Source organism: Vibrio sp. 2092 (genome assembly GCF_033339635.1).
GTDB lineage: Bacteria > Pseudomonadota > Gammaproteobacteria > Enterobacterales > Vibrionaceae > Vibrio > Vibrio alginolyticus.
The window spans coordinates 57,672-173,014 of record NZ_JAWOUY010000010.1; the positions used below are offsets into that span (position 1 = coordinate 57,672).

Annotated in this window: 110 protein-coding genes and 1 tRNA gene (1 of these 111 only partly in view); 48 read left to right on the forward strand and 63 right to left on the reverse strand. The window is 44.6% G+C overall.

Annotated elements, in window-relative coordinates; genetic code table 11:
- The 6 genes in view from R7P80_RS17095 to R7P80_RS17120 are tightly spaced (at most 20 nt apart) and all read left to right on the forward strand, a layout consistent with a single transcriptional unit that may run on beyond the window.
- Window positions 1-568 carry the 3' portion of an MMPL family transporter gene (locus tag R7P80_RS17095; RefSeq protein ID WP_225491777.1) on the forward strand. It extends 1,775 nt beyond the left edge of the window, so 568 of the gene's 2,343 nt are visible here — the last part of the coding sequence; its start codon lies off the left edge, out of view; its stop codon occupies window positions 566-568.
- Window positions 565-1,176, forward strand: a complete 612-nt coding sequence (locus tag R7P80_RS17100) for a DUF3261 domain-containing protein (protein ID WP_017634797.1) — start codon at window positions 565-567, stop codon at window positions 1,174-1,176. Before R7P80_RS17095 ends, R7P80_RS17100 begins: the two co-directional genes overlap by 4 nt.
- A gap of 20 nt (window positions 1,177-1,196) precedes the next feature.
- Window positions 1,197-2,384, forward strand: a complete 1,188-nt coding sequence (locus R7P80_RS17105) for a beta-ketoacyl-[acyl-carrier-protein] synthase family protein (protein WP_149191956.1) — start codon at window positions 1,197-1,199, stop codon at window positions 2,382-2,384.
- A complete protein-coding gene (locus R7P80_RS17110; RefSeq protein WP_015296415.1) occupies window positions 2,377-2,841 on the forward strand; it encodes a hotdog family protein in 465 nt (154 codons plus the stop codon). The genes R7P80_RS17105 and R7P80_RS17110 overlap by 8 nt, the downstream gene beginning before the upstream one ends.
- Complete coding sequence (gene fabG, locus R7P80_RS17115; RefSeq protein ID WP_225491776.1) at window positions 2,838-3,563, forward strand: 3-oxoacyl-ACP reductase FabG; 726 nt, start codon at window positions 2,838-2,840, stop codon at window positions 3,561-3,563. Before R7P80_RS17110 ends, fabG begins: the two co-directional genes overlap by 4 nt.
- Window positions 3,560-4,783 (forward strand): beta-ketoacyl-ACP synthase, encoded by a 1,224-nt coding sequence (locus R7P80_RS17120; RefSeq protein ID WP_054865730.1) that lies wholly within the window; start codon window positions 3,560-3,562, stop codon window positions 4,781-4,783. The genes fabG and R7P80_RS17120 overlap by 4 nt, the downstream gene beginning before the upstream one ends.
- 185 nt (window positions 4,784-4,968) lie before the next feature.
- On the opposite strand, the gene R7P80_RS17125 is transcribed toward R7P80_RS17120, so the two are convergent.
- A tRNA-Arg gene (locus tag R7P80_RS17125) sits at window positions 4,969-5,045 on the reverse strand.
- 203 nt (window positions 5,046-5,248) lie between these two features.
- Between R7P80_RS17125 and folD the strand changes: the two genes are divergently transcribed.
- Window positions 5,249-6,109 carry a bifunctional methylenetetrahydrofolate dehydrogenase/methenyltetrahydrofolate cyclohydrolase FolD gene (folD, locus tag R7P80_RS17130; protein WP_005382297.1) on the forward strand — a complete coding sequence of 287 codons (861 nt, stop codon included), beginning with the start codon at window positions 5,249-5,251 and terminating at the stop codon, window positions 6,107-6,109.
- A gap of 68 nt (window positions 6,110-6,177) precedes the next feature.
- On the opposite strand, the gene R7P80_RS17135 is transcribed toward folD, so the two are convergent.
- The 4 genes from R7P80_RS17135 to R7P80_RS17150 all read right to left on the reverse strand — a co-directional run bounded on the left by R7P80_RS17135 (window position 6,178) and on the right by R7P80_RS17150 (window position 9,969).
- Entirely contained in the window at window positions 6,178-7,377 is a 1,200-nt protein-coding gene (locus tag R7P80_RS17135; protein WP_005382298.1) for a NupC/NupG family nucleoside CNT transporter, read from the reverse strand.
- 257 nt (window positions 7,378-7,634) lie between these two features.
- Complete coding sequence (locus tag R7P80_RS17140) at window positions 7,635-8,579, reverse strand: LysR family transcriptional regulator (protein WP_017634801.1); 945 nt, start codon at window positions 8,577-8,579, stop codon at window positions 7,635-7,637.
- Between the two features lie 88 nt (window positions 8,580-8,667).
- On the reverse strand, window positions 8,668-9,639 hold the full coding sequence (locus R7P80_RS17145; RefSeq protein ID WP_005388330.1) for a lytic transglycosylase domain-containing protein: 972 nt from the start codon (window positions 9,637-9,639) through the stop codon (window positions 8,668-8,670).
- Window positions 9,640-9,687: 48 nt separating this feature from the next.
- Window positions 9,688-9,969 carry a YcgL domain-containing protein gene (locus R7P80_RS17150; protein ID WP_005382303.1) on the reverse strand — a complete coding sequence of 94 codons (282 nt, stop codon included), beginning with the start codon at window positions 9,967-9,969 and terminating at the stop codon, window positions 9,688-9,690.
- Between the two features lie 197 nt (window positions 9,970-10,166).
- On the opposite strand from R7P80_RS17150, the gene minC reads away from it, so the two are divergent.
- From minC to minE, 3 genes are read left to right on the forward strand one after another with little or no spacing between them, the layout of a single operon-like run.
- On the forward strand, window positions 10,167-10,829 hold the full coding sequence (gene minC / locus R7P80_RS17155; protein WP_005382304.1) for a septum site-determining protein MinC: 663 nt from the start codon (window positions 10,167-10,169) through the stop codon (window positions 10,827-10,829).
- 17 nt (window positions 10,830-10,846) lie between these two features.
- Window positions 10,847-11,659 carry a septum site-determining protein MinD gene (gene minD / locus R7P80_RS17160; protein WP_005388331.1) on the forward strand — a complete coding sequence of 271 codons (813 nt, stop codon included), beginning with the start codon at window positions 10,847-10,849 and terminating at the stop codon, window positions 11,657-11,659.
- A gap of 2 nt (window positions 11,660-11,661) precedes the next feature.
- Complete coding sequence (minE, locus tag R7P80_RS17165; protein ID WP_005388332.1) at window positions 11,662-11,925, forward strand: cell division topological specificity factor MinE; 264 nt, start codon at window positions 11,662-11,664, stop codon at window positions 11,923-11,925.
- 77 nt (window positions 11,926-12,002) lie between these two features.
- Here the strand turns inward: minE and rnd are convergent, their stop codons facing one another.
- The 7 genes from rnd to R7P80_RS17200 all read right to left on the reverse strand — a co-directional run bounded on the left by rnd (window position 12,003) and on the right by R7P80_RS17200 (window position 19,496).
- Window positions 12,003-13,121, reverse strand: a complete 1,119-nt coding sequence (gene rnd, locus R7P80_RS17170; RefSeq protein ID WP_031777213.1) for a ribonuclease D — start codon at window positions 13,119-13,121, stop codon at window positions 12,003-12,005.
- A 79-nt stretch (window positions 13,122-13,200) separates the two neighbouring features.
- The gene (fadD, locus tag R7P80_RS17175; protein WP_005382216.1) at window positions 13,201-14,892 is read right to left on the reverse strand and encodes a long-chain-fatty-acid--CoA ligase FadD; all 1,692 of its coding nucleotides are present in this window, start codon (window positions 14,890-14,892) and stop codon (window positions 13,201-13,203) included.
- Window positions 14,893-14,998: 106 nt separating this feature from the next.
- A complete protein-coding gene (locus R7P80_RS17180; RefSeq protein WP_005382215.1) occupies window positions 14,999-15,853 on the reverse strand; it encodes an alpha/beta fold hydrolase in 855 nt (284 codons plus the stop codon).
- Between the two features lie 6 nt (window positions 15,854-15,859).
- A complete protein-coding gene (locus R7P80_RS17185; RefSeq protein WP_005382214.1) occupies window positions 15,860-16,417 on the reverse strand; it encodes a Slp family lipoprotein in 558 nt (185 codons plus the stop codon).
- Window positions 16,418-16,458: 41 nt separating this feature from the next.
- Complete coding sequence (locus tag R7P80_RS17190) at window positions 16,459-16,764, reverse strand: hypothetical protein (RefSeq protein ID WP_017819942.1); 306 nt, start codon at window positions 16,762-16,764, stop codon at window positions 16,459-16,461.
- Window positions 16,765-16,824: 60 nt separating this feature from the next.
- Window positions 16,825-17,526 (reverse strand): tRNA (adenosine(37)-N6)-threonylcarbamoyltransferase complex dimerization subunit type 1 TsaB, encoded by a 702-nt coding sequence (tsaB, locus tag R7P80_RS17195; RefSeq protein WP_017819943.1) that lies wholly within the window; start codon window positions 17,524-17,526, stop codon window positions 16,825-16,827.
- A gap of 29 nt (window positions 17,527-17,555) precedes the next feature.
- On the reverse strand, window positions 17,556-19,496 hold the full coding sequence (locus R7P80_RS17200; protein ID WP_225491775.1) for an ATP-dependent DNA helicase: 1,941 nt from the start codon (window positions 19,494-19,496) through the stop codon (window positions 17,556-17,558).
- Window positions 19,497-19,714: 218 nt separating this feature from the next.
- Between R7P80_RS17200 and purU the strand changes: the two genes are divergently transcribed.
- The 3 genes from purU (at window position 19,715) to R7P80_RS17215 (ending at window position 22,747) form a co-directional block, all read left to right on the forward strand.
- The gene (purU, locus tag R7P80_RS17205; RefSeq protein ID WP_005382206.1) at window positions 19,715-20,548 is read left to right on the forward strand and encodes a formyltetrahydrofolate deformylase; all 834 of its coding nucleotides are present in this window, start codon (window positions 19,715-19,717) and stop codon (window positions 20,546-20,548) included.
- 206 nt (window positions 20,549-20,754) lie between these two features.
- Window positions 20,755-22,374 (forward strand): S1 family peptidase, encoded by a 1,620-nt coding sequence (locus R7P80_RS17210; protein WP_005382202.1) that lies wholly within the window; start codon window positions 20,755-20,757, stop codon window positions 22,372-22,374.
- Between the two features lie 4 nt (window positions 22,375-22,378).
- A complete protein-coding gene (locus tag R7P80_RS17215; RefSeq protein WP_005382200.1) occupies window positions 22,379-22,747 on the forward strand; it encodes a hypothetical protein in 369 nt (122 codons plus the stop codon).
- Between the two features lie 72 nt (window positions 22,748-22,819).
- Here R7P80_RS17215 and R7P80_RS17220 read toward each other — a convergent pair whose 3' ends face one another.
- On the reverse strand, window positions 22,820-23,416 hold the full coding sequence (locus R7P80_RS17220) for a VOC family protein (protein WP_025766980.1): 597 nt from the start codon (window positions 23,414-23,416) through the stop codon (window positions 22,820-22,822).
- Window positions 23,417-23,636: 220 nt separating this feature from the next.
- Between R7P80_RS17220 and argS the strand changes: the two genes are divergently transcribed.
- The 3 genes from argS (at window position 23,637) to R7P80_RS17235 (ending at window position 26,595) form a co-directional block, all read left to right on the forward strand.
- Window positions 23,637-25,370, forward strand: coding sequence for an arginine--tRNA ligase (gene argS / locus R7P80_RS17225; protein ID WP_005388349.1), 1,734 nt, complete (start codon window positions 23,637-23,639; stop codon window positions 25,368-25,370).
- 124 nt (window positions 25,371-25,494) lie between these two features.
- A complete protein-coding gene (locus R7P80_RS17230; protein ID WP_005382194.1) occupies window positions 25,495-25,923 on the forward strand; it encodes an HIT family protein in 429 nt (142 codons plus the stop codon).
- A 150-nt stretch (window positions 25,924-26,073) separates the two neighbouring features.
- Window positions 26,074-26,595, forward strand: coding sequence for a YqhA family protein (locus tag R7P80_RS17235; protein ID WP_005382193.1), 522 nt, complete (start codon window positions 26,074-26,076; stop codon window positions 26,593-26,595).
- Window positions 26,596-26,703: 108 nt separating this feature from the next.
- Here R7P80_RS17235 and R7P80_RS17240 read toward each other — a convergent pair whose 3' ends face one another.
- From R7P80_RS17240 to znuA, 5 genes are all read right to left on the reverse strand, one after another.
- Window positions 26,704-26,934: a FeoC-like transcriptional regulator gene (locus tag R7P80_RS17240; RefSeq protein ID WP_005426709.1), complete on the reverse strand. Its 231-nt coding sequence runs from the start codon at window positions 26,932-26,934 to the stop codon at window positions 26,704-26,706.
- Entirely contained in the window at window positions 26,931-29,207 is a 2,277-nt protein-coding gene (gene feoB, locus R7P80_RS17245) for a Fe(2+) transporter permease subunit FeoB (RefSeq protein ID WP_170897204.1), read from the reverse strand. The genes R7P80_RS17240 and feoB overlap by 4 nt, the downstream gene beginning before the upstream one ends.
- The gene (locus R7P80_RS17250; RefSeq protein WP_005382190.1) at window positions 29,207-29,434 is read right to left on the reverse strand and encodes a FeoA family protein; all 228 of its coding nucleotides are present in this window, start codon (window positions 29,432-29,434) and stop codon (window positions 29,207-29,209) included. The genes feoB and R7P80_RS17250 overlap by 1 nt, the downstream gene beginning before the upstream one ends.
- Window positions 29,435-30,266: 832 nt before the next feature.
- Window positions 30,267-33,644, reverse strand: a complete 3,378-nt coding sequence (locus R7P80_RS17255; RefSeq protein WP_053350448.1) for an AraC family transcriptional regulator — start codon at window positions 33,642-33,644, stop codon at window positions 30,267-30,269.
- Window positions 33,645-33,846: 202 nt separating this feature from the next.
- Window positions 33,847-34,734, reverse strand: a complete 888-nt coding sequence (gene znuA, locus R7P80_RS17260; protein ID WP_033906913.1) for a zinc ABC transporter substrate-binding protein ZnuA — start codon at window positions 34,732-34,734, stop codon at window positions 33,847-33,849.
- 78 nt (window positions 34,735-34,812) lie between these two features.
- Between znuA and znuC the strand changes: the two genes are divergently transcribed.
- Complete coding sequence (gene znuC / locus R7P80_RS17265) at window positions 34,813-35,601, forward strand: zinc ABC transporter ATP-binding protein ZnuC (RefSeq protein WP_005382185.1); 789 nt, start codon at window positions 34,813-34,815, stop codon at window positions 35,599-35,601.
- On the forward strand, window positions 35,594-36,379 hold the full coding sequence (gene znuB, locus R7P80_RS17270) for a zinc ABC transporter permease subunit ZnuB (protein ID WP_005382183.1): 786 nt from the start codon (window positions 35,594-35,596) through the stop codon (window positions 36,377-36,379). The genes znuC and znuB overlap by 8 nt, the downstream gene beginning before the upstream one ends.
- Window positions 36,380-36,497: 118 nt before the next feature.
- On the opposite strand, the gene sucD is transcribed toward znuB, so the two are convergent.
- The 8 genes from sucD to sdhC form a co-directional block, all read right to left on the reverse strand.
- The gene (gene sucD / locus R7P80_RS17275) at window positions 36,498-37,370 is read right to left on the reverse strand and encodes a succinate--CoA ligase subunit alpha (RefSeq protein WP_005382181.1); all 873 of its coding nucleotides are present in this window, start codon (window positions 37,368-37,370) and stop codon (window positions 36,498-36,500) included.
- On the reverse strand, window positions 37,370-38,536 hold the full coding sequence (gene sucC / locus R7P80_RS17280) for an ADP-forming succinate--CoA ligase subunit beta (protein ID WP_005382179.1): 1,167 nt from the start codon (window positions 38,534-38,536) through the stop codon (window positions 37,370-37,372). Before sucC ends, sucD begins: the two co-directional genes overlap by 1 nt.
- A gap of 213 nt (window positions 38,537-38,749) precedes the next feature.
- The gene (gene odhB, locus R7P80_RS17285; RefSeq protein ID WP_005382177.1) at window positions 38,750-39,958 is read right to left on the reverse strand and encodes a 2-oxoglutarate dehydrogenase complex dihydrolipoyllysine-residue succinyltransferase; all 1,209 of its coding nucleotides are present in this window, start codon (window positions 39,956-39,958) and stop codon (window positions 38,750-38,752) included.
- A 28-nt stretch (window positions 39,959-39,986) separates the two neighbouring features.
- Window positions 39,987-42,812: a 2-oxoglutarate dehydrogenase E1 component gene (sucA, locus tag R7P80_RS17290; RefSeq protein ID WP_005382176.1), complete on the reverse strand. Its 2,826-nt coding sequence runs from the start codon at window positions 42,810-42,812 to the stop codon at window positions 39,987-39,989.
- 171 nt (window positions 42,813-42,983) lie between these two features.
- Complete coding sequence (locus tag R7P80_RS17295; protein WP_005382174.1) at window positions 42,984-43,694, reverse strand: succinate dehydrogenase iron-sulfur subunit; 711 nt, start codon at window positions 43,692-43,694, stop codon at window positions 42,984-42,986.
- Window positions 43,695-43,709: 15 nt separating this feature from the next.
- Complete coding sequence (gene sdhA, locus R7P80_RS17300) at window positions 43,710-45,476, reverse strand: succinate dehydrogenase flavoprotein subunit (RefSeq protein WP_005382172.1); 1,767 nt, start codon at window positions 45,474-45,476, stop codon at window positions 43,710-43,712.
- Entirely contained in the window at window positions 45,477-45,821 is a 345-nt protein-coding gene (gene sdhD / locus R7P80_RS17305) for a succinate dehydrogenase, hydrophobic membrane anchor protein (protein ID WP_005382169.1), read from the reverse strand.
- Complete coding sequence (gene sdhC / locus R7P80_RS17310) at window positions 45,815-46,207, reverse strand: succinate dehydrogenase cytochrome b556 subunit (RefSeq protein WP_017634811.1); 393 nt, start codon at window positions 46,205-46,207, stop codon at window positions 45,815-45,817. Before sdhC ends, sdhD begins: the two co-directional genes overlap by 7 nt.
- Window positions 46,208-46,603: 396 nt before the next feature.
- Between sdhC and R7P80_RS17315 the strand changes: the two genes are divergently transcribed.
- A complete protein-coding gene (locus R7P80_RS17315) occupies window positions 46,604-47,893 on the forward strand; it encodes a citrate synthase (RefSeq protein WP_005382163.1) in 1,290 nt (429 codons plus the stop codon).
- 92 nt (window positions 47,894-47,985) lie between these two features.
- Here the strand turns inward: R7P80_RS17315 and R7P80_RS17320 are convergent, their stop codons facing one another.
- Window positions 47,986-48,744, reverse strand: a complete 759-nt coding sequence (locus R7P80_RS17320; protein WP_025766984.1) for a Nif3-like dinuclear metal center hexameric protein — start codon at window positions 48,742-48,744, stop codon at window positions 47,986-47,988.
- A gap of 232 nt (window positions 48,745-48,976) precedes the next feature.
- On the opposite strand from R7P80_RS17320, the gene R7P80_RS17325 reads away from it, so the two are divergent.
- The gene (locus tag R7P80_RS17325; protein ID WP_064369057.1) at window positions 48,977-49,750 is read left to right on the forward strand and encodes a DUF1853 family protein; all 774 of its coding nucleotides are present in this window, start codon (window positions 48,977-48,979) and stop codon (window positions 49,748-49,750) included.
- A 61-nt stretch (window positions 49,751-49,811) separates the two neighbouring features.
- Here the strand turns inward: R7P80_RS17325 and pgm are convergent, their stop codons facing one another.
- Both pgm and seqA read right to left on the reverse strand, forming a co-directional pair.
- Window positions 49,812-51,458, reverse strand: coding sequence for a phosphoglucomutase (alpha-D-glucose-1,6-bisphosphate-dependent) (gene pgm / locus R7P80_RS17330; protein WP_225491774.1), 1,647 nt, complete (start codon window positions 51,456-51,458; stop codon window positions 49,812-49,814).
- Window positions 51,459-51,550: 92 nt separating this feature from the next.
- The gene (seqA, locus tag R7P80_RS17335) at window positions 51,551-52,093 is read right to left on the reverse strand and encodes a replication initiation negative regulator SeqA (RefSeq protein ID WP_005382149.1); all 543 of its coding nucleotides are present in this window, start codon (window positions 52,091-52,093) and stop codon (window positions 51,551-51,553) included.
- Window positions 52,094-52,185: 92 nt separating this feature from the next.
- Here seqA and R7P80_RS17340 point away from each other — a divergent pair, with 92 nt between their 5' ends.
- The 3 genes from R7P80_RS17340 (at window position 52,186) to fldA (ending at window position 53,869) form a co-directional block, all read left to right on the forward strand.
- Complete coding sequence (locus R7P80_RS17340) at window positions 52,186-52,953, forward strand: alpha/beta fold hydrolase (RefSeq protein ID WP_115385808.1); 768 nt, start codon at window positions 52,186-52,188, stop codon at window positions 52,951-52,953.
- 112 nt (window positions 52,954-53,065) lie between these two features.
- Window positions 53,066-53,287 carry a DUF2788 domain-containing protein gene (locus R7P80_RS17345; RefSeq protein ID WP_005393038.1) on the forward strand — a complete coding sequence of 74 codons (222 nt, stop codon included), beginning with the start codon at window positions 53,066-53,068 and terminating at the stop codon, window positions 53,285-53,287.
- 48 nt (window positions 53,288-53,335) lie between these two features.
- The gene (fldA, locus tag R7P80_RS17350) at window positions 53,336-53,869 is read left to right on the forward strand and encodes a flavodoxin FldA (RefSeq protein WP_005382146.1); all 534 of its coding nucleotides are present in this window, start codon (window positions 53,336-53,338) and stop codon (window positions 53,867-53,869) included.
- Window positions 53,870-53,921: 52 nt separating this feature from the next.
- On the opposite strand, the gene R7P80_RS17355 is transcribed toward fldA, so the two are convergent.
- Window positions 53,922-54,425 (reverse strand): DUF4442 domain-containing protein, encoded by a 504-nt coding sequence (locus R7P80_RS17355; RefSeq protein ID WP_005382144.1) that lies wholly within the window; start codon window positions 54,423-54,425, stop codon window positions 53,922-53,924.
- 200 nt (window positions 54,426-54,625) lie between these two features.
- Between R7P80_RS17355 and fcrX the strand changes: the two genes are divergently transcribed.
- Complete coding sequence (gene fcrX / locus R7P80_RS17360; RefSeq protein ID WP_005382141.1) at window positions 54,626-55,075, forward strand: ferric iron uptake transcriptional regulator FcrX; 450 nt, start codon at window positions 54,626-54,628, stop codon at window positions 55,073-55,075.
- A gap of 220 nt (window positions 55,076-55,295) precedes the next feature.
- Here the strand turns inward: fcrX and glnS are convergent, their stop codons facing one another.
- Together glnS and nagE are read right to left on the reverse strand one after the other, a co-directional pair.
- Entirely contained in the window at window positions 55,296-56,966 is a 1,671-nt protein-coding gene (gene glnS / locus R7P80_RS17365; protein WP_005382124.1) for a glutamine--tRNA ligase, read from the reverse strand.
- 276 nt (window positions 56,967-57,242) lie between these two features.
- The gene (gene nagE, locus R7P80_RS17370) at window positions 57,243-58,736 is read right to left on the reverse strand and encodes an N-acetylglucosamine-specific PTS transporter subunit IIBC (RefSeq protein ID WP_104978886.1); all 1,494 of its coding nucleotides are present in this window, start codon (window positions 58,734-58,736) and stop codon (window positions 57,243-57,245) included.
- 489 nt (window positions 58,737-59,225) lie between these two features.
- Between nagE and nagA the strand changes: the two genes are divergently transcribed.
- The 4 genes from nagA to asnB all read left to right on the forward strand — a co-directional run bounded on the left by nagA (window position 59,226) and on the right by asnB (window position 65,145).
- Entirely contained in the window at window positions 59,226-60,362 is a 1,137-nt protein-coding gene (gene nagA, locus R7P80_RS17375; RefSeq protein WP_104978885.1) for an N-acetylglucosamine-6-phosphate deacetylase, read from the forward strand.
- Window positions 60,363-60,364: 2 nt separating this feature from the next.
- Window positions 60,365-61,579 (forward strand): DNA-binding transcriptional regulator NagC, encoded by a 1,215-nt coding sequence (nagC, locus tag R7P80_RS17380; protein ID WP_005382105.1) that lies wholly within the window; start codon window positions 60,365-60,367, stop codon window positions 61,577-61,579.
- Between the two features lie 81 nt (window positions 61,580-61,660).
- Window positions 61,661-63,250, forward strand: a complete 1,590-nt coding sequence (locus R7P80_RS17385; RefSeq protein ID WP_213891933.1) for a cation:proton antiporter family protein — start codon at window positions 61,661-61,663, stop codon at window positions 63,248-63,250.
- 230 nt (window positions 63,251-63,480) lie between these two features.
- Window positions 63,481-65,145, forward strand: a complete 1,665-nt coding sequence (gene asnB / locus R7P80_RS17390; RefSeq protein ID WP_005384979.1) for an asparagine synthase B — start codon at window positions 63,481-63,483, stop codon at window positions 65,143-65,145.
- Between the two features lie 114 nt (window positions 65,146-65,259).
- Here asnB and rfaH read toward each other — a convergent pair whose 3' ends face one another.
- On the reverse strand, window positions 65,260-65,760 hold the full coding sequence (gene rfaH / locus R7P80_RS17395; RefSeq protein ID WP_005382098.1) for a transcription/translation regulatory transformer protein RfaH: 501 nt from the start codon (window positions 65,758-65,760) through the stop codon (window positions 65,260-65,262).
- A 333-nt stretch (window positions 65,761-66,093) separates the two neighbouring features.
- On the opposite strand from rfaH, the gene R7P80_RS17400 reads away from it, so the two are divergent.
- Entirely contained in the window at window positions 66,094-67,482 is a 1,389-nt protein-coding gene (locus R7P80_RS17400; protein WP_005382097.1) for a peptide MFS transporter, read from the forward strand.
- A 49-nt stretch (window positions 67,483-67,531) separates the two neighbouring features.
- On the opposite strand, the gene hemH is transcribed toward R7P80_RS17400, so the two are convergent.
- The 3 genes from hemH to htpG all read right to left on the reverse strand — a co-directional run bounded on the left by hemH (window position 67,532) and on the right by htpG (window position 71,531).
- A complete protein-coding gene (gene hemH, locus R7P80_RS17405; protein WP_225491773.1) occupies window positions 67,532-68,494 on the reverse strand; it encodes a ferrochelatase in 963 nt (320 codons plus the stop codon).
- 167 nt (window positions 68,495-68,661) lie between these two features.
- Window positions 68,662-69,306, reverse strand: a complete 645-nt coding sequence (adk, locus tag R7P80_RS17410; RefSeq protein ID WP_005382094.1) for an adenylate kinase — start codon at window positions 69,304-69,306, stop codon at window positions 68,662-68,664.
- 320 nt (window positions 69,307-69,626) lie between these two features.
- On the reverse strand, window positions 69,627-71,531 hold the full coding sequence (gene htpG / locus R7P80_RS17415) for a molecular chaperone HtpG (protein ID WP_225491772.1): 1,905 nt from the start codon (window positions 71,529-71,531) through the stop codon (window positions 69,627-69,629).
- A 271-nt stretch (window positions 71,532-71,802) separates the two neighbouring features.
- On the opposite strand from htpG, the gene R7P80_RS17420 reads away from it, so the two are divergent.
- The 4 genes from R7P80_RS17420 to R7P80_RS17435 are packed head-to-tail and all read left to right on the forward strand — an operon-like array spanning window position 71,803 to window position 74,310.
- Window positions 71,803-72,681, forward strand: a complete 879-nt coding sequence (locus R7P80_RS17420) for a transcriptional regulator (protein ID WP_017819958.1) — start codon at window positions 71,803-71,805, stop codon at window positions 72,679-72,681.
- A gap of 11 nt (window positions 72,682-72,692) precedes the next feature.
- The gene (toxS, locus tag R7P80_RS17425) at window positions 72,693-73,208 is read left to right on the forward strand and encodes a transmembrane regulator ToxS (RefSeq protein ID WP_005382091.1); all 516 of its coding nucleotides are present in this window, start codon (window positions 72,693-72,695) and stop codon (window positions 73,206-73,208) included.
- Window positions 73,209-73,254: 46 nt separating this feature from the next.
- Window positions 73,255-74,010, forward strand: a complete 756-nt coding sequence (locus R7P80_RS17430) for a sulfite exporter TauE/SafE family protein (protein WP_104978882.1) — start codon at window positions 73,255-73,257, stop codon at window positions 74,008-74,010.
- 21 nt (window positions 74,011-74,031) lie between these two features.
- A complete protein-coding gene (locus R7P80_RS17435; protein ID WP_005382088.1) occupies window positions 74,032-74,310 on the forward strand; it encodes a SelT/SelW/SelH family protein in 279 nt (92 codons plus the stop codon).
- 38 nt (window positions 74,311-74,348) lie between these two features.
- On the opposite strand, the gene yfcE is transcribed toward R7P80_RS17435, so the two are convergent.
- The 6 genes from yfcE to R7P80_RS17465 all read right to left on the reverse strand — a co-directional run bounded on the left by yfcE (window position 74,349) and on the right by R7P80_RS17465 (window position 77,595).
- Entirely contained in the window at window positions 74,349-74,894 is a 546-nt protein-coding gene (gene yfcE / locus R7P80_RS17440) for a phosphodiesterase (protein ID WP_047102892.1), read from the reverse strand.
- A gap of 75 nt (window positions 74,895-74,969) precedes the next feature.
- Window positions 74,970-75,179 carry a hypothetical protein gene (locus tag R7P80_RS17445; protein WP_005382086.1) on the reverse strand — a complete coding sequence of 70 codons (210 nt, stop codon included), beginning with the start codon at window positions 75,177-75,179 and terminating at the stop codon, window positions 74,970-74,972.
- Between the two features lie 149 nt (window positions 75,180-75,328).
- Entirely contained in the window at window positions 75,329-75,736 is a 408-nt protein-coding gene (locus R7P80_RS17450; RefSeq protein WP_005382085.1) for a CBS domain-containing protein, read from the reverse strand.
- Complete coding sequence (locus R7P80_RS17455) at window positions 75,733-76,083, reverse strand: P-II family nitrogen regulator (RefSeq protein ID WP_005382084.1); 351 nt, start codon at window positions 76,081-76,083, stop codon at window positions 75,733-75,735. The genes R7P80_RS17450 and R7P80_RS17455 overlap by 4 nt, the downstream gene beginning before the upstream one ends.
- The gene (locus R7P80_RS17460) at window positions 76,073-76,864 is read right to left on the reverse strand and encodes a DUF1538 domain-containing protein (RefSeq protein WP_005382078.1); all 792 of its coding nucleotides are present in this window, start codon (window positions 76,862-76,864) and stop codon (window positions 76,073-76,075) included. Before R7P80_RS17460 ends, R7P80_RS17455 begins: the two co-directional genes overlap by 11 nt.
- Entirely contained in the window at window positions 76,861-77,595 is a 735-nt protein-coding gene (locus tag R7P80_RS17465) for a DUF1538 domain-containing protein (protein WP_104978880.1), read from the reverse strand. The genes R7P80_RS17460 and R7P80_RS17465 overlap by 4 nt, the downstream gene beginning before the upstream one ends.
- Before the next feature lie 255 nt (window positions 77,596-77,850).
- Between R7P80_RS17465 and R7P80_RS17470 the strand changes: the two genes are divergently transcribed.
- From R7P80_RS17470 to R7P80_RS17495, 6 genes are all read left to right on the forward strand, one after another.
- Window positions 77,851-78,765, forward strand: coding sequence for a TIGR01777 family oxidoreductase (locus R7P80_RS17470; protein ID WP_104978879.1), 915 nt, complete (start codon window positions 77,851-77,853; stop codon window positions 78,763-78,765).
- A 44-nt stretch (window positions 78,766-78,809) separates the two neighbouring features.
- Window positions 78,810-79,637 (forward strand): SDR family oxidoreductase, encoded by an 828-nt coding sequence (locus R7P80_RS17475; RefSeq protein WP_104978877.1) that lies wholly within the window; start codon window positions 78,810-78,812, stop codon window positions 79,635-79,637.
- Window positions 79,638-80,109: 472 nt separating this feature from the next.
- Entirely contained in the window at window positions 80,110-80,964 is an 855-nt protein-coding gene (locus tag R7P80_RS17480; protein WP_033906924.1) for a co-chaperone YbbN, read from the forward strand.
- A gap of 159 nt (window positions 80,965-81,123) precedes the next feature.
- Entirely contained in the window at window positions 81,124-82,041 is a 918-nt protein-coding gene (locus tag R7P80_RS17485; RefSeq protein ID WP_005382060.1) for an SPFH domain-containing protein, read from the forward strand.
- 3 nt (window positions 82,042-82,044) lie between these two features.
- On the forward strand, window positions 82,045-82,506 hold the full coding sequence (locus tag R7P80_RS17490; protein WP_005382058.1) for an NfeD family protein: 462 nt from the start codon (window positions 82,045-82,047) through the stop codon (window positions 82,504-82,506).
- 617 nt (window positions 82,507-83,123) lie between these two features.
- A complete protein-coding gene (locus R7P80_RS17495; protein WP_021707681.1) occupies window positions 83,124-83,306 on the forward strand; it encodes a hypothetical protein in 183 nt (60 codons plus the stop codon).
- 40 nt (window positions 83,307-83,346) lie between these two features.
- Here R7P80_RS17495 and R7P80_RS17500 read toward each other — a convergent pair whose 3' ends face one another.
- The 3 genes from R7P80_RS17500 to zipA form a co-directional block, all read right to left on the reverse strand.
- Window positions 83,347-84,756: a hypothetical protein gene (locus tag R7P80_RS17500; RefSeq protein ID WP_005382055.1), complete on the reverse strand. Its 1,410-nt coding sequence runs from the start codon at window positions 84,754-84,756 to the stop codon at window positions 83,347-83,349.
- Window positions 84,757-85,265: 509 nt separating this feature from the next.
- On the reverse strand, window positions 85,266-87,278 hold the full coding sequence (gene ligA, locus R7P80_RS17505; protein WP_225491771.1) for an NAD-dependent DNA ligase LigA: 2,013 nt from the start codon (window positions 87,276-87,278) through the stop codon (window positions 85,266-85,268).
- 90 nt (window positions 87,279-87,368) lie between these two features.
- Window positions 87,369-88,325 carry a cell division protein ZipA gene (zipA, locus tag R7P80_RS17510; protein ID WP_042523140.1) on the reverse strand — a complete coding sequence of 319 codons (957 nt, stop codon included), beginning with the start codon at window positions 88,323-88,325 and terminating at the stop codon, window positions 87,369-87,371.
- A gap of 251 nt (window positions 88,326-88,576) precedes the next feature.
- Here zipA and cysZ point away from each other — a divergent pair, with 251 nt between their 5' ends.
- The 5 genes from cysZ (at window position 88,577) to crr (ending at window position 93,507) form a co-directional block, all read left to right on the forward strand.
- Complete coding sequence (gene cysZ / locus R7P80_RS17515) at window positions 88,577-89,320, forward strand: sulfate transporter CysZ (protein ID WP_025998633.1); 744 nt, start codon at window positions 88,577-88,579, stop codon at window positions 89,318-89,320.
- A gap of 164 nt (window positions 89,321-89,484) precedes the next feature.
- Window positions 89,485-90,453, forward strand: a complete 969-nt coding sequence (gene cysK / locus R7P80_RS17520) for a cysteine synthase A (protein ID WP_005382045.1) — start codon at window positions 89,485-89,487, stop codon at window positions 90,451-90,453.
- Window positions 90,454-90,753: 300 nt separating this feature from the next.
- The gene (locus tag R7P80_RS17525) at window positions 90,754-91,011 is read left to right on the forward strand and encodes an HPr family phosphocarrier protein (protein WP_005382043.1); all 258 of its coding nucleotides are present in this window, start codon (window positions 90,754-90,756) and stop codon (window positions 91,009-91,011) included.
- A 140-nt stretch (window positions 91,012-91,151) separates the two neighbouring features.
- Entirely contained in the window at window positions 91,152-92,876 is a 1,725-nt protein-coding gene (gene ptsI / locus R7P80_RS17530; protein ID WP_005389298.1) for a phosphoenolpyruvate-protein phosphotransferase PtsI, read from the forward strand.
- Between the two features lie 121 nt (window positions 92,877-92,997).
- On the forward strand, window positions 92,998-93,507 hold the full coding sequence (crr, locus tag R7P80_RS17535; RefSeq protein ID WP_005382041.1) for a PTS glucose transporter subunit IIA: 510 nt from the start codon (window positions 92,998-93,000) through the stop codon (window positions 93,505-93,507).
- A 94-nt stretch (window positions 93,508-93,601) separates the two neighbouring features.
- Here the strand turns inward: crr and R7P80_RS17540 are convergent, their stop codons facing one another.
- The 16 genes from R7P80_RS17540 to R7P80_RS17615 form a co-directional block, all read right to left on the reverse strand.
- Window positions 93,602-94,726 carry a flagellin gene (locus R7P80_RS17540; protein ID WP_005382040.1) on the reverse strand — a complete coding sequence of 375 codons (1,125 nt, stop codon included), beginning with the start codon at window positions 94,724-94,726 and terminating at the stop codon, window positions 93,602-93,604.
- A gap of 116 nt (window positions 94,727-94,842) precedes the next feature.
- A complete protein-coding gene (locus R7P80_RS17545; protein WP_017819972.1) occupies window positions 94,843-95,976 on the reverse strand; it encodes a flagellin in 1,134 nt (377 codons plus the stop codon).
- A gap of 506 nt (window positions 95,977-96,482) precedes the next feature.
- Window positions 96,483-97,637, reverse strand: coding sequence for a flagellin (locus R7P80_RS17550; RefSeq protein ID WP_005382038.1), 1,155 nt, complete (start codon window positions 97,635-97,637; stop codon window positions 96,483-96,485).
- A gap of 427 nt (window positions 97,638-98,064) precedes the next feature.
- Complete coding sequence (flgL, locus tag R7P80_RS17555) at window positions 98,065-99,258, reverse strand: flagellar hook-associated protein FlgL (protein ID WP_225491770.1); 1,194 nt, start codon at window positions 99,256-99,258, stop codon at window positions 98,065-98,067.
- Between the two features lie 13 nt (window positions 99,259-99,271).
- On the reverse strand, window positions 99,272-101,212 hold the full coding sequence (gene flgK / locus R7P80_RS17560) for a flagellar hook-associated protein FlgK (RefSeq protein WP_065274248.1): 1,941 nt from the start codon (window positions 101,210-101,212) through the stop codon (window positions 99,272-99,274).
- Window positions 101,213-101,372: 160 nt separating this feature from the next.
- Window positions 101,373-102,299, reverse strand: coding sequence for a flagellar assembly peptidoglycan hydrolase FlgJ (flgJ, locus tag R7P80_RS17565; protein ID WP_031779079.1), 927 nt, complete (start codon window positions 102,297-102,299; stop codon window positions 101,373-101,375).
- Between the two features lie 16 nt (window positions 102,300-102,315).
- A complete protein-coding gene (locus R7P80_RS17570) occupies window positions 102,316-103,407 on the reverse strand; it encodes a flagellar basal body P-ring protein FlgI (RefSeq protein ID WP_005393118.1) in 1,092 nt (363 codons plus the stop codon).
- A 43-nt stretch (window positions 103,408-103,450) separates the two neighbouring features.
- The gene (flgH, locus tag R7P80_RS17575) at window positions 103,451-104,230 is read right to left on the reverse strand and encodes a flagellar basal body L-ring protein FlgH (RefSeq protein WP_017634834.1); all 780 of its coding nucleotides are present in this window, start codon (window positions 104,228-104,230) and stop codon (window positions 103,451-103,453) included.
- A 30-nt stretch (window positions 104,231-104,260) separates the two neighbouring features.
- Complete coding sequence (gene flgG, locus R7P80_RS17580) at window positions 104,261-105,049, reverse strand: flagellar basal-body rod protein FlgG (protein WP_005382032.1); 789 nt, start codon at window positions 105,047-105,049, stop codon at window positions 104,261-104,263.
- 18 nt (window positions 105,050-105,067) lie between these two features.
- Window positions 105,068-105,817, reverse strand: coding sequence for a flagellar basal-body rod protein FlgF (gene flgF, locus R7P80_RS17585; protein ID WP_005382031.1), 750 nt, complete (start codon window positions 105,815-105,817; stop codon window positions 105,068-105,070).
- A gap of 330 nt (window positions 105,818-106,147) precedes the next feature.
- Window positions 106,148-107,461, reverse strand: a complete 1,314-nt coding sequence (gene flgE, locus R7P80_RS17590) for a flagellar hook protein FlgE (RefSeq protein WP_005382030.1) — start codon at window positions 107,459-107,461, stop codon at window positions 106,148-106,150.
- A gap of 30 nt (window positions 107,462-107,491) precedes the next feature.
- A complete protein-coding gene (gene flgD / locus R7P80_RS17595; protein ID WP_005382029.1) occupies window positions 107,492-108,202 on the reverse strand; it encodes a flagellar hook assembly protein FlgD in 711 nt (236 codons plus the stop codon).
- 17 nt (window positions 108,203-108,219) lie between these two features.
- Entirely contained in the window at window positions 108,220-108,633 is a 414-nt protein-coding gene (gene flgC, locus R7P80_RS17600) for a flagellar basal body rod protein FlgC (RefSeq protein WP_005393132.1), read from the reverse strand.
- A 5-nt stretch (window positions 108,634-108,638) separates the two neighbouring features.
- A complete protein-coding gene (gene flgB / locus R7P80_RS17605) occupies window positions 108,639-109,034 on the reverse strand; it encodes a flagellar basal body rod protein FlgB (protein ID WP_005382026.1) in 396 nt (131 codons plus the stop codon).
- Between the two features lie 303 nt (window positions 109,035-109,337).
- The gene (locus R7P80_RS17610) at window positions 109,338-110,165 is read right to left on the reverse strand and encodes a CheR family methyltransferase (protein ID WP_005382024.1); all 828 of its coding nucleotides are present in this window, start codon (window positions 110,163-110,165) and stop codon (window positions 109,338-109,340) included.
- Window positions 110,166-110,176: 11 nt separating this feature from the next.
- Entirely contained in the window at window positions 110,177-111,103 is a 927-nt protein-coding gene (locus R7P80_RS17615) for a chemotaxis protein CheV (protein WP_005382022.1), read from the reverse strand.
- Between the two features lie 76 nt (window positions 111,104-111,179).
- On the opposite strand from R7P80_RS17615, the gene flgA reads away from it, so the two are divergent.
- The 3 genes from flgA (at window position 111,180) to R7P80_RS17630 (ending at window position 112,810) form a co-directional block, all read left to right on the forward strand.
- Window positions 111,180-111,926, forward strand: a complete 747-nt coding sequence (gene flgA / locus R7P80_RS17620; protein ID WP_005382020.1) for a flagellar basal body P-ring formation chaperone FlgA — start codon at window positions 111,180-111,182, stop codon at window positions 111,924-111,926.
- Window positions 111,927-112,042: 116 nt separating this feature from the next.
- Window positions 112,043-112,357: a flagellar biosynthesis anti-sigma factor FlgM gene (gene flgM, locus R7P80_RS17625; RefSeq protein ID WP_005382018.1), complete on the forward strand. Its 315-nt coding sequence runs from the start codon at window positions 112,043-112,045 to the stop codon at window positions 112,355-112,357.
- A gap of 27 nt (window positions 112,358-112,384) precedes the next feature.
- Complete coding sequence (locus R7P80_RS17630) at window positions 112,385-112,810, forward strand: flagella synthesis protein FlgN (protein ID WP_005382015.1); 426 nt, start codon at window positions 112,385-112,387, stop codon at window positions 112,808-112,810.
- Window positions 112,811-112,912: 102 nt separating this feature from the next.
- Here R7P80_RS17630 and flgP read toward each other — a convergent pair whose 3' ends face one another.
- Window positions 112,913-113,344, reverse strand: coding sequence for a flagellar assembly lipoprotein FlgP (gene flgP / locus R7P80_RS17635; RefSeq protein ID WP_005382014.1), 432 nt, complete (start codon window positions 113,342-113,344; stop codon window positions 112,913-112,915).
- A 9-nt stretch (window positions 113,345-113,353) separates the two neighbouring features.
- On the reverse strand, window positions 113,354-113,992 hold the full coding sequence (locus tag R7P80_RS17640; protein WP_005382013.1) for a FlgO family outer membrane protein: 639 nt from the start codon (window positions 113,990-113,992) through the stop codon (window positions 113,354-113,356).
- Between the two features lie 169 nt (window positions 113,993-114,161).
- On the opposite strand from R7P80_RS17640, the gene R7P80_RS17645 reads away from it, so the two are divergent.
- Window positions 114,162-115,295, forward strand: coding sequence for a flagellar assembly protein FlgT (locus tag R7P80_RS17645; protein WP_005382012.1), 1,134 nt, complete (start codon window positions 114,162-114,164; stop codon window positions 115,293-115,295).
- The last annotated feature ends 48 nt before the right edge of the window (window positions 115,296-115,343 follow it).

Genomic DNA, 115,343 nt, shown 5'->3' on the forward strand with positions numbered 1-115,343 from the left:
TTTGGGTAAAATTAAAGAAAAATCGGCAACGGTTGTGGTGTTAAACCAATTGCAAGACTCCGCTGTTGTTAAGGCATTTGCCAAATCACAGTCTGATGTTGTCTACCTAAACAAAGCTGAAGAATTATCCGCCCTATTTGGTGAATACCGAATCAAAATCATGGAGCTATTGGCAGCCGCCAGTGCTGTGATCTTTCTGGTATTAATCAAGCGGTACGGTCTGCAACACAGTTGGCGAGTTTTACTGCCATCATTGATTGCTTGCGCCTGCGGTCTGGCAACGGCTGTCGCGATGGGAACAACATTAAACCTGTTCAACTTGCTTGGCTTGGTGCTCATTCTTGGTATAGGGATCGATTACACTCTGTTCTTTGCCGAGAAAGCGCGCAGCGTGAGCACACTATTGGCGATCACCCTTTCGGCAATCACCACTGTGTTGTCATTTGGATTGCTGTCACTCAGCCAAACTCACGCGATTCACAGTTTTGGCATTACGGTGTTAAGTGGTATTTTTGTCGCTTGGCTGCTCTCTCCGATTGCAATTAAAACAGAGGAAACGACGTCATGATTTTCAATCACGCCTTTCGCTGCGCGACGTTATTCGCACTGAGCCTGTTTTTAAGTGCATGCAGCTTGGTCCCTCACCAATCGACGCCTCAGGTCGACATTGCCGAGCACACCCAAGTTAGCTTGCCCACTCCCGCAAGCTTGGGCTATCAGTTGTCTGCCAGTCAGTTAATTACGGCTTCTTGGGCAATAGATGGTAAAACCAAATCTGAGCAACTTCCGGTGCAACTGCAAGTGATCAACAACGAAGTGGTGCTGGCAGGCTTCTCATCCTGGGGGACGAGAGTACTCTCACTGTCTTACGATGGAGAACAAATTCAAACCGAAGTGCTCAACGGTTTACAAGGTTCGCTACCGCAGCCAGAACAGGTATTATTTAACCTGATGATCACGCTCTGGCCGAGTTCCGCTTGGGAAGGGTCGTTAAATGAGGTAAGGTGGCGAATTATTGATAAAAATAATTCTCGCGCCATCTTTGATAGCGACGGTGAAAAGATCATTAAGATTCAATACAGCTCTTCTAACAAGTTAGAGGGTAAGATTGATTTTCATCACCTCAAACATCAGTTTTCAATTTCTATTCAAACACTGCAACATCAGATTAATTAAGAACAATTTAGAATAACAATATGCCTATTCGCTCTTCTCAACCTTTGTATATTCAGGCCTGTGGCTTTCACTCTGCCATGGGACAAGATGATGCGCTCATCCACCAGTGTTTATCAGGAGCGAAGCCATCCAACATGGTGGTTGACCAAGATATTTTAAATTCAGGCCGCCAAACAGTAATCGGTCGAATTGCACAGACGTTACCGCAATTACCGACCGCACTCAGCCAGTTTGATACGAGAAACAACCGCCTCGCACTTTCGGCTTTGCTGCAAATCGAAGGCGACGTGCGTGACGCCATTGCTAAATATGGTCGTGACCGTATCGCAGTCGTGATCGGCACCAGCACATCTGGCATTTCAGATGGCGAAATCGCATTTGGCGAAAAGCTGGCAAAGGGTAATTTTCCTGCCGACTACCATTACACCAAACAAGAGCTTGGCAACTGCAGCGATTTTATTGCCGCCTACTTTGATTTGAGCGGCCCACATTACTCAGTTTCAACCGCCTGCTCTTCTAGTGGTCGTGTTTTTTTAACCGCGCAACGCCTGATTCGCTCTGGCATTGTTGATGCGGTCATTGTGGGTGGTGTGGATACCATTTGTCGCCTAACACTAAACGGCTTTAACGGTTTAGAAGCTCTATCCGATACCCTTTGTAAGCCGTTTGACCAACATCGCAACGGCATCAATATCGGTGAAGCAGCAGCATTAATGTTGCTAAGCAAAACACCTGCGCCCGTTGCTCTTCTCGGAGCTGGCGACAGCTCAGACGCACACCATATTTCCGCACCACATCCAGAAGGGTTAGGCGCAGAAGAAGCGATGAAAAAAGCGTTGGCCAATGCAGGACTTACAGCGCAAGACATTGGTTACATCAACGCACATGGCACAGCAACGCCGTTAAACGATGCGATGGAAAGCAAAGCCATTCATCGCTGCTTTGGAGACTCCGTTCCCGTAAGCTCGACAAAGCCACTTACCGGACACACATTAGGCGCAGCAAGTGCTACGGAAGCCGCGATTGCTTGGCATATTCTCAAGTACAACCTTGATTTGCCAATACAACACTGCGAAACCAAAGCAGACGATATCCATATATCGTTAGTTGAGACGCCAACCAAACTTGGCAACAAAGCGATTCTCAGTAACTCTTTTGCTTTTGGTGGCAACAATATTAGTCTTATTTTTGGTTACGCTCATGACTAAACTTCCTCCCATCGAACAACTTTTGCCACACGACAAACCAATGATTTTGGTTGATCGTGCTATAGATGTTCAACAAGATACGATTCACTGCCAGGTTGATATCGCAGAACACAACCCGTTCTTCGACTCGGCATCACACACCGTGCCAGCTTACGTTGGCATTGAGTTTATGGCGCAATCGGTCGCGGCGTGGTCTGGTTACCACGCATTAATGAAAGAACAAGCGCCACCAATTGGCTTTTTGCTTGGTAGCCGTCGATACACGTCTGAATGCGATGCGTTTTCTCGCGGACAAATGCTCGATGTGTATGCCGAAAAAGTCATGGAAGATAACGGTATGGCGGTATTTTCTGCCCGTATTGAGCTACAAGGAACTGTTGTAGCGACTTGCCAATTGAACGTTTACGTTCCATCAGAAGAAAAATTACAAGAAATGAAAATCAGGAGTCAACAATGACCCGACAAGTCCTCGTTACAGGTGCCAGCAAAGGCATCGGTAAAGCCATTGCCGTTCAATTAGCCAAAGATGGTTTCCAAATCATTGTCCATTACATGGGCTATCAACAAGGCGCGCAAGATACCCTAGACACCATCGAACAGCATGGGGGTAACGGTCGTCTTATCCAATTCGACATCAGTGACCGCGCAGATTGCCGAGAGAAACTAGAAGCCGATATCGCCGAACACGGCGCTTACTATGGCGTCGTGAACAACGCTGGCATCACAAAAGATACCGCTTTCCCTGCGATGACCGAAGAAGAATGGGATGGCGTGATTCATACCAACCTAGATAGCTTCTACAACGTTCTTCACCCTTGTGTTATGCCAATGGTGCAAAAGCGTAAAGGTGGTCGAATTGTTACCCTTGCATCAGTATCTGGCCTAATGGGGAATCGTGGTCAAACTAACTACAGCGCAGCAAAAGCGGGCGTAATTGGTGCAACAAAATCACTCGCGCTTGAACTGGCAAAACGCAAAATCACCGTCAACTGCGTTGCTCCAGGGCTTATCGACACAGGCATGGTAGACGAACACGTGAAAGAACACGCGATGCCGCAAATTCCTCTGCGCCGCATGGGAGAGCCAGAAGAAGTTGCTGGTTTAGTCAGTTACCTTATGTCTGACATCGCAGGCTATGTAACTCGCCAAGTCATTTCGGTAAACGGAGGCCTAGTATGAGCCGTCGAGTTGTTGTAACCGGAATGTCGGGCGTGACTGCGTTTGGTAACGATTGGCAATCTGTCGAACCAAAACTGCGTGACTGCCAGAACGCGACGCAATACATGCCTTCTTACGAACAGTATGAAGGTTTGAACACCAAGCTCGCGGCACCCATTTTAGATTTTGATCTGCCAAAGCACTACAAGCGCAAGCAAGTACGCGGCATGGGCCGTGTTTCCAAATTAGCGACCGTCGCAACAGAAAACGCACTAAGCCAAGCAGGTTTGATTGGTAACGACGTACTCACCAATGGTCAAACGGGTATCGCATACGGCTCATCAACAGGCAGTACTGACGCAATCGGCGCATTTGGTGTCATGCTGAATGAGAAAACCACTAAAGCGATCACCGCAACGACTTACGTGCAGATGATGCCACATACCACGGCGGTGAACGTTGGTCTATTTTTCGGTTTGAAAGGCCGAGTGATCCCAACCAGTAGTGCATGTACCTCCGGCAGCCAAGCAATCGGCTACGCCTACGAAGCGATCAAACACGGCTACCAAACGGTCATGGTTGCTGGTGGCGCTGAAGAATTGTGTCCAACGGAATCCGCTGTCTTCGATACCCTTTTTGCCACCAGTCTGAAGAATGAAGACCCGAAAAGCACACCAAGACCTTATGACTCCGATCGCGATGGTTTGGTGATTGGTGAAGGTGCGGGAACGCTGGTTCTGGAAGAGTACGAACACGCCGTCGCTCGTGGCGCGAAAATCTATGCAGAAATCATCGGTTTTGCCAGCAACTGTGATGCCGCACACGTCACTCAACCACAGATGGAAACCATGCAAATCTGTATGGAAATGGCTTTGCAAAACGCGGGCATTCCTGCGGAGAAGATCGACTATGTATCTGCTCACGGCACTGCCACCGACCGCGGTGATATTGCAGAAAGCAACGCAACAGCGAATGCTCTGGGCAAAGTGCCAATCAGTTCACTCAAGAGCTACTTTGGCCACACACTAGGCGCGTGTGGCGCAATTGAAGCGTGGCTAGGTTTAGAAATGATGCACACAGGCTGGTTCAACCCAACGCTCAACCTAGAAAACCTCGACGAGCAATGTGGCGATTTAGACTACATCGCCGGACAAGGCCGAGAACTGGACGTGAAATATTTGATGAGTAACAACTTCGCCTTTGGCGGCATCAACACCTCCATCATCTTTAAAAAGGTGTAATGCCCTTAGTAAATGCAAAAGCGCTGGTTAACCAGCGCTTTTTTGTTGGTGGCTATCCAGATTGCTAGAAATTGCAATGGCTAGAATGCCATTCAAAAGTTGTAGATAGAGTGGCAATTACAGCCAAAAACCTAAAAACGACAAAGCCCCGACAACTCAAAGAGTTATCGAGGCTTATGAATAAATGGCACGCCCTATTGGATTCGAACCAATGACCACATCCTTAGAAGGGACGTGCTCTATCCAGCTGAGCTAAGGGCGCGCTACAGGGACAGGATTATACGAGTTCAAACGGGTAAATCAACGGGTTTTCATAACATTCTGATCTGAATGCCTAAAAAAAGTCCATTAAAACGCTTAATGTTCAAAAACACCACAAAGCAAACGTTTGCGTATGGATGTTGATAAGAAATTCTGCGACAATGCGCCGCAGATAATCTGCCTTCTTAATTTATAAGGAAAGTCATGACTGCTCAAAATATAGACGGAACTCTCATTTCCCAAACTGTTCGATCCGAAGTGGCTGCACGTGTTAAAGCACGTGTTGAAGCTGGGCTACGTGCTCCTGGTTTAGCAGTGGTTCTAGTTGGTGAAGATCCTGCTTCTCAAGTTTATGTCGGTAGCAAACGCCGCGCATGTGAAGAAGTTGGGTTTGTTTCTAAGTCTTTTGACCTTCCTGCGTCTAGCTCAGAAGAAGAGTTACTAGCGCTGATTGATGAATTAAACAACGATGATGAAATTGACGGCATTCTAGTGCAATTACCCCTTCCTGCGGGCATAGACACAACACATGTTTTAGAGCGCATTCACCCAGAGAAGGACGTGGATGGCTTCCACCCTTACAACGTTGGCCGTCTTGCACAACGTATTCCAAAGCTTCGCTCTTGCACGCCAAAGGGCATCATTACCCTACTCGACCGTTACAACATTGAGCTACGTGGTAAACATGCGGTTGTGGTTGGCGCGTCAAACATTGTTGGTCGTCCAATGACACTTGAGCTGCTGCTTGCGGGCTGCACAACAACAACATGTCACCGTTTTACCAAAGACCTAGAGAGTCATGTGCGTCAAGCTGACGTTGTCGTGGTTGCGGTTGGTAAGCCTAACTTTATCCCTGGTGAGTGGATTAAAAAAGGCGCAGTGGTGGTCGATGTCGGTATTAACCGTCTTGACTCAGGCAAACTAGTTGGCGACGTGGAATACGACAAAGCACGTGAAAGTGCGAGCTTTATTACTCCTGTTCCTGGTGGAGTTGGCCCAATGACCGTCGCAAGTTTAATTGAGAACACGATGCTCGCTTGCGAACAGTTCCACACAGACAAATAACGTAAAGCTTCAGATACGAAAAAGGCTCCGCAAGGAGCCTTTTTGCTAATTGTTGATATCTATTTCAATTACAGACTTAAAATCACACCCGCAATCGAAGCGCTCATTAAGTTCGCCATGACACCAGCGATAATCGCACGGAAACCATGCTTAGAAACAAATGCACGCTTTTCTGGTACCAATGAGCCCAACCCACCAATCAGCATCGCCATGCTTGAGATGTTTGCAAAGCCACACAAAGCAAACGTCACGATTGCTTGTGAGTGTTCACTAAGTTGAGACTTCACTTCTGCAAGCTGGATGAAAGCGACGAACTCATTCACCACAATCTTGTTACCAATCAGCGAGCCTGCTGTGGTTGCTTCTTGCCATGGTATACCCAACAACCAAGCGACTGGCGCAAACACAAAACCTAGGATGAGCTCAAAACTTAATGGTGTCCCAATAAGATCACCTATCCAGCCTAACATGCCGTTTAGCATTGCAATGACACTAATAAACGCCAGTAACGTACCACCGACCGATACAGCAATGCGTACACCCGCCATGGCACCATCGGCTAATGCTTCTACTACGTTGGTTGCACGTGGAATTTCAACTTGGCTAATGTCGATATCTGCTGCTTTATCCGTATCTTCTGGCATTAAAATTTTTGCCATCAACAAGCCGGCAGGTGCTGACATAAATGCAGCAGCAATAAGATAGTTGAGGTCGACACCCAGTGATGCGTAACCAACCAACGTTCCGCCAGCAACTGACGCTAAACCACCTGTCATAACTGCAAAGAACTGCGAGTCAGTCATGTGTTTTAGGTAAGGCTTTACCATTAATGGTGCTTCAATGGTGCCAACAAAGATATTCGCCGTAGCAGACAAAGACTCAGCACGACCGATACCCAGCAGCTTTTGAATACCACCACCGATAAAGTTAATGATTTTTGGCATCACACCAATGTGATAAAGACCTGAGATAAGAGAGGAGAAGAAAACGATGATACCCAGAACATTGATCGCAAAGGTGAAGCCCCCTGTCGCCAAATTACCGAATAAAAACGCAATGCCCTCTTGACCATAGTTGATCAAATTCGACACAACACTGCTCACTGAATTCAGCGCATCTCGTCCTGCTGGTACATATAAAACCAACAACGCAAACAGTACCTGCAAAGCAAACGCAAACGACACCGTTCTCAGCTTTATATTTTTTCTATTTGTAGAAAGTAGCCATGCTAGGAATAGTATGGCTACGATACCAATAATTGAGTTCATAAAATGAATCCGACAGAAGGGGGATATGGAAGGCACCGGATTGTATAGCGGACTCAAAATGCTGCAAGTTGAGGATGTTAACAGTGTGAAAAGTTTAAGCGACCAATAACTGACCAACAAAATAACCAATTGAATTTATTGAAGATAAACGTTTGCTTATTTTAATTATTTCCATATGGAAAATATGTTTCTGATTCAGGAAAAATTTTTGTGAAGTGAATCACCTTATGTGTCGTTCTACAACGTCATTGATCCTGTTATTTAGGAATAGAGATGTAAGGCGCCAAACGTTGGTCCCAATGACAAGGGTTGCCGATCTTCTGTTTGATAAAGTTAATCACTGCGGATATTTTTTTTGGCATATGCTGGCGGCTTGGGTATACCGCATAAAACGGCATCGACTGGCTGGCTTTCCAGTCAGGTAACAGCTGTATTAACTTACCCGTTCTAAACTCATCCCCCAGCAAGTAAGTGGCAAGGTAGGCAATACCCCAACCTGCAATAGCCGCATCCCGAACGGCTTCTGCCAGATCCACTGAATAGTTACCCGAGACTTTTACGTTCAATTCTTGCTGATCTTTGGTAAACGCCCACCCCGTATAGTCACGCTCCCAGCTTCTGTATATGAGGCAGTTGTGAGCAGATAGGTCATCCGGTTCTGTTGGCGTGTCATGTTTCAATAAGTAATCTGGCGATGCCGCAACAACAAACTGGCAATCCGTCAAACGCTGCGCAATGTAACCTTCAGGCAAATGCTCGTTGTTGGTTACCCATAAATCGAGCCCTTCGGCTAACATATCGACCTTATAGTCAAACAGATGTACTTCCACTTGAAGTTGAGGATACAGTTCACGTAACTCTTGAATCGCTGGAATAATGTGTAAGGTACCAAATGATTGCGACAACCCAAGACGTACCAAACCTGCCACTTCATCCCGCTGGGTTTCCATCTCTAATGTGGCGCTGCTCACCGCTTGTACCACTTGCTCACAGTGATGAAAAAAGGTTTTCCCTGCCTCAGTCGGCGTAAAGCTTCGCGTAGTGCGTTGAACAAGCTTGATACCAAGAGACGCTTCTAACTGACTCAACTGTTTACTCACATGAGACACCGACACGCCTAAGCTCTTTGCAGCAGCTGTGAAGCTTTTGTGTTTAAGAAGAGCGGAGAAAATCACCATTTGTGCGGCACGTTCAGATAACACGCTTTACCTCGATTTGGTTATAGAAAAAACAAAGGGCTCCGAAGAGCCCTTGTATTGAAGACTGAGTGCCAAATTGTTTGATGGCAGATCAGTATTTAATGCGGTCAGCCAAGTGACTCACAGCAAGTGCGAAGTAGTAAGAGCGGTTCCACTTCATCAATACGTTGTAGTTATTGTAAACCAGATACGTACGACCATTCTCGTCGTCCGGCATGATCAACCATGCTTTGATGTCTTCATCCAGTTTTGGCAACGGGCTACCGTCATATTTTGTGATACCTAATTGGCTCCACTCTTGAAGGTATTTGCCTTTTTCAGCCGTGCGCCCTTCTAGGCTGCGATCAATATTTTTAGGAACCTTAACTTGGCGACCCCAAGTATATTTATCATCCCAACCAGACTTGCTCAAATAGTTAGCGGTTGATGCAAACACGTCCGCTTCAGATTGCCATATGTCTTTTTTACCATCACCGTTGCCGTCAGCAGCAAAACGAAGGAAAGAGCTTGGCATAAACTGGCATTGACCCATCGCACCAGCCCATGAGCCTTTAAAGTTCTCTAGCTCAATATGGCCTTGATCGAGGATCTGAAGTGCCGACATGGTCTCTTTCCGGAAAAACTCTTCACGACGGCCTTCAAATGCCATTGTGGATAGTGCATCAATCACTTTAAAGTTGCCGGTAAACTTACCAAAGTTACTTTCAACTCCCCAAAGTGCCACAATAAAGCGCGGGTGGACACCGTACTCATCGCCTATACGCTTTAGCTCAGTGTAATGCTCTTTGTAGAGTTGTCTGGCTTGCTTCACCTTCCATTCAGGCACTGCGCGAGGAATGTACTCATCCAATGTCAGTTTCTTTTCTGGTTGGTTTCGGTCCGCTTTTACTGCTCGGGGCTTGTACTCAACATTAGCAAAAGCAGCACTAATGACCTGCTCTGAGATACCTTTATCACGAGCTTCAGCACGCAGCTTATTCAAGTATTCATCAAAACCCTCGCTACTTGCAAAAGCCGAGGTACACATACCAACGCTAAGCATGGTAGCCAGTATCTTTTTCATATTGCCCTCCTTGAGCAAGGCAGAAATCCCAGATGAAAAACGATGACGTTATTCGCCTTTCTGCTGGGCTTTTTGTTCTTTGTACTTTTCTAATAGGTTCTCCGGCGGCGGTGGAACCTGAAGAAAGAAGCCATCATTTTGTAATGAAGCCTTCACTTTTTCGATATCAACTTGTGCCAATTTACGGCCATCAAGTTTAATCGTCATGACAGCGATAGGCTTACCGAACATCTGCATTAAGGTGTCAGGAACCTGTGAAAAATCATCCTTTTTCGGAATATAGAGATAAGTACCTTCTTTTTTCGAGCTTTTATAAATAGAACAAAGCATGACACGCCTTTTATGCTGATTTAGCCGCGTTGAGTGCGGATTAGGTTGAAAACGTCAAATTCTCGCAAACTTAATAGCAAATTTGAGATTAATTCACCTATTTGCCCACGAGAGAACTTGCTGCGTCAAAGGATGAAATATAACATGACATACCTAGTTTAAGGCAACGCTCTTTCAATAAAGGCAAGAAGTCCACGATGACCCATTCACCAGACCTTAAAGGTAGCAGTTTTACATTGTCAGTTTTACACCTTTCTGACAATGAGATCGCAAAGACTGTCGAATTTTTGCAAGAAAAAGTTTCTCAAGCACCTTCTTTTTTTGCATCCGCGCCTTTGGTAATCAATATAGCAAAAGTACAAGGCGACATTGATTTCCCTAAGCTTAAACAAGGCATCTCAGATGCTGGTTTTATTCCGGTCGGTGTAACGGGCTGTAAAGACAAGCGTGTACAAAACCTTGCTTCCGAAGCTGGCTTCGCCATTATGTCGGCGAGCAAATCACCAAGCCAAGCACCTGCCAAAATGGCACCAACGAAAGTAGTTCGTACGCCTGTCCGCTCAGGACAACAGATCTACGCAAAAGATGGTGATTTGGTGGTGCTGGCGCACGTCAGTGCAGGTGCTGAAGTCATTGCTGACGGCTCTATTCATATCCATGGCACACTTCGAGGTCGTGCGATTGCAGGAGCAAGTGGTCAGCAGGAAGCGCGTATTATTTGCCACGATTTACAAGCAGAACTGGTATCCATTGCGGGTGACTACTGGTTAAGCGATCAAATTGAAAGCGAGTACTGGCAAAAGAAAGTAATGATCAGTAAAGCCGATGAATCATTACATTTAGAAGTTCTCGCGATTTAATCTAAAAAGGAAAAAAAATGGCACGCATTATTGTAGTAACGTCTGGTAAAGGTGGCGTTGGTAAAACCACTTCAAGCGCAGCCATCGCCTCTGGTCTAGCTCTTAAGGGAAAAAAGACCGCGGTGATCGATTTTGACATCGGTTTGCGTAACCTCGATCTAATCATGGGCTGTGAGCGCCGCGTCGTGTATGACTTTGTAAACGTCATTAACGGCGAAGCGACATTAAACCAAGCGCTGATCAAAGATAAGCGCACGGACAACCTATTTATTCTTCCTGCTTCTCAAACTCGTGATAAAGACGCACTGACAAAAGATGGTGTTCAGCGCGTATTCGGCGAACTTGATGAAATGGGCTTTGATTTCATTATTTGTGATTCACCAGCAGGTATCGAGCAAGGCGCGTTAATGGCCTTGTACTATGCCGATGAAGCCATTGTCACAACGAACCCAGAAGTCTCTTCTGTGCGTGACTCTGACCGCATTCTCGGTATTTTAGATTCTAAGTCACTGCGTGCAGAACAAGGGCTAGAGCCAGTAAAACAGCATCTGTTACTGACTCGCTACAACCCATCTCGCGTCACTCAAGGCGAAATGCTAAGCGTTGAAGACGTTGAGGAGATCTTACATATTCCACTACTGGGCGTGATTCCAGAAAGCCAAGCCGTGCTTAACGCGTCAAACAAAGGTGTGCCAGTCACTTTTGACGATAACACCGATGCGGGTATGGCTTATTCTGACACCGTTGATCGCTTATTAGGCAATCAGGTTGAATTTCGTTTCCTTACTGAGGAGAAGAAAGGACTCTTTAAACGACTCTTTGGAGGCTAGACATGTCATTATTAGAATTTTTCCGTCCACAGAAGAAAACTTCTGCGAATCTAGCTAAAGAGCGTTTGCAAATCATTGTCGCAGAGCGCCGCAGCCAAAATGATCCTGCGCCGTCTTACTTGCCTCAATTAAAAGAAGACATCTTGAAGGTGATCAGCAAGTACGTGGCAATTGATCCAAATATGGTTGACTTAACATTTGAGCACAAAGACGACGATATCTCAGTTCTTGAGCTAAATGTGAAGCTACCAGACGAAGAAAAGTAATCAGTTTCTCTCGCAAGACGAATACTCTAATTAGAACGAAAAAGGTTGGCATCGAGGCCAACCTTTTTCATCTTTCATTACTTTAATGCTTTGTTCATCTTGTCGCCGAGTAAATCCAAACGCCACCCTTGCATCAAATCAGGCAATACTTCTGGGTCACGATCTTTTTTCCAAACCCAACTGATCAACTGATTGATCTGCTTTTTAGAGGCAAGGAACTCCGTGGCTAAACCTGACTTCTGCGAAGCCGATTTCACCAAGTCTTTCATATTTTTGAAGACCTGCTTGTAACCCGGATAGTCCATTAAACGCTCAATTTTCGCAGGATACTCTTCAGAAGGTGTTTGCTTCGCTTGCTTAACAATCGCGGCAATCTTCGCGCCATGGCGGTTAATCGCTCGGATATCAATATCTTCTGCTTCCATCTTCTTAAAGTTCGTTAAACCAAGACGAGCGACCGTTAATAGATCACCTTCTTTGAAGATAAAGTTCAGCGCTAAATCTCGTTTGATTGCTTCACGATAACGCCACGTCGCCAATGGCTTTAAAATCGCTAGCTCAGAAGGTTTTAATTGCCAAGCGCCCTTAATATCAAGGTAGGCATTCTCTTCATTAGTTACGCGAATACGTTTCGAAACGAGTAAATCACTTTCTTGCTGTACAGCTTCCCACCAACCTGCTTGCGTCACCTTATCAAACAGCTTTTCGTATAACGGTAACAAGTAATGAACATCTGCGGCAGCATAATCTAATTGCTTTTGTGTCAGTGGACGAGCCATCCAGTCGGTACGTGATTCACTTTTGTCGAGCTCTACGCCTAAATATTCTTCCACCAGCGATGCGAAGCCTGTCGATAAGCCGTGACCGAGAAAAGCGGCCATCAGCTGCGTATCCACCATAGGGAATGGTGTACAACCAAAAGCGTTTTGGAAAACTTCTAAATCTTCACCACATGCGTGCAGCACTTTTAGCACAGAAGTATCTTTTAATAGCGCTACAAACGGCGTCATATCCGTTAATTCAGTCGGATCAATCAGCGAGAGGCGATTACCATCGAAAAGCTGAATCAGACCTAACTGCGGGTAGAAAGTGCGAATACGAACGAATTCGGTATCCAACATCACTACGTCTGCCTCTCGGGCATGAGTGCAAACCTCTTCTAGGTCTTTGTTTTTAGTAATAATTTGATAGTTCACATACTTCTCGCTATAAAAAATGCCAGCAAAACGCTGGCATTCTATCATTTTTTAAATCTCTCGACTCGACGAAATCGGCTTATGCGCTTTTCTTCGCAAGTTCAGCGTCATTCTCTTCGCGTAAAACACGACGCAAGATCTTACCGACATTGGTTTTAGGTAAGTCTTCGCGGAACTCAACCAACTTCGGAACTTTGTAGCCAGTTAAGTGTTCTCGACAATGCGCGATCACTTCGTCTTTGGTCAAGCTCGGATCGCGTTTCACGACATAAATCTTCACTAATTCACCAGACACTTCATGCGGCTGACCAATAGCAGCAACTTCAAGTACTTTGCCGTGAAGTGCTACAACGTCTTCGATTTCGTTCGGGTAAACATTAAAGCCTGATACTAAGATCATGTCTTTCTTACGGTCAACGATATGCAGGAAGCCTTCGTCATCGAACTTAACGATGTCGCCAGTTGATAGCCAGCCGTCTTCGTTAATCGTATCTTTCGTTGCTTCAGGTCGTTGCCAGTAACCTTGCATAACCTGAGGACCACGAACTTGAAGTTCGCCAGTTTCAGTATTCGCAAGAGCGTTACCTTCTTCGTCCACGATACGAACTTCTGTTGATGGTACCGGCAGACCAATAGAGCCATTGTATTCAACAAGATCATGCGGATATGCCGCCACCAACGGAGAACACTCTGTTAGACCGTAACCTTCGAGCAAATAGCAACCCGTGGTCTTTTGCCATCTTTCTGCCACTGAGCGCTGCACTGCCATGCCGCCGCCAACGGCTAAACGTAGATTACTGAAATCCAACTCGTGGAAATCTTCATTATTGACCAATGCATTAAATAAGGTATTCACGCCCGTAATCGCAGTAAACGGATGCTTTTGTAGCTCTTTCACGAACCCTGGAATATCTCTAGGGTTGGTAATAAGTAAGTTACGACCACCCATTTCAACAAACAGCAGACAGTTTACGGTAAGAGCAAATACGTGATACAGCGGTAATGCTGTCACGACTAATTCACGCCCCGGAGATAAAACCGGTCCGTACGCGCCTTTTGCCTGTAGAACGTTCGCAATCATGTTGCGGTGAGTCAGAATCGCGCCTTTCGCGACACCTGTCGTCCCCCCCGTATATTGCAGGAATGCAATGTCATCCCCAGACATAAACGGTTTAACGTATTGTAGACGACGACCTTTACGTAGAGCCTGACGCATTGAGATTGCACCAGGTAAATCGTACTTAGGCACCATGCCCTTAACGTACTTCACGACAAAATCGACAATCGTACCTTTCGCTCGTGGCAGCATTTGACCAAGACTGGTTAACACTACGTGTTTGACTGGTGTTTTATCGACGATTTGTTCTAGCGTATTCGCAAAGTTAGACACAATCACAATCGTCGTCGCACCTGAGTCATTCAATTGGTGTTCAAGTTCACGAGGAGTGTAAAGTGGGTTAACGTTTACGGCGATACAACCTGCACGCAAAATACCAAATAATGCTACTGGGTATTGCAGTAAGTTTGGCATCATCAGAGCAACGCGGTCACCCTTTTGCAGTTTTAACTCGTTTTGCAGATACGCTGCGAATGCGCGACTACGCTCTTCCAATTTACGGAAGGTCATAACCGAGCCCATGTTCATGAATGCTGGTTGGTCTGCATATTTTTGTACAGACTGTTCAAACATTTCTACCAAAGACTCATATTGCTCTGGATTAATGGTTTCAGGTACGTCACTTGGATAACGTGAAAGCCATGGTTTATCCACGATGTTACTCCTCGTTTATAACTGGCTAAAAAATAGCGTCCTTTTTATTTTGAAAGCTATTACAGCACAGCGAACGTGCTTGAGCACGCAACTCTCAAACACTTGTTTAAATTTTGTTAACTACACCAAGAATTCGCGTTGCGACCTCGAGTATTTGCTCTAAATGACAGTGATGACCACCCTTGACAGAAACCACTTGCGGTGGGTTCTCTCCCCAATCAGCTTGGTTAGATGGTAAATTCTGAAATCCTTGATCGCCTAATACAATCAAATGAGGACAACGTATTTGGCTGGTAATCGAGTTAGCATGCGCTTGCGCCATTCGGTAAAGCGACGCACATTTTAACTTGGCGTCATGCCGCCAATACCATTTATCTCCTCGCTGCTCTGTTCCACGCTCGACTATCGGTAGAAGTTGCTCAGCGGTTAATTGGTTGGCTTGCATGCGTAATTTTAACGCCAGATCGAAGGAGGCAATGGCTCGCTCTGGCTTGTTTTGCTGTCTTATTCGACTTAAAACGCCATCGCGAAGACGAGGCAAACTGTTAGTAGGATCCTCATGAAGAGGTCCTGCTCCCTCAATTTGCACAAGAGCTTCGACCTGCTCTGGAAACGCTGCACTATAGCAACTTGCGATTAAAGCACCAAGTGAATGCCCTACTAATATCAGTCTGTTTGGTGATAATTCGTCCAAAAACTGATACAAATCGGCAATATAGTCGTGAAAGGGGTAATAATTATCGTGAGATTTATGACTCGATAAACCGTGACCAAAATGATCGATGGCGAGGAGGTGTAAGTGAGGATTAAGTTGATTCAACTGCTCCATGAGCGCTTTAAAGCTGCCCGCATTATCTAACCACCCATGAAGAAAAACGACTGACAAGTCAGCCGTTTTCTCGTTCCCTATCTCAAGGGCTGCCATTTTGCCGGCAGGAAGCTCGAATTGACGCTCATGCATCGCAGATTATTTGACCTGTTTTATCACTTTACCGTCTTGCGGGAAATCATTACGCCACATGCGGCAGTTAATCGAGTAACATGGGTAAAAGTAGGTTGGCGAGTCATACATGCGTACACGTTCTTCAATTTTCCATAAACGGTACCCTTCCCCCTTAATTACTGGGAAGATGTAACCGTGCTCACCGATCTTTCCTTCTTCTTCCCCTGCTCCTTTGCCTACAACCGTCACCAAACGGCCTTCACTAAAGGCGACAGGCTCTAAATAGCCATCAAAATAGGCGACAAAACGCCCCGTAGGCTCTTCATCAATATCAGGTTTACCAGACTTACTGATAGGAAGGTTTACAATCTCTAGACGCGTTTTATCTTTAAAGTTATCCACTTTAGCGATGATTCCACCAAGGCGAACATCTTCACTCACTTGCCCCTGAGACTCAGCAAACGCTTTATAGTCTGTAACGACCAATTCTGTGCTTGCATTTAGCTCCTCTGGCAAAGAGCTACACGCAGACAAACCAACCGTAGCAAATAATGCGAGAAAAAACCGTCCAAAAACCTTCATAAACCACCTTTCAATATTAGTAACCCCAAGCTGGGGAGATCTCACACGTAAATATCGACACCAAGTAATTGAGCCAGTTCCTCTTTTTTAGCTCGATTCATGACATCCATGTACTGCTCCATTGCTTTACGTGCGCCCCCTTCAGGAAGGTCATATTGCACTTGAGCTCGGTGAATTTGGGACTCATCCACGTGTTTTATGGAGTGCGCCACGGCGTTAGCAACCTTTGAAGGCTGACCTACAGGCTGCTTTGTTTGTGATTTATTTACCTGCTTCTTTTGACTGGCTTTATGAGTGCGATTTGCACCGGGAATCAAAGAAGGAGGCAAGCCATTAATCGACGCCATAGCACTCCATAAAAATACAGGGCAAACGCCCTGCTTTTTGTCAGGTTAATGAAAAACGGACTATTCGCGACCAGGAAGTTTTTTCCATGTCACATTATCACGTAAATAAACAGGGCTCGAATCTTCGACCGGCACGGTATTACCCTTTTTAAATTCTTGTTCAGCAAGAATCACGATGTCTTGTGAATCAGGGTACAGAACGTCACTATGCGTCAAATTAAACGGTAGGTCTGCTAATACTTCTTGGTAAGCATCCCAACCAGTACCTGCTGTCGTCCACGTTTTGTCGTCTGCTTGTGCTTCTTCAACGAGACGTGCTGGTGGAATTACGCACTCTGCATCCATCTCTGCCCACTCACCGTTTGCTTGGCGAGTGTAACGTGCCCAGTAAACTTCACCCATACGTGCGTCAATAGCCACAGCGACATCGGTCACACCATGTAAGCGATAGCTACCTTGAGCCATTGCAGCCAGCGTTGAAACGCCGATCATAGGTAAGTCAGCACCGAACGCCAAACCTTGTGCGATACCAATACCGATACGAACGCCAGTAAAGCTACCTGGACCACGTCCAAACGCTAACGCATCCAGCTCTTGTAGAGTCAGGCCAGCTTCTTTGAGTACTTCATCAACCATTGGCAGTACTTTTTTGGTGTGATCGCGTGGTGCAACCGCGCTACGTGAAATCACTTGATCATTAGCCAACAACGCAACTGAACAGTTTTCAGTCGCTGTATCGATAGCAAGAATTTTTGCGCTCATTTAACTCTCTACAACTCTCATTTATTGGGTTATGCCTCAGCACTTGCGTCTGTGACAGATTGTTCTGCTTTCAGGAATGCTTTGATTCCATCTAAGTCTCGCGTCCTTGGGATAGGTGGTAGACTTCCGAGGAAAATACCACCATAGTCTCGCGTGACGAGGCGATTATCACAAATGATCAACGCACCGTGATCCTTCTGATCTCGAATTAATCGCCCGACTCCCTGCTTTAACGTAATCACTGCATCCGGGATTTGTACTTCAGCAAATGGTTCACCGCCACGTAATCGACAATCCTCGATACGGGCTTTGAGTAACGGATCGTCAGGGGCGGTAAACGGTAATTTGTCGATAATAACACAGCTCAGCGCATCACCTCTAACATCAATCCCTTCCCAGAAAGCGCCCGTCGCCACGAGTAAAGCGTTACCCAGTTCCATAAACTCCGCCAAGGTTTTCTGCTTACTCTTCTCCCCTTGCATTAACACAGGCAGCTCAAGTACTTCTCGGAACTTCTCACCTAGTTCACGCATCATGCTGTGCGAGGTACATAAAAAGAAGCAGCGACCATCATTTTCTTCAATCACCGGAGCAAGCATTCGGACTAACTTATCCGCTAAGCCGTTACTGTTTGGCTCTGGCAAATACCTTGGCACACAAAGGCGCGCTTGCTTTTGATAATCAAAGGGGGACGGCAGAGAAAATTGCTTTGTAGGCTTGAGGCCAAGGCGCTCAGTAAAGTGCTTGAAATCGCCCGATACGGCTAGGGTTGCTGACGTGAAAATCCAAGCGCCTTGTTTAATCTCTATTTGCTCATGGAACTTGTCCGCGACAGAAAGAGGCGTAATGTGCAGAGCGAAATGACGAGGCGAGGTATCGTACCAGTATGAGTAACCGGTAATATCGACATCACATACCCGGTCGATACGGCCTTTGATCAAATTTGCTCGTTCAAAGGCGGTATCCAGTAATTGACTGCGCCCTAAGGCTATTTTGAGTACATCAATCGCCAATTCGAGGCTGTCAGTTAAGCGCAATAATTCTCGCTTAATAGAACCTGATTGCAACGCCTCACGCCAGTTGCCACGAAAGCCTGGCTCACCCAATACAATCCGCATGTCCATTGCGCTTTGCATGAGTTTGTCGCCCACTTTTTGCAATTGACGCATATCTTTGGCTTCGGTGCGATAGGCTATTTCAATGTCTTTGGCAAGATCGTGAATTTGGCGGCTTGAAACTGACTGGCCGAAATATTCGCTCGCAATATCTGGCAACTGATGAGCTTCATCAAAAATAAACACATCGGCTTCTGGAATCAGTTCACCGAATCCTGTTTCTTTGATCGCTAAATCAGCAAGAAACAAGTGATGGTTCACTACAACAATGTCGGAATCCATGGCTCGCTTACGCGCTTTCAATACAAAGCAATCAGTGTAGCTCGGACATTCTTTACCTAAACAGTTATCATTGGTTGAGGTGATAGTCGGAATGATCATGCTGTCTTCTGGCAGATCATCACAATCACCAAGGTCACCTGTTTTGGTTTCTGATGACCAAGCACGCACTTTAACCAGTTGAGTTAATAACGTCGGGTCAGATTCATTAGTGTGGCTTTCGACCATTTGGCGGCTCAAACGATCCAAACACAGATAATTAGAACGCCCTTTTAATAACGCCACTTGGCCATAAAAACCAAGCGCATTGACCATGAGCGGTAAGTCACGATGGTACAACTGCTCTTGCAAGTTTTTCGAGCCTGTACTGATGATCACTTTTTTACCGCTTAACAGCGCAGGGACTAAGTAGGCGAAGGTCTTACCGGTTCCGGTTCCTGCCTCCACCACCAACTGGGTTTGATCTTTGATCGCACTGCTGACGGCTTCCGCCATATCGATTTGTGGCTGACGAGCTTGAAAGCCAGGAATGGCCTTACCTAACGCGCCATCAGAGGAAAAAGTTTTTGCGATCATGCTTGGTATTGAGTTTGAAAAATTATCGAGAGTATATCAGAGGAATAGGAGTGACATCAGCCCACAATCTGACCAGCTTGCGGCGACACGCGGATATTTTGTTGAAACCAACGTAAGAATAGATTATTTATGGTGAAACATGGCAGTACAGTTACACCCGCCAGGGAATAATAACAAATTCGTACGCTAAAATATTAATGCATGGAAGTACCTGATTTATGGAAAAGAAAACACTGTTGACCCACTGTTCTGACGCCCCGGGTCTCATCTCGAAAATTACTAATATCTGTTACAAGCACCAACTCAACATCGTTCACAATAACGAATTTGTTGATAATACCAGTGGCCACTTTTTCATGAGAACGGAGTTGGAGGGGTACTTCAACGATCAAACGTTTCTTGCCGACTTGGACCAAGCTCTCCCGCAAGGTGCTAAGCGTAAATTGGTTGGCTCTCGCCGTAAGCGCATCGTCATTCTCGTCACAAAAGAAGCGCATTGTTTAGGCGATATTCTGATGAAAACCTACGATGGAAGCCTAGATGTTGAGATCGCCGCTGTGGTGGGGAATTACGACAAACTGCAAACTCTCACTGAACGCTTCGACATTCCTTACCACCATGTGACCCATGAAAACCTTAGCCGTGAAGAACACGAGCAGAAGATGCTAGAAGTGATCGATCAATACGATGCTGACTTTTTGGTGCTAGCTAAATACATGCGCGTATTAACGCCGACGTTTGTTGAGAAATATCACCACAAAATCATTAATATTCATCACAGCTTCTTACCTGCTTTTATTGGCGCGAAGCCATATCAACAAGCTTACGATCGCGGTGTGAAAATCATCGGTGCAACAGCACACTTCGTGACTAATGATTTAGATGAAGGGCCGATCATCAAGCAAGACGTAATTCCTGTCGACCATACATTCAATGCCCAAGATATGGCGCAAGCGGGACGCGATGTAGAGAAGAACGTATTGAGTAAGGCTTTGAATAAAGTGATCAATGACCACGTCTTTGTTTATGGGAATAAGACAGTGATCCTGTAATCCCTCCGTACTAGTTACAACGATAGTGAAACCCGTCCAACTTGGCGGGTTTCATCTTTTCAGAAGATCCCCCCTCCAATTCTAACCATCAAAGTTAAACCGATACGTTATAATTTTTCATTTCTCCACAACTATTTACTGAGAGAATGATTCCGTTTATCATTTGCCCTCCTTATAATAAACCACGTTAATATTACGGAATTAAAATGAAAAAAACGTTAGTGGCTTTTCTGATTGGGCTGACTTTACCAGCAACCACAATCGCAGATACTCTTGAGCCTGTTCAGAATGATGTATCCACTCGCATTATCGGCGGCGAACCTGCCAACACTTCCGACTGGAAATTTATTGCTTCACTGGTACGTAAAGGACAACCTACATCTATTGGTCACTTTTGTGGTGGCAGTTTCCTAGGTGGAAAATACGTATTAACTGCTGCGCACTGTGTGGAAGGTCTTAATGCGGACGATCTGGATATCGTTCTTGGTCTTTATGACAAAAACAGAGAGTCTCAAGCACAGCGCATCGCCATTAAAAATATCTATTCACATGATGAATATAACAACATAACAACGAACAATGACATCGCTCTTATTGAATTAGAACGCAATATCGATAGCGCAACTATTGACCTGGCAACGCCAGAACTTTTAGATAGCGTACGCGTAGGAGACAAGTTGCACGTGGCTGGATGGGGAAATACGTCCACGACAGACCGAATATACCCAACCGTTTTACAACAAGTAGATTTGGAATACGTAGATCGAGCTACCTGCCAAAACCTACCAGGAAACTACTCTAATGTATCAGATGACGGTATTTGCGCCGGATACTATTGGGGAGGTAAAGATAGCTGCCAAGGAGATAGCGGCGGTCCACTCATCGTTGATGATAACGGTATCAACAAATTGCTAGGCGTGGTCAGCTGGGGGGATGGATGTGCTCAACCAAACGCTTATGGTGTTTACGCCAACGTCGCTCATTTTCAACACAATGGATGGATAGATAGCCATCGCAATACTATCAGCTTCACTAAGTACCGAGATCTTCGTTTCGTTGAGCGAAAAGCGCAGCAAGAGACCTTTACTATTCGTAATGACGATACTATCCCATTCAACATCTACCAAAGCACAATATCATACGGAAGTACCATCGAGAAAAGCACTTGTACTGGTACCTTAAAGCCTTCGCAAAGCTGTCAAATTACCGTCGGCTACCAACCTAGCTATTCGGGATCAGAAACAACGATAGAGCTCTTTACCGATCATCCGAAACTGTCCAGACTCACAACAACTTTCGAGTATTCAGGTGTAGATAAAGCAAGCAGATCAGTGCGTAATGCCATTCCGCTAGCAGACGCAAATGTTTATACCGGTCAAAACGCTTGGACGGCTGAAAATGGTGAACTGCAATCAGCGGATATGGGAGCTTATCCTGGTGTATCTGAGCTGGTTTTGACCGATCTTCCGAAGGGCAAACTTACCATGGATCTCAAAGTAATGTCCGATGGTTTTGATTACTTGTTCATCTTAGTTAATGGTGAAATTTACGATAGCACCAACCAACTCCTCGATTATAAAGAGATCCAGATCGATCTTTACAAAGCATCTAATACGATAACGTTTGAATACGTCCAACACCCGTTTTCAAGTGGCATTTACAGCGCGCAAGCATTTGTTCGCAACATAAATATGTCAGTCAGCACAGATAATACGGGCGATGCTGGTAACGACGTTAATAAAAAGTCTAGTTCAGGCGGCAGTTTATCTATTGGCCTACTGGTGTTAATGGCTGCAGGTTCATTCGTACGACGCAAAAAAAGGTAACGAGATGAAACATAGACTCAAGATATTCCTACTTGGTTTGGGCACTATCAGTTTAACTGCATGTTCAGCAAACGCAGGACTGCAAACAAACCAGACGTCTGAGCACCAAGCAATGATGGTAGAGACTTATAGGACAAGTGAGAGTCAAATTTCATTTATCACAGAGTCTAACGGCTGCAGTAAGAACGATGATTTTAGCCTAAAAATAGAGCAAAGCTCACAGACAGAAGCTCTTATTACTATCGTTAGAGACAAGGCGGATCATTGTAAACGAATGCCGTTTGCCAAAACTTTTACACTGCCTTTAGATGAAGAGTTGAAAGGCAAAAAACTTTCCATTACCAACCCAAAAAGCAAGTCACTGGCTAAATAGTGATTCGCTTACGAAAGGGAGCCTCGGCTCCCTTTTTGCCTATCGCAACTCAGCAATTCTCACCCTAGCGTTTTACGCCTGCTCAGACTCCACAATACGCTTAAGTGAATGCGGGTGCAGTTTGATACAAATGCCTTGGTACTTAAACGCCACTGTTGGGTTATTCAAGCGTTCGCCATCCCCTTTCGGGCTCGACAGTTTGATCTTCACACCCAGCTCTTCTAACTCATTAAAGCGTGCGCCAAACGCTGGATAAGTGTGTCTCAAATCAGCAAGAAACTCATCTGCGGTTTCGGCATGAGACGGAATCACAAACTCCACATGTTCCCAGCTTTCAGTTGGGTAGATTTTGCCTTCCGCAGGGTATGGCAGCTCCAGACACTCAATCTTCCAGCCACGACTTTCCAACGCTTTATCGAACTCAATAACAATAATTGGGCGACCGTTGATTTTCGCTTGTGAAATCACCTTTCCGTATTGACTCCAAGCCTCATGCGCAGCTTTTGCGGTATCAGTATCGTTAATACGCAACGCAATATGGTCAGCTTGAGCAAAGCTCAGATCCAGTTTTAACAGGGATGCAAACTCTTCAATCTTCGCCATAAATGCATCCAAATCTTGGATCATCAATTCAGGCGCTAGGCGTTTTTCAACTAGTTGAGTCGTCATTGTGGTTCTCTTTTGGGGCGATTTATCTCATTACTCTGAGCGCAATAGTAAACGCAAACCAAACCACATTTCCATTCAATCGAAAAAGTATAAATTTCCCCAATTCCTCTCTGTATGAAAAGCAATAAAGTTGTTATCATTAGCCCCATTTTTGTGAACTCCAACAGAACTCGGCACTTACTTCGCCGAGTTCTTCGTCCTTGAATTGAAGGAAACGCGTGTGAATATCCAAGCACTTATTAATGACAAAGTATCTCAGGCTCTAGAAGCCGCTGGCGCACCTGCAGGCAGTCCTGCGGCAGTACGCCAATCAGCAAAGCCACAATTTGGTGACTACCAAGCAAACGGCGTAATGGGCGTTGCTAAAAAACTGGGTACTAACCCACGAGAATTTGCACAGAAAGTACTGGATGTTCTAGACCTAGATGGTATTGCAAGCAAGACAGAAATCGCTGGTCCTGGTTTCATCAACATTTTCCTAAGCGAAGAGTTCCTAGCAAAACAAGCGGAAGCAGCACTGGCTGACTCACGTCTTGGCGTTGCAGCAGACGAAGCTCAAACTATCGTTGCTGACTACTCTGCACCAAACGTAGCTAAAGAAATGCACGTTGGTCACCTACGTTCAACCATCATCGGTGATGCGGTGGTACGTACTCTTGAGTTCCTAGGTCACAAAGTGATCCGTGCGAACCACATCGGCGACTGGGGTACTCAGTTCGGTATGCTTATCGCAAACCTTGAACGTGTACAACAAGAGTCTGGCGAAGTTTCTATGGAGCTTGCGGACCTTGAAGGCTTCTACCGCGAATCGAAAAAGCTGTACGATGAAGATGAAGACTTCGCAGTAAAGGCGCGAAACTACGTTGTGAAACTGCAAAGCGGTGACGAGTACTGTGCAGAAATGTGGAAAAAACTCGTTGATGTAACCATGATCCAAAACCAGCGCAACTACGACCGTCTAAACGTGTCACTGACTCGTGACGACGTGATGGGCGAGAGCATGTACAACGACATGCTTCCTAAGATCGTTGCAGACCTAAAAGAACAAGGTCTTGCCGTTGAAGATGATGGCGCGCAAGTTGTATTCCTAGATGAATACAAGAACAAAGATGGCGAACCAATGGGCGTTATCGTTCAAAAACGCGATGGCGGTTTCCTATACACAACAACAGACATCGCATGTGCAAAATATCGTTATGAAGAGCTAAGCGCAGACCGTGTGCTTTACTTCATCGACTCACGTCAACACCAGCACCTAATGCAAGCTTGGACAATTGTTCGTAAGGCAGGCTACGTACCTGAGTCAGTATCTCTTGAGCACCACGCGTTCGGCATGATGCTTGGTAAAGATGGTAAGCCATTCAAGACTCGTGCGGGTGGTACCGTTCGCCTTGCCGACCTTCTAGATGAAGCAGAAGTTCGTGCAGCACAACTGATCGAATCTAAAAACCCTGAGCTAGATGCGGAAGAAAAAGAGAAGATCTCTAAAACAGTTGCAATGGCAGCGGTTAAATACTCTGACTTATCTAAACACCGTACGACTGACTACGTGTTCGATTGGGACAACATGTTAGCGTTTGAAGGTAACACAGCACCATACATGCAATATGCATACACTCGCGTAGCTTCTATTTTCGCTAAAGCTGGTGTTGCTATGGACGCTCTCCAAGGCGACATCAAAATCACTGATGAGAAAGAGAAAGCACTTATTGCTAAACTTATGCAGTTCGAAGAAGCGGTTCAATCTGTCGCTCGCGAAGGCCAACCGCACATCATGTGTAGCTACCTATTCGAACTAGCAGGTCAGTTCTCTAGTTTCTACGAAGCGTGCCCTATCCTAGTTGCTGAAGACGAAGCTGTGAAACAAAGCCGTCTGAAACTAGCTGCGCTAACAGCGAAGACCATCAAGCAAGGTCTGTCTCTACTAGGTATTGATACTCTAGAGCGTATGTAATCCGCTTTTACGTAGGTAGCTTAAGTAGCACAAGCTAAATGATGACAAAGGTTGACGTGAAAGCGTCAACCTTTTGTTTTATCTGGCGTATACTGATGTCATTCAATTCAAATCGGACAACATAATGAGTTTTGAACTGCACCCTCAACTGGCAAAAGACACCACCGTTATCGGCCACTTCCCACTGTGTGTGGCGCTTCTGCATAAAGATAACGCCGTGCCATGGGTTATCTTGGTCCCTAAACGTGCAAACCTAAAAGAGCTTCACCACTTGCCAATGCAAGAACAGCAACAGTTTTTGCTAGAGTCTCAAGCGGTAAGCCAAGCACTGGAAGCAACATTCCGTCCAGACAAGCTAAACCTTGGTGCGCTAGGTAATATGGTGCCACAGCTGCACATTCACCATATTGCTCGCTTCAAAGATGACGTAGCATGGCCGGGACCGGTTTGGGGTAACACCAAAGGTGAATTCCGTACAGAAGAAGAGCAAAACGAATTGCTTGGTCGCATTAAAAATGTGCTGTCACTGAGTTCTATTTTCCAAAAAGCATAAGCACTGCTAGCGAAAATAATTCGCCTTTGAATACGGCTGAAATAGACAGAGAAAGATTAATACGTATTTGTAACAATCTTTCTCATTTTTCTGGGATTATCACTAAAATAAAACTTGTTTAGACTACCAGCTCAGTTAGAGAGGGTCATCATGAAACAAGTCTTCAACACATTCCGATACGTCAGCTGGATCGCCATTATCTGTTCTATGGCTGCTTCATTCTTGCTTTTTCTTATGGGTGCAGCAAAAACCTATTCGGCATTTGCGGTCTTCATTCTCAATCAAACACCTCCAGAAGCACTCGCACATTTAGATAAAGCAGACATCGCGATCGCTTATTTGATCAAGTCACTGGATACGTTTCTTGTCGCACTAGTTTTGTTCATCTTTGCTCACGGCATCTACACACTATTTATTTCCAACAAAGCTAAAGCGAAAACACAAGAGCAGTCGGTTTTGCATTGGATCAGAACCCCAAACATCGGCCATCTAAAAAACATTTTGGCTGAAGTCATCATCGTGATCTTGTTTGTGAAGTTCTTAGAGCTCGTGCTGATTAACTTCGACAGCTTAGATTGGACGATCTTAACATTACCTATTTCGATTTTAGTTTTAAGTCTTGGTTTAAAGTTCCTAGAGTTAGGCGCGACTAAACACTCTGAAGAACATTAATTTCGCTGTATTCACAAACAATAACCAGCAAAATAAAAGCCGCATCATTGCTGATGCGGCTTTGTCGTTTTTACGTGATAATTTTTAGGTGACTAATTTTGATAGTCGCTACATGGTGACTGTCAGAGACAAACCATCTTGTTTAGTCACTGAGTAGCGAACACGAGTCACGTCATGAGCTTTATTGGTGTCAACTAGGCGGCTAATTTTGCCCTTCTTAATCCACACACTTAACATCGCGTCAGCACCATCTTCACTCATCCCAAACTGCTTAGCCAGATCTGACTGGGAAACGGTTCCTTTGTCTGCAATGTATTGATAAAGCTCTTTTAAAATCATGCTACTTGCGCCTCTAATGCACCGTTTTGTTTCTTACCAACTCGTTTGAACACACGGTATGTGCCAAAGAAGATAGCTACGATCACTGCCATCCAAATGCCACTTGTCACTGGGCTATCTGCGAAATGCGTCAATTGGTTGTAGAACGTCGCACATAGGTAAGCCAAGCCCATTGTCCAAACCGCGATAAAGCGTGCGAACTTATGACCAAACTCACGTACGTAAGCCCCCATCGCCGCCACACAAGGTGTGTACAGTAGGATAAAGATTAGGTAAGCAAATGCGGCATTGCCAGAAGCAAACTGCGATTTAATGTTACCGAAGATAGAAGCATCGACTTCTTGTTCTTCGGCAACGGCATTTGAGTCAGTTAAGTCACCCACTTCAATGCCTAGTGGATCTGAGTAGCTCAAACCGGCTAGGTTTTCAGGGATACTCATTACTGCCTCTTCTAGGCTGCCCATTAGATCAAATTCTGCGTCTTCACCGTCGCTTGGCGTGGTGTATAGGCTGTTAAGCGTACCAACTACCGCCTCTTTTGCGAAGATACCGGTAATGATACCAACCGTCGCTGGCCAGTTATCTTCTTGAACACCGATTGGCGCGAATACTGGAGTAACAACTTGCGCAGCTTTAGAAAGCACCGAGTTTTCGCTGTCTTCGTTACCAAAACTGCCATCAGTACCCAATGAGTTGAAGAAACTCAGAATAGCAACAACGATAACGATGGTTTTACCTGCACCAAGTACAAAGCGCTTTAGCTTTTGCCAAGTTTTGATCACCACGTTTTGTAGCGTCGGAAGCTCGTAATCTGGCATTTCCATCACTAGGCTGTCGCTGCTACCTGGGTAAAGCGTGTGCTTAAGGAAAAGACCTGTGAAGATCGCTGCCACAATACCAAGTAGGTAAAGTGCGAATACAATGTTCTGGCCAGAACCTGGGAAGAATGCCGCAGCGAATAGCGCGTATACAGGCAGACGAGCACCACATGACATAAATGGTGCCATAGAGGCAGCCAGTTTACGCTCACGTTCTTGGTCTAGAGTACGAGTTGCCATGATTGACGGTACGTTACAGCCAAAACCAAGAACCAACGGTACAAATGCTTTGCCCGGTAGGCCGATCTTCTGCATCACTTTATCTAGTACGAATGCTGCACGAGCCATGTAACCTGAGCTCTCAAGTACCGCTAGGAAGAGGTACAAACACGCGATAACCGGAATGAAGGTTGCAACCGTCTGGATACCACCACCGATACCATCAGCAAGAACCGTCACTAACCACACAGGCAAATGACCGTCTAACAAGTGATGCCCACCATCAACCAATAATGCGCCCACACCAATGTCAAAAAAGTCGATAAATGCACTACCGATGTTAATCGAGAACATAAACATCAGGTACATAACAACAAAGAAGAAAGGAATTCCAATCCACTTGTTCAAAATAAACTGGTCGAGTCTTTCAGTCACACTACGACTTAACTTGCCTTCGCTTCGGCGAACTTTTTTACACTGTTCATGCAGATGCGTGTACTTAGTATCCGCGACATGCAAATCGATATCCAAATCTAACGTCGTAATGACTTCCAAGACTTTGCTTCTATCAATATCAGAAAGACTATTGAGCACCATTGTGTCTTTTTCAAGCGCACGAATCGCTAGTGCACGATGAGCGACGTTTTGGTCGTTAAAAAGTGCGGAAACCGTTTGAATTGCCGACTCCATCTTCTCACCGTAATGCAAAGACAATTCTTTAAGTGGCACTCCTTGAACGATGGATTTATGGAGCTTTTCTTTAAACTCTGCCACTTGAGTTTTATTGGTTGCAGATAAACTGACAACCGGACAACCTAACGTTTTCTCAAGCTCTGCAACGTTAATCATCTGACGTTCACGCTTTAGCGCATCCATCTTGTTGAGGACAACAATCATAGGGCGACCAAGTTCGCGAAGTTGCAGCGTCATGTATAAGCTGCGCTCTAAACTTGTAGCATCCACCACGTTAATAATGAGATCAGCAGGATGAGTTAGAACCGCACGCGATGCGATGGATTCATCAATACTATTACTATCATTACCACTGTCTAATGAGTAAATACCCGGAAGGTCAGTGAGCAAAAACTCATCCCCAGCATGCTTGAATTGTCCCGTTTTCTTTTCAATCGTGACGCCTGCCCAGTTACCAACTTGCTGTTTTGCGCCAGTTAAACCATTAAATAGCGTCGTTTTACCACTATTAGGGTTACCTACGGTTAGCACTTGATATTGCATTACACTCGCTCCACTTCAATTTTCTGAGCAATTGTTTCTCGCAATGCGACAGACACACCACGGACTTCGACTTGTAAAGGATCGCCCATTGGCGCACGTCGAATCACTTTGACTTCTGTATTGGGAAGCAGCCCCATTACCATGAGTTTCTTTCTGATATCTGATGAAAGACCATCTAACAACCGAATCGTCACCGTATCGCCAGGATTAATCTCTGATAACTTCATAGTGGCCCTTAAGAGTATTGCTAATGAGAAATATTATTATTTAATAAGTTTAGGTTGCCAATATTACTCCCCTATACCCCTTCAATCCTTGTGTGAAATCAAAGATTCCGTAAATGTTTTCACGCTTTCAAACGTTAACTTCGTAAATTTCCTCTCGTTATTTACGTCAAAATTAACAATTACAAATGACACCTAACGAAACAAAAATGTCACAAACCAAGACAGAAAACAAAAAATTCAAATTAAAACAATGGCTTAAGTAAAAAACCAAACGTTGTCGCTTTTCTCATATAAACATGGCGTTATTTTTATAAGAAAAATAAGTAACCTCTCGTATAGTTACTCCATCGAGAGGGCAACCTCTCTAATAAATTCCAGAGGTGGCATGGCAACATGTCACTCCGGCAGCAAGCGAAGGTGTCCTTGACACCCGTGGTATAGTCCCCCCGGCTATACCACGATATTTTTTTCACCTCTTTCAAAACTTCTTTACCTTATTCATCTTTTCAACACAGTTTTCGTTTTCACGAATGTCGCATGCCATCACTCCCCCAAATGAACCACGCTCTTTTGATACAGCAATACAACTGTCATTTATTTGTTGCAACTATCAGTAAATCATTCTCTTGAAGCCATTTATGCTTATTGCTATGAACATCGCGACTAACAGATAGAACGTGATCGTGCTTACGTGTTGAGAATGGATTTGTAGGCTAGATGTGATGAAGAAACAATGAAACTTACTGCGTTAGCAACTGCAGCAATAATAGAGCACTGTATGCAGCTCCCCAGCATCTTAACTATTAACTAGGGAGCGTATAATGAAGGTTTTCTAGTTAATTTCTTGGCTTTCTTGAGTCAAAGCAAACTTGGAAGGGGGCAAACCAAAATGCAGCTTAAACTTTTGGCTAAAGTAAGATGGATCATTAAAGCCACAGTTAAAGGCGACTTCACTGATTTTCTCACCCGCCAATAACTGTTCACACGCCGTTTCTAAACGAACCTCTGTGACATAGTCTTTTAACGTTCTTGACGAGGCAGATTTAAAACGTCTCTGCAAAGAGCGTTCAGACATATACAGCATTTTAGCGGCTGACGCAGTGCCAAATTCAGGATCATGGTAATGCTCTGCCACTAATTGATAGACTTTTTGCAACCACTCTTTCTCTGGTGTGACTTGATCTTCTGCAATAGTTACAGGATTGAGTTCTTGCTGCGGTTCATCCAGATAACTACTTTCCTTCGCAGATGGCCATGTAATCTCGACTTTGTTTTGAGCATCAGAAGAGAAGACAGCCAAATAACCACCACTCGTTGTCACTAGTTGGGCAAGGTGGTCAATACTCAACTCAGAGTGATTTAAGTTAGATGGAAGCCCAGTCGCGACTTTATTAGGTAATTGCGTCCCGTAATCAAGAAAGCTCAATGACACAATATCATGCCCCTTTTCTAGCATAATTCTAACCGTTTGACCCCGGAAAGAGCGCTTGATGATATTGGCAAAAATGCTATTGAAAATAACATCAAGATTAAAGCTTTCCAGAGCAACCCGGCTCTGCTTACTCTCATCTTCTAGCTCTACCAAAATACCCGCTTTTGCAAAGTCATCTTGCCATACATCAACCACTGACTGAGTTATCTGACTCAAGTTGTAGTTCTGACTCCCACCACTTACATCACTTGGAACGCTTTTGAGTTCATTTAACTGCCAATTCGTTTTAGCCAAATGATCCTCCGTCGCAGTATCGAGAGGCATAGGTAGTTTCGCCACAATAAAGTCGACGCTTGATTTTATGGATAGAGCTACATGGTCTACGAGTAGGTTTCTAACTTGAATCTGTTTACGTAATTGCTGGTTGCTCGTAAGCAACACTCTACTTTGATGTCTTAACTGATTCGTTTTGAGAGTCACTTGAGCTGCTAGATCACGGTTAGCCTGTACAACGTAGCGAGAGCGCCAGAAAACAAGTAATGCGACGACCGCAATACTAGCTACGACAAAGCCTAAAATAGCAAATCGCGATAGATACCAAGGATGAAGGACGATAAAGTGAGATTCTAAACCAACGACTCCAGTGGCAACTTGAGACTCATTACTGACCTGCAAGTGATATTCACCGGAACTAAGGTGCTCGAGTGTCAGTTGGCCCCCCTCTAACGTTTGCCATGGGTCATCGTTGTTCAATCGATAGTACAAATTTTGACTGTCTGGTTTTGGCATCACACCGAATAAAAAACTCAGCGAAGATCCATATGGCAGTGTGATCCCATTCAGATCGGCACTACCAACTTGCAGAACTTCATTTTCAAGCACAACTTGGCTAACAATAAACTTAGACTCTGGGGGATTAGATACAAGCAGCTTGGATGCTTCTGCTTTTACGAGTCCGTACTTCGACCCCAGAACAAGCTCTCGCTCACCAATTTCTGTCTGCTGTATAACGCTACAAATACCAGGGAGGAACTCATTGTTCATTAAGCCTGATGACGATGAGTAATGTTTCACTAACTCACCCGAAAGGTGGTAATAGCTTAAACCAACAGAGGAAGCTAACCATACACCTTGCCTGTCTCTGATCAAGCAAGCAGGTCTGGCGTTGGGCTCACTCATTTCAACAACACGTTTTTCATCGCTTCGTGTATCTGTTTTAAACACACCATAAGATGAAGCAAACCACTGGCTGCCATCAACCGCCGTGGTCATGTCTAATGATTCACCAAACTTTTCTGAAAAACGGATAAACTGGATGTTGTCATTACTGTATTGGTATACGCCATGATCGGTGCCTATTAATAGGGCATCTTCAGTATCATATAGGCGCGTAACCTTAGCAGGCAAATACTGACTTACTAGCCACTCACTTCCAAAGTTTCGTACGCTTTGTGCAGCAGTATCAACATTGTAAAGATGGTATCCGCTTGATACCCAAAGACGGTCATCACCATCAACGGTCACATGCTCTACTGCATGTCCAGCCATAACCTGTAAATAAGGAAATGTAATCTTGTTGAGACCATTTAGCTCAAATATTTCCAGCCCTTTTGAGGTTGCAAGCCAAAGCATGCCGTTTTGAAACGCAAATTCATTGATCTGCGACTCCAACTCTAAGACTTGGTTAATCCCACTCTTTCCTGAACGATAAATCTTTCGGTCATCAGCAAACCAAAGCGCACCATCAGGACCTTCAATAGTTTGCCGAATTCGTCCTGACAGGGTGTGTGAGTCATAACTACTAAAGGTCACTCGTTCAAATTTTTTACTAAATAGCGAGTAATAACGAATACCTTGGTTAGTCGCAATCCACATCCCTCCCATATTGTCGCTCAACAACGAATAAATCTTCGTGTTATCTAACTCTAACTCAAGAAAACTTGCAGGCGCGACTTCGGTGACCTCACCTGAAAAAAATGAGTACAAATAAAGGCCATGCTCTGTCCCCACCCAATACTCTTGATTTGTCTCTGCGAATGTCAAAACATGTGAGCCGCCAATTCTAATCACTTCTTTATCAGGCTGGTAAATGTTGAAAATTAAAGCGCCACGCAATGTACCTATCAAAATTTCTCTTCGCGTGTGTGAATAATAGACTTTCTCAATGTAGTTTTGACCTGAGGCAGCGACATGGTCAAACTTATCACCTTCAGAAAGATAGAAGCCGGAAGTCGTTGCTAGTGCCCACTTCGTTTCAACTAGCACCGCATCATTAATGTAAACGTAGCTATTATTACTATGTTGATAGAGCTGCAATAGAGAGAAAGAGTTTAACTCGCTAGTGTCGATATTGTAGGTATAGAAATGCGCGCCATCACTCACCCAAATATAGTTCTTTGAAGACCCTATTTTTCTTATTTGTGAGCCTGGATTTAAACTAAAGACTAAACGTCGCTCCTGATTTGGATAAGTTCGATAGACCTCATTTTCAATAAAGGTCCAAAAAGCACCTTTATGATAGGCCAACTGCTTGGCCGACGTTTGTAGGAAGCTACCTGATTTAGGCAATATAGTTTGACCATCGTAAAACAGGACTCTCCCGTGTACGTCATGAATCCACAAACCGCCCTTTTCACCCAAGAACAACTTTTTAGCCGCGATAAAAGTACCCTTTGCCTGAGTTGGCAAAGGGTAAAAGATTGCATTTGCATTATGAAGCGCAAATGCTTGGTAGGATAAGACAAAGCCCAACAGAGCAAGGGCTAATTGGCGTAGCAAGACGAAAACCTTTTGTATCAATTTGTGCTCTGAAAGTGACCGTTCATCGTTTGTAAAACATGGATTGATACGGTTATTTTGAGCTGATAATTATTGGTAATGATATCTCAATTACTTTCTGAGAAAAGGCTCGCCTTACCAAAGGTTGTAATTCTTACTACTGGATCACGTTAAAAAGACTACTCCTACATTACGACAGCACTTAATCTGACTTTTTGTTCAAGCATTGCTCAAAACTATTCGCCATATTGTTGAGAAAAGTAAAGTAACTGCCAGGTTTTGCTTCAATTGTACTCCCTAACGGGTCAAGCTCGCCTTTAGCGACATCACTGCCTCTCATTACGCTCTGAACGACAGCCGGGGTAAACTGAGGTTCAGAAAATACACAAGCCACATCTCCACCACTTAGCTTTTGACGAATTTGAATTAAGGTCTTCGCTCCTGGCTTGCGTTCTGGGCTCACAGTAAAATGCCCCATTTGATTTAGTTCATAACGATCTTCGAAATAACCGTAAGCATCATGGAATACAAAGTAACCTTTGTTTTTTACTGGTGCCAGCTTCTGCTTTATCTGTTGGTCAGTGTCTTTTAGCTCGAGTTCAAACTTTTTGAGGTTCGCTTGATATTGAGCTGCATTTTCCGGATCAAGTGATACAAGTTGATTCACAACAGCCTTGGCCACTTGTTGTGCTTGGCTTACACCTAGCCAAAAGTGCGGATCATGTGAGCCATGATCGTGCCCATCATGGTCATGGTTGTGCTCACTATCAAATTCACGCAATTCTAGATTTGGAATTTGACTAATAGTCAAAGTATTCGATCTATCCGAAACAACTTTCTCTAGAAACGGTTCAAGATCATGTCCGTACCAGATAACCAAATCAGCCGAAGCGACCTTTTTAACATCCGATGGACGCAAAGCATAGTCATGGGGTGATGTGTTAGACTGCAATAGCACGTCTGGTGAAGTTACTCCTTGAGTAAGCTCTGTTACTAACAACTGAATAGGTTTGATACTCGTCAGTACCGTTACCGCCTGTGCTGGCAGTGTTAACATTGCTGAGGCAGCAAGAATTAATGCTCTTTTCATAGTTTTACTTGGGATATGGCGTGGAAAGTGAGATAATGTTACATTATAACATTATTGATTTGCAAATGAGTTTCATTCATGTCTTCCTTAGTCCATCTTGAGCAGTTATGCGTCGAGTTCGATGGCCGCAGAGTTCTCGATAACATTAGTATGGAATTAGAAAAGGGCAAAATAACTACCCTAATTGGTCCCAATGGAGCGGGAAAATCAACGTTAGTCAAAGTTATCTTAGGTCTTCAAAAGCCAACTAGCGGCAAGTTGAACCGACAAAGAAAACTGAAAATTGGTTACGTTCCTCAAAAGTTGAAGCTCAATGACTCCCTTCCATTGAATGTAACCCGCTTTCTAAATTTAGCAGGAAAATACAGTAAGCAGGAGTGCATTGATGCATTAAGGCTTGTTGGCGCTGAACATTTACTTAATAGTAATATGCATCGCTTATCCGGTGGTGAAAACCAACGAGTGTTACTGGCTCGCGCTCTGCTTCAGCGTCCTCAGCTGTTGGTATTAGACGAACCAGCTCAGGGTGTGGATATCCAAGGTCAAATCGATCTCTATGACTTAATTGAGAGCATTCGTCACCGCTTTGATTGTGGCGTATTTATGGTGTCGCATGACTTACATTTAGTGATGGCGAAAACGGACGATGTTATTTGTCTGCATCACCATGTTTGCTGCTCAGGTTCACCTGCCACTATTACTCAGCACCCTTCTTACATCGCACTATTTGGCAATGCTGCGAGAGAGTCTCTCGCGTTTTATCATCACGACCATGAGCACCATCATCACGATTTATCCGGAACGCCAGTAAGCGGTGATGCGACATCATGCTCCCACCATAAACACGGACATCACCATCATGATTGAGTTTCTCCTACCTTCTATTCTTGCTGGTATTGGTATCGCGATCATTGCCGGTCCACTTGGGTCATTTGTCGTTTGGCGTAAAATGGCTTACTTCGGAGATACCCTAGCTCATGCATCGTTAATGGGCCTAGCGCTGGGCTTCTTGCTCAACGTAAATCTCTACCTTGCGCTACTCGTCTGCTGTTTAGCTCTGGCCGTTTTGCTTGTCACTCTGCAAAAGCAACAACTTGTGGCTACAGACACGTTGTTAGGTATCTTGGCACACAGTGCACTCTCTATCGGTTTAGTATCGGTTAGCTTTTTGGAAAACGTGCGCGTCGATTTAATGAGCTACCTATTTGGGGACTTACTTGCCGTCTCTCCACAAGATCTGATGTTTATTTACGCAGGTGTTGTTGCGGTAAGCGCGTGTTTGTACGTCTTCTGGCGCCCACTGCTTTCTAGCACTGTTAGTGAAGAACTTGCCGCTGTTGAGGGCGTGAATACAGACTTAGTTAGATTGGTGTTAATGCTAATGGTGGGTGTAGTAATCGCAGTAGGTATGAAGTTCGTTGGCGCGTTGATCATGACTTCGCTCCTAATTATCCCAGCAGCAACAGCACGTAAAGTCTCTTCATCACCAGAGCAAATGGCATTGTTCGCATCCATTATTGGCTCAGTGGCAGTACTGATGGGGCTTAGCCTATCATGGCACTTCGATACACCGGCCGGCCCTTCCGTAGTGATCAGCGCAACATCCTTATTTATGCTGAGCCAGCTGATTAAAAGCAAAGCATAATCGCATGAGCATTAAACGCGAAAGACCTTGCTAACAACAAACATAAACCCACGGAAACGGAAAAAGAAAAGCCTGCGAAGTCGCAGGCTTTTTAATACTTATTAAGTAGTGTGGTCGATTACCAACCCGTCACTTCACGTAGACCTTGGCCAATCTCTGCTAGAGATTTCACAGTTTTAACGCCAGCCGCTTCTAGTGCAGCAAATTTGTCTTCAGCAGTACCTTTACCACCAGAGATAATCGCACCAGCATGGCCCATACGCTTACCAGGAGGTGCAGTTACACCAGCAATGTAAGAAACCACTGGCTTCGTTACATTTTCTTTAATGTATGCTGCTGCTTCTTCTTCTGCAGTACCACCGATCTCACCGATCATAACGATCGCTTCTGTCTCAGGGTCTTCTTGGAACAGTTTTAGGATATCAATGAAGTTTGAACCCGGGATTGGGTCACCACCGATACCAACACAAGTAGACTGGCCGAAACCTTCGTCAGTGGTTTGCTTAACTGCTTCGTAAGTTAGAGTACCGCTACGAGATACAATACCTACTTTGCCTTTCTTGTGGATGTGACCAGGCATGATACCGATCTTACACTCATCAGGAGTGATAACGCCCGGACAGTTAGGACCAATCATGCGAACGCCGGTTTCTTCTAGCTTCACTTTTACGTCGATCATATCTGTAGTAGGGATACCTTCAGTAATCGTTACGATTAGCTCGATACCCGCGTCAATCGCTTCTAGGATTGCATCTTTACAGAAAGGTGCTGGTACGTAGATGACTGTCGCTGTTGCACCAGTCGCTTCTACTGCTTCACGAACTGTGTTGAATACAGGAAGACCTAGGTGAGTTTGGCCGCCTTTACCTGGAGACACACCACCAACCATTTGCGTACCGTATGCGATAGCTTGCTCTGAGTGGAAAGTACCTTGACCACCAGTGAACCCCTGACAGATTACTTTAGTGTCTTTGTTAATTAATACAGACATTATTTAGCCTCCGCAGCAGCAACAACTTTCTGAGCAGCATCAGTTAGCGACTCAGCAGCAATGATATCAACATCAGAATTAGCAAGAACTTCGCGACCTAGGTCAGCGTTAGTACCTTCAAGACGAACAACAACAGGTACGCTTACGCCTACCTCTTTAACCGCACCGATAATACCTTCTGCGATCATGTCACAACGTACAATACCACCGAAGATGTTAACAAGTACCGCTTTCACATTGTCATCAGATAGGATGATCTTGAATGCTTCAGCAACACGCTCTTTCGTCGCGCCGCCACCTACATCTAAGAAGTTAGCTGGTTTGCCGCCGTGTAGGTTTACGATATCCATCGTACCCATTGCTAGGCCTGCACCGTTAACCATACAGCCAACGTTACCGTCTAGTGCTACGTAGTTCAGCTCCCACTGAGCTGCGTGTGCTTCACGCTCATCTTCTTGTGAAGGATCGTGCATTTCACGAAGCTTAGGCTGACGATACAGTGCGTTTGAGTCGATGTTGATCTTACCGTCAAGACATAGCAAGTTGCCTTCGCCAGTAATCACAAGTGGGTTGATCTCTAGCAGAGCAAGATCGTACTGAGAGAACATAGTGCCAAGACCCATAAAGATCTTAACGAATTGTTTGATTTGGTCGCCTTCAAGACCAAGTTTGAACGCTAGCTCACGACCTTGGTAAGCTTGTGGACCTACTAGTGGGTCAATTGCTGCTTTGTGGATGAGTTCCGGCGTTTCTTCCGCAACTTTTTCAATTTCCACACCACCTTCGGTAGAAGCCATGAAAACGATCTTACGGCTAGCACGGTCAACTACCGCACCTAGGTATAGTTCGTTCGCAATATTTGAAGCTTCTTCAACAAGGATTTTTGTTACTGGCTGACCATTTGCGTCTGTTTGGTAAGTCACTAGGTTTTTACCTAACCACTTCTGTGCAAACTCTTTAACGCCTTCTTTTGTATCGTGTAGCTCTACGCCACCCGCTTTACCACGGCCACCAGCGTGAACCTGACATTTAACTACTTTCTTGGCTGTACTAATACGGCCTGCGGCTTCAAAAGCTTCTTGTGGTGTATCACACGCGTAGCCTTCTGGCACAGGCAAACCGAATTCTGCAAACAGCTGTTTGGCTTGGTATTCATGCAAATTCATTTCGATATTCCGTTTGTTTTTCCCTTAAGGGATTTATTATTTCCATAACGCTGCAGTCTTGGCTGCTTGTACGTCTGTAGGGTCTTCTCAAATCAATCCTTCATCATGAGTTCTCATACTGAAGGATTCAAATGAAGGCCAAACGTTGAGCTAGTCTAGCCATTGAAATTTTTAACGTCTAGCTACCTACGATAACTAGACGTTTTAGCGATATTAAACGTCTAATAGGAGACGTGCTGGGTCCTCTAGTAACTCTTTAATCGTTACTAGGAAACCAACTGATTCACGACCGTCAATTAGGCGGTGATCGTAAGATAACGCTAGGTACATCATCGGCAAGATTTCAACTTTGCCATCCACTGCCATCGGACGCTCTTGGATCTTATGCATACCAAGAATCGCTGATTGAGGTGGGTTGATGATTGGTGTAGACATTAGTGAACCGAACACACCACCGTTTGTGATAGTGAAGTTACCGCCCATTAGCTCGTCTACCGTTAGCTTGCCATCACGACCTTTAATAGCCAGCTCTTTGATGCCTTTTTCAACATCAGCGAAACCAAGCTTGTCACAGTCTTTTAGGACAGGTGTAACTAGACCACGTGGCGTTGATACCGCCATGCTAATGTCGAAGTAGTTGTGGTAAACAATGTCATCGCCATCAATCGAAGCATTTACTTCTGGGTAACGCTTAAGCGCTTCTGTTACTGCTTTCACGTAGAAAGACATGAAGCCCAAACGAATACCGTGACGCTCTTCGAACTGATCTTTGTACTGCTTACGAAGGTCCATGATTGGTTTCATGTTGACTTCGTTAAACGTCGTTAGCATTGCCGTGTTGTTCTTCGCTTCTAGCAGACGGTTAGCAACTGTCTTACGAAGGCGAGTCATTGGAACACGTTTCTGACTGCGAGCTGCTGCTGGCACGTCAACCACTGCTGGCGAGTCTTCTTTTGACGCAGATTTAGCGTTCGCAAGATGCGCTTCAATATCTTCGCGCGTAATACGACCACCAACACCAGTGCCTTTCACTTGGCTTGCTTCTAAGCCATGTTCAGCCAACAAACGGCGCACTGCTGGGCTTAGTGCGTCATTACTTTCTTCGCTAAGCGCAGCTTTGTGACGCTTATCAGGAGATGCTTCAGTACCTTCTGTTTTGTCTGCAGTTGGTTCACCTGCAACTGCGCCTGGCTTCAATTTAGCAATAATTTGTTTAGAAAGTACTGTCGCACCTTCTGCTTCAACAATAGCTTCTAAAACGCCAGCTTCCGGAGCTGGAACTTCTAGCACAACTTTGTCTGTTTCGATGTCAACCAAAACCTCGTCACGCTCTACTGCGTCGCCTGGTTGTTTGTGCCATGTCGCTACGGTTGCATCAGCAACTGATTCAGGTAAATCTGGAACCAGAATTTCAATTGTCATATCTGTTTCTTCCTTTAACTTCTAGTTCTTAATTCGAAGTTTTTGAGTTCACGTTCAGAGCGTCTTCAACCAACGCTTTTTGTTGTTTCAAGTGCACCGACATGTAGCCAACTGCTGGCGAAGCAGAAGCTGGGCGACCTGCGTATTTAAGATTTGCACCTGCAGGAATAGCGGCACGGAAGTTATGTTGGCTACAGTACCAAGCACCTTGGTTCTGCGGTTCTTCCTGACACCACACGAAGTCTTCAACGTTAGTGTATTGAGCAATTGCTGCTTGTACTTCTTCCATTGGGAATGGGTAAAGCTGTTCAATACGCACGATAGCAACATCGTCTTGCTCGTTGTTACGGCGCTGCTCTAGTAGGTCAAAGTAAACCTTACCAGCACAGAACACGACACGTTTCACTTTACTTGGTTCTAAATCATCTACTTCTGGAATTGCAGATTGGAATGTACCATCCGCCAAGTCTTCAATCGTTGAAGTACATAGAGGGTGGCGCAGCAAAGATTTCGGCGACATAACAATGAGAGGTCGACGCATTGGGCGTACAACCTGACGACGAATCATGTGGTACACCTGAGCCGGTGTTGAAGGAACCACAACCTGCATATTTTGCTCAGCACAAAGCTGAAGGTAACGCTCTAAACGTGCAGATGAGTGCTCAGGACCTTGACCTTCATAACCATGAGGTAGAAGCATAGTAAGACCGCACAAACGCGCCCACTTTTGCTCGCCTGACGAGATAAACTGGTCGATAACAACTTGTGCACCGTTGGCAAAATCACCAAACTGTGCTTCCCAGATAGTTAAACCACCTGGTTCGGCTGTTGCGTAACCGTATTCAAACGCCAACACAGCTTCTTCTGACAATACTGAGTCAAAGACTTGGAATGGCCCTTGGTTGTCATGAATATTCGCTAATGGAATGTAAGTGCTTGCATCGGTTTGGTTATGAAGAACCGAGTGACGGTGGAAGAAAGTACCACGACCCGAGTCCTGACCAGAAAGACGAATACGCTTGCCATCGTCAACCAATGTAGCATACGCCAATGTTTCAGCCATACCCCAGTCAATAGCTTTTTCACCGGTCATCATTGCTAGACGATCGTTGTATAGCTTATTAACACGGCTTTGCAGTTTATGGCTTTCTGGGTACTGACACAGACGATTGCCTAGCTCAATAAGGCGTGTCTTGTCGTATTTTGAATCCCACTCCATATCCCATTCGTGCCCTAAGTAAGGGGACCAGTCTACAGAGTGCAACGCCATTGGACGCCATTCTTTAACAACCACTTCACCGCGATCTAATGCATCGCGATACTCATTGACTAACTGAGTCGCTGTCTCGATATCTGATTCATTTTTATCGATCAGAACATCTGCATACAATTTGCGTGGTGTAGGATGCTTTTTGATTTTCTGGTACATCAAAGGCTGAGTCGCATTTGGCTCATCCGCCTCATTGTGACCGTGGCGACGGTAACATACAAGATCGATCACGACATCACGCTTGAACTCGTTACGGTAATCCAATGCAATGCGAGTAACAAAAGCAACTGCTTCTGGGTCATCTGCATTTACATGGAAAATTGGCGCCTGCACCATCTTCGCGATATCGGTACAGTACATCGTAGAACGCGTGTCACGAGGATTAGACGTCGTAAAGCCTACTTGGTTGTTGATGACGATACGTACCGTACCACCAACTTGGAACCCACGAGCAAGAGACATGTTGAACGTTTCGGCAACCACACCCTGACCAGCGATTGCAGAATCACCGTGGATGGTGATAGGAAGTACTTTGCTACCTTGATTATCACCCAAGCGGTCTTGACGTGCTCGAACTGAGCCCATGACTACCGGGTTTACGATTTCTAGGTGCGATGGGTTAAATGCAAGCGCTAAGTGAACATCACCGCCTGGAGTCGCAAAATCAGCAGAGAAACCTTGGTGATATTTCACATCACCCGTACCCCAAGTTTCGTCGTGTTTACCGGCGAACTCATCAAACAGGTCTTGAGGTTTCTTACCAAGTACGTTCACCAGCATGTTCAAACGACCGCGGTGAGCCATACCGATAACCACTTCACGCATTCCACTTGTACCCGCATGACGGATCAACTCTTTCGTCATCGGAATCAGCGCATCACCACCTTCTAAAGAGAAACGTTTTGCACCTGGGAATTTCGCCCCGAGGTAACGCTCCAAACCTTCAGCGGCTGTTAGCTCTTCTAGAAATGTGCGCTTCTCATCTTTGTTGAATGATGGCTGGCCTACGACAGACTCAAGGCGCTGCTGAATCCAACGCTTTTGCTCTGTGTCAGTCATGTGCATGTATTCAGCACCGATGGAACCGCAATAAGTTTTGTTGAGGGCTTCATAGATATCTTTCAACTTCATGGTTTCTTGCCCAACAGCAAAAGAACCTACGTTGAAAGTTTCTTCGAAGTCATCTTCGGTAAGATTATGAAAAGCAGGGTCTAACTCCGCCACGGTTGGGCGTTGCCATAGACCTAGTGGGTCTAATTCTGCAGCTTCATGCCCGCGGAAACGGTATGCGTTGATTAGCTGTAGAACTTTTACTTGTTTTGCATCGACATCTGGGTCACTAACTTGGACATTGTAATGCTTTGTTTCTCTAGCGAGTCGTCGGAAGTAGTCACGGACACGTGAATGTGGTTGTTCTGCCACTTCTTCTGATGGCTTAGGCAAGCCTTCAAAAACACGTTTCCACTCCTCACTTACCAGATCGGGATCACTTAGATACAGTTCGTAGAGGTCCTCTACATACGTTGCATTGGCGCCAGCCAAGTGTGAAGACTCGAGCCATGCCTTCATCACGCCGTTGTGCATATTTTCCCTTAACCAGTAGTTTTCACGTTTGCTTCGGTCTTTGCCGAGCTATAAGAGCCGACTAAAAATACGGTCGGCAATTTTTGTATTCTTTACTCGAATATTACTGAAGCAGTGAAGCGGTCATATCGGGTGATCCGCAACACTGCGACATTCCTAAGAGCGAGTATATTAAACCGAACGATTAACCAACATCGACTTAATGTGACCGATGGCTTTCGTCGGATTTAATCCCTTAGGACAAACACTTACACAATTCATGATGCCATGGCAACGAAAAACGCTAAATGCATCATCAAGATCAGACAAACGTTCATCTGTTGCCGTATCGCGGCTATCAATTAGCCAACGGTACGCTGCGAGAAGACCAGCTGGGCCGATGAATTTATCAGGGTTCCACCAGAATGATGGGCAAGACGTTGTACAACATGCACACATGATACATTCGTACAATCCATCTAAATGCGCACGGTCATCAGGCGATTGTAGATTCTCACGTGATGGTGGTAATGCACCATCATCAATCAAGAATGGTTTAACTTTCGCATAGTTATCATAGAACTGCGTCATGTCAACGATAAGATCGCGCACGACAGGTAGCCCTGGTAGTGGACGAATAACTATCTTATCGCCTTGTAGAGCAGATAACGGTGTGATACACGCTAGGCCGTTTTTACCATTCATATTCAAACCATCAGAACCACATACCCCTTCACGGCATGAGCGACGGAACGCGATGCTTGGATCTTGCTCTTTTAGCAGAATCAATGCATCAAGCACCATCATGTCCGAGCCTTCGTCTACCTCAAGGGTATACTCTTTCATGTAAGGCTTAGTATCCACATCCGGGTTGTAACGGTATAAAGAGAAGTTTAATTTCATAGTCGTATCCTCCCTTTAGTATGTACGTACTTTCGGCGGGAAAGCTTCACGATGCGTTGGCGTCATGTTCACATCACGCTTAGTCATCGCTTCTGTTTCCGGATTGTAGATAGAGTGGCATAGCCAGTTCTCATCGTCACGCTCAGGGAAATCGAAACGAGCATGTGCGCCACGACTCTCTGTACGGTAGTTCGCTGCAACGGCAGTTGAAAACGCGGTTTCCATCAGGTTATCAAGTTCTAGACACTCGATACGCTGCGTGTTGAACTCTGAAGACTTGTCCGCTAGATGTGCATCTTTCAAACGTTCGCGAATCACTTTCAACTCTTCTAGACCGGTTGCCATCGCATCGCCTTCACGGAATACCGAGAAGCTGTTTTGCATGCATGCTTGTAGGTCTTTACGAATCTGAACTGGATCTTCACCACCAGTGCTGTTTTCCCAACGCATAGTACGCGCTAGAGACGCTTCAATATCAGATTCTGTTGCAGGACGAGCTTCCGCTTGCGCTGCTAGCGTTTCGCCAAGGTGCAAGCCAGTGGCACGACCAAATACGACCAAGTCTAGTAATGAGTTGCCGCCCAGACGGTTAGCACCGTGTACCGATACAGAAGCAATCTCACCACATGCGTAAAGGCCTTGAACTTCCATCTCGCTACCGTCGGCCTTCTGCTTAATTGCTTGGCCAGAGACTTGAGTAGGTACACCACCCATCATGTAGTGACAAGTTGGAATTACTGGAATTGGCTCTTTCACTGGGTCAACGTGTGCAAATGTACGAGACAGTTCACAGATACCTGGTAGACGTGATTCAAGTACTTCTTTACCAAGGTGATCAAGTTTCAACTTGATATGTGGACCCCAAGGGCCATCACAACCGCGGCCTTCACGGATTTCAATCATCATTGAACGAGCAACCACGTCACGACCAGCAAGGTCTTTCGCGTTTGGAGCATAACGTTCCATGAAGCGTTCACCATCTTTATTTAGAAGGTAACCACCTTCACCACGACAACCTTCCGTCACTAGAACACCCGCGCCAGCAATACCTGTTGGGTGGAACTGCCACATTTCCATGTCTTGCATTGGAACGCCTGCGCGAAGTGCCATACCAACGCCATCACCCGTGTTGATGTGCGCGTTAGTGGTCGATGCGTAAATACGACCTGCACCACCTGTAGCTAGAATGGTTGCTTTCGATTTGAAGTAACAGATTTCACCCGTTTCCATACAAATCGCAGTACAACCCATGATTGCGCCGTCTTGGTTTTTCACAAGATCCAAAGCGTACCACTCCGAGAAGATGGTTGTTTTGTGTTTTACGTTTTGCTGGTAAAGCGTGTGAAGAAGTGCGTGACCAGTACGGTCTGCAGCAGCGGCTGTACGAGCAGCCTGCTCACCACCAAACTCTTTAGATTGACCACCGAATGGACGTTGGTAGATGGTACCGTTATCGAAACGAGAGAATGGAAGACCCATCTTTTCAAGCTCGATAACTGACTCAGGACCATTTTTACACATGTATTCAATCGCGTTCTGGTCACCGATGTAGTCAGAACCTTTAACGGTATCGTACATGTGCCATTGCCAATCGTCTTTGTGCGAGTTACCCAGAGCAACGGTAATGCCGCCCTGTGCAGACACAGTATGAGAACGTGTTGGAAATACTTTTGACAACAAAGCACATGATAGGCCTTGTTCTGAAATTTGTAGTGCAGCGCGCATACCTGCACCACCAGCGCCGATTACTACGGCATCAAACTCACGAACTGGAATAGACACTTACGCACCCCACAGAATAAATAGACCAGAGAAGACATAGCCGAATAGCACGGCAATAACACCAAGTTGTAGTGCGCCACGTAGTTTCGCGCACTTAATGTAATCAGTTAATACCTGCCACAAACCAACCCATGCGTGAATCAGGATCGAGACAAGTGCCAACATGGTGAATACTTTAGTGAAGGTACCACCAAAGAATTGGGTCCAAGATGCGTAAGAGATATCTGAAAATGCACAGAAGCTAATCAGATAAATCGTGTATAGCGTCATAATGATTGCAGTTGCACGAATTAGTAGGAAATCGTGTACACCATTACGACCAAATGAAGATACGTGTTTTACCATACCAAGATCCCCGCCAATAATGATAATACTGCTGTTGCACCAAACGCGACTTTAGCGCTCATCGTGCCTGAATCTAGTTCTTCAAAGTGACCTAGATCCATCAATAAGTGACGGATACCACCTGCGATGTGGTAGGCAAGTGCAGTAAGAATTCCCCACAGGATGAATTTTACGAAGAAACTATCGACGATGTCAGCGGCTTCCATAAAACCCATTGGGGATGACAGAGAAATGGATAGTAACCACAGTAATATACCCACCGCAACAAACGTAATTACCCCAGACACACGGTGTAGGATGGATGCGATTGCTGTGATAGGAAAGTGGATGGTCTGTAAATCTAAATTAACAGGTCTTGACTTTCTTTCTTTCACGGGCTTGCTCACTCAGCTCCATTGAGCATTTATTGTTATAACCAATTTCAGCTTCCAAACGTACAAAAGTTAACATCTATTTAACAAATATCGCGAGTAACCACTCAGATAATTGTAAACAAGTTGTTAACAAACGGAATCCAGCAACAAACCTCACTCTTTGTTTCTAGCCCCGAATTTATAAGGATTTAACTAAAATTTTCTTTGCCAATATACGGCGAGCAACATTCTAATACAATTGGTGTAACAAATTATGCTACATAGAACAGATTTTTAACGATTTTCATGAGAAAAATCATAACAAGTGCACACAAAGATGGAGAAAAATTGACTTTAAGCTTTAACAACAGTACAAAAATGGCACATAAACATCCTGGACGGATTAAATAATAAACAAAGGAGATTGTTATGGCGGATAAGAAAGCGACCCTTCATGTTGAAGGTCAAGCGCCAATCGAACTGCCAATTATGGACGGTACGCTAGGTACACCTGTAATTGACGTTCGTAAGCTGGGAGCCAATGGTTACTTTACTTTTGACCCAGGTTTTCTTGCCACTGCATCTTGTGAATCATCAATCACGTACATCGATGGCGGCAAAGGTATTCTTTTGCACCGCGGTTTCCCGATTGATCAATTAGCCAATAACGCAGATTACTTAGAAGTATGTTACATCCTTCTTTATGGTGAAGCCCCTACCCGAGAACAATACGAGCAATTCAAAACGACCGTTACTCGTCACACAATGGTACACGAGCAAATCGCAAGCTTTTTCCATGGCTTCCGACGCGATGCACACCCAATGGCGGTAATGTGTGGTGTAGTTGGAGCACTTGCAGCCTTCTATCACGACTCTCTTGACATTAACAACGACGAACACCGCGAAATTGCAGCGTACCGTCTGCTGTCAAAAATGCCAACACTGGCGGCGATGTGTTACAAATACTCTATCGGTCAGCCATTTATTTACCCTCGTAACGACCTTAGCTACGCTGAGAACTTCTTGCATATGATGTTCGCAAATCCTTGCGAAGAATATGAAGTAAATCCTGTGGTTGCCCGTGCGATGGATAAGATTTTCACTCTACACGCGGATCATGAACAGAATGCGTCGACATCAACTGTACGCCTAGCTGGCTCTTCTGGTGCGAACCCATTTGCATGTATTGCCGCTGGTATTGCATCCCTTTGGGGGCCTGCTCACGGTGGTGCAAACGAAGCCTGCTTGAGAATGCTAGAAGAGATTGGCAGCGTCGATAACATCCCTGAATATGTAGACCGCGCGAAAGACAAAGATGACCCATTCCGCTTAATGGGCTTTGGTCACCGCGTTTACAAGAACTACGACCCACGTGCGACAGTAATGCGCGAAACGTGTCATGAAGTTCTCAAAGAGCTAAACATTCAAGACCCTCTGCTAGACGTTGCAATGGAACTTGAGCGCATTGCACTTTCTGATGAGTACTTCGTTTCTAAGAAGCTGTACCCGAACGTAGACTTCTACTCAGGTATCATTCTTAAAGCGATTGGTATTCCAGTTTCTATGTTTACGGTTATCTTCGCGATTTCTCGTACCATCGGCTGGATTGCTCACTGGAACGAAATGCACAGCGATCCACTGAACCGCATCGGTCGTCCTCGTCAGCTATACACTGGCGAAACACAACGTGAGTTTTCTCCACTTCACGAACGTGAATGATCTTTTAGTACGAAGATAGACAAACAAAAGGGTTGAGATTTTCGTCTCAACCCTTTTTTCTTTTTTGCGTTTAACGTTATTAATGGAGAACGCTAAACCGGATTATCAATATCGATAAACTCCACATGTAGGCCATATTCATCCGCTAGCCATTTGCCTAAGGCCTGAACACCATAACGCTCAGTAGCATGATGACCTGCAGCAAAGTAATGAATGTCCATTTCACGAGCAGTATAAGTGGTGCGCTCTGAAATTTCTCCAGAGATAAATGCATCCAGCCCGTGCTGTACAGCAAGTTCAATGAAATCCTGCCCTCCACCAGTACACCAGCCGACTGTCTCAATCATCTTATCAGTATTCTCTGGAGCGATATGCAGAGGCTCTCTTTCAAGAACTTGGTTGATCTTACTCGCAAATTCAACACCAGACATCGGCTTTTTCAAACGCCCAAACATAGCAACTGACTGAGGGTGCCCTTCAAGCCCACCTTCTACTTCGATTTCAAGTAAGCGAGCTAATTCAGCGTTGTTGCCTAGCTCTGGATGAATATCTAGAGGAAGGTGATAACCATATAAGTTGATATCATTTTTGATCAGGCTACGAATTCGTTTACCTTTCATACCACGAATTGGCTCAGGTTCACCTTTCCAAAAATAACCGTGATGAACGAGTAATGCGTCTGCATTAAGCTCAATCGCTTTATCGATTAAGGCTTGAGAGGCAGTTACGCCAGTGATAATACGCTTTACGGCTGGCGTCCCTTCTACCTGTAACCCGTTTGGTGCGTAATCTTTAATTAACTGCGGTGACAGTTTGTCATTAAGAATCTGTTCTAGCTTTAAGTTATTCATTATTACTTCCAATTTCTAGCGCATGTAAACCTAAATAACCTCTCGATGAAATCAGACCGAGAGTGTGCAACCTAGTTGATACAACAACGTTTTGACATCTGGCACCTTGATATCATTTAGGTACTTAAAGTGTATCTCGAACCCTAATATCGATGCTAGCCACCCTACCCTCAAAAGCAAATTTAGTTACAATAACAAAGCTTTTCGCCTCACCATACATATAGGGATACGGATGAACCAACTGCAACGCTTTTACCAATGGATCGCCACTTCACCTCCTCTTTTCAAGTTACGCCCTCCGTTTACAACCTTAGAGGATCTTTCGGTAACGCCTTTAAATAACGCTGAGCAATACAATGGTAATCCAAGATTGGGCTTTTTATATCAGCACTTATGCACTGCAGTTCTCTCTAGTTCAGAACGATATCAGGTTATCGCGGAAGAGGTTCAGTTAAACGACATCGAAGGTAAGACTATTGGTGCTATCGACTTGGTGTTGCGGAATACAGAATCAAATCAAATAGAACACTGGGAAGTAGCGATTAAGTTTTATCTTCTTTATAACGGCGTATGGTATGGTCCGAATGCTCACGACCAGCTGCATACAAAACTGAATAGAATGCTTACTCATCAGTTAAAAATGAGCGATCGCCCGGAATTTCAAAAAATAATTCCGTTAAACGACGCTCCACAAGAACGTCTATTGATGCAAGGACGACTCTATATTAATCCGTTTACTCCAGAGCCAACTCCTAGCGAGTGCTTGGGTTATGAATTAAATCCAAGTCAGATTAGTGGTTACTGGTGCTATCAAAGTCAATGGGATTTAATTGGTAAACCCCTTTATCATTTACATAAACCATGCTGGGCGATCGGAACAGACGATTTCTCTCAACCTATTGAAAAGCCTTTAGATCGATTCATACACGCACAAACGGAAGACGGTCAATTCTGGTTTGTGGTACCAGATTCATGGCCCGGAGATAAAGCTGTTCGGGGCACTTAAACATGAAAGGGTTGATGTTTTCACATCAACCCTTTGCTAGATACATTGACCATTGGATGTTTTACAAACCAGCGGCTGCAAACACTTGATTAACTATTTCTTGTGCTTCTGCTTCGATTTGTTTTAGGTGCTCTTCACCTTTAAAACTCTCACAGTAAATCTTGTAGATATCTTCTGTGCCTGATGGACGAGCAGCAAACCAGCCATTCGCTGTTGTTACTTTTAGACCACCGATTGCAGCACCATTACCAGGCGCATGCGTGAGACGAGCCGTAATTGGATCACCCGCTAGTGTTTCAGCCGCGACCATTTCTGGCGACAACTTCTTCAGCACGTCTTTTTGTGGGCCATTTGCTACAGCTTGAATACGGTTGTACTTAGATTCACCGTGCTTCGCTGCAAGCTCTTCATAGTAATCTTGAGGGTTCTTACCCGTTACCGCAGTGATCTCTGCTGCTAGAAGGCATAGCAAGATGCCATCTTTGTCTGTTGACCAAGGCGTGCCATCTTTACGAAGGAAAGACGCACCAGCACTTTCTTCGCCGCCGAAACCAAACTTACCAGTGTACAGACCGTCTACAAACCATTTGAAACCAACAGGCACTTCACATAGCTCACGACCTAGATCCGCAACAACACGGTCAATCAGCGCACTTGAAACTAGTGTTTTACCAACAGCGACGTCTTTACCCCACGCGTCACGATGACGGTACAAGTAGTCAATACAAACGGCTAAGAAGTGGTTCGGGTTCATCAAACCTTTTGGCGTAACGATACCGTGACGGTCGTAGTCAGGATCGTTACCAAATGCTAAATCGTATTCGTCTTTCAGTGCCAATAGACCCGCCATTGCGTAAGGAGAAGAACAGTCCATACGCACAACGCCGTCTTTATCTAGCGACATGAATTGGAAAGAAGGATCGATCGATTCATTTACTAGCGTTAGGTCTAGGTTGTATGCCTGACCAATTTGACGCCAGTAATCGATACCGCTGCCACCCAATGGATCTACACCAATCTTCAGGTTCGCCTTTTGGATTGCTTCCATATCGATAACGTTCACCAGGTCATCGATGTATGGCTTCACCAAGTCCATCTCTACAAACAGATCCGATGCTTTTGCTTCTGCTAGTGGTAGGCGTTTAACACCTTGTAAACCTTCAGCAATCAATTCGTTCGCACGATCTTCGATAGCTTGAGTCAACTCAGCTTCAGCAGGACCACCATGTGTCGGATTGTATTTGATACCGCCGTCTTGTGGTGGGTTATGTGATGGGGTAATAACGATACCGTCTGCTTTTTCATCGTGTTTGATGTTGTAAGTCAGAATCGCGTGTGAAATACCCGGTGTTGGCGTGTAACCGTTGTCTTGTTGGACAATCACTTTCACACCATTTGCGATCAATACTTCAATCACACTTGAAAAAGCTGGTTCAGATAGCGCATGCGTGTCTTTACCCACAAACAACGGGCCAGTTGTGCCTTGCTCAGCACGAACTTCTGCTACCGCTTGAGCGATCGCTAAAATGTGGTTTTCGTTAAAAGTGTGCTTGTCTGCAGTACCGCGGTGGCCAGAAGTACCAAATTGAACTTTGTGTTCTGCGTTTGCCGCGTCTGGTTGAAGTAAGAAGTAGTTAGCAACGAGTGCTGGGATATTGTGAAGATCTTCCTGCTGCGCTTTTTGCCCAGCACGAGGGTGCATAGCCATGTTTGACATCCTTTCTTTCAATACAAATAAAATTAAAAAAGCCTCATAATATCCGCTCACTGCGACGCATTATGAGGCTTCTATCAGGTTTCTTAGATTGAACCTGTTACTTTTTCTATTAAGTCAGGTTGGAACCCCATGTGTGCCATCACTTGTTCAACCATCTGTCTTTTACGACTTGTATTGTTATTCGTGATAACCCAAAACGGTGTGCCAGGAATGGCTTTTGGCTTGGTCGTATTACCGTTTGCTAGCAAGGTTTCTTCATTATCTGCAAAGTACACGCGTTTGCGTCCTTTTACATTCGTAGCCTGGGCGAAACCTTCTGGATTCAATTTATGTAAGGTCGATAATACTAACATAAAGCGATCAATCGCTTTTTTTAGACCGGCAAACTCATCAGAAATAAGCAGTGAACGCATTTCTTTCACTACATCAACAGATTCCGTTTTACCCGCATCTTTACTTACTACAATCCCTTGTGGCTTCTCTACTACAGGCGCGGCTTTAGCTTCCTGCAACTGACCATCAAGGTTTAAAAGGCGTCGCAAAATATCCGAGGCGCTTTCACCGATATGCTTAGTTTGACTAGCTATATAACGGTATAGATCCTCATCAACCTCAATTGTTTTCATTCGCTTTTCACATTCTCAATGTTTAAACTCTGGGGGATTATAACGAGATCCACGCGGATACTCCACGTTAAACCCATCACGAATAAGATAAAATGTCAGCATTACTCAACTATAAGCAGGAAGGCCAAGGCCAAACAGTTGTTTTGATTCACGGATTGTTTGGTAGTTTAAGTAATCTGGGTCTACTCGCCCGCGATCTTATTAAAGATCACACGGTGATCAGTATTGATCTGAGAAATCACGGCCTCTCTTTCCACTCCGAAGTCCATAACTATACCGATATGGCAAAAGATGTGGCTCAGCTCCTTCAGCACTTAAACGTTGAGCCATCTATTGTTATTGGTCACTCCATGGGCGGAAAAGTCGCGATGGCTCTTGTGGACATTGCGCCAAATGTAGTCAAGCAGTTAGTCGTTCTCGACATGGCGCCTGTTGCCTACACTACGAACCGTCACGATAATGTTTTTAACGGCTTACATGCTGTTATTAATGAAAAACCAACAAATCGACAGCAAGCCATGGATATCCTAGCTCAACATATTGAACTCGATGGTGTAAGACAATTTCTCTCTAAATCACTGTACAAAAATGGCGATAAGATGGATTGGCGGTTTAACGTACCGAGCCTTTTTGAGAATTATGACCAAATTATTGGCTGGCAAGAAATCACACCAACAGATATCCCAACTTTATTTATCAAAGGCGGCGACTCTGACTACTTAATGCCAGAACATCAGCCGGCAGTGAAGCGACAATTTAACCATGCTAAAGCACACATTATCGCTGGCACTGGTCACTGGTTACACGCCGAGAAACCGACAGAAGTAATGAGAGTCATTCGAAAATACATTTCGAGTTAACAAATTCGAAAAGCAACACTAGATTATTGAAATAACCCTTCTTGTAGTGCATTAACTTTACCGTTTAACAGTGGTATAGTGCGCCCAAGATTTTTCGGCATGAAGGGCTAAAATGCTTTACGACTATATGGATATGCTCGAGTCTATTGGACTCGATCTTCTTTTTGCTGCTATCTTTTTTTTCATCGGGATGGCGATAAAAGATGTACTAAAGCAAGGCAATGTACCTGTTTTTGGTCGTCGTATTGTGTGGTTAGTCCTTTTCCTAGGCTGTGCTGGCTTTATTGCAAAAGGTGTAATTCAGCTAACTTGGGAAGGCTCAGGGTTAGGTTAAACCCTTAGTAGCATCGCCAATAACAAACAATGTAAAGGTATAGACTCTATGGCAAGTGTAGGTATCTTCTTCGGTAGCGACACAGGTAATACTGAAGCCGTTGCAAAGATGATTCAAAAGCAACTAGGTAAACATCTAGTTCACGTTCAAGACATCGCGAAAAGCAGCAAAGAAGACATTGATAACTTCGATCTTCTTCTTCTAGGTATCCCAACTTGGTACTACGGCGAAGCACAATGTGATTGGGATGACTTCTTCCCTGAGCTTGAGCAAATCGACTTCTCTACTAAGCTAGTGGCTATCTTTGGCTGTGGCGACCAAGAAGACTACGCAGAATACTTCTGTGACGCGATGGGCACAGTCCGTGATATCGTTGAATCTAAAGGCGGCACAATTCTTGGCCATACCTCGACAGAAGGCTACGAATTTGAAGCGTCTAAAGCACTTGTTGAAGGTGACGAAAGCCAATTCGTAGGTCTATGTATTGATGAAGACCGCCAACCAGAATTGACTGACGAGCGTGTTGAAAGCTGGGTTAAACAGATCTATGAAGAGATGTGTTTAGCTGAGCTAGAAGGCTAATCAAATTGAATGATACAAAGACCTCCACTTGGAGGTCTTTTTGTATGTATTGTCACACAGCATCGGTAAGTACTTCCTCTTCGCGATACTGAGGTTTCTTTCTTACATAAAGCTTGCGTTGAACCTCTGAAACCACATTCCCCTGTTTATCTTTTACATGAGTAATAAACTCAGGAAAACACTTTTCTCCATTCCGTGTCATTTGATAAATGTTTTCCAGCATCCCTTCAGTGACCTCAAATTCTGCAAACAAATCACTTTGCCCCGGCTTAATAAAGTTAATGCTTGCCTCTTTATCCCACACATAATATTCCTCTCGTAGAATCCCCATCAGCATCAACGAGTAAATAGGATCAGTTAAAGAGAAAATACTGCCGCCATATTGGGTGCGATTGGCATTTTTATTCCACCAGCGAAGCTTTAAACGTACCTTTACAGTACGGAAGTCTTGAGAAATATGTAAGATTTTAATACCCGCCCCCCAAAAAGGAGGCCAAATATTGAGTGCGAACTTTACAATTCCTGGTTTGTATATCTTCGCTAGTCGCCTATTCATCGCTATCCCTGCCCTCTCCAAGCTTAATGTTACACAATTGTAACTGGTCAGAGCTGTAATATAATGGACCTGTTTCTAATTTACAAAAAGATTCTATTAACCCTTTGAAGTTCGTGGTTTAATGTTCCGAACGCTTATCCTATAATGGTAGGAAGATTGAATTCTGTTAAATCGCTGCAGATGATCCAACGGGAAAGTATATGTCAGATAATAATCAGGCGCTGAAGGATGCGGGTTTAAAAGTAACCCTTCCGAGGCTAAAAATTCTAGAAGTACTTCAGCAGCCAGACTGCCAGCACATCAGTGCTGAAGATTTGTACAAAAAGTTGATTGATCTAGGTGAAGAAATTGGCCTAGCAACTGTTTACCGAGTTCTAAACCAGTTCGACGATGCTGGTATTGTAACTCGTCACCACTTTGAAGGTGGAAAGTCAGTCTTCGAATTATCGACTCAACATCACCACGACCACCTAGTGTGCCTAGATTGTGGTGAGGTAATTGAATTTTCTGACGATCTTATCGAAGAACGTCAAAAAGAGATTGCAGCTAAGTACAATGTCACACTAACAAACCACAGCTTATACTTGTACGGCAAGTGTAGCGATGGTGGTTGTAAAGACAATCCAGATGCACACAAACCGAAAAAATAAGGGTTTGTTAATTTAAAAAGTAAACGTCAGCACATGCTGGCGTTTTTTGTTTCTAGAAGTCAGTACCTTAGACGTCAGTACTTTGGTTACAGAACAAAGGCTACTAAACACCCATCTTTTTTATCCACAGTTTTGCACATCTATATAGCACTCTGTGGGATTAGGTATAAAAAATGCCAGCATTTGCTGGCATTTTCATCACTCTCAGCATTAATCGAGATTATTGATTCTCAATTTTTGCCCAGGTATCACGTAGACCAACCGTGCGGTTGAATACTAGATTATCTGCTGAAGAGTCTTTCGAGTCTGCACAGAAGTAACCCATACGTTCAAACTGGTAACCTTTTTCTGCTTCTGCAGAAGCTAGGCTAGGCTCGACAAAGCCATTGATCACTACTAATGATTCAGGGTTAATAGTAGAAGCAAAATCTTCCGCTGCGCCTGGGTTTGGCACCGTAAATAAACGATCGTACAGACGAATTTCCGCTGGAAGAGCTTTATCAGCTGACACCCAATGAATAACGCCTTTCACTTTACGACCATCTGCTGGGTTTTTACCTAGCGTATCTGCATCGTAAGAACAGAAGATCGTTGTGATGTTGCCTTCGGCATCTTTTTCAACGCGCTCAGCTTTGATCACGTAAGCACCACGTAAACGAACTTCTTTACCTAGCACTAAACGCTTGTACTTTTTGTTCGCTTCTTCACGGAAGTCTTCACGCTCAATCCACAATTCACGCGTGAATGGCACTTCACGCACGCCCATTTCAGGTTTATTTGGGTGGTTGGCAACTGTCAAGTTTTCTACTGCGCCTGCTTCAAAGTTTTCGATAACAACTTTAACAGGATCCAGTACAGCCATTGCACGCGGAGCGTTCTCGTTTAGGTCATCACGAATACAAGATTCTAATGAACTAAACTCGATCATATTTTCTTGCTTCGTTACACCAATACGCTTACAAAACTCACGAATAGATGCAGGTGTGAAGCCACGACGACGCAGACCTGAGACAGTCGGCATACGTGGATCATCCCAACCATTAACCAGTTTTTCAGTAACTAGCTGGTTAAGCTTACGCTTAGACATCACTGTGTATTCAAGGTTTAAACGACTGAACTCGTATTGATGTGGACGGCTTTCGATCGTGATGTTGTCTAGAACCCAATCGTACAGACGACGGTTATCCATGAATTCAAGCGTACAAATAGAGTGCGTAATGCCTTCTAATGCATCAGAAATACAGTGCGTAAAGTCGTACATTGGGTAAATGCACCACTTATCACCAGTTTGGTGGTGCGTAGCAAAACGCACACGGTATAAAACTGGATCGCGCATGACCATGAATGAAGAACCCATGTCGATTTTAGCACGAAGACACGCTTTACCTTCTTCAAATTCACCAGCGCGCATTTTTTCAAACAACGCCAAGTTCTCTTCAACAGAACGGTCACGGTATGGACTTGGTTTACCTGGCGCCTTTAGTGTGCCGCGGTATTCACGAATTTGCTCTGGACTTAGCTCATCTACGTACGCTAAGCCTTTGTTAATCAATTCAATTGCATATTCGTAAAGCTTATCGAAGTAGTTTGATGAGTAACATACTTCACCACTCCACTCAAAGCCCAACCAGTTTACATCTTTCTTGATAGACTCAACGTATTCGATGTCTTCTTTTTCAGGGTTTGTATCGTCGAAACGCAGATTACATTGACCCTGGTAGTCCTGAGCAATACCGAAGTTCAAACAGATAGACTTAGCATGACCGATATGCAGGTAGCCATTTGGCTCCGGCGGGAATCGAGTATGCACGCTAGTGTGTTTACCATCCGCTAGATCTTTATCAATGATCTGGCGAATAAAGTTTGATGGACGAGCATCAGCTTCACTCATCTATAGCACCTCAAAAATATTAGTATTGTCAGAGAAAACGGAACCCTGTATCCAAGTATGGTTTCACAGAGTACATTGTTCCTAATGATCCACAATTCTAAGCAATTAGACAACAAGAACTCGCTCTAAAACGACAATATTTATCGAGTTAGCGTGAAAGCAAAGCAGATTCAAAGGGCCTAAACGAAAAAAGGCCTCCTGCGGAGGCCTTTTGCGATGTTGTAGTATCAATTGTTTGCAATACCAATAACAAACAATCACACCACTATTAAACAGTTAAGCTGGTAGCTGAACACCACTTAAGTCTTCATCTTTAGATACATTCTTCATCTCACCAGCAACAATCTCTGCTAGTGGACCAAGAATAACTTGTAGGTTGTTTGTACCTAGCTTCACAACTCCCATAGCTCCAAGATCTTTCAGAGTTTTCTCATTGATAACGCTCATATCTTTCACAGAAAGGCGCAAACGAGTAATACAGGCATCGATAGAACTAAGGTTGTCATGACCGCCAAGTGCCTTCAAGTACTGACGAGCAAGCTCTGAAGAATTGCTTGATCCAGCCACGCTAGATGAAGCTTCTTCATCATCTTCACGTCCAGGTGTTTTAAGACCAAACTTAACAATCACGGTACGGAACACGAAGTAGTAAACCGCAAAGAAACCAAGACCTTGTACAATGAGCATGTACCAGTTTACCGCTAGTGGGTTACGAGTTGACAATACTAAGTCGACTAGACCAGCAGAGAAACCGAAACCTGCAATCCACTGCATTGATGCCGCGATATAAACTGATAGACCAGTCAGCGCTGCGTGAAGAACGTACAGTCCTGGAGCAAGGAACATGAATGCAAATTCAAGTGGTTCTGTTACACCTGTAAAGAATGAAGCAAACGCAGCCGCAATCATGATAGATGCCACTTTCTCTTTATTCTTTGATTTCGCTGTATGGTACATCGCTAGAGCAGCGCCTGGTAAACCAAACATCATGATTGGGAAGAAGCCCGCTTGGTACATCCCCGTAACACCTACCGTTGCCGTGCCTTCAGCTAATGATTTCGCACCGCCAAGGAAGTTTGGAATGTCATTAATACCAGCAACATCAAACCAGAACACTGAGTTTAGTGCATGGTGCAGACCAACAGGAATTAGAAGACGGTTGAAGAATGCGTAAACACCTGCACCTGCTTCACCCATACCTTGAATGCTTTCACCAAAACTGACCAGACCGCCGTAAACTGATGGCCAAACGTACATCAGGATGAACGCAATAACGATACCAGCAAAAGACGTTAGGATCGGTACAAGACGCTTGCCAGAGAAAAACGCCAGTGCTTTGTGCAGCTCTACGTGAGAAAAACGGTTGTACAACTCAGCAGAAACAATACCAACCAAGATACCGACGAACTGGTTATTGATTTTACCAAATGCAGCAGGTACTTCACTTGGGTCAATGCCTTGAATTTGTGATACTGCACCAGGGGCCAAAAGCGTTGTGACAACTAAGAAGCCCACGAAACCTGAAAGTGCAGCGGCGCCATCTTTGTCTTTAGACATTCCGTAAGCAACACCAACAGCGAACAATACTGACATATTGTCAATGATCGCTGCACCAGCTTTAATAAGAAATGCAGCAAGTGCACTGTTTGCGCCCCAGCCATTTGGGTCGATCCAGTAGCCAATACCCATGAGTATTGCTGCAGCAGGAAGTGTGGCAACCGGCACCATAAGCGCCTTACCCACCTTCTGGAAGTATCCGAGAATGTTCACCTTAAGTTCCCCCTATAGGATTAGATGTTATGTTGAATGACTTATTTCAGCCGTCCAATTTAGTCATCCTAAGTTTATGATATTAATTTTGCTCCGCAAATTAAAAGCTCACCGTTTGTGATCATAATCACCACAATTTGCCCTTTCGGAAGGTTTTTGCTAGCGAGATCATAAAACTTATTTTATTATACGAAAAAATGGCGTTTTAAAGATAATATTCTCGCACTTTATGCAAGGCAGAATCAGTGTTATTTTGGTATCTAGGCGGGTAAATCACTGTAACTTTGCTCTGAAAAAGAATCATAAAAAACCATACAATTATTACTTTTCAGTTAGTTACTATGACAATAACATCGATAAAACGCGACTTGCTGTATGTGACTCGTTATCTAATTCAGTGATACAAACTAAGTACCCATATGACTGAAGCAGTCTCTACTTAGATAACGATATAGAAATTGAATTCTCATCTATAAGGACTAGCTGACTATGTACGCGCTAAGTAACTGTAAAATTTATACCGGTAGTGATGTTCTTACCGATCATGCGGTCATCATCGAAAACGATCTTATTCAATCTATTGTGCCGGTTTCTGAGCTACCTCAAAGCATCGAAGTAAAAGACCTTGCAGGCGCTAGTCTAAGTCCAGGCTTTATCGATCTGCAGTTGAACGGTTGTGGCGGTGTAATGCTAAACGATGCAATTACCCCTGAAACCATGCAAATCATGCACCAGGCAAACCTCAAATCTGGCTGTACTAGCTTCCTGCCAACACTCATTACGTCATCTGATGAAGATATGCGAACTGCAATTGCCGCAGCTCGTGAGTACCACAACAAGTATCAAAATCAATCGCTTGGTTTACACCTCGAAGGTCCTTACCTTAACGTCGCGAAAAAAGGCATCCATAACGTCGATTTTATTCGCCCATCAGACGAAAGCATGATCGACCTTATCTGCGCAAACGCCGATATCGTAGCGAAAGTAACACTAGCACCTGAGCATAATGACCCAGAGCATATTGCGCGATTAAAGGCTGCTGGCATCGTGGTTTCAATTGGCCACACAAATGCAACCTACGCCGAAGCACGTAAAAGCTTTGAAGCAGGCATTACTTTTGCTACACACCTCTTTAATGCAATGACACCAATGGTTGGTCGTGAACCAGGAGTTGTTGGTGCAATTTACGATACTCCTGACGTATATGCTGGCATTATTGCTGATGGTTTTCACGTCGACTACGCAAACATCCGAATTGCTCATAAAATCAAAGGTGAAAAGCTTGTTTTGGTGACGGATGCCACAGCTCCAGCAGGTGCTAACATTGATCACTTTATTTTTGTCGGTAAGAAAGTATATTACCGAGATGGTAAGTGTGTTGATGAAAATGGCACGCTAGGCGGCTCAGCTTTGACAATGATTGAAGCAGTTCAGAATTCAGTTGAGCACGCGGGGATCGCTTTAGACGAAGCTCTACGAATGGCCACGTTATACCCAGCAACAGCAATTGGTGTTGAGGATCGCCTTGGCCGAGTTCGAAAAGGGATGGTTGCAAACCTGACTATTTTCGATCGTGACTTTAAAGTAAAAGCGACGGTTGTTAACGGACAATACGAGCAAAATTAAGCATGAATGGCGGACAGATTGGTAATGTAGATTTAGTAAAACAGCTTAACAGCGCTGCGGTATATAGGCTGATTGATCAGCAAGGTCCTATCTCCCGTATTCAAGTCGCGGACGTGAGTCAGCTCGCGCCTGCTAGTGTTACCAAAATAACCCGCCAACTTTTAGAGCGCGGCCTTATTAAGGAGGTCGCCCAACAAGCTTCAACTGGTGGTCGTCGTGCGATCTCTTTGACTACTGAAGTCAAACCTTTTCATTCGATTGCCGTTCGCTTAGGTCGAGATTACGTACAGTTCAGTTTATACGATTTAGGTGGTACCGCGCTGGCAGAAGATCAGCATGAACTGCACTACACTAACCAAGCAGACTTAATCGCAGGACTTATCGATTTATTAAAAGATTTCGTAAGCCGTTGCGAAGACAAAATTGATCAACTCATCGCTATCGGCATCACTTTACCGGGCCTTGTTAACCCAACAACTGGCGTGGTCGAATACATGCCTAATACCGATATCGATAATCTTGCTCTCGGTGAAATTGTTGGAGAGAAGTTTAATACAGCATGCTTTGTTGGCAACGACGTACGTGGCATGGCGTTGGCTGAGCACTACTTTGGAGCAAGCCAAGACTGCCAGGATTCTATTTTGGTTAGCGTCCACCGCGGTACTGGCGCAGGTATTATCGTTAACGGCCAGGTTTTTCTTGGTTTTAACCGCAACGTCGGTGAAATTGGTCATATCCAAATTGACCCGCTTGGTGAGCAATGCCAATGTGGAAACTTTGGCTGTTTAGAAACCGTAGCTGCAAACCCAGCGATTATTCAACGAGTGAAGCAACTGATTACTCAAGGATACGAATCAAGCTTAACCGACCTTGAAAACATCACAATTGAAGCGGTATGTCAGCACGCAATGAATGGTGATGAACTTGCGAAACAGAGTTTAGTGCGAGTGGGCAACCAGCTAGGTAAAGCGATTGCGATTACGGTTAACTTATTTAATCCACAGAAAATTGTAATTGCTGGCGATATTACTGCAGCACAAGATATTGTTTTCCCTGCAATTCAACGCAACGTAGAGAATCAATCTCTTAAAACTTTCCATAACGACCTCCCTATCGTGGCTTCTCACATTGATAAGCAGCCAACGATGGGCGCATTTGCGATGATTAAACGCGCTATGCTAAACGGAGTTTTGTTACAAAAGTTACTGGAAGACTAAGTTTATACAACCAATTGAGTTACAATCTCGGGCTGTGTTTTCACAGCCCGTTTTTGTATATCAGGAATACAGCTCAACAGTATGGAAATTATTCTAATTACAGCCGCTTTTTTAGCTGGTTTTATTGCGCTTAAATGCAGCCTCCCTCCCCTCGTTGGTTTTCTACTAGCTGGATTTGGCTTGCATGCATTTGGTTACCAAAGCAATGACGTTATTGTCACTCTCGCAGATCTTGGTGTTACTCTTCTTCTGTTTACTATTGGACTCAAACTCGATGTAAAAACCCTGCTGTCCAAAGAAATATGGGGAGGGGCAACCGCCCACAACATACTCTCTACCGCTTTTTTTGCCCTAGCGTTATCCGGCTTAAAACTACTGGGCTTGACTTCGCTAGCCAGTATGGACGGCAGCCAAATCCTGCTTTTAGCTTTTGCACTATCGTTCTCTAGTACCGTTTTTGCCGTAAAAGCATTGCAAGAAAAAGGCGAAATGAACGCGACCTACGGCACACTCGCGATCGGTATCTTGGTTATGCAAGATATTTTTGCCGTAGTATTCCTGACTGCTTCAACCGGAAAAGTCCCAGAATGGTATGCCATCGGTTTGTTCGCACTGCCTTTCCTTCGTCCCCTATTCTATAAGCTGCTCGATAAAGTTGGCCACGGCGAAATGCTGGTGCTATTCGGTATTTTCTTCGCGCTTGTTGTCGGTGCTGGGCTATTCGAGTTGGTCGGGATGAAACCAGACTTGGGCGCGCTAATTTTAGGCATGCTACTCGCAGGTCACCCAAAAGCCTCAGAACTATCCAAGTCATTATTCAATATGAAGGAGCTCTTTTTAGTCTGCTTCTTTTTGAACATTGGTTTATCCGCCTCATTGAGCGTGAATGGCGTCGTTCTCGCCCTGCTATTTATCTTACTGCTACCAATCAAAGGACTCTTGTACTTCGTCACTATTAATCATTTTAAGTTTCGAGTACGTACCTCTTTGCTCGCCTCTTTATCACTATTTAACTACAGTGAGTTTGGTCTTATTGTTGCTGGGTTGGCCTATAAAATGGGCTGGATGCCAAGTGATATGCTTGCTGCGATTGCGGTTGCGGTGTCGGTATCCTTTGTAATTTCCGCGCCACTTAACCGCCTTAGCCATAAAATTTATCAACATTCAGGTAAGTGGCTGCAAGAGACAGCGGTAGAAAAGCTCAATCAACGCGACCAACTCATCAACCCAGGTCATGCCCAAGTATTGATCTTAGGTATGGGGCGTATTGGAACGGGCGCTTATGATGAGCTACGTTCACGCTATGGCAAAATTTCATTGGGTATAGAAATTCGTGAAGACGCTGCACATCATCATCGTTCAGAAGGAAGAAATGTGATTTCTGGTGATGCCACCGACCCGGATTTCTGGGAGCGAATTTTAGATACAGGTCATGTAAAACTGGTTCTGCTTGCAATGCCACATCATCAAGGTAACCAAACAGCACTTGAGCAGCTTAAACGCAGAAAATATAAGGGGCAAATTGCCGCTATCGCCGAATACCCAGATCAATTGGAAGGCTTACTTAAAAATGGCGTTGACGCAGCATTCAATATATATAGTGAAGCTGGTAGCGGTTTTGCTCGACACGTCTGTAAACAACTTCAGCCTAAATTCACACCAATTAAATAAGCAACAGCACTGATATTTTTTGAAAGGCTTTCTATTGATAGAAAGCCTTTTTTGTATAGTTTTTATACCAAACCTTGATCTCATTCACCAAAACAACGGTTGAGTTAAATATTTTCCATACAACAAGGCCTTTTATCATTTTTTTAATCACAAAACGTTGCTTTTTTTATTAGTAATGGCAAATTTAAACCATACCGATTAGAAATTGTTTAGTTTAGTAAGGATGTAGTATGTGTTCAGTATTTGGCATTTTAGACATTAAAAGCGATGCAGCCGCATTGCGCCCTATCGCATTAGAGATGTCGAAAAAACTTCGTCACCGTGGCCCAGACTGGTCTGGGATTTACTCTTCAGAGCGTGCTATTTTAGCGCACGAGCGCTTGGCGATTGTTGGTCTAAATAGTGGTGCACAGCCGCTATACAGCCCTGATAAGAAGCTCATCCTTGCCGTCAATGGTGAAATCTACAACCATAAAGAAATTCGTGCTCGTTACGAAGGAAAGTACGAATTTCAAACCGATTCAGACTGTGAAGTCATTCTTGCACTTTACCAAGATATGGGTGCAGATCTCCTTGAAGAACTAAACGGTATTTTCGCTTTTGTGCTCTACGACGAAGAAAAAGATGAGTATTTAGTCGGCCGTGACCATATTGGTATTATCCCTCTTTATCAAGGTCACGATGAGCATGGTAACTACTATGTGGCATCAGAGATGAAGGCTCTTGTTCCAGTATGTAAAACAGTAAGTGAATTCCCTCCTGGTAGCTACTACAGCTCTAAAGATACTGAGCCAACACGTTACTATGTTCGTGACTGGAACGAGTACGCAGCAGTACAAGGTAACAGCACTAGCAAAGAAGAATTGACTGAAGCGCTAGAAGCGGCTGTTAAACGCCAACTAATGACTGACGTGCCTTACGGTGTACTTCTTTCAGGCGGTCTAGATTCTTCTATTACATCTGCGGTAGCAAAACGCTTTGCAGCGATGCGTATTGAAGATGATGAAAAGTCTGAAGCTTGGTGGCCTCAACTGCACTCTTTTGCTGTTGGCCTAGAAGGCGCGCCTGACCTGAAAGCAGCTCGTGAAGTTGCCGACCAAATTGGTACCGTTCACCACGAAATGACGTACACGATTCAAGAAGGTTTGGACGCGATTCGTGACGTGATTTACCACATTGAAACGTATGACGTGACGACTATCCGCGCATCAACACCTATGTTCTTAATGGGTCGTAAGATCAAAGCGATGGGTATCAAGATGGTATTGTCTGGTGAAGGCGCTGACGAAATCTTTGGTGGCTACCTTTACTTCCACAAGGCGCCAAACGCGAAAGAGTTCCACGAGGAGACAGTGCGTAAACTGCTTGCTCTGAACATGTTCGACTGTGCTCGTGCTAACAAGTCGCTGGCAGCATGGGGAGTTGAAGGACGCGTACCTTTCCTAGATAAAGAGTTCATAGATGTAGCAATGCGCTTGAACCCAGCAGACAAGATGTGTGGCAACGGTAAAATGGAGAAACACATCCTTCGTGAGTGCTTCGAGCACTACCTGCCAGAATCGATCGCATGGCGTCAAAAAGAGCAGTTCTCTGATGGCGTTGGCTACAGCTGGATCGATACGCTGAAAGAAGTAGCAGAACAGAAAGTGACAGACCAGCAGATGGAAACAGCTCAATATCGATTCCCATACAACACGCCAACGACAAAAGAAGGCTACGTGTACCGTGAAATCTTTGAAGAGTTATTCCCACTTCCATCAGCAGCAGAGTGTGTACCAGGAGGCCCTTCAGTAGCGTGTTCTTCAGCGAAGGCGATTGAATGGGATGAATCGTTCCAAAACTGTGTTGACCCATCAGGTCGTGCAGTACAGACCGTTCACAACGACTCATACTAATTCTCTACGATAAAGATAAGGGTCGGTTCGTCCAACCCTTTTAAAACAGACAGAAAATTAGATACGATCAAAAAGAGGTGCTTTGCACCTCTTTTTATGTTTGATGGAATTAGGCTATTTTAAATCTAAATCACTATTGTCTATGCTGACAGGCACACGCTTGGTGATCATCTGAACTAGCATAATTGAGCGTTTCTCACCATCTTGTTCTTGGAAGATGGCATCTATGCCCGCAAATTGACCGCTTTTAACTCTAATTTGATCGCCTGGTTTTGGCATACATTCAGAAACGGTATTGTCATTACAACACTTTTCTAGCTGCATCAATTCGAAGACCAAGTCACCTTGAACTTCTTTCGGTTGAGCACCAAAACGCACAAAGTCAACAACACCTCGAGTAGAGCGGACTGAGGTGAAGTTTGGCCCTTGCTCATAATCAAAGTAAGCGAATACGTAACAAGGAAACAGCGGTTCCTCGACTTTTTGTCTTTTACCGCGCAAAATCTTCTCAACTTCTACAGTTGGATAAAAGCACTCTACACCTTGATTTTCAAGGTGTTGTTTCGCCCTAACCTGCTCCCCACGTTTACAATAAAGTAGATACCAACGTTTCATCTTTTTACTAGCCAATTCTATTTTGTTTTTATCCTAGCATTAAGCCAAAGTTGAGTCATTGATATTCAGTTTATCTATAAAAGTATGATTATACATCGCTCGCATTAACGACATTTTTCAGTAACTTACGATAAAGAAGTCCATAGGCAAAAATGGAAATTAAGTTTGTAACACAACCAATACACCATCATATAATCTGCAAATCCAATAAAAAACAGCCACTTAACAAACAAAAATAGTTGAATGGCAAAATTTTATTATTTGTCACTCGTTGAATTGCATTGTATACGTAGAAGTCGTTAAAAAATGTAATAACTATTATTAGAAGAGCTTATGTCAAACCAACATCAATATTTTGGTCATCCACGTGGCCTGTTCTTATTGTTCGGTACAGAACTGTGGGAACGCTTTTCTTACTACGCAATGCGTGCCATTCTCGTGCTTTACCTTACTGATACAACAATGAATGGCGGCCTTGGCTGGTCAACCAAAGACGCATTAGACCTATACGGCATATACACAGGGCTTGTGTATATCACGCCTCTTATCGGTGGTTACCTAGCAGATAACTATTTAGGTCAACGTCGCTCAATTTTGCTTGGTGGCGCGTTAATGGCCATCGGCCAGTTTACTCTTGCACTTCCTGCTGATGCTTTAGGTATTGGTTCGCTACACAGTTTCTATTTAGGTCTTGGCCTACTTATCACTGGTAACGGTCTCTTTAAGCCAAATATCTCAACCATGGTTGGCGACCTTTATCAAGAAGGTGACAACCGTCGTGACGGCGCATTCACTATCTTTTATATGGGTATCAACTTAGGTGCATTACTTGCCGGCGTCGTTTCTGGCTCTGTGACAACCTCTTACGGTTGGAAAGCTGGCTTTGTTGCCGCTGGTGTGGGTATGCTGGTTAGCCTAGTGATGCAAATGGTACTGGCTCAATCATGGCTTGGTGATATTGGCCGCGAACCAGCGGCGAAACGAGATCTAAATAACAAAAACGCCACCACGAAGCAGCCACTCACCAAAGAAGAGGTGAATCGACTAAAAGTAATTCTGGTCATGAGCTTATTCACTATTGTCTTCTGGGCAGGCTTTGAACAAGCAGGTGGCCTGATGAACATCTACACTCAACAATATACTGATCGCATGATTGGTGGTTTTGAAGTTCCTGCTGCGTGGTTCCAATCACTAAACCCATTTTTCATTATTACTCTAGCGCCAGTCCTAGCCGTCCTTTGGGTAAAATTGGGTAAACGTGAACCCACTTCGCCAGTGAAATTTGCAATGGCACTATTTTTCTTAGCGATTGGTTTCCTTTGTATGGTTGGCGCAGTGCTAGAACAAGGTGGAGATACAACAGTAAAAACATCGATGTTATGGTTGGTCGGCGCTTTCTTCTTCCACACATTAGGCGAGCTGTGTTTATCTCCAATTGGTCTTTCATTGGTGACTAAATTAGCACCGCTTCGCTTAGCTTCACTTATGATGGGTGCATGGTTTGGCTGTAATGCGATTGCTAACTATGTTGCGGGCTATGTGGGTTCTCACGTAGGCGAGTTAGGCGCTATGGCTATCTTTAGTGGTATTGCGGTCAGCGCAACCGTAAGTGGCGTAATTTTGCTCCTATTCTCTAATACACTCGTTCGCTGGATGCATGGCGCTGAAAATACGCACAGCACGGCAGAGCAAGTAGAAGAGCAGCAAGTACAAGTTGCTTGATCGCTCAACTAAACGTAGAAAGGGTCGCTATTGCGACCCTTTTTTGTATCTAAAGTTTAGATTGAACTAACTCAACCATCATCTCGATATGAAGTTCACTATCGTTCAAACAAGGGATGTAGGTAAAGTTTTCACCACCTGCTTCAAGGAAAATCTCTTTACACTCTTCCGAGATCTCTTCCAACGTCTCTAAACAATCTGACGAAAATGCAGGGGTCACAACATTAATATTTTTCACACCCTTTGCAGGAAGTGCCTCTAGGGTCTTATCGGTATAAGGTTGAAGCCACTCTTCTCTCCCAAATCGGGACTGATACGTCATGCCAATTTGTTGTTCGCTTAAACCTAACGCTTTCCCAAGCAAGCGAGTCGTCTCTTCACAATGCTGTGGGTAAACATCACCATTGTTAGCATAGCGTTTTGGAATACCATGATAAGAACACAGCAGGTAATCTCCCTGACCATTCTTTTGCCAATGTTCACGAACTGAATGCGCTAACGCTTCAATATATTTCGGGTGATTGTAATAATCACGAATAAAGCTAAAGCTTGGCATCACAGGCAGGTTTTTAAATGCTTTAGTGATTCCGTCAGAAACCGCTGCCGTTGTTGTTCCCGAGTATTGCGGATACAACGGTAAAACAATGACTTCATCAACGCCTTGCGCCAATAGGGCTTCAAAGCCTGATTGCAAACTTGGGTTACCATACGTCATACCAAGCTCTACAGGTATATCAAGCTTTTGTGCTAACTTTTCAGTTTGGCGTTTAGAGTACACCATCAACGGCGAGCCCTCTTCCATCCATACTGATTGATAGAGTTTGGCAACTTTAGGAGCTCGGATAGGAAGGATAACGCCGTGCAATAGTGGACACCAAAGCCATCGAGTCATGTCTACCACTCGGTGATCATGAAGAAACTGACTTAAAAAGCGCTTTACGGCAGGAGCGGTTGGTGCGTCAGGAGTTCCCAGGTTAACTAGGAGTACACCCTGTTTATTATTCTCTTTCATAACATCCTATTCATGGTAAACGGCTTGGTTCATATATTTAAGTAACCTCGAAGTAACGAATAGCCGAGCTGAAGTTAATTAGATATATGTTTACGAGTAAACTAAAAAAAGCGACCACTTGGGCCGCTTTCAATATATCAAAATATTAAATTTTTGACTTCAGCAAATTAAGATAGTGCTTTCTCGATATCCGCACTAACTTCAGCTACTTGCTTAGTACCATCAAACTTAAGGTACTTAGTCTTGCCTGCTTCAGCTTCTTTGCCGTAGTAGTTGATTAGCGGTGCAGTTTGCTCGTGGTAAACACCTAGACGAGCACGTACTGTTTCTTCTTTGTCATCATCACGAACAACAAGATCTTCACCAGTTACATCATCTTTACCTTCCACTTTAGGCGGGTTGTAAACCACGTGGTAAGTACGACCAGAAGGAAGGTGAGCACGACGACCAGCCATACGCTCAACAATCACATCGTCTGCAACGTCAAATTCGATAACGTAGTCTACGTCTACGCCCATTTCTTTTAGGCCGTCAGCTTGAGGGATAGTGCGTGGGAAACCATCTAGTAGGAAACCGTTTGCACAGTCTTCTTGAGCGATGCGCTCTTTGATAAGACCAAGGATGATTTCATCAGAAACTAGCTGACCAGCGTCAATAACAGCTTTAGCTTGTTTACCAAGCTCTGTACCTGCTTTGATAGCAGCACGAAGCATATCACCAGTAGAGATTTGTGGAATACCGTATTTTTCCATGATGAAGTTTGCTTGTGTGCCTTTACCTGCACCTGGAGCACCTAGAAGAATGATGCGCATGATTTATCCTCTTTAATATTTAAGATTTATACCGAAGCTCACAATAGCTGACCTCTTAGACATCAAACCTGAGAAGCACCTGCAACGATAAGTTTCGGTATAACGTATATAGGCGAGCAAAAATACACGCCTTATTACTCACATTCAAGTCGCAGATTCTATCACAGGTTCTCTGAGCAAAGAGTGTATTAAGACTAAAGAATGTTAACAGTACCCTCTTTCACGCCCTATTGATTATTAACTCAGCACTTGAGATGCAAAATTTTGCGACAACAAACAAAAAGCTCGCGAAATGCGAGCTTTTTGATTTGCAGAGGTTATTACACCTTAGTCAAAAGTTGATTAACGGCTCCTAAGAACTCTGTTGGATCCTCAATAGAGCCTCGCTCCGCTAGCATTGCCTGACCAAGCAGAACTTCAACCCAGCGACCAAACGCTTCTTCATCGGCTTCGTCAGCCATACGCTTAACCAATTCGTGCTCAGGGTTTAGCTCAAAGATGTATTTCACTTCCGGTACAGCTTGACCAGCTGCCGCAAGAAGCTTCGCCATTTGAGTGCCCATTTCGTAATCGTCCGTTACCACAACAGCAGGCGTAGATGCGAGTTTGAAGGTCGTACGAACTTCTTTCACACGATCGCCTAGGTAAGACTTCGTGCGCTCTACAACCGACTTGAACTCTTCTTCGGTTTCTTTTTGCTTCTCTTTTTCTGCTTCATCTTCAAACTGACTTAGATCAAGCCCAGCTTTAGTGATTGACTGGAACTGTTTACCATCAAACTCAGTTAAGTAGTTCATCAGCCACTCATCAATGCGGTCGTACATCAAGATAACTTCAATGCCTTTCGCTTTGAACTGTTCTAAGTGAGGGCTGTTTTTCGCAGCTGCATAGCTGTCTGCCGTCAAGTAGTAGATCTTATCTTGACCTTCTTTCATGCGCTCAACGTAAGACGCCAAGCCCACAGTTTGCTCAGAAGAGTCCACTTCAGTTGAGGCAAAGCGCAATAAACCTGCAACTTTCTCTTTGTTTGCAAAGTCCTCCGCAGGGCCCTCTTTCATCACAAGACCAAACTCTTTCCAGAATGATTGGTATTTCTCTTCGTCATTCTTGGCCATACGCTCGAGCATCGTTAGCACTCGCTTAGTACAAGCATTACGTAGAGACTGAGTCACTTTATTGTCTTGTAAGATCTCACGCGATACGTTTAGCGGTAAATCGTTTGAGTCTATTAAACCACGTACGAAGCGTAAGTATGACGGCATAAATTGCTCTGCATCGTCCATAATGAATACGCGCTGTACGCACAGTTTCAAGCCTGATTTGTGGTCGCGGTTCATCATATCCCAAGGTGCTTTCGATGGGATGTATAGTAAGCTCGTGTAGTCGTTTTTACCTTCTACACGGTTATGACTCCAGACCAAGGGATCGGCAAAGTCATGTGATACGTGCTTGTAGAACTCTTGATACTCTTCTTCTGAAATATCAGATTTGTTACGCGTCCACAGTGCTTGGGCTTTGTTGATTTGCTCCCACTTTTTCTCATCTGTTTCCTTGCCTTCGTCATCACGAACGACAGTTTGGATTGAAACAGGAATGCCAATGTGATCAGAGTACTTACTGATAACGTCACGTAGACGCCACTCATTCAAAAACTCTTTACCCTCTTCACGCATATGAAGAATGATGTCGGTACCACGTGACTCTTTGGTAATGTTTTCGATGGTGTACTCACCTTCACCCGCTGAGTGCCATTGTACCGCTTCATCAGCGGCTAGACCCGCAGCGCGAGTGCGCACGGTAACGGCGTCAGCAACGATAAATGCCGAGTAGAAACCAACACCAAACTGACCAATAAGCTGAGAGTCTTTGCTCTGCTCTTCAGATAGCTTTGAGAAAAACTCAGCTGTACCAGATTTTGCAATTGTTCCTAAGTGCTCAATCACATCATCACGGCTCATACCGATACCGTTATCAGAAATGGTTAAGGTATTTGCGCTTTCATCAAACGACAGTTTCACGCAAAGGTCTGCATTACCTTCGTATAGATCTGGGTTAGATAACGCCTGAAAGCGCAGTTTGTCTGATGCATCTGATGCGTTAGAGATCAGCTCGCGCAAAAAGATCTCTTTATTTGAATAAAGAGAATGGATCATTAAATGCAGTAGTTGTTTTACTTCTGATTGAAAACCACGAGTTTCTTTATTTTGAGATACGGTTTCGCTCATGTGTGCTCCATAACATCTAAACTAATTGGCTTTTTCATAGGGACAAGTTTGTGACTTTCCCCTTGAAATCACCTTACCGAGATGTCATTTAACATGTGGCTGACAAATGTAAATTCAAGGTCAATATTGCTAAAAACGGTGTTTTTTTAGAAAATTTTAATTATCCTACCCGTCTAAAAGCATCTAAAATGTCGTGCGCACTCCAAGCGCCCCGGTAATTTTGTGACATAAATCACCATAATTACAACATCATCCATCTAAGAAGAACTAAATGACTAACATTGGCACCAAATTTCTACTTGCTCAAAGGTTCACCTTTGATCCAAATAGTAATTCGCTCGCTGACCAACAAAACGGCAACGACGTTGTACGATTAGGAAGCAACGAAAGCCGTATACTTCTGATGTTGGCAGAGAGACCAAACGAAGTTTTAACCCGTAACGAGCTTCACGAGTTTGTTTGGCGTGAGCAAGGTTTTGAGGTGGATGACTCAAGCCTGACTCAAGCGATTTCTACTCTGCGTAAGATGTTGAAGGATTCAACAAAATCTCCAGAGTTTGTTAAAACGGTACCTAAACGTGGCTACCAACTCATTTGTTCAGTGGAACGCTTGAGCCCATTTTCTACTGACTCTAACACTGACGTTGAAGAAACCGCTTCTGAACACGAAGCGCCAGCAGTGGAGTTAGAAGCGAGCGATACACCACCAACAGAGATAGTGACCGATACTACTGCTGATCTTGAGCCTCAAGTAGAGCCGACTAAAACTCAGCCGAAGCCAGCATCTAACACGATTAACTGGCTACCGCGTGTCATTATCTTTTTGTCTCTGCTGCTTCCTGTTTGCGTATTGTTATTCACGAACCCTGCGGAATCCCAATTCCGTCAGATTGGTGAGTATCAAAATGTACCAGTGATGACACCTGTAAATCACCCTCAAATCAACAACTGGTTGCCTTCAATAGAGCAATGCATTGAGCGCTACGTGAAGCACCATGCAGAAGACTCGTTGCCAGTGGAAGTGATTGCCACTGGTGGACAAAATAACCAGCTGATTCTGAACTATATTCATGACAGTAACCACTCTTACGAGAACGTAACACTGCGTATTTTCGCAGGTCAAAACGATCCAACAGACATCTGCAAATAAAGGAGGCCAATATGAAGATTAAATTAGCATCTGCGGTTTTGGCCGTATCCGTTCTTTTCAGCAGTTGGTTGTATTGGGGAAGTGACCTAAAAGTGGAGCAGCTCCTCACAGCAAACGAATGGCAGTCGACCATGGTGACAGTCATTACAGACAGCTTGCCTGACGATACTGTCGGCCCACTACGCCGAGTTAATGTTGAATCAAACGTGAAATATCTCCCTAATGGTGACTATATTCGCGTAGCAAATATAAAACTATTTGCTCAAGGTTCAACCGCAGAATCAACGATAAATATCTCGGAAAAAGGCCGCTGGGAAGTAAGTGACAACTATTTGTTGGTCTCGCCTTCGGAGTTTAAAGATATTTCATCTTCTCAATCAAAAGACTTTTCCGAAGCACAGCTACGTTTGATTACTCAAATTTTTAAGCTAGATGCGGAGCAAAGTCGTCGTATTGACGTCGTGAACGAAAAAACACTCTTGCTCACTAGCTTGAACCACGGTTCTTCGGTACTGTTTAAAAACTAATTTTGATTGGATGATAAGGGGGCAAGACGCCCCCTTTGTTTTGCTTATGGATTGGCTAGATACCACTACTCTCTTTTTCGGTTCACTAATCGCCAACACGCTGGCTTCACTTTCCGGTGGCGGAGCAGGCTTGCTTCAATTCCCTTTACTCATCTTTCTCGGCTTACCGTTCTCCGTTGCGCTAGGCACACATAAGGTGGCTTCGGTCGCTTTAGGCTTAGGCGCAGCAAGCACGCATTTAATATCAGGCACTATTAAATGGAAAGTCGCGCTCTACCTTATCTTGTCCGGTAGTATTGGCGTGATTTTAGGGGCTAACTTAATTGTACAGATCCCTGATGGTATCGCGGAAAAGATGCTCGGTACGATGATCCTAGCGCTAGGTATCTACTCGCGATTTAAGACATCGCTAGGCCAAGCTGAAGTAATACGTAACCGTCATCCTATCGGTTGGGTTATTGGTGGAATTGGCTTACTGTTTATCGGCATCATTAACGGATCTCTTACCGCAGGTTCTGGTTTGCTCGTGACACTATTTTTGGTGCGCTGGTTTGGTTACGACTACAAACAAGCCGTTGCTTACACCATGATTTGTGTCGGCCTGTTTTGGAATGGCATTGGAGGCATTGCCGTCGTACAGGCAGGGGCGCCTATTCACTGGGCTTGGTTACCTGTTTTATTGTTAAGCTCTTTTCTAGGCGGCAGTTTAGGCGCATGGGCCGCGACTCGATACAGTAACAGAGTGATTAAAGTTGCATTCGAAATTCTCACGTTTGCCGTGGGCATCAAGTTGCTGGTTTAAAAAGATTAAAAGGAAAGTTTCATGGATAAAGCAATCATTGATATTTATTACTGCCGCCAGTGCAACTGGATGTTGCGTTCAACTTGGCTATCGCAAGAATTACTGCATACTTTTAGCGAAGAAATAGAAACAATCAGCTTACACCCGGACACAGGTGGTCGCTTCGAAATTTTCTGTAATGGCCAGCAAATTTGGGAACGGAAAAAAGACAGCGGCTTTCCTGAAGCCAAGGTGCTAAAACAGCGCGTAAGAGACATTATCGACCCAGAACGCGATTTAGGACATTCAGACACAAAATAGGGAGCAATTCGCTCCCTATTTTTTACTTAGTAAAACCGTTAAATCATGGTTTGTGCTAATACTTCGCCTTCTGGCGTTTTTACCGTTAGCTTATTGCCTTCTAGAGTACCAAAGCTTCTCGGTAAGCCATTACGTGGGAATGTCATCGAGCCTGGGTTGAATATAATGGCTCCATCTTGCATCTCTGCGACGGGAACATGTGTATGACCGTGGGCGATGATATCACCTTCACGCAGTGGCGGCCGTTTTTCAGAGTTGTACAAGTGACCATGAGTCAAAAAGATTCTCTTGCCAGATTCAAGTAGCACCCATGAGTAATCCATCATCATTGGAAACTTCAATAGCATTTGGTCTACTTCACTATCACAGTTGCCACGTACAGAAATAATTTGATCACTGTATTGGTTCAATAAGTCTGCTACCTGTGGAGGGTTGTAGCCTTCCGGAATAGGGTTTCGCGGCCCATGGTTTAGCGTATCTCCTAGCAAAATCAGGTGGTGCGCACCAGAAGCCAAAAATAGATCAATGGTTTCTTTAGTTGCTGGCAAAGAGCCATGCAGGTCTGAGGCAAAAAATAGTTTCACGACATCGTCTCCTCAAAAAGTATGAGGTCATTCTACGGCATTTTTTTAGCAGCTCAACCTACGACGGTTTGAATACTACTGATAGCGCAATGATTCAATGACCATAGGCAAAACATAGAACCATGCTGCATACGCTGTTCCAACCAACACCAGTATCCAAAACACCATCGACATAAATTTTGATTTGGCTAGATGGTGCAGCGGATCGGGCTCTCCGCATCCTGGACATGCATGAGCGCGTTTTGAGATTTGTTTCTCACACACGGGGCAAGAGACTAAAGGCATGATACAGATTCCTCGACATTAGGCTTAGGGCGCAAAGAATAATGGTGAATTAACACATATGCAACCTAACATATATTAAATATTTTAGTTCTTTGTAACAGTCGCTGACTTGAGAAAAAATTCGTTGATTTTTCATTTATATCAACCTATTACACTTCTTCTCGCACCATACCATTGATGACAATATTGTTATAACTCACCATCCCAATGACCTCGCCACTTTCAATGACCGGCGCTCTGCTTATGCCAAATCGCTCAAACAAACGGGCACAATATTTTACGTTCATATCTGGTTCGACACACAAAGCGGGCTTGGTCATGATTTCATAAATATTTGTGCGCTGAGGAGAACGATTATTCGCCAGCACCTTTTTGGCGATATCATTCATCAACACGATGCCATATTCATCATTATCATCTCGCTTTTTCACCACCAGCGCTTTGACTTGGTATTTTTTCGCTAGCGTTATGCCTTCGTATACGGTCATCAGTCCATCAACCATTACATACGTTGCCGCCATAACATCTCGAACTCTAATTATCGTTTGATCACTCATAATTCATCCTCGACTACTTTGGTCAATGTCTCGACTTGATGCGCGACACCGACTGCATCTTCAATATCGATCTGAATAGCAATCCCCTGTCCCGACTCTCTGTCAAATTCACCAACCTCATTAATGGTTTCTAATATGTGTCGAGAGAGATGTTCCTCGACCACAAACAGCAGCACATCTTTTTGCACTTCTAGCGTTAAACCAAAAAACGTTCGCTTTTGATTTAAACCTTGCCCGCGAGCATTGTTAATCACTGTTGCACCGGTCGCACCAGCATCGCGTGCAGCGTCCAACACCTTGTCTGTTTTGCTGTCTTCAACAAACGCAAGTATCAATTTAAAGCGCATTTTCTTCTTCCTCCGAGACGTTTTTATTCAGCCACTGGGTTATTTGCGCATAGCCCATCACAGAGATCATAGGAAATAGACTGGCAAACGCGATCAAGCCAAAGCCATCAATCATTGGGTTTCTTCCAGGGACGGTCGAAGCAAGCCCTAACCCTAATGCAGTTACAAGTGGGACAGTGACGGTAGAAGTTGTTACGCCTCCAGAATCGTAGGCGAGTGGAACAATAAGCTTAGGAGCGTAAAACGTTTGAATCACAACGACGATGTAACCCGCGATGATGTAATAATGAATGGGATCGCCCACGACAATCCGGTAACTCCCTAATGCAATACCAATTGCCACCCCAAACGCAACGGCTACGCGCAAGCCGTTAATACTGATACTGCCTCCAGAGACTTGGTTTGCTTTTATCGCTACAGCGATTAAAGAAGGCTCTGCAATCGTGGTACTAAAGCCTATAAAAAAGGCGAAGGTGTAAACCCAATAATAGTCGACCCACATTAAGGCTTTCCCTACCGATACTTTGAACTCTTGTAAAAACTCCGGCGCCGTTAATTGCACAGCCATCGTCTCCCCAAGTGGAAACAACGCCATTTCTAATCCAAGTAAAAAAAGAGCTAACCCGAAAATCACATAAACGAACCCAAGCAAAACTTTCTTAAGGTTGCTAACAGGACGCCTTAACACCGCTAACTGAAAACCAAAAATAATGCTGGCGATGGGAACGACGTCTCGAACGGTCGATAACAAAGTGTCTAGGAAATGATCAATTGAAATCATATTACGACCATTCCGTAAACCATCACAAACATCATCGGTAACAGCGAGGCAAAAGCGATTAAACCAAAGCCATCCACCATAGGGTTACGCCCTTTAATAGAAGACGCTAAACCGACACCCAGTGCAGTGACCAAAGGTACTGTTATGGTGGACGTGGTTACACCTCCGGAATCGTAAGCAACGCCAATAATGGCTTCAGGTGCAAACCACGTCAGTATTACAACGCCGACGTAGCCGCCGATGATCATGTAATGAATTGGCCACCCTTTTAAGATGCGCAGAACGCCAATAACGATAGCGATCCCCACAGAAAGTGCCACCGTTACTCGTAGCCCTTGTCCATAATCCTGCATGGATTGCTCTGAGTTTGTGATCATCCCTCCTTCTGCCGCAACTTCTGATGCTTCTTCTGCTACGGCCGTTAATGCAGGCTCGGCGATCGTGGTGCCAAAGCCTAGACAAAACGCAAAAACTAACAACCAGAATACGCTGCCTTTTTTTGCAAAGGCTTGAGCCATACTCTCTCCGATAGGAAAAAGACCAAGTTCTAGGCCAAAGATAAAAAAGGTTAATCCTAAAACGACAAGCAACAAGCCAAAAAGAATGGAGACCAGGTTGGGCAGCGGCTCTTGCAAAACGACTAATTGAAAAAAAGTGATAACAATGATGATGGGTAATAAGTCACGAGCACTATTGAGGAGCGCTCGAAAAAGCGCAACAAATGCTTCCATGCCTATCCTCCTTGATTATGCAAACTGATTACGCTCGTTCCAATGAGCGATAACTTTTAGTCTGGCATAGATTTCACTCTTCTACCGTGAATGCACTAGCGCCATCTATAACATTTAGTTACATATTTTCTAATATGTGAAGTTAATAGTATCTCTGCCAGCTTGTCACTATCCCAGAAATAATGGTGTTGAGATGATCAAGCTAAGCACAAAACGACTATAATGTTCTAATACGTGTACATTCAAAGAGATAACATGAAGATATTACTCACAGGTGGCACTGGGTTTATTGGCTCGGAGTTGCTCAAGCTGCTATCAACTCACCAGGTTATGCTACTTACACGCTCTCCAGAGCGAGCAAAACAACGCCTACAGCATGCTGATCTGGGTAATATCGAATACCTTGACTCGCTCGAGTCGTTCGCCGATCTCAATCACGTTGATGCCGTCATTAATCTTGCAGGTGAGCCAATTGCGGATAAAAGGTGGACCAGCGAGCAAAAAGAAAAAATCTGCAAAAGTCGTTGGAAAATTACCGAGCAAATTGTTGAGCTGATCCACGCAAGTACCGAACCTCCCTCTGTTTTTATTAGTGGCTCGGCAGTTGGCTACTATGGTGATCAACAAGACCATCCGTTTGATGAGTGCTTACATGTTAATAGCGACGACTTTCCTCACGAGGTTTGTGCAAAGTGGGAGCAAATAGCCAAGCGCGCAGAGTCGGAACAAACACGGGTTTGTCTACTGAGAACTGGCGTGGTACTCGGCCTTAATGGTGGTGCGTTGGCAAAAATGCTATTACCTTACAAGCTTGGCGTAGGCGGCCCACTCGGGAACGGTAATCAGTACATGCCTTGGATTCACATCCTAGATATGGTCCGCGCCATCATGTACTTGCTTGAAACACCACATGCCCACGGTGCATTCAATATGTGCGCCCCCCATCCTGTGACTAATCGTATATTCAGCGGCACACTAGCTAAAACGCTAAAACGTCCGCATATCTTGTTCACGCCTAAATGGGCGATGGAACTCCTAATGGGAGAATCTTCCTGCTTATTGTTTGATGGCATGAGAGCCAAACCCAAAAAACTCACCGAACTGGGCTTTAAATTTAGCTACTCCAGAATAGAGCCAGCACTCAAGCACTTGCTTCATGACCGGAGCTGATGAATGATGGCTCTAATCAAGGTTTCTGAGTCTTAAATTAAATTATGAAAAAGTCGATTCTTATTACGGGTTGTTCAACCGGCATCGGTTACGTGTGCGCTCACGCCCTACAAAACAAGGGATTTAATGTCATTGCATCTTGTAGGAAAGAACAAGATGTCCAGCGCCTAATTAATGAAGGGCTAACCTGCATCAATCTGGACCTAAATAGCCCAGAAAGCATTTCTTCGGGCGTGAAGCAAGCGCTAGAGTTAACAGAAGGTAAGCTTTACGCAGTGTTCAATAATGGTGCCTATGGTCAGCCCGGAGCACTGGAAGACTTACCCACCGAGGCTCTTCAAGATCAATTTCAGACCAACTTTTTTGGTTGGCACCAGTTGGTCAGAGAGGTGCTTCCTCATATGCGCCAGCAAGGCGAAGGACGCATCATACAAAACAGCTCTGTTCTTGGTTTTGCCGCAATGAAATACCGTGGTGCCTATAATGCATCAAAATTTGCCTTAGAAGGCTGGACAGATACGCTCAGGCTAGAGCTTGCGGATACGAATATCAAAGTGGTATTGATAGAACCAGGACCGATCGAAACTCAATTTAGAAACAATGCATTACGAGCCTTTGAGAAGTGGGTTGATATTGAATCTAGCCCCCATCGTCATGCTTATGAAGGACAAAGAGAGCGACTCAACAACGACAAGTCTAATAATCGATTTGTTTTACCTGCAGAGTCTTGCATCGCACCAGTTCTTCATGCATTAACTAGCGTTTCACCGAAAATTCGTTATCGAATTACTACACCGACTAAATTATTCGCAGTCTTGAAAAGACTATTACCAACCCGTGCACTTGATAAAATTTTGCGACAGGCTGCATAAAAAAGTTTTGTCGAAATGTAATTTCATCGTAACAATGTGATGTCATTATGAACATGTAGGTTAAAAAAACCTCAACTAAACGAATCAATTTCTACGCAATTCAGCGGGGATTCTTTCGCCCAAAGTGATTGAGTTGCTTAGATTTGGTATCGCCACCCATTCCGTTTTGTAGCAATGTTTATACTACTGCGAGGCAACAATGACATTAAATCAGCTTAACTGGCTTAGTGTGGGTGTAGTGTTGACCATGTTCATCCTATTTTGATACCGCACTAACAAATAGCATTAGAATTGCGCTGCTTCGGCAGCGTTTTCTTTTTATCTAACACCTGAGCAGCAATAACCTCACTCTGTTACCTCACGTTTTCTCAAAATAGAATGATTCATTATTGATGGTGAATGTCGCTTGAATTTCACCTAAATCAACTCCATATCTAATATCAACGACAAGACACAAGGCAAGGATACTCTGATGCAATCCCCATTTATCGTTGAGATAACAGAACAGAACTTTCGCGAAACGCTTGAAGGTTCAATGAACACGCCCGTTTTGATCCACTTTTGGGCCAACGCTCAGCCAGAAAGCGCACAGATACTCCCTGAGTTGCAATCTCTTGCTCAACAGTACAACGGTGCATTTACGCTTGCTCTACTAAATTGTGAAGTTCAGCCCGCTTTAGCGTCTCAATTTGGCGTGCAAGTATTGCCAACTATCGCGCTGTTTATAAATGGTCAAGCCGTCGATGGCCTGGGAGGCCCCCAGCCAATTGATGCCATTGCCACCATGCTACAAAAGCATTTGCCAAGCCCAGATGAACAACTATTAAAACAAGTCAGTGAACTTCTTCAGCAAAGTGAGCATGCTCAGGCTTTGAGCATCATCCACACTTTGCCGCCAGAGCTGCAAGAGCGTGGTGATGTGAAACTCGCGATGGCTGATTGTTTGCTAGAAACCAAACAATTTGATATTGCCCAAGAACTACTGAACGCTATCCCTCTCGAGTATCAAGATAACTACTACAAGAGCCTAATAGCCAAGCTCGAGCTGCATTTGCAGGCTGCAGATAGCCCTGAATTACAGCGACTAGAACAAGCATACGCAGCAGACATGGCAAACTTCGAACTCGCTTGTGAATTGGCGGTACAATACAACCAAGTTGGTCGGGATGAAGAAGCGTTGGAACTGCTGTGGAATATTCTTAAAAAAGACTTGGGCGCCCAAGACGGTGAAGTGAAGAAGACTTTTATGGATATTCTCAGTGCACTAGGTCAAGGTAACGCATTAGCAAGCAAATATCGTCGCCAGCTTTACTCAATTTTGTACTAAGCGTCGCATTCTTCTAGGAATAAGACAACAAAGGCCGGTGTTTCCGGCCTTTGTCATATAAAAAACCAATAACCTCTCAAAGGTCTCAGAACTTCAATTGTCTATTGTCTATAAATAGGTAAAAATGGATCGAACATTATGCACTTAAGGGAATAACTCATGCCAATTGATTCACTGATCACCATCGGTATTTTCGTCGTTCTTGCTGTCGTTATCTTATCTTCAGCCATTAAAACGGTTCCGCAAGGAAACAACTGGACAGTTGAACGCTTCGGACGCTACACCCACACATTAAAGCCGGGTTTAAACTTGATCATTCCATTCGTTGATAAAGTTGGTCAAAAAGTAAACATGATGGAGCGCGTTCTCGATATTCCTGCGCAAGAGGTCATTTCAAAAGATAACGCTAACGTGGTTATTGACGCTGTCGGATTTGTTCAAGTGATCGATGCTGCAAAAGCGGCTTATGAAGTCAACGACTTAGAACACGCTATTAGAAACTTGACCCTTACGAACATTCGTACCGTTTTAGGTTCAATGGAACTGGACGAAATGCTGAGCCAACGCGACATGATCAACTCTAAGCTGTTGGCGATTGTTGACCAAGCAACAAACCCTTGGGGCGTAAAAGTCACACGAATTGAGATTAAAGATGTCCAGCCACCAGCCGATCTGACCGCTGCAATGAATGCGCAAATGAAAGCCGAGCGTAATAAGCGTGCGGAAATTCTTGAAGCAGAAGGGGTTCGCCAAGCTGAGATATTAAAGGCCGAAGGTCATAAACAATCAGAGATATTAAAAGCTGAAGGCGAAAAGCAGTCTGCTATTCTCCATGCAGAAGCACGTGAGCGTGCCGCGCAAGCAGAAGCAAAAGCGACTTACATGGTTTCCGAAGCCATTGCAAAAGGTGACATGCAAGCCGTCAATTACTTCATTGCACAGGGTTATACCGAAGCGATCAAGAGCATTGGTCAAGCCGAAAATGGTAAAATCATTATGCTTCCATTAGAAGCAACCGGACTAATGGGCTCGGTTGCAGGGATAGCAGAAATGTTTAAACAGCAAGATAAAGAATAATTTATGGACTTTTTTAGTTTGTTGGAAGGTATCTCTTTCTGGCATTGGCTAGCGTTTGGCTTTGCTCTTTTAGCAGTTGAGCTACTTGGTACCGCAGGGTATTTTCTCTGGCTCGGGATGTCTGCACTTATCGTTGGAGCAATCATGACCGTTTTGCCAATGAGCTGGCAATTGCAATGGCTTTGCTTTGCAAGCTTCAGCTTAATCACCACCTGGCTTTGGTGGCGACGACAATGGTCTAAAGACAAGCAAGAAGACCAAGAAAGAGATCTGAACCAAAAGTACAAGCAGTTAATTGGGCGTACTCTTATCCTTGAAGAAGACTTTTCCGTCGGGCTCAATCGCATCAAGGTAGCCGATACCACATGGTCCGCACAATCGGATCAAGCACTTCCAGCCGGTACCCGCGTAAGAATCACCGATGTTGAAGGTATTATTTTAATCATTGAGCCTGATTCTAATTAATTTATGCCAAAGTAATGGGGCAAATCATGCTCCATTACTTTAATCTAAACAACTGCTTTCATTTCATTACCTTAATTAAAATCGAGAAAAAAATAAGTATTAGTAATATTATTAATACCCTACCTACCATTTCCTATTATTTAATTATTCAACACACGACAATCAATAAGATAGAAATATATCTAGGTAAATTATCGATCTAAATTTATTTTAAAAAATAAAACTTTATTGAATTATTTTTTGATCTTTTTATCCTCGGATACATACTTAACGCATAAGCATTTAAGTTGAGTGCTTTTTATTTGGTAAGTAAGAGGATGTACTATGAATAAGCTTCTCTTTTTAATGTTGTGCGGTATTTTTTCTTTTTCTTCCTTTGCCTACAACAACGGAAACGGTGGTACAACTAATTTGGGACCTATAGTCGAATGTAAGATGCCAAGTGGCGACGTTACGAATATTCCAAGTGAAATGTGTCGATTTAGAGGTGGGGAATGGGAATAGTAAAGAAGTAAGAGCTTAGTTTGATATAAGAGCCCTATTCAACCTTGCCTTTCTGCGTAGTCACGGTTTATACAAGCACGTAGATATTTAAAGTTTATATTAAGGTGATTATTATGAGATTTTTATCTGGTCTATTAGTAATATCTTTTGCCATAATTCCGTTAACCACTCATGCTAATGGTGCATCCGGTGGTCGTACGTTAGGCCCAGAGATAAAGTGTGAGTTGCCAAACGGTAATGTGCATATGTTGCCACCGTTATATTGCAAAATATACGACGGCCGAGAAGTGAAATAGAAAAGGAGCCTAGCGGCTCCTTTTATTATTTCATTAAGTATTAATGGAAGCTATAAGGGATAAGAACTTGTAGACGTAAGTCTGTTTCATCCGCATCGCCAGCACCTGCGTACTCATCACGTTCTAGGATTGTACCGTGTAAGCGAATGGTAGAACCTTTAAGCGCGCCACTTTGTAGTGAGTAAGATACTGTTGCGTTAACTGCGTATTCGCTTTCGTAATCCCAGTCACCTGATGCTCCGCTTGCTGCAGAGTCAGCGCCAGTACCGTAACCAAAGCCTAGGTAGTAGTTCCAGCCGTTACCTTGGTTGTAAGATAGACGGTTGTACCATGCTAGCTCACCCGCTTTGTTCCAGTCAGATAGCGCGTCCCACCACTGAGACCAAGTACCATTGTTCATACCATATGTATGAATAGTACGAGGAACGAAGTCCGCACGGTTATCTGTGTCTGTGTAGCGCAACTCAGACATCCAAGCTAGCTTGCCGAAAGATTGGTTCAAAGACAGACCAGTGTGGAAACCTAGACCATCGTATTTCACATCGTCATCAACACCGTAGAAATCAAATGCTAGAGTTGTACGATCGCTCACTGTGTACTTCAAATACGCTTTGTAAGATGTGTTATCAGTCTCGTTGTGGTAGCTAGTCACTTGACCTGCACCCCAGTCAACACCATTTGCATATTGAACGCCAGTTGCTTGGCCTAGGCCAAGTTGCATAAACAGGCTGTCAGTTAGGTTACCATTTAGACCTAGAGAGTGTAGGTAGCTCCATGACGTGTCAGACCAAAGCGCTGGTGCGTAATCATCTTCGTGAAGCAGCCAAGGTGCTGTAAATTGGTCTGCGCCAAAGTAGCTTAGGTTGAAATCACCAAGTTTAGCGTTTAGTTCGAAACCACGGTAAGTACCAGGTACAAAGCTCCAAACGTTACCGATTGTACCGTTACCACCAGCCTGTAACATACCGAAACGAGCATTAAAGTTTTCGTTTGCTTTGAATTTCAGCGCTGCTTTGTAAACTTTAAGCTGCTGACCATCACCTGCACCCCAGTCTAGGTTGTTACAAGTTGAGATTTCGTTACATAGGTAGCCTTCGTTTGAATTGTAAAGACTATCGTTGTAAAGATCGCCAGAGTAGTAAGCCGCAACATCTGCGCCCACCCAACCATCGTGGTAGCCAGAAGTGAAGTCTAAAATTGCGTTGTAAGAAGAGTAGTTTAGACGACTCCAACGGTCACCATTTTCACCGCCGGGCTTACCTGTTGTACGAGTTCGTGAACGAGTATCAACTATGAATAATGCATTCAGACTTGAGTCTTGCATAAATTCGTTCACTTTCTCTACGTACTCGCCACCTGCTGCACTTTCAGTAGACGCTGTAGCTGGAGCGACAGCAACAACACCAAACATTGCTGCGGTTAACGCTGAAACCTTAAAAAATTTGTCCATGGAAAAACTCCTAAAAATGGATATAGCTGTATTTTTCTATCTCACCTTTAGTTGGCCGCCGAAGGAGAGAAGTAAATTCCTGATCAAACCTCATTATTTCTAATTTGGCTTTTTTTAGTTCCTGCATACACACCGTGTATCCACGTGATTAAGACTAACTTCGCAGCTAAAAACATCCAAATGGAACTTATTTTTTTTCTAAAAAAATATGAGCCACTCCAAAGTTCCATATAACTTATTGATCCAGATCTTATTTTTAACAACATCAACACAACACAATAAATTATTATTTAAAATCAAATACTTAAATTGAACTTAAAAGTATCAACTTGAAGTCACTCGCAGACTAAAAAAGCCAAAAAAACCAATAACCCAAGGTTCGATCTTGATCACTGAAAAGAACAAAGGCATCAATTACTCAATAAAAAACACTTAATTATGAACAATAAAAAGCCCCACATGCTTACCATACGGGGCTTTTAGTTATTTTTTAGCTTTTTTGAGAAGACTTAATTCATCAGTTCGAGTAAGTCTTGTTCTGTTTTAATTTCGATACCCAGTTCTAGTGCCTTTGCGAGCTTCGAACCTGCATTTTCACCAGCAAACAAAATATCGGTTTTCTTAGAAACACTACCCGTCACTTTAGCCCCCAGTGCTTGGAGGGCTTCTTTGGCTTCTGTACGCCCCAGTTGAGAAAGTGTTCCCGTTAATACTACTGTTTTACCTTCTAATGGTAATTCCCCCACCTGCTCAGTAGTATTAATCTCTGGCCAATGAATTCCTTGTTCAAGCAAATCTTTAACCACCGCTTGGTTCTGTTCTTCACTAAAGAAAGTCGTAATATGTTGAGCAACCACAGCACCGATGTCTTGCACTTCAATCAACTGCTCTTCGGTAGCATTTTGGATTGCTCCCAACGTTTTAAAGTGCATTGCTAAGTTTGCTGCGGTTGCCTCGCCAACTTCACGGATCCCCAGTGAATACAAAAACCGAGGTAAAGTTGTTTCTTTGGATTTTTCTAACGCATTCACAATATTCTGCGCAGACTTTGGCCCCATGCGATCTAGTACGGTTAAAATCCCCGCTGATAACTTAAATAAGTCAGCAGGAGTTTTCACCATCTCACGATCAACAAGCTGCTCGATCACTTTATCGCCTAAACCGTCAACGTCTAACGCTTTACGAGAAACAAAGTGTTTTAGCGCTTGTTTGCGTTGGGCTTGGCAAACTAAGCCCCCCATACAACGTGTTACCGCTTCTCCTTCGATCCGCTCAACATGCGAACCACAAACAGGACACTGAGTTGGGAAAACAATATCTCGAGCTGTTTCTGGTCGACGCTCTTTGATGACAGATACGACTTGCGGAATAACATCGCCAGCACGGCGGATCACAACGTGATCACCAATCTTGACCTGCAGACGTTCTATCTCATCTGCGTTATGAAGCGTCGCATTACTTACCGTTACCCCGCCAACAAATACAGGCTCTAGTTTAGCAACAGGTGTAATCGCACCAGTGCGACCGACTTGGAACTCCACTTCATTCAGTGTCGTCATTTCTTCCTGTGCTGGGAACTTGTAGGCAATCGCCCAACGTGGAGCGCGAGCAACAAACCCCAGACGCTCTTGCACGGCAATATCGTCAATTTTAATAACGACACCATCGATCTCATAAGGGAGGGCATCACGACGCTGCAATATATCTTGGTAGTAAGCTTTTACATCCGCCAAGCTTTCAACTCGCTTAGTTTCCGGACACATTGGCAGTCCCCAAGATTTGATTTGCAAAAAGCGTTCGTAATGACTTGCTGCCAATTCTGCGCCTTGCACCACGCCTACACTGTATGCATAGAAGCTAAGCGGACGAGAAGCCGTAATACGTGAATCCAATTGTCGTAAGCTACCTGCCGCAGCGTTACGTGGATTAACAAAGATTTTCTCGCCTTTCTTCCTTGCTAATTCATTGAGCTTTTCAAACCCAGCTTTCGGCATAAAGACTTCACCACGAACTTCAAGACGATTTGGCCAGTCATTACCTCTGAGTTTTAAAGGAATGGCTTTAATCGTACGCACATTCTCTGTGATGTTTTCACCCGTAGTACCATCGCCTCGAGTGGCCGCCTGAACTAATACGCCATTATCATATAACAAACTTACGGCGAGTCCATCCAATTTAGGCTCACAACAGTATTCTTTCACACTCTGGCTGCCCACGCGCTCTTGTGCGCGCTTGTGGAAACTATCAAGTTCACTATCATCAAACGCGTTATCAAGCGAAAGCATCGGTACTTCATGTGTCACTTGGCTAAACGCAGAGAGAGGTTGTCCACCGACACGTTGGCTTGGCGAGTCTACGGTTATTAAGTCAGGGTTCTCAGCTTCAATATCCAGTAACTCTCGCATTAAACGGTCGTACTCGGCATCAGGGATCTCTGGGTTATCTTCCACGTAGTAACGCACAGCGTGGTAATGCAACGACTCTTTTAGTTCTTCTAGTCGCTGAAGTACTGATTCAGACATAGTAAAGCCCCGTGTATTTTCAATCGGTGAGGTTGGGAAATCCAAGAAAAAGGGCTCCATCCGGAGCCCTATTATTATTTGCTGTTAAGATTATGCGTTAGCGGCATTAAACTCAACTATTTGACGTCGATAAGATGCTAAACGATCTGGCGTCATTAAGTTGCGCTGGTCATCAAGTACGTTACCACCTAAGTCATCAGCAATTTGCTGCGCAGTTCGGAGCATTAAGTTGAAGTTCTGTTCAGCCTCGCCATAACAAGGCAATGTCATGAAGAATGAAATACCCTTCGTTGTAAACTCAGCAGGATCAGCATGCTCAAACGTACCAGGGTGCATCATATTAGCGACGCTAAACAGCACTTTGCCGTTACCGGACAAGTCAACATGACGATGGAAAATATCCATCTCGCCATAAATTAGACCGTTTTGTTGCATACTTTCAAATAAAGCAGTACCAACAAATGGCTCTTCACCAGCACAGTGCACATTCAATACAATCACTTGCATTTCAGGTTCTGGCTTTGGCTCTTCCTTAGGCTCTGCAACGACAGGCTCACTAACCGTTTCGACTTGCTGTTCTTTCTCCGTAATATCAAACGCGGCGGGAATAACGTCTTCTTCCACAGCAGGCTGGAATGGCTCTTCAGCTACTGTTGCTTGAACAACAGGCTCAACGTCCTCTTCTTTATCTTTTTCTGCAACAAATGAAGGGATGTCATCCGGCTCCTGCTGCGTCTGTTTGACTTCAGATGGACCACCGAATAACGGGTCAGATTCAAACTTGTTGTCGAAAGAGCTCGCCATCCCAAAATCTGGTTCTTTGCGATCTTTGCGAATGATCTCAAAGTCATCTTCAGGAGCGGGAGCGAAGTCTCGTTCTTTCTCAACAAGATCATTTTTGTCTTCTTGGTCAACATCCAGCTTACCAAGTGGCTTGTTACCAAACTTTGCTTTGCCTTCTTTTTTACTGCTCCATAAACCATGAAACAGTAATGCCGCGATGGCTAATGCGCCAACAACAATGAGTACGAATCGCAATTCCTGCATTATTTACTCTCAATATACTTGTTTTTACTACTCGCAGTTCCTTGAGCAGCAACCCAAGTGCAATAAATCTGAATGATACGTTTACTTTACCAAAACTATATGTAGATTTAGAACAACTTAATGCAAGAAGTTCCGTTTTTTGTTGTGATTCTTGCCACGATTCCACTTAACAAGACGTCATTTGTCAGGGCATTGAAAGAAAAGTCCTCACAGGTACAATGAGTTTTCATTTACACGAAGCCAAAATAGACATGAAGCAAAACAATCAGCAGAGAACCGGGTTCGGTTATTTTCTATACGGGATACAATTGGCACTTGCCCCTAAAATCAGGCGCTTTGTCATCTTACCTCTACTTGCAAATATCTTGCTTGTAGGTGGTGCCATCTTCTATCTATTTTCAAACCTTAATATATGGATAGAAGGCTGGATTGGGCAGCTGCCTGAGTTTTTATCCTGGTTAACTTACATTCTTTGGCCTTTACTCGCTCTGACGATACTCGCTACCTTCTCCTATTTTTTCAGCACGCTCGCGAACTTTATCGCCGCGCCATTCAATGGCCTCTTGGCTGAAAAAGTGGAAGAGTACTTAACGGGACAAAAGGTAAATGATGATGGTTTCACTGCCGTCCTGAAAGATGTTCCTCGCGTTTTAGCTCGTGAGTGGAGAAAGCTCCTTTACATTTTACCTAAAGCAATAGGCCTATTCCTGTTATTGCTCATCCCTGCCCTTGGACAAACAGTAGGCCCATTTTTATGGTTTATCTTTACCGCCTGGATGCTCGCGATTCAATATTGTGACTACCCGTTTGATAACCATAAAATCCCATTTAACGACATGCGTTACAAATTGAAACAAAAGCAAGGTAAGGCCTATGGCTTTGGGGTATTGGTGTCTGTGTTTACGACGATCCCAATTTTGAACCTCATTGTCATGCCTGTAGCAATATGTGGTGCAACCGCTATGTGGGTCGCGGAGTTTAAGCACCAACGATAGTCGATTAGAGATTAAGGAAAGGGATCAGCGCCAGCTTTTCCCTTTTCTTTTATCAAGTTCTGGGCCAACCTAATAAGATATAACTTTTTAATCCTTTTCCCTTTTTTTCATACCGCATATTCTTCTATCCATATTCACACAACGTGTAATGAAGGAACATCACTATGAGCAAAATCTACGAAGATAACTCTCTTACTATTGGTAATACACCTCTCGTTCGTCTAAACAAAGTAAGTAAAGGCAAAGTTCTCGCAAAAATTGAAGCGCGTAACCCTAGCTTCAGTGTTAAGTGCCGTATCGGTGCAAACATGATTTGGGAAGCAGAGAAAGCGGGCCTTCTTAAGCCGGGTGTAGAGCTTGTAGAACCTACCAGTGGTAACACTGGTGTTGCTCTAGCATTCGTAGCGGCTGCTCGCGGTTACAAGCTAACATTAACCATGCCTGAATCAATGAGCCTAGAACGCCGTAAGCTACTAAAAGCACTAGGCGCGAACCTTGAGCTGACTGAAGCGGCGAAAGGCATGAAAGGGGCGATTGCTAAAGCAGAAGAAATCGTAGCAAGCAACCCTGAGAAGTACCTACTTCTTCAACAATTTGACAACCCAGCGAACCCAGAAATCCACGAAAAGACTACGGGCCCTGAGATTTGGGAAGCGACAGACGGTGAAATCGACGTATTCGTTGCTGGTGTTGGTACGGGCGGTACTATCACAGGTACTAGCCGTTACATCAAAGGTGAAAAAGGCAAAGCCATCACTTCTGTTGCAGTTGAGCCAGCAGAGTCTCCGGTTATTGCACAAGCACTTGCTGGCGAAGAAATCCAACCTGCCCCACACAAAATTCAAGGTATCGGTGCTGGTTTCATCCCTGGTAACCTCGATTTAGACATTATTGACCGTGTTGAGCAAGTTACCTCAGAAGAAGCGATTGAGATGGCTCGTCGCCTAATGGAAGAGGAAGGTATCCTAGCTGGTATCTCATCTGGCGCAGCGGTTGTTGCAGCGAACCGACTTGCGGAACTACCTGAATTTGAAGGAAAAACAATTGTAACTGTCTTGCCAAGTTCCGGTGAGCGTTACCTAAGTACAGCACTCTTTGCAGGTATCTTTACCGAAAAAGAGAACCAACAATAATATGTGTTCAAATCAATTTTTAGTTTAAAAAAGCCCCGTTTAGGGGCTTTTTTGTTGATCCCTGCCCTACCTTTGGTAATATCAGGGTGTTTTATTTCTAGCTTCAAAATAAAGAAGCAGAACACAAAAAGGTTTCAAAGTGATTACGCACGCAAACAGTTGCGTAGTTACCAAACTTTTGACTAGTATCAGAACTGACGCGCTTTGAACTCTTCCCGTGCTAGCGCACAAGATGTAAAGCAGTTAAGCTAAAATCTGGTCACAAACTAACAAAAAAATACATTTATTGGGGTATATCACATGTACGAGAAGCAAGTAGAAATCACAGCAGAAAACGGCCTTCACACTCGTCCAGCTGCACAGTTTGTTAAAGAAGCAAAAGCATTCGACGCAGACATCACTGTGACTTCTAACGGTAAAAGCGCTAGCGCTAAGAGCCTGTTCAAACTACAAACACTAGGCCTAGTAAAAGGTACTCAAGTTACTATTTCTGCTGAAGGCCCACAAGCTCAGCAAGCAGTTGACCACCTAGTTGCTCTAATGGACCAACTACACTAATCCGGTCTCCTACTCCAGAAGCCATTTTGTGAAAGCAAAATGGCTTCGTTGGAAATAGGCTCAAAACTAAGCTAAAACTATTCGTTAGCGCACCCATTATTCTCCCGTTTTATAAAGTTGACCAAACTTAAGGTAAGGCTATGATTTCAGGCATCCTAGCATCTCCTGGTATTGCAATCGGTAAAGCACTACTACTTCAAGAAGATGAAATTGTCCTAAACACAAACACTATTTCTGACGATCAAGTAGAAGCTGAAGTTCAGCGTTTCTTTGACGCTCGTAACAAATCTGCAGCTCAGCTAGAAACTATCAAGCAAAAAGCGCTTGAAACGTTTGGCGAAGAAAAAGAAGCGATCTTTGAAGGTCACATCATGCTTCTTGAAGACGAAGAGCTAGAAGAGGAAATCCTAGCACTTATCAAAAACGACAAGATGACTGCTGATCACGCTATCCACTCAGTGATCGAAGAGCAAGCATGTGCTCTTGAGTCTCTAGACGACGAATACTTAAAAGAGCGTGCAACTGACATCCGCGATATCGGTTCTCGTTTTGTTAAGAACGCACTAGGCATCAACATTGTTTCGCTTAGCGATATCAACGAAGAAGTAATTCTTGTTGCTTACGACCTAACGCCATCTGAAACTGCACAAATCAACCTAGACTACGTGCTTGGTTTTGCTTGTGATATCGGCGGTCGTACATCTCACACTTCAATCATGGCTCGCTCACTTGAGCTTCCAGCTATCGTTGGTACTAACGACATCACGAAGAAAGTTAAGAATGGCGACATGCTGATTCTTGACGCAATGAACAACAAGATTGTTGTTAACCCATCAGAAGCTGAGCTAGAAGAAGCGAAAGCGGTTAAAGCAGCATTCCTAGCTGAAAAAGAAGAGCTAGCGAAACTGAAAGACCTACACGCAGAAACGACTGACGGTCACCGTGTAGAAGTTTGCGGTAACATCGGTACAGTGAAAGACTGTGACGGTATCCTTCGTAACGGCGGTGAAGGTGTTGGTCTGTACCGTACTGAATTCCTATTTATGGACCGTACTGCGCTACCAACTGAAGAAGAACAGTACCAAGCGTACAAAGAAGTTGCGGAAGCAATGAACGGTCAAGCTGTGATCATCCGTACTATGGATATCGGCGGCGATAAAGATCTCCCATACATGGATCTTCCAAAAGAGATGAACCCATTCCTAGGCTGGCGCGCTGTACGTATCAGTCTGGATCGTCGTGAAATCCTTCGTGATCAGCTACGTGGCATTCTACGTGCTTCTGCACACGGCAAACTGCGTATCATGTTCCCAATGATCATCTCTGTCGAAGAAATCCGTGAGCTTAAGAAAGCGATCGAAGAGTACAAAGAAGAGCTACGCGCTGAAGGCCACGCGTTCGACGAAAACATCGAAATCGGTGTTATGGTTGAAACTCCTGCTGCTGCTGCGATCGCACACCACTTAGCGAAGGAAGTGTCTTTCTTCTCTATCGGTACAAACGACCTAACTCAGTACACACTAGCGGTTGACCGTGGTAACGAGATGATTTCTCACCTATACAACCCACTATCACCAGCTGTACTTACAGTGATCAAGCAAGTTATCGACGCTTCTCACGCAGAAGGTAAATGGACTGGTATGTGTGGTGAACTTGCAGGTGACGAGCGTGCAACACTTCTACTTCTAGGTATGGGTCTGGACGAGTTCTCAATGAGCGGTATCTCTATCCCTAAAGTGAAGAAAGTAGTTCGTAACTCTAACTTCGCAGAAGTGAAAGCAATGGCTGAAGAAGCCCTTTCTCTACCGACAGCAGAAGAAATCGAAGCCGTGGTAGAAAAGTTTATTGCTGAGAAAGCTCAGTAATCGGTAGTACCAAGTAATTCAATACTTAATGGCCATTAGACGGCGAAAAAAGTCGTCTAATGAGCTATATTGGTATACTATAATTCGACAGAATAAAACCAAACCTTAGGAGCATGACACAATGGGTCTGTTTGACAAACTTAAGAAGCTTGTATCTGATGACAGCGCTGACGCTGGTGCTATCGAAATCATCGCGCCACTTTCTGGTGAGATTGTAAACATCGAAGACGTGCCAGATGTTGTTTTCGCTGAGAAAATCGTTGGTGACGGTATTGCTATCAAGCCAGCAGGCAACAAAATGGTAGCTCCTGTAAACGGTACTATCGGTAAGATCTTCGAAACTAACCATGCGTTCTCTATCGAGTCTGACGACGGTGTTGAGCTTTTCGTTCACTTCGGTATCGACACAGTTGAACTAAAAGGCGAAGGCTTCACGCGTATCGCTGAAGAAGGTCAAACTGTTAAAGCTGGCGACACTGTAATTGAATTCGATCTAGCTCTTCTAGAAGAGAAAGCGAAGTCAACGCTAACTCCAGTTGTTATCTCTAACATGGACGAAATCAAAGAGCTAAACAAGCTTTCTGGTTCTGTAACTGTTGGTGAAACTCCAGTTCTACGTGTAACTAAGTAATTTTTACTTAATCGAACACGAAAAAAACGCTGCCAATGGCAGCGTTTTTTATTATCTGACTTTTTTCTGAGCGATGTGCATCGCTGAAACACGTTCAACTGAGCAAGCCTAGTGCTGAGCTCGGCCTTTGCTTCGCTTGAGCGAGTAATGCAGTTGTCGCATCTTGGAGCACTTGAGAACGCACCATTTCCGTAGATTCTCTTGCGAAGTCTGTATCTCTTATTCGACTCTTGGATTCTGTAACACTCCGATTCACAGTATTTAAGTTATCCATCGAGCCGTTTACACGGTTCTGAAAGCTGCCAATTTCACTCCGGTGCGAATCAACATACTTAATTGCTGCATCAATCACCCCAATTGAAAGCTGCGCCTTACCTGCCGTCGACATATCGATGTCATCCATTGTGACTAATTGACCAGCGCTCACATCAAGCTCATCCGCTAAACTCCCATCGAGAACCACACCCTCTGGCGCCTTCATCGTAGAAGCGAAGAATTGCAGTTCGTTGTTTTCCGTTACTGAAGCATTCACTATCGATTGTTGAGCATTGATGTAAGTGGCGACCTGTTCTATACGGTCACCCAATTTGAGTCCAATGGATTCCGTTTGGGTTTGCCCTTTACTGTCTTGGTATTCGACTTTTAGGGTTTGGTTATCTTTAGTAACTCGCCAATCTTTATCGACCGCATCACCAACATAATGCTGCCCTCCCATCTCTGGGATATGGCTACGCATGTTACGTAACGTCAAAGAGATTGAATTAGCGTTCGCGCCAATATGGAAACTTTGTGAACCGTAAGATCCATCAAACAGGTTTTTATCCGCAAATGTTGTCGTGATCGCGACACGATCAAGCTCATCTTGCAGCGCTACGACCTCATATTGAATACTTTGCCGATCACTTGAGTCATAACTGCCGTTTGCTGCTTGAAGCCCCAGAGAGCGTAAGCGTTGCAATATGTCACTGCTTTCGTGCAATGCTCCCTCCGCTGTTTGAGCAACAGAAAAAGCGTCGTGCGCATTTCTTAAGGCGACATCAAGCCCTCTCGTTTGTACATGGAGAGTATTCGATATCTGTAAACCTGCCGCATCATCGCTCGCCGAGTTGATTCGAAACCCCGAAGTTAGGTTGCGTTGTGACTCAACATTTTGCGCAGCTGCTTGACTCAGGTGTCTCTGCGCCACCATCGCAGAAACATTGGAATTTAAAGAGATCATCTAATCGATATGAATGCCTTATCGAACATACTGTCAGGACACATCTGAATCGTTATAGCCAATAAGCAAAAAGCCAGGGATGAGCCTGGCTTTGGTTTCTTGCTTTGTTAAATTGATTAACCTAGCAGACTTAGCGCTGAGTTAGGCGCTTGTTTCGCTTGCGCAAGGATTGAGCTTGACGCTTGCGATAGAATTTGTGATTTGGTCATTGCCGTCGTTTCTTTCGCGAAATCTGTATCTTTGATACGGCTCTTCGACGCATTCACGTTCTCGTTAATGTTGTCCAAGTTGCTGATTGCGTGGTTGAAACGGTTCTGGAATGCACCTAGCTCTGCGCGGTGGCTGTCTACGTATTTCAGTGCCGCATCGATGATAGCAACAGATTCTTGTGCGCCACCAACTGAGGTTACGTCGATAGTATCTACCGTTACTTTTTTGCCTTCGCCCAGACCTAGTTCACCAGATAGACCGCCTGAAAACTCGACCTCGCCCTCAACTTTGTTGTTGCCAGCGAAGATTTGCAGTTTACCGTCTTGGTCTACTGAGGCTTTCACTAGGTCAGTTTGGCCGTTAATGTAAGTCGCAAGCTCTTCGATATCGTCACCCGCTTTTGCGCTGATGTTGATTTCTTGCTCTTGGCCGTAGCTGTCCGTTAGGTTGATTTTTAGGTCGTTCTTACCTTCAGCAACGTTCCAGTCTTTACCTTTACCACTTTCAGCTTGGTAGCTCACACCGCCCATCATTTTGTTGTCTGAGCGCATGTCTTTTAGCTCAAGCATCACTGCTTCACCGTTATCCGCACCGATTTGGAACGATTTCGCACCGTGTGTGCCGTTTAGTAGCTTGTTACCACCGAAAGAAGTGGTTTCTGCGATACGGTTTAGTTCGTCGTTGAGCGCGGTCACTTCTTCTTGAATCGCCACACGCTCTGATTTCGAGTTTGAGCCGTTTGCTGATTGTAGAGACAAATCACGCATACGTTGAAGAATGTTAGTGGTCTCGTTCATTGCACCTTCAGCAGTTTGTGCAATCGAGATACCGTCGTTCGCGTTGCGAACCGCTACATCCAAACCACGGCTTTGTACGTTCAAACGGTTCGAGATTTGTAGACCCGCAGCGTCATCTTTTGCGCTGTTGATTTTGAAACCCGAAGACAAACGCTCCATAGAAGTTTGTTGAGCTGAGTTTGCGTTGTTTAGGTAACGCTGAGCGGTCATCGCTGATACGTTAGTGTTTACATTCACTGCCATGGTGATTTCTCCAATTGATTTTCCGGTGTAGCGGTTTCCGACGTCTCGGAAAACCAAGTAGTTCTCTCAAAGTTACCTCTATTAACGACACCAAATTCAGAAGCTTTAGAAAAAAGTTTAAAAAAATAACATTGCGAGATTTAGCTAATAAAATTGAAGAAAAGTAAGAAAAAGTGCTCAAGTTTCCACAAATCGAGCCGAGAGGGCTAAATTGTATAGAAAATCAGCAAAAGGAAACAATTAAAGGTAAGTTCGCAGACGATAGACGTGAAGATTAGAAAAGAAAAAGCCCCTTTTCCTTTGAGAGAACTGGGGCTAGGTTGGTCGCCAGAGCCTATGTGGAGATCAAGAGAAATGAACACATTTCCGGCATACCGAGTGCAACTTTACATTGAAAATGATTGGCAGGTGAGAGATGAGAGAGCCGCTCATTCTATTGTAAAGCTGCTTGCCAAAAGCCTGCATTCCCATCCACGTCTGAATGTATTGAGTACAGGCTAAGTAAACTACTGCAATAGTGACATTGCAGAGTTTGGCAACTGTTTCGCTTGAGCAAGAATCGATGTACCTGCTTGTTGCAAAATTTGTGCTTTGGTCATTTGCGTGGTTTCTTTCGCAAAATCTGTATCTTTAATTCGGCTGTTCGATGCGTCAACGTTTTCTTGGATGTTTGCCAAGTTGTTGATGCTGTGACTCAGACGGTTTTGCTTCGCACCTAAGTCTGCACGTTGCGAGTCTACGTATTTCAGTGCCGAATCCAGCACAGAAATCGCGTTTTGAGAACCTTGTACCGTGGTCATATCAATATCTTGTACTGACGTTCTGATAGGTTCATCACTCAGGCCAAGCTCAGATGCTAATCCACCAGAAATAGAAATCTCACCCTGAACGTTTGGATGCGCGACAAAAACTTGCAACTTGCCATCTTCACTTACAGACGCATTAATCATATCAGACTGACCATTAATGTAAGTGGCAAGCTCTTCGATGTCGTCGCCCGCTTTGGCATTAATGTTGATTTCTAGATCATCAACATTGCCGTCTTCGTCTTCACCCATACCTGGTAGCGTGATCTTCAAGTCAGATTTAGCTGGGTCAACGCTCCAGTTTTTATCTTTACCATTTTCAGATAAGAAGGTCACACCGCCCATGCGAGTATCGTCCGCACGAATGCTGGTGAGTCCCATGATCATGGCTTCACCTGAGCTCGCACCAATCTGGAATGCTGCTTCACCGAATGAGCCGTTCAATAGACGACGACCACCAAATGAAGTGGTTTCTGCAATACGGTTTAGCTCGTCAATCAATGCCATTGACTCTTCGTTGATCGCCTGACGCTCAGCTGGAGAGTTAGTACCGTTCGATGATTGAATCGCAAGGTCACGCATTCGTTGCATGACAGAGGTTGCCTCATTCATCGCACCTTCAGCGGTTTGTGCAATCGAGATACCATCGTTCGCGTTACGCATTGCGACATCTAGGCCACGAGACTGTGCAGTTAAGCGGTTAGAGATCTGTAGACCTGCCGCATCATCTTTTGCACTGTTAATCTTATGTCCTGAAGATAAGCGCTCCATCGACGTGTTTAATTCATCAGTCGCTTTGTTTAGGTAACGCTGCGCGGTCATCGCGGAGACGTTAGTACTAACTGTTACAGCCATTTTGCTCTCCTGTTGAGTTCGCAAGCTTTTGCGAAGCGGCCAGCTTTACTCTCATTTGGATAAGCACTGACCGTAAAAGTTACTTGCTAAATCTGCCTTAAACGCAGGGTTTAGAATCTCTAAATCTGTTCTGATATTTTCAATACAATTTGTGTGCCAACTTGCGTAAATTATTTAACTACTTTTAAAAGAATCAAATAAACAATAAGTTAGCTTTATCATTAAGCTATTTCCGGTTTGTCAGACTCATCTTAGCCCAAGGGTATTGAACGCTGCCCTGTTGCCGCCCGACTTGCCTCCCGCATCATTGCCGCTTTGGGTAAAATCGTGCCGCATGACATCTCAGACTCTCAGGTTACGTCGACTTATCGCGCTTAAGGCTTTGCACATAAGGCATCAAAATCAGACAATGTGTATGAGTGTCATACTAGATGTAGTTAAACAACGTTAGATCTTTGGTCTTACCGAATGCTTGTTGCGATGCCTGTAACGCTCGCGAGTTTTCACTGAACTCGATCACGGCTTTAGAGTAATCCAAGTCCTCAAAGTTGCTCTTCGCTTTTGCGAGAGACAAATTAAAGTCTTCATGATTTTGCTCTTGGATATCCAGCGTACTCAATCGAGCACCGGCATCTGTACGCGCTTTATTCAAATGGATAAAAGCAGCGTGGAATTCTTCTGTCATTTGGTGCAATTTAGCAGTCGCCGACGTATCCGAAACCGATTTGTCTGACCATGCCATTGCATCCTTGAAGGTATCGAAAATGCTGAACTCTGCCCGCTTTTCGATCTCAATGCTGTCACCAGGCGTAATTTGGCCTTTTACGTGCACTTTCAGGCCTTTGTATTCAATCCCTTTCTCTGGTGAAAACTCATCGGCATCCACTACTTTGCCGTTACGCTCTAATTGGTAACCAAATTTGCCGTTATTCATATCGACAAATGTCACGCGATACGCCGCATCATCCTTAGCGTCAACGTTAGTAGCTTTGTTTAGCAACAGCTCAGAGCCGTTTTGTAGATCGTAATTCGGCTGATAGTCGCCAAATGGGTTTGGTATCTCCATAAACAGCTTGCTGCCGGGATCGTTCATTGGCATCTCAAGCATGCTGGAGACTTTCATTTTGCGCTGATAATCGTCCCCAGCGTATTGCACGCTACCATCTTTATCGCGATAAAATGGTTGGCTTTTTGGCTTAGTGCCAGCAAACAAGTAGTTACCAGATTCATCTTGCGAGTTCACCAAGTTAAGGAAGTTGTTCGCAATCTCCTCTAGCTCACGCTTCTTTGCTTGTCGGTCTTCAGCAGAAAAGGCACCGTTAATCATCTCCATCGTTAAGCGCTTCGACTCGTCGGCAAAATTCTCCGCATTGGCGATATTAACTTCGTGGTTTTCTAGACGATTACGCACCAACACTATCGAGCTAAGATATTGTTGTAGCTGTTCTTGTTGCTGACTAATGTTTTGGATGTAATGCGCAGCGAGGGGGTCGTCACTAGGTTTCAGTAACTTTTTCCCTGAAGCAAGTTGCTCTTGGTTGTGGTGAACCTTATTCTCTTGACGACGCAGATCATTTTGTACGGACTGATAGTTATGGAAACTAGAAATTCGGGTTAGCACTTATCTCTTCTCCTTACCTCAGTTGTAAAATGGTATTGAAGGTATCATTCGCCGCTTGCATCACACGTGATGAAGCCATGTACGCTTGTTGAAACTTCATCATGTTGGCCGCTTCTTCATCGAGGTTAACACCAGAAATAGAAGCAACGCGCTCTTGCGCCGCTTCATGCTCTAAACGAGCGACGGAGGCTAAACGGTTTGCTGTAGAAGACTTCAGTCCAACTTCGGTATTGAGGTTATGATAAACATCGATCAAGGTACTGGATTTTCCATCCATCATCTTGTCTGTTTGGATCTTCTGCATTTTTCTCAAGTTGCCGTTACCACCTTCAGAAGGCACCAAGTTTGCGGTGAATTTATCATTCATCAGTGCGCCTTCGCTCAACTCAAACACGGTTGCATCGCCGTTTTTATACAGCGGATGGCTTTTCGGCACTGAGATTTCAATCATCGGGTTATCTTTATCTAACGGATATGAGTATTTGTCCGATAGTAAATTACCCTTGTTATCCGTGATCTTTAACCACGGCTTATCATGCTTCTCGTCGGCTGGTTGTACGGTAACCTCAAACTCTTTAACATCCCCCGCCTCACGAATTTTAAACTTGGCGTTACCTTGGGCAAAAGTGGTTGAGGCTTCATAACTTTGTGCGGCAATAGCTTTTGCGTCATTGGTTTCCATCTTTATGATGGCTGCACCACTTCTCGTTGGGCGTAGCAATACGCGCTCACCGGCGGCAAGGCCTTCACCAATTTGCACTTTCATACCATCCAGAACAAACGACGAATCCGAACGGTCGATGTTCAACGACATTTGCTCACCTTTCGGTGTTGTCACGCTGTATTGGTCGCCATCATAACGCAGCGAATATTCACCACCTTTGATCGCGGAAATGTCCTCGATGTAAACCGCAACATCAGCTTGGGAGTCAGGCGCAGCAAAAACTCGAGATTTTGCCACCAGCTCAGAGTTCACGTCGGTAAATACGTCTTTACCTATCTTACCGTTGAGATCCAGACCTTGAGATTGCAGCTGATTAATTTTGTAGGAAAAGCCCGTCGCTAAACGGCCCATTTCATCTTGCAGTTGTGGGATGTGTTTGTCGCGCATTTCAAGTAAAGCGCCGATTTTGCCATCCATATCATCAGACTTGATCGCTTTAATGCCATTCCCTTCCACCATTGCTAATCGTCTTTGATGAACATCCGGATAGCCATCGATCATTTTGAGCTGGCTTGCTTCCGTGCCAGAAACAAGAGTGTGTCCATTGCCGATATGAACATTAAACCCTTCCGCATTTTTGCGTGGGGTTACGGTAACTTTGGTGTACTCTGACAGCTCAGTAACCAGCTTTTCATGCTGATCCATCAGGTCATTATGTGGACCGGGGGTACGCATCATCAGTCGATGAATATCTCGAATTTCCAACGCAAGTTGGTTAACGCGCTCAATGCCCATATCCAATTTTTTATTGGTGACATCAGATTGCAGTCGAACGGTTTCGTGGAAATCATTTAATGTATCAGAGAAGATTTTCGCCTTTTCCAATACCACTTTTCGTGCCCCTAAATCGTTCGGGGTATCTGCCATGGTTTTTACCGCATCGAACCACTCATTCAGGTTCTCAGGAATTTTCTTCGATGCCACTGAACTCAACATGCTAGAGAGCATATCAAGATTGTCTTGGGTATCCGTTTTGTTGGCATTGTTGGTCGACGACAGGTTCAGTTCATTCACGGCAAACTGATCCCACGAGCGGCGAACATTTTCCACATGCACACCCATGCCGTAGGTAGAACCACCAAACATGCGCGGATCATTCGTGCCTTGGATAACAGACTGACGGCTATAACCCTCTGTATTAACATTAGAAATGTTATGACCAGTGGTGTTTAATTGTCTCTGAGCAGTAAGCACACTTTGAGTACCTACATTCAGAAGATCTGACGCCATACGTGCCCCCAAAAACGAAATATAAATCGGCAAAACCGATCACCTAGACACGTTAAAAGCAAAAGATGTGCCAAGTGATAGAAAGGCGTAGATATTCAGATAAAGTGAAGGCTTGCACTATGGCAAGCCTTCGAGAACGTCATAAATTGGCGCAGAGACATTACATACTTTCGATTTTATCCTTCACCTGCAGGACTTTATCTGCGTAGTTCGGATCGGTCGCGTAACCCGCACTGTGGATACCGCGAATAAACGACTCTGAATTCCCGCGTTGCTGCAATGCTGTCTCGTAACGTGGGTTGTCATTCAAAAATCGTACAAAGTCATTAAAGCTGTCTTCGTAACTTGAGTAGGAGCGAAACGCCGCCGTCTCTTTCACTGGCGTGTTATCGTGGAACTCTAAAGTTTGCGTCGTCACTTTGTCACCCTGCCAGCTTCGATCTGCTTTGATATTAAATAAGTTGTTGCTGCTGCCACGCGCGTTCTTCACGACCTTTTGTCCCCACCCCGTTTCCAAAGCGGCTTGCGCAAGTAGCAAAGATGGCTCGACACCTAGGGCTTTCGCAGCTTTCTCCGCGTATGGCTTCATCGAGTTAACAAAGGATTCTGGTGAATCGAATCGAGTGGGTTCATTGCTTGGTCGAGATAGTTGACCAGATTCAATCAAGCGCTGTTCAATCTCGCGCGCTTTTTTCGGGTCAACACGACGATATTCCGCAGCATTGTTTGCCGCATCACGCATAGCCGTTTCTTTTTTGTCGTTCCCTTGCCCAGCCGTTAATTGCTTAACAATCATATCGGCCAGTCCCATTGAACCAGACGAACTCAATTCACTCGCCATCTGTTCATCCAACATTTGTCGGTAGAACTTCTCGTTTTGGCTGTTCATCATGTTGGACTCAAAGCCCTCATTGGCTTCACGCATGGATTTCAACATCATCGAGGTGAAGATCGATTCGAACTGACGAGCAGCCGCATGCAATGCTTCTTGCTCGCCATCTTTTCCCTCTTTCACTGCTTTTTGACGCAGAGTATCCAGAGAACTGATGTCATGGATAAAACCAATGTCGTTAGGATTGTTCATTATACCTACCTCCTAACCATTAAATGATGATCAACTGGCCTTCAATGGCACCAGCTTGTTTCAATGCTTGTAGAATTGCCATCAAGTCCGAAGGCGCAGCTCCGACTTGGTTCACGGCACGGACCAAATCATCCAACGTTAAGCCTGGTTCGAACTTAAACATTTTGCCTTGTTCTTCGCTGACTTCGATATCCGAGTCTGGTACGACAACGGTTTGCCCACCAGAAAAGCCGTTAGGTTGGCTAACATTCAGGTTTTCTTTGATCGCAACCGTCATGCCGCCATGCGTTACTGCTGCAGGTTTAAGACGCACATGCTTACCAACTACGATGGTGCCCGTTCGTGAGTTAACGATGATTTTGGCTGCACCATCTGCTGGGTCGAACTCTAGGTTTTCGATTGCCGATAAGAACGCAACACGCTGGCTGACGTCACGAGGAGCACGCACGCGCACTGATGTCGCGTCAACAGCGCTCGCCATTTGTGGGCCAAGGAAGTTGTTTACAGCATCCGCCATACGTTGAGCCGTTGTGAAGTCTGACTCAAGCAAGTTGAACGTGATGTAATCACCACGACCAAATGGGTTTGGAATTTCTCGCTCTACTGTCGCACCACTAGAGATAAGACCAACGGTTGGATTGTTACCTACGATTTTAGAACCGTCAGCGCCTTCAGCACTGAAGCCGCTCACTACTAAGTTACCTTGAGCAACCGCGTAAACTTGACCGTCGAGACCTTTGAGGAACGTTTGCAGCAAGGTGCCACCACGCAAACTTTTAGCACTTCCGATGGAAGAGACAGTCACGTCCACTTGCTGACCCGGTTTAGAGAAAGGCGGCAATTCTGCCGTAACCATGACTGCGGCAACGTTTTTAATTTTTGGCTTTGTACCCGGCGGCATCTGAATGCCGAAGTTTTGCAGCATGGCGGCGAAACTTTGCTCTGTAAACGGGTTCGCTTCACCCGTACCAGGTAAGCCTGAAACCAAACCATAACCCACGAGTTGGTTGCTTCGTACACCTGCCACTTGCGCGACGTCTTTGATACGTGCGGCTTGGGCTACGGTAGAAAACAGAGCAACGCTCATCAGTACTAAAAGGAGTTTTTTCATGCTTACTTATCTCTTGCAGTCAAATTGCCGTCAGCACGGCGTGTTATAGCGCTACATTAAAGAATCGTGCCAAGAAGCCTGGCTCTTGCATATCTTGTTGCAAACCAGTGCCAGAGTACTGAATTCTTGCGTTAGAAACGCGATTTGATGCAATGGTGTTGTCGAAATTAATATCATCCGGACGAATAGTGCCACTTAAACGTATGTACTCATCACCCGTATTTAGCGTCATCCACTTCTCACCGCGGATCACGAGGTTGCCGTTTGCCAGTACTTCGATCACCTCAACAGTGATGTAACCACTGATGCTGTTGCTCTGCTTTGCAGAAGAGTCACCTGCAAATGAGTTGGAGTTGTTTAAGTCATAAGAGAAATTATATTTTCCGCCAATTTTCAGCTCTTCTCCGCCCACTTGAAGCGGGTCCATTTGCGCTTCATTGGTTTTCGATAAATCGGCATTTGCGCTTTTCGTCGCACTGGTTGTCTCATCCAGTGTTACGGTAATAATGTCGCCAATACCACGTGGTTTAGAATCGTCGTAGAGATCGGTAATGTGCTCGGCGCTAAACAACGAACCTGTTGCAGCAGCGTAATGCTCAGGTTTGTTTTTCGGATGAATTGGAGCCCAAGCAGGGTCGCCAGCAACCGGATCGCTTCTACCACGTAAAGTATCTACAATACCGCTGCTCTCTTCTTTCGATTTATCACCTTCTACTGCGTCGACCACAGTGGTTGCTTGTGTCACTTCATCCGTTTCAATCGGTTCCAACATGGCACAGCCCGACATCGTAGCAATCAAAGCGAGTAGGCAAATACGTTTCATCGTGAGCTCCTCAAATCTTGCTCTTAATCGTTACAATTGCTGGTTAACGAAGCTCATCATCTTATCGACTGACGAGATCACTTTTGAGTTCATTTCGTAAACGCGCTGGGCTTCGATCATATTGACCAACTCTTCTGTTACATTCACGTTGGACGCTTCCAGCATGGATTGACGAATTTCCCCCAAACCGTCCAAACCAGGAACACCCTCTTGTGGATCGCCACTGGCCCCCGTTGGTAAGTAAAGGTTCTGACCAATTGGCTCTAGGCCACCCGGGTTAACAAAATCTGTAATGGTTAACTGACCAACGACTTGGTTATCTTGCTGCCCTCGGACGCGAACCGACACTTCACCATCCGTACCGACAGTAATAGAAATCGCATCTTCTGGAATCACAATTTCAGGCTCTACAGGGTAGCCAGAACCCGACGTGACTAACGTGCCTTCACCATTTAGCGTGAACTGACCGTTACGGGTATAACCGATGTTGCCGTCCGGCAATGTCACTTGAAAAAAGCCGTCGCCTTCCACCATCATGTCCAGTGCGTTGGTCGTTGTCTGTGCATTGCCGTGCGTGTGCACTTTTTGCGTCGCAACCACTTTAGAACCCGCACCTAGCATCAAGCCACTTGGCAGTTCCGTGTTCTGAGATGACTGGCCGCCAGGCTGGTTGATGTTCTGATAGAACAGATCTTCGAATACTGCACGGCTCTTTTTGTAGCCGACAGTAGAGGCGTTCGCCAAGTTGTTCGAAATCGTGGCAATGTTGGTTTGTTGGGCGTCTAGACCTGTTTTACTTACCCATAGTGCTGGATGCATAGTGAACCTCTAACTCTGTTAACTCATACGAAGCAGTGAATCTGAAGATTTATCCATTTCTTCAGCTGTGCTCATCATCTTGACTTGCATTTCAAACTGACGTTGTAAGTCAATCAATGCGGTCATTTCACCTACGGCATTCACGTTACTGCCTTCTATCGCTCCCGTCTGGAGGCTAACAGTCGCGTCTGCTTCGTAAGGTTGGTTTGGAGTTTTATGGCGAAATAAGCCATTGGTGTCTTTAAACAAGCTTTGATCATTAGGCTTAACAAGCTTAATGCGATCAACCGCTTGGAATTCTTCTGCCGGGGCACCTTGAGGAAGTACAGAGATGGTGCCATCCCGACCGATTTCAATTTTGGAGAGAGGAATAGGCAAAGTAATCGGCGCGTCGTTTTCACCCAGCACCAAATGACCACTTGCGTTGGTAAGCATGCCATTTTGATCGACTTTTAGGTTGCCGTTACGGGTCAACCCTTCTTTCCCTGTGTGATCGAGTACCGATATCCAACCGCTGCCTTCAATCGTCACATCCAGATCACGCCCTGTTGTAATCACGCTACCTTGAGCAAAGTTATGCCCTGGACGCTCTGTCATGCTGAACACACGTGAAGGATGGCCTTCACCATAAGCCTGCATTGAGCGAGCCTGTGCTAAATCAGCCCGAAATCCGGTCGTGCTTACGTTAGCCAAGTTATTAGCGCGCAATTGTAGTGCCTGCATATTTTGCTTGGCGCCACTCATTGCGAGAAACAGTGCGCGATCCATAAATTACTCCAAAAAATCTCTCTGTACACGGAGTAAAAGCAATAGTTATGCCAAAACAAAAATAGGCTTATCAATCAATACTTTGAATTAACAATCAACAATTAAAAGAGGTCAATAGGGGCAGAAAACTGTAACGAGAGGCAAGGTTTTGATCCATACGGCGGCAACAGCGGCAAATCGTAGATCAAAGCATGCTTAGCCTGAGTGAGGTGTATTCAGGCTAAGCATCAGATGAATGTCATGATGAAAGTGAACAAAGCGGTAATTACTAAGAAGCAATCACACGCCATTGCTTACTCAAGCAGAGTATCGAATGACCCAGCTAGTGCTCTAGCGGATCTGTAAGATATTCTGTTGTAGTTGGTTGTGTACTTCGAGCGAACGTGAGTTTGCTTGGAAGTTACGCTGAGCAGAGATCAGGTCCACCAACTCCTGCGTCATATCAATGTTTGACTGTTCCAGCATACCGTTATTGATGGTGCCGAAAGAGCCTTTATTTGATTCACCCCAGATCTTGTCACCAGAGAACTGCGTTGAATCCCATTGAGTGCCGCCTTTCTTATCCAGACCTTGCTCGTTTGGAACACGTACGAGAGCAACACGACCCAATGTAACGTTTTCACCGTTTGAGTAAGTTCCCAATACGCTGCCGTTTTCATCGAAGTCAACTTTGGTTAGGAAGCCCGTTGTTGCACCGTCTTCGTCAAACTTAGTCAGTTCGAACGGAGCCGCAAACTGTGTTGCTGAGCCTAAGCCGAAGTTAAGCGTCTGCGCAGGATCGGCACCATTCATATCGACTGGTGTCGTGTTCGTCGCCGGATCACCCAGAGCCACAGAAGTGATTGGCTGACCATTGTTCAAGCTCGCCAACGTACCATCGTTGTTGAACTTCATGGTATGCCCCACATGACCTGTTGGCGTTTGCGCATCACCAGCCGCAACATTTAAAGGCTTTTCACCTTCTTTATCTGTCACGGTGTAGTAAGTGTTCCATGTATTTGGCTGAGTCTGATCTTTCAAGTAATACGTCGTTAGCTTGTAAGACTGACCCATCGAGTCATAAATTGTCGAAGAGGTTGAACGGTTGTATGTATCTGGGTCTGAAAAATCAAACTGCGTTGGATCTTTCAAATCGCCGTTCGCTGGCAAGTTCACACCCACTTCAATGTTTGCTGTTTGTTTTGGCTTACCAAATTCAGCAGGAATATTGATGGGTTGTGGCTCGTATGAAGAAACCTCACCAGAGCTTGGGTCCACTTGGTAACCTAACAAGAACTCGTCGTTCGCGGTCACCATGTAGTTTTCTTTATTTAAGTGAAATGCACCATTACGTGTCAGTTCATTCTGTTGTGGAGTTAGACGCTCTTTCGCTACAGCGAAAAAACCTGTCCCCGAAACACGCAAATCCATTGGGTTGTTGGTGTAAATGCTAGAGCCTTCATGGAACTGCTGTGCCACTTGGCTTGCTTGCGCACCACCACCCGGTGTGGTTTTTGCGTTAGTAAATAAAGAGTTAGAGTAAACATCAGCAAACTCAGCACGGGACTCTTTAAAGCCGTACGTGTTGGCGTTCGCAATGTTGTTACTGGTGGTGTTCAAATCCAGTTGGGCGGCGGACAAACCGCTTAAAGATACATATGACATTCCAAAATCTCCTAATCTAGCGAGCTATGACTACGCTTTGCCGACTTCCAATACTTCTGCAAGTCGAACTGGCGATTCAAAACCAGCCAGATTGAGTAATACGTTTCCGTCACCTTTGCCAAGCAATACGCTGTTTACGTTGGCATACGTCGATACTGGGAACTCTTGCGACTCCCCCTCAACTAAGCCAGACGCTTTCACTTTGTATTTGCCAGCTGGCAGTGGATTTCCGCTTTCATCTTTACCGTCCCAAAGCACACGCGTGTCGCCGGCTGGTTTCGCCCCTACCTCAAAGGTACGAACCAGTTGGCCAGCTTCATCCTCTACACGAACAAACAGATTATCGATAGATTGTGAAAGCTTAACCATTGCCGCCATTGGTGCGTCGTCCTGCTTCACACCTGCTGCTCCTGGGACCAATACGTCACGCCCTACCAAAGAGGAAGCTTGTAACGCTTGATTTGATGTCATTGACGAATTCAAACTCTCAAACTGAGTGTTCATCTTGCCAATGCCATCAACGGTCGCAAATGAAGCCATTTGCGCAATCATCTGGTCATTACTTACCGGCTTAAAAGGGTCTTGCTGAGACAGTTGCTTCGTGAGCAATGATAAGAAGTCTTCCTGTTTTAGGTCCTGCTTACCCGTGCTCTCTTCCGCTTTCTTGTTACTCTCTTGTAGACTTTTAAGCTGGTCGATATAGGACAAGCCGCTTTGACCAACGTTGTTAATTCCGGCCATACGCTACCCCCTTATCCTTATTGACCCATCTGCAGCGTACGCAGCAGCATTTGTTTACTAGAATCAGCGACCTGTACATTAGTTTGGTATGCACGAGAAGCTGAAATCATGTTTGCCATTTCTTCCATTACATTGACGTTAGGCTTGTAAATGTAGCCTTCTTCGTTTGCAAGGGGATGGTCTGGGTTGTACTCCGCACTCAGCGGTTTATCACTTTCTACAATACCCATCACTTTCACTGGCACCGTATCACCGCCACGCATGGCGTTACTTAACTCTGCACCAAACACTGCATGACGCGCTTTGTAAGTGTCTTTCGCAGAGCTGCTGACACTGTCGGCGTTCGCCAAGTTGCTTGAGGTAGTATTCAGACGAACGGATTCAGCGCTCATTGCGGAACCTGTCACATTGAAAACGTTAAATAAGCTCATCTAAATTATTCCCCTTTGATTGCTTTGGTTAAGTTCTTGAATTTGCTGCCTAGAAAGTCGAGTGATGCTTGGTGTCTGATTTGGTTTTGCATAAACAAGTTACGCTCTAAATCCAAGTCTACCGTGTTGCCATCTCCCGTATCTGGTTGCGTAGGAAGACGATATAACTTGTCCCCAACCAACGTCGTAGTGGCAGGAATATGCCGACCATCTGTGCGACTAAGACCAATGCTTGCCCCAGATGTTGCCGCTTGCAATTCCTTCGCAAAGTCTAAACCTCTTGCTTTGTAACCAGGCGTGTTTGCTTGTGCGATGTTGGTGGAAATCACCTCTGCATTGCGCTCACGTACGCCCACCGTGTGCTGGTGGATGCCTAGTGCATTGTCAAAAGATATAGCCATGTTTGCCTCTACAATTAAGAACTGACCGTGATTGATAACCAAAAAGCAATTAGCATGCCAAAACCTAAAGCATTACACCAACCTAGTGGTTACCGTGAATTGAAATAGCAATAAGTGAGCCAAAGTAACTGGAATGTCATGTCGTATCACTTTGCTCACTTAATAAAGATACACCGTGTTGAGGGCACAAGGCAAAAACGCGCTTCAACTAATTGAGTGATACATGAAGCGCTCGGCGCAGAAAGGTAACAAACAAAAAAGCCTGACACGAAGTCAGGCTTTTCTATCAATGAAGAGATACCGCTATTTAAGCTTGTAAATGATGCCCGGATTACAGCGCACCATTTCAAATTTATCAGTCAGACCAGTTAGCGACTCTGATGCCCCTAACAGCAAGTAGCCACCAGGGTTTAAACTGCTCGCCATTTGGTTAAGCACTTTAGATTTCATTTCTGGAGAAAAGTAAATCAATACGTTACGACAGAAAATGATGTCGAACTTACCCATCAGTGCGTAACTGTCCATCAAGTTTTGTGGACGAAAGTTCACCAAACGCTTGACGTTATCTTTGACTTTCATGCGACCACCGTCCGCATTTTCAAAGAAGGTGCGACGACGTTCTGGTGAAAGCCCGCGACCCAAAGCCAAGTTGTCGTACACCCCTGCACGACACATCTCGAGCATACTTGCCGAAATATCTGTGGCTGTAATGGACACGTTTGGTAACAAGCCCGGCTTGCGCTGTTGCGTTTCCAGGATCGTCATTGCAATAGAATACGGTTCTTGGCCCGATGAACTGGCAGCAGACCAGATCTTAATTGGGCGCTTGCTTGCCGCTACTTCTGGCAATAATTTGTCAGCTAAAACCGTGAACGGATAAGTATCTCGAAACCACAAGGTTTCGTTAGTCGTCATCGCATCCACAGCGGCGACTCGTAATTCTCGATTACGCCCTGTAACAACATCACGTAGCAAATCTGATAACGATGCGAGCTTAAACTTCGTCACTAAAGGACTCAGTCGGCTACGCACGAGGTATTGCTTGCTATCACCTAACACGATGCCACATTGCGATTCTAGAAAACGGCTAAAGTCACGATACTCTTGATCACTGATTGTAATAGCAGTCATTAATGTCTCTTTTATTGTGTTAATGCAGATTTAACCGCGTTACCCAACTCATCTGGGTTAAATTTCGCAATGAAGGTGTTGGCACCTACACGCTCAACCATAGCTTGGTTGAATACACCACTTAATGAAGAATGGAGGATAACATAAAGGTCTTTCAAATCGGCATGTCTGCGAATTTCAGCCGTTAAGGTATAGCCGTCCATTTCTGGCATTTCAATATCGGAAATAACCAACGAAATTTGATCGTAGATATTGCCTTCTTGAGCCATTTCAATCAACTTATTGTACGCTTCTTTGCCGTCTTTGACAGATACGACCTCAAAACCGATGGATGTAATCGCACGCTCTACCTGTTTACGCGCGACCGTCGAGTCATCAGCAATCAGTATACGGCGTACAATAGGCTTTTCTTGTTCTGCTTGTGCGATTTCTTCGCCAATAGCGGAATCCATCGTTTCATCAACTGGCGCAATTTCTGCCAGGATTTTTTCAACGTCAAGGATTTCAACCAGCTCATTGTCAATGTTTGTCACGGCAGTCAAGTAGTGCGCTTTACCTGCACCGTCTGGCGGTGGCAAAATCGCTTCCCAATGCATATTGATAATACGCTCAACCGATGATACCAAAAATGCTTGGATCGTACGGTTAAATTCTGCAATAACAACAAAACATTTATCTAAATCAGTGGTTGGGCGGCCACCAATTGCCAGGCTCAAATCAATAACGGACACGGTATGGCCGCGGATATGAGCGATACCTTTAACCAGAGGGTGTAGATTTGGCATTGAAGTCAGCTTAGGGCACTGTAGTACTTCTTTCACTTTGAATACGTTAATGCCGTAGCGCTGTCGGCCCATCAGTCGAAAGGTCAATAATTCCAATCGGTTCTGACCGACGAGTTGCGTACGCTGATTCACCGAGTCAAGAATCCCCGTCATATGCTCATCTCCATCTCAAACTTTTTGTTTTTAAATGATACTCTACCACTGGCAAGCACGATACCAGGGAGACAGTATGGCGTATTTCACTTTCACTTCGACACCATTGACTATGACAATATGTAGAGCGCTAATTACAAAGTACGCTAAGTCTATCGGCATTTTGCTCAGTATGTTTAGCTTTTTTGTTCATTCAGCTTCAGATAATCAGATCGAGCAAATAAAAACAGCAGCAGAACAACATATTCTTGCTACGGTTGATCAGCCTGATGGTGGCGAGCTATCTGTTAATGCGGCAGAGATCGACTCGAGAATAAAAGCAACGGATTGCCCTGTTCCGTTAGATACATCTGCCTCTTCCACCAGCAGCACGAGAAGTAACATCAATGTGTTAGTGGAATGCCAACCGGATGACTGGAAAGTCTATGTCCCTGTGAGGATCTCGGTATCAGTACCAATGATCGTCGCGACACGAACATTAGGGAGAGGAGAAATCGTCAGCGCATCGGATGTTACCACTTCCATGATCGAGCTACAGCGCTTTCGTAAAGATGGATTTTCTAGCTACGATCAAGTGGTTGGGGCAAAGCTAAAGCGTAATGTTCGTTTAGGCGATGTCGTAGAGAGAAATGATGTTTGTGTGGTATGCCGAAATGAAAAGGTCATTATCAAAGCGGTGAATTCTGGCATGACGATCACAACGCAAGGAACAGCATTGCAGGATGGTTCAGCTGGCGATCAAGTAAGAGTGAAAAATGATAAGTCACAACGTATAATAGAAGGCATAGTGACTGACATTGCGGAAATCACTGTTAATTTTTAATACCCACTGGTAGCGTGTTTAAACTGATCAATAAAAATGCAAAAAATGACTAAAGTTATTTTTGCGCTGGTCGATAGTCTGGATACCAGTATTACGATACAAGGCAAAGGTTAAACATGGCAGGTATAGATAATATACGTTCAGGGCAAATGATGACGACAACAAGTCGCGCACCTGCACGTAACGATTCCAATGCTACCAGCACGACAGAATCAAAAAAGGCGCCAGCGCAACAAGACGCAGTATCACTCAGCCAGCAAAGTAAAGCCGTCAGTAAACTCCAGAAGGATATGGCAGCTTCTCCGGCATATGACAGCGCCAAAGTTGCAGCAATCAAAGAAGCTATCACAAACGGTTCATACAAAGTCGATCCTGAAAAATTGGCTGACAACATGATTAAGTTTGAAAACGAATTGCAAGGCAAAAGCTAACTGACTTAGGCCGAAGGTAAGTATTTTATGGCAGCATTAGTCGATCTCGTTAATTTCCAGCTAGAAAATGCTAAGGCACTTTCCGCTGTTTTACGCCAAGAAACACAAGCAATCACGGCGCGTGTCTCTACCGAGATTGAGAACATTGCCAAACAGAAGATGACGCTCATTGATCAGCTCAGAACAACTGATCAGCGAATCGCCTCTCACCCGCACGTCAATCAACTTACTGAAGATGAGCACCTAAGTCAGGTTGTTGCTCAGATCCAATCGATCGTCCTCGACTGTCAACAAGTTAACCAAGTAAATGGCGAATCGCTTAGTCGTGCACAGCTGAGCTTCAATAAACTCAACAACATGCTTCAGCGAACTCATGGCAAAGTTGGCATGACCTACAATGCGGGCGGAAAAACCCACACCATCTCGACGCTTGGCACCAATATAAAAGCTTAAACGTCACTCTTACCCTCAATTCCCGCGCTCACGTAGATATAAAAAAGCGACTCATTGTTACCAATCAGCCGCTCAAAAAGATTATCTGTCTAGTGAAATGGTTTAAAACAAGGTTTGCTGACGCTTCTCAGGCACCTGCTGAACTTCTCCATAATCACGTAGCTTATCCATCTTACGGATATCCAGGCGCAGCTCAGTCACATAACTGTCTTCAACAAGATAACTACGCACAACTTCTGCACCACGAATTACACCATCGACGGCACCAGTGGTGCTTTCAATACCCAAACGCTGGTCTTGCAGCTCTGCACGTCCACTAACACGCATGCCATAAACTTGCTCTGCTAGCTCACGATAAGCATCAATTTTTGATGCGCGCATTGCTCGTACACGCTTTTCTTCAACTGTGCGGCCTGTTTGCTCACTGACGCTGGCATAACCCACCGCCACTAAGATTTCATCTTGACGCATCTGTTGTAATGGCTGACACCCAACCAATATCAGTGTGGCAACAATAAATAATAACTTCTTCATGCTTCTATCCTATGGACGGAGAATCACAGTGTACGGCTGACGAATAGTAGGGTCAGAACGAATCAACACACCATCTTGTGTGCGGATGCTATTTAACGTATCTAAGTCACGCCCAATACGGTCAGCCGGAAGGAAACCTTGCGCTGTCGCTACAACTACACGGCTTTGCATGCCAACCACGCGTGCATTGACAAGCACTCCGCCCTCTTGGCGCAGCATTGTTCCGGTCAGTACATACTGAATTTGCTGCTCTTGAGCTAAATCTTGCCAATCACGACTTAAAGCAAAATCGCCCTGCTGCGTCACTTGAATAGAGCCCGTAGTTTTGAAATCAACCACTTTAAACCCTCGGCGCTGAAACTGATGGATAAAACCTTCAGAGACCGAGTTACCTAACCAGTTTGTTGCATCCATATTTTGTAGATCAACAAACGAGGTAATCGCAATCGGTGTCCGCGCTGATACTGCCACATTAGAAACCATCAGGTCTTCTGTCATGCTCTCAATGAAAAAGTCCATCGTATGACGCGGACTATCCATCAGCATGAACTGGCTTCCCGAGTACGGTTCTTTACCATTGTAAATCGGTGAGTACGCGCACGATGTCAGAAGCGTCATCATCGATGCGGCGACAAGCCACTTTTTCATGGTTTGATTCTCCAGATAATCTTAGGTGATACCGTTCTTTATTAATTCCTTTCCAAGAAAGTGAATATTGGAACAGTCTTTGCTTTTCTTTGTTTGCCTAACGAAGAAAAACCCACCAAACTTCACTGAATTTGTTAAAGCAATATTTATACCCGAACGGTTGTAACCAATGAAAAAAATATTAAACAGTCTGTTTTCAATCACTTTAGTGATGCTTGTGCCTTTTAAGGTAATGGCATCTTGGTATGAAGTCACAGGCGTTGCCACCATCGTTTCTTCAGAAGAGACGGCAAGGCTCCATGCGTTGGAAGACGCGCTGTTCAAAGCCGTCAATTTTTCGGGCGCAGATATTGGCAGTATTAGCAACTTGATGCCGCTATTAGAAGAAAGCCGCAACGAATACCAGTTTACCAATCATGAAGTCCGTTACATTTTGGTCGAGTCTGAACGCAAACGTCGCGGTAAAGTCGAGGTAAAAATCCGCGTTGATATTTATCCATCGGCAACGGGTTGCCACACCGATCAATACAAAAAGACAATGCTGGTCGGCAATATTGAGGTCGCATCACCACAACAAGCAGTGATGGGACAAATTTATCAAGTTGGTGACGATTTTAGCCACGTAGTGAACCGTCAACTTGATCAAACCTCACGCAGCTTTGTGTCTGTTGGTACAACGGACTACTCAATAAGCAGCAACTATCCTGCTCGCACTCAAATGATCGCGCAAGACAATGGCGCACAATACATCATTGGAGGGGTCATCACCGATCTCACTGCAACGGTCGAATCTCAACTATTGCAAGATGACATCATCAATCGTCAGTTTGCGTTAGAAATGAAAGTATTTGATGGTAAAACTGGCCATGAAATCTTCAACAAAGCCTACCGTGAGGTCGCGCGTTGGCCATTTGCTAAGACGAGTCAAGTGGACACTCGTAGTGCACGTTTTTGGGCATCGACCTATGGCGAGATGATGCTTCGCGTTAGTCGCAATATTATGTTGGATCTGGAGTCGGAGCTATCTTGCAAAATTACATTGCCAGAGGTTGTGGCAGTCTTCGGTAATACCGTAACGATGGATCTCGGCCGTATGCACGGCGTAAAAGAGGGAGACAAATTGCAGCTTTGGCACACCGCGTCGTTTATCGACCAAAATGGATTGCCAAGAAACAAAGTCTCGCAAAGCGAAATTACATTAACGGTATCACGCATATACGAACACGAAGCCGAGCTGACGATTGATCAGCCAAATTTAGCATCTAGCGTTCAAATTGGCGACGTAATGAACAAGATCCTATAAAAGCAAACATTAAGTCTTGAGATATGCTCACTTTTGAATATCATAGGC

Bases quoted from the DNA above. Each gene is read 5' to 3' on its own strand.
- znuB (WP_005382183.1), top strand. From the start codon at position 35,594: ATGATTGAGTTTCTCCTACCTTCTATTCTTGCTGGTATTGGTATCGCG.
- flgH (WP_017634834.1), bottom strand. From the start codon at position 104,230: ATGAAACGTATTTGCCTACTCGCTTTGATTGCTACGATGTCGGGCTGT.
- R7P80_RS17540 (WP_005382040.1), bottom strand. From the start codon at position 94,726: ATGATCTCTTTAAATTCCAATGTTTCTGCGATGGTGGCGCAGAGACAC.
- R7P80_RS17190 (WP_017819942.1), bottom strand. From the start codon at position 16,764: ATGGCGTCGATTAATGGCTTGCCTCCTTCTTTGATTCCCGGTGCAAAT.
- R7P80_RS17315 (WP_005382163.1), top strand. From the start codon at position 46,604: ATGGCGGATAAGAAAGCGACCCTTCATGTTGAAGGTCAAGCGCCAATC.
- flgD (WP_005382029.1), bottom strand. From the start codon at position 108,202: ATGGCCGGAATTAACAACGTTGGTCAAAGCGGCTTGTCCTATATCGAC.
- R7P80_RS17295 (WP_005382174.1), bottom strand. From the start codon at position 43,694: ATGAAATTAAACTTCTCTTTATACCGTTACAACCCGGATGTGGATACT.
- R7P80_RS17320 (WP_025766984.1), bottom strand. From the start codon at position 48,744: ATGAATAACTTAAAGCTAGAACAGATTCTTAATGACAAACTGTCACCG.
- ptsI (WP_005389298.1), top strand. From the start codon at position 91,152: ATGATTTCAGGCATCCTAGCATCTCCTGGTATTGCAATCGGTAAAGCA.
- R7P80_RS17105 (WP_149191956.1), top strand. From the start codon at position 1,197: ATGCCTATTCGCTCTTCTCAACCTTTGTATATTCAGGCCTGTGGCTTT.
- crr (WP_005382041.1), top strand. From the start codon at position 92,998: ATGGGTCTGTTTGACAAACTTAAGAAGCTTGTATCTGATGACAGCGCT.
- seqA (WP_005382149.1), bottom strand. From the start codon at position 52,093: ATGAAAACAATTGAGGTTGATGAGGATCTATACCGTTATATAGCTAGT.
- R7P80_RS17435 (WP_005382088.1), top strand. From the start codon at position 74,032: ATGGATAAAGCAATCATTGATATTTATTACTGCCGCCAGTGCAACTGG.
- rfaH (WP_005382098.1), bottom strand. From the start codon at position 65,760: ATGAAACGTTGGTATCTACTTTATTGTAAACGTGGGGAGCAGGTTAGG.
- R7P80_RS17215 (WP_005382200.1), top strand. From the start codon at position 22,379: ATGAAACATAGACTCAAGATATTCCTACTTGGTTTGGGCACTATCAGT.
- R7P80_RS17470 (WP_104978879.1), top strand. From the start codon at position 77,851: ATGAAGATATTACTCACAGGTGGCACTGGGTTTATTGGCTCGGAGTTG.
- asnB (WP_005384979.1), top strand. From the start codon at position 63,481: ATGTGTTCAGTATTTGGCATTTTAGACATTAAAAGCGATGCAGCCGCA.
- sucA (WP_005382176.1), bottom strand. From the start codon at position 42,812: ATGCACAACGGCGTGATGAAGGCATGGCTCGAGTCTTCACACTTGGCT.
- R7P80_RS17200 (WP_225491775.1), bottom strand. From the start codon at position 19,496: ATGATCGCAAAAACTTTTTCCTCTGATGGCGCGTTAGGTAAGGCCATT.
- nagA (WP_104978885.1), top strand. From the start codon at position 59,226: ATGTACGCGCTAAGTAACTGTAAAATTTATACCGGTAGTGATGTTCTT.
- R7P80_RS17345 (WP_005393038.1), top strand. From the start codon at position 53,066: ATGCTTTACGACTATATGGATATGCTCGAGTCTATTGGACTCGATCTT.
- flgA (WP_005382020.1), top strand. From the start codon at position 111,180: ATGGCGTATTTCACTTTCACTTCGACACCATTGACTATGACAATATGT.
- odhB (WP_005382177.1), bottom strand. From the start codon at position 39,958: ATGACAATTGAAATTCTGGTTCCAGATTTACCTGAATCAGTTGCTGAT.
- znuC (WP_005382185.1), top strand. From the start codon at position 34,813: ATGTCTTCCTTAGTCCATCTTGAGCAGTTATGCGTCGAGTTCGATGGC.
- fabG (WP_225491776.1), top strand. From the start codon at position 2,838: ATGACCCGACAAGTCCTCGTTACAGGTGCCAGCAAAGGCATCGGTAAA.
- hemH (WP_225491773.1), bottom strand. From the start codon at position 68,494: ATGAAAGAGAATAATAAACAGGGTGTACTCCTAGTTAACCTGGGAACT.
- znuA (WP_033906913.1), bottom strand. From the start codon at position 34,734: ATGAAAAGAGCATTAATTCTTGCTGCCTCAGCAATGTTAACACTGCCA.
- flgK (WP_065274248.1), bottom strand. From the start codon at position 101,212: ATGGCGTCAGATCTTCTGAATGTAGGTACTCAAAGTGTGCTTACTGCT.
- toxS (WP_005382091.1), top strand. From the start codon at position 72,693: ATGAAGATTAAATTAGCATCTGCGGTTTTGGCCGTATCCGTTCTTTTC.
- R7P80_RS17210 (WP_005382202.1), top strand. From the start codon at position 20,755: ATGAAAAAAACGTTAGTGGCTTTTCTGATTGGGCTGACTTTACCAGCA.
- pgm (WP_225491774.1), bottom strand. From the start codon at position 51,458: ATGGCTATGCACCCTCGTGCTGGGCAAAAAGCGCAGCAGGAAGATCTT.
- R7P80_RS17100 (WP_017634797.1), top strand. From the start codon at position 565: ATGATTTTCAATCACGCCTTTCGCTGCGCGACGTTATTCGCACTGAGC.
- ligA (WP_225491771.1), bottom strand. From the start codon at position 87,278: ATGTCTGAATCAGTACTTCAGCGACTAGAAGAACTAAAAGAGTCGTTG.
- feoB (WP_170897204.1), bottom strand. From the start codon at position 29,207: ATGCAATATCAAGTGCTAACCGTAGGTAACCCTAATAGTGGTAAAACG.
- flgC (WP_005393132.1), bottom strand. From the start codon at position 108,633: ATGAGCTTATTTAACGTTTTCAATGTGACAGGTTCCGCAATGAGCGCT.
- R7P80_RS17545 (WP_017819972.1), bottom strand. From the start codon at position 95,976: ATGGCAGTGAATGTAAACACTAACGTATCAGCGATGACCGCTCAGCGT.
- R7P80_RS17240 (WP_005426709.1), bottom strand. From the start codon at position 26,934: ATGATTTTAAAAGAGCTTTATCAATACATTGCAGACAAAGGAACCGTT.
- R7P80_RS17550 (WP_005382038.1), bottom strand. From the start codon at position 97,637: ATGGCTGTAACAGTTAGTACTAACGTCTCCGCGATGACCGCGCAGCGT.
- R7P80_RS17355 (WP_005382144.1), bottom strand. From the start codon at position 54,425: ATGAATAGGCGACTAGCGAAGATATACAAACCAGGAATTGTAAAGTTC.
- minC (WP_005382304.1), top strand. From the start codon at position 10,167: ATGACCCATTCACCAGACCTTAAAGGTAGCAGTTTTACATTGTCAGTT.
- minD (WP_005388331.1), top strand. From the start codon at position 10,847: ATGGCACGCATTATTGTAGTAACGTCTGGTAAAGGTGGCGTTGGTAAA.
- R7P80_RS17630 (WP_005382015.1), top strand. From the start codon at position 112,385: ATGGCAGCATTAGTCGATCTCGTTAATTTCCAGCTAGAAAATGCTAAG.
- sucD (WP_005382181.1), bottom strand. From the start codon at position 37,370: ATGTCTGTATTAATTAACAAAGACACTAAAGTAATCTGTCAGGGGTTC.
- R7P80_RS17615 (WP_005382022.1), bottom strand. From the start codon at position 111,103: ATGACGGGGATTCTTGACTCGGTGAATCAGCGTACGCAACTCGTCGGT.
- glnS (WP_005382124.1), bottom strand. From the start codon at position 56,966: ATGAGTGAAGCTGATGCTCGTCCATCAAACTTTATTCGCCAGATCATT.
- R7P80_RS17110 (WP_015296415.1), top strand. From the start codon at position 2,377: ATGACTAAACTTCCTCCCATCGAACAACTTTTGCCACACGACAAACCA.
- htpG (WP_225491772.1), bottom strand. From the start codon at position 71,531: ATGAGCGAAACCGTATCTCAAAATAAAGAAACTCGTGGTTTTCAATCA.
- R7P80_RS17325 (WP_064369057.1), top strand. From the start codon at position 48,977: ATGAACCAACTGCAACGCTTTTACCAATGGATCGCCACTTCACCTCCT.
- R7P80_RS17445 (WP_005382086.1), bottom strand. From the start codon at position 75,179: ATGCCTTTAGTCTCTTGCCCCGTGTGTGAGAAACAAATCTCAAAACGC.
- R7P80_RS17135 (WP_005382298.1), bottom strand. From the start codon at position 7,377: ATGAACTCAATTATTGGTATCGTAGCCATACTATTCCTAGCATGGCTA.
- flgB (WP_005382026.1), bottom strand. From the start codon at position 109,034: ATGGCTATATCTTTTGACAATGCACTAGGCATCCACCAGCACACGGTG.
- R7P80_RS17230 (WP_005382194.1), top strand. From the start codon at position 25,495: ATGAGTTTTGAACTGCACCCTCAACTGGCAAAAGACACCACCGTTATC.
- fldA (WP_005382146.1), top strand. From the start codon at position 53,336: ATGGCAAGTGTAGGTATCTTCTTCGGTAGCGACACAGGTAATACTGAA.
- R7P80_RS17500 (WP_005382055.1), bottom strand. From the start codon at position 84,756: ATGGACAAATTTTTTAAGGTTTCAGCGTTAACCGCAGCAATGTTTGGT.
- flgE (WP_005382030.1), bottom strand. From the start codon at position 107,461: ATGTCATATGTATCTTTAAGCGGTTTGTCCGCCGCCCAACTGGATTTG.
- minE (WP_005388332.1), top strand. From the start codon at position 11,662: ATGTCATTATTAGAATTTTTCCGTCCACAGAAGAAAACTTCTGCGAAT.
- R7P80_RS17490 (WP_005382058.1), top strand. From the start codon at position 82,045: ATGGACTTTTTTAGTTTGTTGGAAGGTATCTCTTTCTGGCATTGGCTA.
- R7P80_RS17420 (WP_017819958.1), top strand. From the start codon at position 71,803: ATGACTAACATTGGCACCAAATTTCTACTTGCTCAAAGGTTCACCTTT.
- flgG (WP_005382032.1), bottom strand. From the start codon at position 105,049: ATGCATCCAGCACTATGGGTAAGTAAAACAGGTCTAGACGCCCAACAA.
- R7P80_RS17235 (WP_005382193.1), top strand. From the start codon at position 26,074: ATGAAACAAGTCTTCAACACATTCCGATACGTCAGCTGGATCGCCATT.
- cysZ (WP_025998633.1), top strand. From the start codon at position 88,577: ATGAAGCAAAACAATCAGCAGAGAACCGGGTTCGGTTATTTTCTATAC.
- zipA (WP_042523140.1), bottom strand. From the start codon at position 88,325: ATGCAGGAATTGCGATTCGTACTCATTGTTGTTGGCGCATTAGCCATC.
- R7P80_RS17220 (WP_025766980.1), bottom strand. From the start codon at position 23,416: ATGACGACTCAACTAGTTGAAAAACGCCTAGCGCCTGAATTGATGATC.
- R7P80_RS17385 (WP_213891933.1), top strand. From the start codon at position 61,661: ATGGAAATTATTCTAATTACAGCCGCTTTTTTAGCTGGTTTTATTGCG.
- R7P80_RS17185 (WP_005382214.1), bottom strand. From the start codon at position 16,417: ATGAAGGTTTTTGGACGGTTTTTTCTCGCATTATTTGCTACGGTTGGT.
- tsaB (WP_017819943.1), bottom strand. From the start codon at position 17,526: ATGAGCGCAAAAATTCTTGCTATCGATACAGCGACTGAAAACTGTTCA.
- folD (WP_005382297.1), top strand. From the start codon at position 5,249: ATGACTGCTCAAAATATAGACGGAACTCTCATTTCCCAAACTGTTCGA.
- R7P80_RS17475 (WP_104978877.1), top strand. From the start codon at position 78,810: ATGAAAAAGTCGATTCTTATTACGGGTTGTTCAACCGGCATCGGTTAC.
- R7P80_RS17640 (WP_005382013.1), bottom strand. From the start codon at position 113,992: ATGAAAAAGTGGCTTGTCGCCGCATCGATGATGACGCTTCTGACATCG.
- R7P80_RS17495 (WP_021707681.1), top strand. From the start codon at position 83,124: ATGAGATTTTTATCTGGTCTATTAGTAATATCTTTTGCCATAATTCCG.
- R7P80_RS17610 (WP_005382024.1), bottom strand. From the start codon at position 110,165: ATGACTGCTATTACAATCAGTGATCAAGAGTATCGTGACTTTAGCCGT.
- R7P80_RS17450 (WP_005382085.1), bottom strand. From the start codon at position 75,736: ATGAGTGATCAAACGATAATTAGAGTTCGAGATGTTATGGCGGCAACG.
- R7P80_RS17250 (WP_005382190.1), bottom strand. From the start codon at position 29,434: ATGAAGTTATCAGAGATTAATCCTGGCGATACGGTGACGATTCGGTTG.
- R7P80_RS17180 (WP_005382215.1), bottom strand. From the start codon at position 15,853: ATGCATGAGCGTCAATTCGAGCTTCCTGCCGGCAAAATGGCAGCCCTT.
- R7P80_RS17570 (WP_005393118.1), bottom strand. From the start codon at position 103,407: ATGAAAAAACTCCTTTTAGTACTGATGAGCGTTGCTCTGTTTTCTACC.
- R7P80_RS17400 (WP_005382097.1), top strand. From the start codon at position 66,094: ATGTCAAACCAACATCAATATTTTGGTCATCCACGTGGCCTGTTCTTA.
- R7P80_RS17480 (WP_033906924.1), top strand. From the start codon at position 80,110: ATGCAATCCCCATTTATCGTTGAGATAACAGAACAGAACTTTCGCGAA.
- adk (WP_005382094.1), bottom strand. From the start codon at position 69,306: ATGCGCATCATTCTTCTAGGTGCTCCAGGTGCAGGTAAAGGCACACAA.
- nagC (WP_005382105.1), top strand. From the start codon at position 60,365: ATGAATGGCGGACAGATTGGTAATGTAGATTTAGTAAAACAGCTTAAC.
- R7P80_RS17145 (WP_005388330.1), bottom strand. From the start codon at position 9,639: ATGAAAAAGATACTGGCTACCATGCTTAGCGTTGGTATGTGTACCTCG.
- R7P80_RS17645 (WP_005382012.1), top strand. From the start codon at position 114,162: ATGAAAAAAATATTAAACAGTCTGTTTTCAATCACTTTAGTGATGCTT.
- flgF (WP_005382031.1), bottom strand. From the start codon at position 105,817: ATGGATCGCGCACTGTTTCTCGCAATGAGTGGCGCCAAGCAAAATATG.
- R7P80_RS17430 (WP_104978882.1), top strand. From the start codon at position 73,255: ATGGATTGGCTAGATACCACTACTCTCTTTTTCGGTTCACTAATCGCC.
- R7P80_RS17455 (WP_005382084.1), bottom strand. From the start codon at position 76,083: ATGCGCTTTAAATTGATACTTGCGTTTGTTGAAGACAGCAAAACAGAC.
- R7P80_RS17525 (WP_005382043.1), top strand. From the start codon at position 90,754: ATGTACGAGAAGCAAGTAGAAATCACAGCAGAAAACGGCCTTCACACT.
- R7P80_RS17340 (WP_115385808.1), top strand. From the start codon at position 52,186: ATGTCAGCATTACTCAACTATAAGCAGGAAGGCCAAGGCCAAACAGTT.
- R7P80_RS17485 (WP_005382060.1), top strand. From the start codon at position 81,124: ATGCCAATTGATTCACTGATCACCATCGGTATTTTCGTCGTTCTTGCT.
- R7P80_RS17150 (WP_005382303.1), bottom strand. From the start codon at position 9,969: ATGCTTTGTTCTATTTATAAAAGCTCGAAAAAAGAAGGTACTTATCTC.
- flgM (WP_005382018.1), top strand. From the start codon at position 112,043: ATGGCAGGTATAGATAATATACGTTCAGGGCAAATGATGACGACAACA.
- fcrX (WP_005382141.1), top strand. From the start codon at position 54,626: ATGTCAGATAATAATCAGGCGCTGAAGGATGCGGGTTTAAAAGTAACC.
- sucC (WP_005382179.1), bottom strand. From the start codon at position 38,536: ATGAATTTGCATGAATACCAAGCCAAACAGCTGTTTGCAGAATTCGGT.
- sdhD (WP_005382169.1), bottom strand. From the start codon at position 45,821: ATGGTAAAACACGTATCTTCATTTGGTCGTAATGGTGTACACGATTTC.
- purU (WP_005382206.1), top strand. From the start codon at position 19,715: ATGGAAAAGAAAACACTGTTGACCCACTGTTCTGACGCCCCGGGTCTC.
- cysK (WP_005382045.1), top strand. From the start codon at position 89,485: ATGAGCAAAATCTACGAAGATAACTCTCTTACTATTGGTAATACACCT.
- R7P80_RS17460 (WP_005382078.1), bottom strand. From the start codon at position 76,864: ATGATTTCAATTGATCATTTCCTAGACACTTTGTTATCGACCGTTCGA.
- flgP (WP_005382014.1), bottom strand. From the start codon at position 113,344: ATGAAGAAGTTATTATTTATTGTTGCCACACTGATATTGGTTGGGTGT.
- R7P80_RS17465 (WP_104978880.1), bottom strand. From the start codon at position 77,595: ATGGAAGCATTTGTTGCGCTTTTTCGAGCGCTCCTCAATAGTGCTCGT.
- R7P80_RS17120 (WP_054865730.1), top strand. From the start codon at position 3,560: ATGAGCCGTCGAGTTGTTGTAACCGGAATGTCGGGCGTGACTGCGTTT.